General features: G+C 61.8%; 107 protein-coding genes (2 of these 107 cut by a window edge). 61 read left to right on the forward strand and 46 right to left on the reverse strand.

From position 1 onward, the window contains the following. On the reverse strand, positions 1-1,856 hold the 5' portion of the coding sequence (katE, locus tag ACPRTJ_RS09810) for a catalase HPII (protein ID WP_043862290.1). The gene continues 283 nt to the left of window position 1, outside the view; the window shows 1,856 of its 2,139 coding nt (coding positions 1-1,856); the start codon lies at positions 1,854-1,856; the stop codon falls past the left edge of the window. A gap of 235 nt (positions 1,857-2,091) precedes the next feature. Between katE and ACPRTJ_RS09815 the strand changes: the two genes are divergently transcribed. Genes ACPRTJ_RS09815 through ACPRTJ_RS09825 form a run of 3 tightly spaced genes read left to right on the forward strand, consistent with a single transcriptional unit; the run spans position 2,092 to position 4,604 of the window. Next, positions 2,092-3,099 (forward strand): methionine ABC transporter ATP-binding protein, encoded by a 1,008-nt coding sequence (locus tag ACPRTJ_RS09815; RefSeq protein ID WP_054916029.1) that lies wholly within the window; start codon positions 2,092-2,094, stop codon positions 3,097-3,099. Then, positions 3,099-3,770: a methionine ABC transporter permease gene (locus tag ACPRTJ_RS09820; protein ID WP_043862288.1), complete on the forward strand. Its 672-nt coding sequence runs from the start codon at positions 3,099-3,101 to the stop codon at positions 3,768-3,770. Before ACPRTJ_RS09815 ends, ACPRTJ_RS09820 begins: the two co-directional genes overlap by 1 nt. Before the next feature lie 60 nt (positions 3,771-3,830). Then, entirely contained in the window at positions 3,831-4,604 is a 774-nt protein-coding gene (locus tag ACPRTJ_RS09825; RefSeq protein WP_043862287.1) for a MetQ/NlpA family ABC transporter substrate-binding protein, read from the forward strand. A gap of 119 nt (positions 4,605-4,723) precedes the next feature. On the opposite strand, the gene ACPRTJ_RS09830 is transcribed toward ACPRTJ_RS09825, so the two are convergent. Genes ACPRTJ_RS09830 through ACPRTJ_RS09850 form a run of 5 tightly spaced genes read right to left on the reverse strand, consistent with a single transcriptional unit; the run spans position 4,724 to position 8,625 of the window. Further along, positions 4,724-5,356, reverse strand: a complete 633-nt coding sequence (locus tag ACPRTJ_RS09830; protein ID WP_043862286.1) for an SCO family protein — start codon at positions 5,354-5,356, stop codon at positions 4,724-4,726. Next, positions 5,353-6,252, reverse strand: a complete 900-nt coding sequence (cyoE, locus tag ACPRTJ_RS09835) for a heme o synthase (protein WP_043862285.1) — start codon at positions 6,250-6,252, stop codon at positions 5,353-5,355. The genes ACPRTJ_RS09830 and cyoE overlap by 4 nt, the downstream gene beginning before the upstream one ends. After that, a complete protein-coding gene (locus ACPRTJ_RS09840) occupies positions 6,237-7,319 on the reverse strand; it encodes a COX15/CtaA family protein (RefSeq protein ID WP_426428727.1) in 1,083 nt (360 codons plus the stop codon). Before ACPRTJ_RS09840 ends, cyoE begins: the two co-directional genes overlap by 16 nt. A 12-nt stretch (positions 7,320-7,331) precedes the next feature. Further along, a complete protein-coding gene (locus ACPRTJ_RS09845; protein WP_313717824.1) occupies positions 7,332-7,919 on the reverse strand; it encodes a hypothetical protein in 588 nt (195 codons plus the stop codon). Next, positions 7,885-8,625, reverse strand: coding sequence for an SURF1 family protein (locus tag ACPRTJ_RS09850; protein ID WP_100634937.1), 741 nt, complete (start codon positions 8,623-8,625; stop codon positions 7,885-7,887). Before ACPRTJ_RS09850 ends, ACPRTJ_RS09845 begins: the two co-directional genes overlap by 35 nt. 62 nt (positions 8,626-8,687) lie before the next feature. Here ACPRTJ_RS09850 and ACPRTJ_RS09855 point away from each other — a divergent pair, with 62 nt between their 5' ends. After that, a complete protein-coding gene (locus tag ACPRTJ_RS09855; protein WP_043862281.1) occupies positions 8,688-8,891 on the forward strand; it encodes a twin transmembrane helix small protein in 204 nt (67 codons plus the stop codon). Positions 8,892-8,897: 6 nt separating this feature from the next. Here ACPRTJ_RS09855 and ACPRTJ_RS09860 read toward each other — a convergent pair whose 3' ends face one another. From ACPRTJ_RS09860 to coxB, 4 genes are read right to left on the reverse strand one after another with little or no spacing between them, the layout of a single operon-like run. Beyond that, entirely contained in the window at positions 8,898-9,785 is an 888-nt protein-coding gene (locus ACPRTJ_RS09860) for a cytochrome c oxidase subunit 3 (protein ID WP_043862280.1), read from the reverse strand. Between the two features lie 12 nt (positions 9,786-9,797). Next, a complete protein-coding gene (locus ACPRTJ_RS09865; protein ID WP_043862279.1) occupies positions 9,798-10,367 on the reverse strand; it encodes a cytochrome c oxidase assembly protein in 570 nt (189 codons plus the stop codon). Positions 10,368-10,377: 10 nt separating this feature from the next. Next, complete coding sequence (ctaD, locus tag ACPRTJ_RS09870; protein ID WP_054916033.1) at positions 10,378-11,970, reverse strand: cytochrome c oxidase subunit I; 1,593 nt, start codon at positions 11,968-11,970, stop codon at positions 10,378-10,380. Between the two features lie 16 nt (positions 11,971-11,986). Continuing rightward, positions 11,987-13,114: a cytochrome c oxidase subunit II gene (gene coxB / locus ACPRTJ_RS09875; RefSeq protein WP_043862277.1), complete on the reverse strand. Its 1,128-nt coding sequence runs from the start codon at positions 13,112-13,114 to the stop codon at positions 11,987-11,989. Between the two features lie 311 nt (positions 13,115-13,425). Between coxB and ACPRTJ_RS09880 the strand changes: the two genes are divergently transcribed. Next, complete coding sequence (locus tag ACPRTJ_RS09880) at positions 13,426-14,073, forward strand: hypothetical protein (protein WP_426428732.1); 648 nt, start codon at positions 13,426-13,428, stop codon at positions 14,071-14,073. 86 nt (positions 14,074-14,159) lie between these two features. Here ACPRTJ_RS09880 and ACPRTJ_RS09885 read toward each other — a convergent pair whose 3' ends face one another. The 6 genes from ACPRTJ_RS09885 to prlC all read right to left on the reverse strand — a co-directional run bounded on the left by ACPRTJ_RS09885 (position 14,160) and on the right by prlC (position 22,413). Continuing rightward, entirely contained in the window at positions 14,160-15,686 is a 1,527-nt protein-coding gene (locus ACPRTJ_RS09885; protein WP_426428734.1) for a SulP family inorganic anion transporter, read from the reverse strand. Between the two features lie 194 nt (positions 15,687-15,880). Further along, positions 15,881-16,600, reverse strand: coding sequence for a carbonic anhydrase (locus tag ACPRTJ_RS09890; RefSeq protein WP_043862274.1), 720 nt, complete (start codon positions 16,598-16,600; stop codon positions 15,881-15,883). Positions 16,601-16,843: 243 nt separating this feature from the next. Further along, positions 16,844-17,902: a PA0069 family radical SAM protein gene (locus ACPRTJ_RS09895; RefSeq protein WP_426428736.1), complete on the reverse strand. Its 1,059-nt coding sequence runs from the start codon at positions 17,900-17,902 to the stop codon at positions 16,844-16,846. Between the two features lie 78 nt (positions 17,903-17,980). Further along, positions 17,981-20,005, reverse strand: coding sequence for a M3 family metallopeptidase (locus ACPRTJ_RS09900; protein WP_282361782.1), 2,025 nt, complete (start codon positions 20,003-20,005; stop codon positions 17,981-17,983). A 99-nt stretch (positions 20,006-20,104) separates the two neighbouring features. Next, positions 20,105-20,365, reverse strand: a complete 261-nt coding sequence (locus ACPRTJ_RS09905) for a YheV family putative zinc ribbon protein (RefSeq protein ID WP_043862271.1) — start codon at positions 20,363-20,365, stop codon at positions 20,105-20,107. Next, positions 20,362-22,413: an oligopeptidase A gene (gene prlC, locus ACPRTJ_RS09910; RefSeq protein WP_426428739.1), complete on the reverse strand. Its 2,052-nt coding sequence runs from the start codon at positions 22,411-22,413 to the stop codon at positions 20,362-20,364. The genes ACPRTJ_RS09905 and prlC overlap by 4 nt, the downstream gene beginning before the upstream one ends. Positions 22,414-22,503: 90 nt before the next feature. Here prlC and ACPRTJ_RS09915 point away from each other — a divergent pair, with 90 nt between their 5' ends. Further along, a complete protein-coding gene (locus ACPRTJ_RS09915; protein ID WP_043862269.1) occupies positions 22,504-23,052 on the forward strand; it encodes a gamma carbonic anhydrase family protein in 549 nt (182 codons plus the stop codon). A gap of 32 nt (positions 23,053-23,084) precedes the next feature. Beyond that, a complete protein-coding gene (locus ACPRTJ_RS09920; RefSeq protein WP_054916038.1) occupies positions 23,085-23,735 on the forward strand; it encodes an HAD family hydrolase in 651 nt (216 codons plus the stop codon). Between the two features lie 27 nt (positions 23,736-23,762). On the opposite strand, the gene ACPRTJ_RS09925 is transcribed toward ACPRTJ_RS09920, so the two are convergent. After that, on the reverse strand, positions 23,763-24,869 hold the full coding sequence (locus ACPRTJ_RS09925; protein WP_426429099.1) for an aminopeptidase: 1,107 nt from the start codon (positions 24,867-24,869) through the stop codon (positions 23,763-23,765). 65 nt (positions 24,870-24,934) lie between these two features. Here ACPRTJ_RS09925 and ACPRTJ_RS09930 point away from each other — a divergent pair, with 65 nt between their 5' ends. Then, the gene (locus tag ACPRTJ_RS09930; protein WP_426428741.1) at positions 24,935-25,348 is read left to right on the forward strand and encodes a hypothetical protein; all 414 of its coding nucleotides are present in this window, start codon (positions 24,935-24,937) and stop codon (positions 25,346-25,348) included. Between the two features lie 52 nt (positions 25,349-25,400). After that, the gene (locus ACPRTJ_RS09935; protein WP_043862265.1) at positions 25,401-25,814 is read left to right on the forward strand and encodes a hypothetical protein; all 414 of its coding nucleotides are present in this window, start codon (positions 25,401-25,403) and stop codon (positions 25,812-25,814) included. Positions 25,815-25,817: 3 nt separating this feature from the next. On the opposite strand, the gene ACPRTJ_RS09940 is transcribed toward ACPRTJ_RS09935, so the two are convergent. Continuing rightward, a complete protein-coding gene (locus ACPRTJ_RS09940) occupies positions 25,818-26,051 on the reverse strand; it encodes a DUF1161 domain-containing protein (RefSeq protein WP_043862264.1) in 234 nt (77 codons plus the stop codon). 85 nt (positions 26,052-26,136) lie between these two features. Next, positions 26,137-26,571, reverse strand: a complete 435-nt coding sequence (locus tag ACPRTJ_RS09945; protein ID WP_088514205.1) for an OsmC family protein — start codon at positions 26,569-26,571, stop codon at positions 26,137-26,139. 181 nt (positions 26,572-26,752) lie between these two features. Here ACPRTJ_RS09945 and ACPRTJ_RS09950 point away from each other — a divergent pair, with 181 nt between their 5' ends. Then, positions 26,753-27,757, forward strand: coding sequence for an LLM class flavin-dependent oxidoreductase (locus ACPRTJ_RS09950; protein ID WP_210014018.1), 1,005 nt, complete (start codon positions 26,753-26,755; stop codon positions 27,755-27,757). 66 nt (positions 27,758-27,823) lie between these two features. Here ACPRTJ_RS09950 and ACPRTJ_RS09955 read toward each other — a convergent pair whose 3' ends face one another. Beyond that, positions 27,824-28,048, reverse strand: coding sequence for a DUF1161 domain-containing protein (locus ACPRTJ_RS09955; RefSeq protein WP_043862262.1), 225 nt, complete (start codon positions 28,046-28,048; stop codon positions 27,824-27,826). A 52-nt stretch (positions 28,049-28,100) separates the two neighbouring features. Continuing rightward, positions 28,101-28,316: a dodecin gene (locus ACPRTJ_RS09960; RefSeq protein WP_043862261.1), complete on the reverse strand. Its 216-nt coding sequence runs from the start codon at positions 28,314-28,316 to the stop codon at positions 28,101-28,103. A gap of 157 nt (positions 28,317-28,473) precedes the next feature. On the opposite strand from ACPRTJ_RS09960, the gene ACPRTJ_RS09965 reads away from it, so the two are divergent. After that, positions 28,474-28,800 carry a DUF883 family protein gene (locus tag ACPRTJ_RS09965; RefSeq protein WP_043862260.1) on the forward strand — a complete coding sequence of 109 codons (327 nt, stop codon included), beginning with the start codon at positions 28,474-28,476 and terminating at the stop codon, positions 28,798-28,800. Here the strand turns inward: ACPRTJ_RS09965 and ACPRTJ_RS09970 are convergent. Continuing rightward, complete coding sequence (locus tag ACPRTJ_RS09970) at positions 28,797-29,693, reverse strand: LysR family transcriptional regulator (RefSeq protein ID WP_043862259.1); 897 nt, start codon at positions 29,691-29,693, stop codon at positions 28,797-28,799. The genes ACPRTJ_RS09965 and ACPRTJ_RS09970 overlap by 4 nt on opposite strands. Before the next feature lie 111 nt (positions 29,694-29,804). On the opposite strand from ACPRTJ_RS09970, the gene trpB reads away from it, so the two are divergent. After that, positions 29,805-31,022 carry a tryptophan synthase subunit beta gene (trpB, locus tag ACPRTJ_RS09975; RefSeq protein ID WP_043862258.1) on the forward strand — a complete coding sequence of 406 codons (1,218 nt, stop codon included), beginning with the start codon at positions 29,805-29,807 and terminating at the stop codon, positions 31,020-31,022. Continuing rightward, positions 31,019-31,831: a tryptophan synthase subunit alpha gene (gene trpA, locus ACPRTJ_RS09980; protein WP_426428745.1), complete on the forward strand. Its 813-nt coding sequence runs from the start codon at positions 31,019-31,021 to the stop codon at positions 31,829-31,831. Before trpB ends, trpA begins: the two co-directional genes overlap by 4 nt. 93 nt (positions 31,832-31,924) lie before the next feature. Here the strand turns inward: trpA and ACPRTJ_RS09985 are convergent, their stop codons facing one another. Next, positions 31,925-32,260 (reverse strand): DOPA 4,5-dioxygenase family protein, encoded by a 336-nt coding sequence (locus ACPRTJ_RS09985; protein ID WP_043862256.1) that lies wholly within the window; start codon positions 32,258-32,260, stop codon positions 31,925-31,927. 78 nt (positions 32,261-32,338) lie between these two features. Between ACPRTJ_RS09985 and ACPRTJ_RS09990 the strand changes: the two genes are divergently transcribed. After that, positions 32,339-32,860, forward strand: coding sequence for an NAD(P)H-binding protein (locus ACPRTJ_RS09990; RefSeq protein WP_058541986.1), 522 nt, complete (start codon positions 32,339-32,341; stop codon positions 32,858-32,860). A 60-nt stretch (positions 32,861-32,920) separates the two neighbouring features. Continuing rightward, entirely contained in the window at positions 32,921-34,492 is a 1,572-nt protein-coding gene (locus tag ACPRTJ_RS09995) for a SulP family inorganic anion transporter (protein ID WP_426428747.1), read from the forward strand. A gap of 69 nt (positions 34,493-34,561) precedes the next feature. Here the strand turns inward: ACPRTJ_RS09995 and aroE are convergent, their stop codons facing one another. Then, positions 34,562-35,389 (reverse strand): shikimate dehydrogenase, encoded by an 828-nt coding sequence (gene aroE, locus ACPRTJ_RS10000; protein WP_043862253.1) that lies wholly within the window; start codon positions 35,387-35,389, stop codon positions 34,562-34,564. A gap of 52 nt (positions 35,390-35,441) precedes the next feature. Then, positions 35,442-36,368 (reverse strand): oxygen-dependent coproporphyrinogen oxidase, encoded by a 927-nt coding sequence (gene hemF / locus ACPRTJ_RS10005; protein ID WP_426428749.1) that lies wholly within the window; start codon positions 36,366-36,368, stop codon positions 35,442-35,444. A 155-nt stretch (positions 36,369-36,523) separates the two neighbouring features. Here hemF and ACPRTJ_RS10010 point away from each other — a divergent pair, with 155 nt between their 5' ends. After that, the gene (locus ACPRTJ_RS10010) at positions 36,524-37,501 is read left to right on the forward strand and encodes an NADPH:quinone reductase (protein WP_054916045.1); all 978 of its coding nucleotides are present in this window, start codon (positions 36,524-36,526) and stop codon (positions 37,499-37,501) included. Positions 37,502-37,600: 99 nt separating this feature from the next. On the opposite strand, the gene ACPRTJ_RS10015 is transcribed toward ACPRTJ_RS10010, so the two are convergent. Beyond that, positions 37,601-38,158, reverse strand: coding sequence for an L-threonylcarbamoyladenylate synthase (locus tag ACPRTJ_RS10015; RefSeq protein WP_043862251.1), 558 nt, complete (start codon positions 38,156-38,158; stop codon positions 37,601-37,603). A gap of 39 nt (positions 38,159-38,197) precedes the next feature. After that, on the reverse strand, positions 38,198-39,295 hold the full coding sequence (gene dprA, locus ACPRTJ_RS10020; RefSeq protein ID WP_104571748.1) for a DNA-processing protein DprA: 1,098 nt from the start codon (positions 39,293-39,295) through the stop codon (positions 38,198-38,200). 209 nt (positions 39,296-39,504) lie between these two features. Here dprA and def point away from each other — a divergent pair, with 209 nt between their 5' ends. Genes def through ACPRTJ_RS10045 form a run of 5 tightly spaced genes read left to right on the forward strand, consistent with a single transcriptional unit; the run spans position 39,505 to position 44,028 of the window. Continuing rightward, positions 39,505-40,011, forward strand: coding sequence for a peptide deformylase (gene def, locus ACPRTJ_RS10025; protein WP_043862249.1), 507 nt, complete (start codon positions 39,505-39,507; stop codon positions 40,009-40,011). A gap of 57 nt (positions 40,012-40,068) precedes the next feature. Continuing rightward, the gene (gene fmt / locus ACPRTJ_RS10030; RefSeq protein ID WP_426428751.1) at positions 40,069-41,001 is read left to right on the forward strand and encodes a methionyl-tRNA formyltransferase; all 933 of its coding nucleotides are present in this window, start codon (positions 40,069-40,071) and stop codon (positions 40,999-41,001) included. Beyond that, on the forward strand, positions 40,998-42,311 hold the full coding sequence (gene rsmB / locus ACPRTJ_RS10035; protein WP_054916048.1) for a 16S rRNA (cytosine(967)-C(5))-methyltransferase RsmB: 1,314 nt from the start codon (positions 40,998-41,000) through the stop codon (positions 42,309-42,311). Before fmt ends, rsmB begins: the two co-directional genes overlap by 4 nt. Positions 42,312-42,330: 19 nt before the next feature. Further along, positions 42,331-43,704 carry a Trk system potassium transporter TrkA gene (gene trkA / locus ACPRTJ_RS10040; protein WP_043862246.1) on the forward strand — a complete coding sequence of 458 codons (1,374 nt, stop codon included), beginning with the start codon at positions 42,331-42,333 and terminating at the stop codon, positions 43,702-43,704. A gap of 12 nt (positions 43,705-43,716) precedes the next feature. Further along, positions 43,717-44,028: a tetratricopeptide repeat protein gene (locus ACPRTJ_RS10045; protein ID WP_043862245.1), complete on the forward strand. Its 312-nt coding sequence runs from the start codon at positions 43,717-43,719 to the stop codon at positions 44,026-44,028. A gap of 107 nt (positions 44,029-44,135) precedes the next feature. Here ACPRTJ_RS10045 and ACPRTJ_RS10050 read toward each other — a convergent pair whose 3' ends face one another. Then, a complete protein-coding gene (locus ACPRTJ_RS10050; RefSeq protein WP_054916050.1) occupies positions 44,136-45,023 on the reverse strand; it encodes a lysophospholipid acyltransferase in 888 nt (295 codons plus the stop codon). Positions 45,024-45,062: 39 nt separating this feature from the next. Beyond that, entirely contained in the window at positions 45,063-45,614 is a 552-nt protein-coding gene (locus ACPRTJ_RS10055; protein ID WP_043862243.1) for a DNA-3-methyladenine glycosylase I, read from the reverse strand. 81 nt (positions 45,615-45,695) lie between these two features. Here ACPRTJ_RS10055 and glyQ point away from each other — a divergent pair, with 81 nt between their 5' ends. The 4 genes from glyQ to ACPRTJ_RS10075 are packed head-to-tail and all read left to right on the forward strand — an operon-like array spanning position 45,696 to position 50,038. Continuing rightward, positions 45,696-46,649 (forward strand): glycine--tRNA ligase subunit alpha, encoded by a 954-nt coding sequence (glyQ, locus tag ACPRTJ_RS10060; RefSeq protein WP_043862242.1) that lies wholly within the window; start codon positions 45,696-45,698, stop codon positions 46,647-46,649. Continuing rightward, the gene (gene glyS, locus ACPRTJ_RS10065; RefSeq protein WP_043862241.1) at positions 46,646-48,700 is read left to right on the forward strand and encodes a glycine--tRNA ligase subunit beta; all 2,055 of its coding nucleotides are present in this window, start codon (positions 46,646-46,648) and stop codon (positions 48,698-48,700) included. Before glyQ ends, glyS begins: the two co-directional genes overlap by 4 nt. Positions 48,701-48,703: 3 nt before the next feature. Continuing rightward, positions 48,704-49,246 carry a D-glycero-beta-D-manno-heptose 1,7-bisphosphate 7-phosphatase gene (gene gmhB, locus ACPRTJ_RS10070; RefSeq protein WP_054916051.1) on the forward strand — a complete coding sequence of 181 codons (543 nt, stop codon included), beginning with the start codon at positions 48,704-48,706 and terminating at the stop codon, positions 49,244-49,246. 21 nt (positions 49,247-49,267) lie between these two features. Beyond that, a complete protein-coding gene (locus ACPRTJ_RS10075; RefSeq protein ID WP_043862239.1) occupies positions 49,268-50,038 on the forward strand; it encodes a lysophospholipid acyltransferase family protein in 771 nt (256 codons plus the stop codon). 179 nt (positions 50,039-50,217) lie between these two features. On the opposite strand, the gene ACPRTJ_RS10080 is transcribed toward ACPRTJ_RS10075, so the two are convergent. Together ACPRTJ_RS10080 and ACPRTJ_RS10085 are read right to left on the reverse strand one after the other, a co-directional pair. Beyond that, entirely contained in the window at positions 50,218-51,840 is a 1,623-nt protein-coding gene (locus ACPRTJ_RS10080) for an MFS transporter (protein ID WP_043862238.1), read from the reverse strand. 94 nt (positions 51,841-51,934) lie between these two features. Continuing rightward, on the reverse strand, positions 51,935-53,584 hold the full coding sequence (locus ACPRTJ_RS10085; protein WP_054916052.1) for a GMC family oxidoreductase: 1,650 nt from the start codon (positions 53,582-53,584) through the stop codon (positions 51,935-51,937). 136 nt (positions 53,585-53,720) lie between these two features. Between ACPRTJ_RS10085 and ACPRTJ_RS10090 the strand changes: the two genes are divergently transcribed. Beyond that, a complete protein-coding gene (locus ACPRTJ_RS10090; protein WP_054916053.1) occupies positions 53,721-54,608 on the forward strand; it encodes a LysR family transcriptional regulator in 888 nt (295 codons plus the stop codon). Positions 54,609-54,615: 7 nt separating this feature from the next. Here ACPRTJ_RS10090 and ACPRTJ_RS10095 read toward each other — a convergent pair whose 3' ends face one another. From ACPRTJ_RS10095 to ACPRTJ_RS10105, 3 genes are read right to left on the reverse strand one after another with little or no spacing between them, the layout of a single operon-like run. Beyond that, positions 54,616-55,434 carry a sulfite exporter TauE/SafE family protein gene (locus ACPRTJ_RS10095; RefSeq protein ID WP_426428755.1) on the reverse strand — a complete coding sequence of 273 codons (819 nt, stop codon included), beginning with the start codon at positions 55,432-55,434 and terminating at the stop codon, positions 54,616-54,618. Further along, a complete protein-coding gene (locus ACPRTJ_RS10100; RefSeq protein ID WP_054916055.1) occupies positions 55,431-56,708 on the reverse strand; it encodes an NAD(P)/FAD-dependent oxidoreductase in 1,278 nt (425 codons plus the stop codon). The genes ACPRTJ_RS10095 and ACPRTJ_RS10100 overlap by 4 nt, the downstream gene beginning before the upstream one ends. A gap of 39 nt (positions 56,709-56,747) precedes the next feature. After that, positions 56,748-57,632, reverse strand: coding sequence for an MBL fold metallo-hydrolase (locus tag ACPRTJ_RS10105; RefSeq protein WP_043862233.1), 885 nt, complete (start codon positions 57,630-57,632; stop codon positions 56,748-56,750). A 252-nt stretch (positions 57,633-57,884) separates the two neighbouring features. On the opposite strand from ACPRTJ_RS10105, the gene ACPRTJ_RS10110 reads away from it, so the two are divergent. Further along, positions 57,885-59,195: a sigma-54 interaction domain-containing protein gene (locus ACPRTJ_RS10110; RefSeq protein ID WP_054916056.1), complete on the forward strand. Its 1,311-nt coding sequence runs from the start codon at positions 57,885-57,887 to the stop codon at positions 59,193-59,195. A gap of 125 nt (positions 59,196-59,320) precedes the next feature. Here the strand turns inward: ACPRTJ_RS10110 and gyrB are convergent, their stop codons facing one another. Genes gyrB through dnaA form a run of 4 tightly spaced genes read right to left on the reverse strand, consistent with a single transcriptional unit; the run spans position 59,321 to position 65,529 of the window. Further along, positions 59,321-61,738 carry a DNA topoisomerase (ATP-hydrolyzing) subunit B gene (gene gyrB, locus ACPRTJ_RS10115; protein ID WP_210014027.1) on the reverse strand — a complete coding sequence of 806 codons (2,418 nt, stop codon included), beginning with the start codon at positions 61,736-61,738 and terminating at the stop codon, positions 59,321-59,323. Between the two features lie 4 nt (positions 61,739-61,742). Then, positions 61,743-62,846 (reverse strand): DNA replication/repair protein RecF, encoded by a 1,104-nt coding sequence (recF, locus tag ACPRTJ_RS10120; protein ID WP_043860678.1) that lies wholly within the window; start codon positions 62,844-62,846, stop codon positions 61,743-61,745. Between the two features lie 19 nt (positions 62,847-62,865). Continuing rightward, complete coding sequence (gene dnaN, locus ACPRTJ_RS10125) at positions 62,866-63,969, reverse strand: DNA polymerase III subunit beta (RefSeq protein ID WP_043860677.1); 1,104 nt, start codon at positions 63,967-63,969, stop codon at positions 62,866-62,868. A gap of 42 nt (positions 63,970-64,011) precedes the next feature. Beyond that, positions 64,012-65,529, reverse strand: a complete 1,518-nt coding sequence (gene dnaA / locus ACPRTJ_RS10130; protein ID WP_123753552.1) for a chromosomal replication initiator protein DnaA — start codon at positions 65,527-65,529, stop codon at positions 64,012-64,014. Between the two features lie 603 nt (positions 65,530-66,132). On the opposite strand from dnaA, the gene rpmH reads away from it, so the two are divergent. From rpmH to ACPRTJ_RS10240, 22 genes are all read left to right on the forward strand, one after another. After that, on the forward strand, positions 66,133-66,267 hold the full coding sequence (rpmH, locus tag ACPRTJ_RS10135; protein WP_002551315.1) for a 50S ribosomal protein L34: 135 nt from the start codon (positions 66,133-66,135) through the stop codon (positions 66,265-66,267). Positions 66,268-66,280: 13 nt separating this feature from the next. Further along, positions 66,281-66,685, forward strand: coding sequence for a ribonuclease P protein component (gene rnpA, locus ACPRTJ_RS10140; RefSeq protein WP_196933215.1), 405 nt, complete (start codon positions 66,281-66,283; stop codon positions 66,683-66,685). Beyond that, positions 66,678-66,926 carry a membrane protein insertion efficiency factor YidD gene (gene yidD, locus ACPRTJ_RS10145; protein ID WP_078481305.1) on the forward strand — a complete coding sequence of 83 codons (249 nt, stop codon included), beginning with the start codon at positions 66,678-66,680 and terminating at the stop codon, positions 66,924-66,926. The genes rnpA and yidD overlap by 8 nt, the downstream gene beginning before the upstream one ends. Before the next feature lie 2 nt (positions 66,927-66,928). Next, positions 66,929-68,611, forward strand: coding sequence for a membrane protein insertase YidC (yidC, locus tag ACPRTJ_RS10150; protein ID WP_426428757.1), 1,683 nt, complete (start codon positions 66,929-66,931; stop codon positions 68,609-68,611). 83 nt (positions 68,612-68,694) lie between these two features. Beyond that, positions 68,695-70,065: a tRNA uridine-5-carboxymethylaminomethyl(34) synthesis GTPase MnmE gene (mnmE, locus tag ACPRTJ_RS10155; protein ID WP_327781548.1), complete on the forward strand. Its 1,371-nt coding sequence runs from the start codon at positions 68,695-68,697 to the stop codon at positions 70,063-70,065. A 513-nt stretch (positions 70,066-70,578) separates the two neighbouring features. Continuing rightward, positions 70,579-72,471 (forward strand): tRNA uridine-5-carboxymethylaminomethyl(34) synthesis enzyme MnmG, encoded by a 1,893-nt coding sequence (gene mnmG, locus ACPRTJ_RS10160; RefSeq protein WP_054916064.1) that lies wholly within the window; start codon positions 70,579-70,581, stop codon positions 72,469-72,471. Continuing rightward, entirely contained in the window at positions 72,468-73,118 is a 651-nt protein-coding gene (rsmG, locus tag ACPRTJ_RS10165; RefSeq protein WP_058541972.1) for a 16S rRNA (guanine(527)-N(7))-methyltransferase RsmG, read from the forward strand. Before mnmG ends, rsmG begins: the two co-directional genes overlap by 4 nt. 18 nt (positions 73,119-73,136) lie before the next feature. Further along, complete coding sequence (locus ACPRTJ_RS10170; protein WP_043860671.1) at positions 73,137-73,931, forward strand: ParA family protein; 795 nt, start codon at positions 73,137-73,139, stop codon at positions 73,929-73,931. A 9-nt stretch (positions 73,932-73,940) separates the two neighbouring features. Continuing rightward, positions 73,941-74,813 (forward strand): ParB/RepB/Spo0J family partition protein, encoded by an 873-nt coding sequence (locus ACPRTJ_RS10175; protein WP_043860670.1) that lies wholly within the window; start codon positions 73,941-73,943, stop codon positions 74,811-74,813. A gap of 149 nt (positions 74,814-74,962) precedes the next feature. Next, positions 74,963-75,370, forward strand: coding sequence for a F0F1 ATP synthase subunit I (locus ACPRTJ_RS10180; protein ID WP_043860669.1), 408 nt, complete (start codon positions 74,963-74,965; stop codon positions 75,368-75,370). Positions 75,371-75,386: 16 nt separating this feature from the next. After that, positions 75,387-76,256, forward strand: coding sequence for a F0F1 ATP synthase subunit A (atpB, locus tag ACPRTJ_RS10185; protein ID WP_043860668.1), 870 nt, complete (start codon positions 75,387-75,389; stop codon positions 76,254-76,256). 142 nt (positions 76,257-76,398) lie between these two features. Next, entirely contained in the window at positions 76,399-76,656 is a 258-nt protein-coding gene (gene atpE, locus ACPRTJ_RS10190; protein WP_003097235.1) for a F0F1 ATP synthase subunit C, read from the forward strand. 57 nt (positions 76,657-76,713) lie between these two features. Beyond that, complete coding sequence (locus ACPRTJ_RS10195) at positions 76,714-77,184, forward strand: F0F1 ATP synthase subunit B (RefSeq protein ID WP_043860667.1); 471 nt, start codon at positions 76,714-76,716, stop codon at positions 77,182-77,184. Positions 77,185-77,196: 12 nt separating this feature from the next. After that, complete coding sequence (locus ACPRTJ_RS10200; RefSeq protein ID WP_043860666.1) at positions 77,197-77,733, forward strand: F0F1 ATP synthase subunit delta; 537 nt, start codon at positions 77,197-77,199, stop codon at positions 77,731-77,733. Positions 77,734-77,754: 21 nt separating this feature from the next. Further along, on the forward strand, positions 77,755-79,299 hold the full coding sequence (atpA, locus tag ACPRTJ_RS10205) for a F0F1 ATP synthase subunit alpha (RefSeq protein ID WP_426428763.1): 1,545 nt from the start codon (positions 77,755-77,757) through the stop codon (positions 79,297-79,299). A 50-nt stretch (positions 79,300-79,349) separates the two neighbouring features. Next, positions 79,350-80,210: a F0F1 ATP synthase subunit gamma gene (atpG, locus tag ACPRTJ_RS10210; protein ID WP_054916061.1), complete on the forward strand. Its 861-nt coding sequence runs from the start codon at positions 79,350-79,352 to the stop codon at positions 80,208-80,210. Positions 80,211-80,237: 27 nt separating this feature from the next. Next, entirely contained in the window at positions 80,238-81,614 is a 1,377-nt protein-coding gene (gene atpD, locus ACPRTJ_RS10215; protein WP_043860663.1) for a F0F1 ATP synthase subunit beta, read from the forward strand. A gap of 44 nt (positions 81,615-81,658) precedes the next feature. Continuing rightward, a complete protein-coding gene (locus ACPRTJ_RS10220) occupies positions 81,659-82,078 on the forward strand; it encodes a F0F1 ATP synthase subunit epsilon (protein WP_043860662.1) in 420 nt (139 codons plus the stop codon). A gap of 127 nt (positions 82,079-82,205) precedes the next feature. Beyond that, entirely contained in the window at positions 82,206-83,573 is a 1,368-nt protein-coding gene (glmU, locus tag ACPRTJ_RS10225) for a bifunctional UDP-N-acetylglucosamine diphosphorylase/glucosamine-1-phosphate N-acetyltransferase GlmU (RefSeq protein WP_426428766.1), read from the forward strand. Between the two features lie 192 nt (positions 83,574-83,765). Further along, on the forward strand, positions 83,766-84,533 hold the full coding sequence (locus tag ACPRTJ_RS10230; protein ID WP_213606640.1) for a DeoR/GlpR family DNA-binding transcription regulator: 768 nt from the start codon (positions 83,766-83,768) through the stop codon (positions 84,531-84,533). Between the two features lie 11 nt (positions 84,534-84,544). After that, complete coding sequence (glmS, locus tag ACPRTJ_RS10235) at positions 84,545-86,380, forward strand: glutamine--fructose-6-phosphate transaminase (isomerizing) (protein ID WP_043860659.1); 1,836 nt, start codon at positions 84,545-84,547, stop codon at positions 86,378-86,380. 479 nt (positions 86,381-86,859) lie between these two features. Then, positions 86,860-87,774 (forward strand): TniQ family protein, encoded by a 915-nt coding sequence (locus ACPRTJ_RS10240; protein WP_110765414.1) that lies wholly within the window; start codon positions 86,860-86,862, stop codon positions 87,772-87,774. 27 nt (positions 87,775-87,801) lie between these two features. On the opposite strand, the gene ACPRTJ_RS10245 is transcribed toward ACPRTJ_RS10240, so the two are convergent. Beyond that, complete coding sequence (locus tag ACPRTJ_RS10245) at positions 87,802-89,436, reverse strand: TnsD family Tn7-like transposition protein (protein WP_082422064.1); 1,635 nt, start codon at positions 89,434-89,436, stop codon at positions 87,802-87,804. A 629-nt stretch (positions 89,437-90,065) separates the two neighbouring features. Here ACPRTJ_RS10245 and ACPRTJ_RS10250 point away from each other — a divergent pair. From ACPRTJ_RS10250 to ACPRTJ_RS10270, 5 genes are all read left to right on the forward strand, one after another. Continuing rightward, positions 90,066-91,028 (forward strand): hypothetical protein, encoded by a 963-nt coding sequence (locus tag ACPRTJ_RS10250; protein ID WP_426428768.1) that lies wholly within the window; start codon positions 90,066-90,068, stop codon positions 91,026-91,028. Next, on the forward strand, positions 91,025-93,034 hold the full coding sequence (locus tag ACPRTJ_RS10255) for a transposase (RefSeq protein ID WP_165961575.1): 2,010 nt from the start codon (positions 91,025-91,027) through the stop codon (positions 93,032-93,034). The genes ACPRTJ_RS10250 and ACPRTJ_RS10255 overlap by 4 nt, the downstream gene beginning before the upstream one ends. Beyond that, positions 93,031-94,362 carry a hypothetical protein gene (locus tag ACPRTJ_RS10260; protein WP_060519786.1) on the forward strand — a complete coding sequence of 444 codons (1,332 nt, stop codon included), beginning with the start codon at positions 93,031-93,033 and terminating at the stop codon, positions 94,360-94,362. Before ACPRTJ_RS10255 ends, ACPRTJ_RS10260 begins: the two co-directional genes overlap by 4 nt. A gap of 264 nt (positions 94,363-94,626) precedes the next feature. Continuing rightward, positions 94,627-95,925 carry a HEPN/Toprim-associated domain-containing protein gene (locus ACPRTJ_RS10265; RefSeq protein WP_060519785.1) on the forward strand — a complete coding sequence of 433 codons (1,299 nt, stop codon included), beginning with the start codon at positions 94,627-94,629 and terminating at the stop codon, positions 95,923-95,925. Between the two features lie 193 nt (positions 95,926-96,118). After that, positions 96,119-96,595, forward strand: coding sequence for a DUF488 family protein (locus ACPRTJ_RS10270; protein ID WP_060519784.1), 477 nt, complete (start codon positions 96,119-96,121; stop codon positions 96,593-96,595). Here the strand turns inward: ACPRTJ_RS10270 and ACPRTJ_RS10275 are convergent. After that, positions 96,552-97,292 carry a hypothetical protein gene (locus ACPRTJ_RS10275; protein WP_197864294.1) on the reverse strand — a complete coding sequence of 247 codons (741 nt, stop codon included), beginning with the start codon at positions 97,290-97,292 and terminating at the stop codon, positions 96,552-96,554. The two genes, ACPRTJ_RS10270 and ACPRTJ_RS10275, sit on opposite strands and share 44 nt — an antisense overlap. 503 nt (positions 97,293-97,795) lie before the next feature. On the opposite strand from ACPRTJ_RS10275, the gene ACPRTJ_RS10280 reads away from it, so the two are divergent. Then, positions 97,796-97,984: an AbrB/MazE/SpoVT family DNA-binding domain-containing protein gene (locus ACPRTJ_RS10280; RefSeq protein WP_060519780.1), complete on the forward strand. Its 189-nt coding sequence runs from the start codon at positions 97,796-97,798 to the stop codon at positions 97,982-97,984. Between the two features lie 105 nt (positions 97,985-98,089). On the opposite strand, the gene ACPRTJ_RS10285 is transcribed toward ACPRTJ_RS10280, so the two are convergent. The 6 genes from ACPRTJ_RS10285 to ACPRTJ_RS10310 all read right to left on the reverse strand — a co-directional run bounded on the left by ACPRTJ_RS10285 (position 98,090) and on the right by ACPRTJ_RS10310 (position 103,072). Then, positions 98,090-98,545, reverse strand: a complete 456-nt coding sequence (locus ACPRTJ_RS10285) for a DUF411 domain-containing protein (RefSeq protein WP_060519778.1) — start codon at positions 98,543-98,545, stop codon at positions 98,090-98,092. Then, a complete protein-coding gene (locus ACPRTJ_RS10290; RefSeq protein ID WP_060519775.1) occupies positions 98,535-99,317 on the reverse strand; it encodes a c-type cytochrome in 783 nt (260 codons plus the stop codon). Before ACPRTJ_RS10290 ends, ACPRTJ_RS10285 begins: the two co-directional genes overlap by 11 nt. A gap of 10 nt (positions 99,318-99,327) precedes the next feature. Then, positions 99,328-100,443, reverse strand: a complete 1,116-nt coding sequence (locus ACPRTJ_RS10295) for a copper resistance protein B (protein WP_060519774.1) — start codon at positions 100,441-100,443, stop codon at positions 99,328-99,330. After that, entirely contained in the window at positions 100,433-100,756 is a 324-nt protein-coding gene (locus tag ACPRTJ_RS10300; RefSeq protein WP_019470286.1) for a hypothetical protein, read from the reverse strand. Before ACPRTJ_RS10300 ends, ACPRTJ_RS10295 begins: the two co-directional genes overlap by 11 nt. Before the next feature lie 14 nt (positions 100,757-100,770). Beyond that, positions 100,771-102,684, reverse strand: coding sequence for a copper resistance system multicopper oxidase (locus tag ACPRTJ_RS10305; RefSeq protein ID WP_060519772.1), 1,914 nt, complete (start codon positions 102,682-102,684; stop codon positions 100,771-100,773). Positions 102,685-102,865: 181 nt separating this feature from the next. Continuing rightward, entirely contained in the window at positions 102,866-103,072 is a 207-nt protein-coding gene (locus ACPRTJ_RS10310) for a co-regulatory protein PtrA N-terminal domain-containing protein (RefSeq protein ID WP_060519770.1), read from the reverse strand. 165 nt (positions 103,073-103,237) lie between these two features. Between ACPRTJ_RS10310 and ACPRTJ_RS10315 the strand changes: the two genes are divergently transcribed. The 6 genes from ACPRTJ_RS10315 to ACPRTJ_RS10340 form a co-directional block, all read left to right on the forward strand. After that, entirely contained in the window at positions 103,238-103,915 is a 678-nt protein-coding gene (locus tag ACPRTJ_RS10315; RefSeq protein WP_426428774.1) for a heavy metal response regulator transcription factor, read from the forward strand. Next, positions 103,915-105,321: a heavy metal sensor histidine kinase gene (locus ACPRTJ_RS10320; protein WP_060519764.1), complete on the forward strand. Its 1,407-nt coding sequence runs from the start codon at positions 103,915-103,917 to the stop codon at positions 105,319-105,321. The genes ACPRTJ_RS10315 and ACPRTJ_RS10320 overlap by 1 nt, the downstream gene beginning before the upstream one ends. Positions 105,322-105,791: 470 nt before the next feature. Then, positions 105,792-107,042, forward strand: coding sequence for a TolC family protein (locus ACPRTJ_RS10325; RefSeq protein WP_060519761.1), 1,251 nt, complete (start codon positions 105,792-105,794; stop codon positions 107,040-107,042). Beyond that, positions 107,039-108,502 (forward strand): efflux RND transporter periplasmic adaptor subunit, encoded by a 1,464-nt coding sequence (locus ACPRTJ_RS10330; protein WP_101195989.1) that lies wholly within the window; start codon positions 107,039-107,041, stop codon positions 108,500-108,502. Before ACPRTJ_RS10325 ends, ACPRTJ_RS10330 begins: the two co-directional genes overlap by 4 nt. Then, on the forward strand, positions 108,499-111,657 hold the full coding sequence (locus ACPRTJ_RS10335) for an efflux RND transporter permease subunit (protein WP_426428777.1): 3,159 nt from the start codon (positions 108,499-108,501) through the stop codon (positions 111,655-111,657). Before ACPRTJ_RS10330 ends, ACPRTJ_RS10335 begins: the two co-directional genes overlap by 4 nt. Then, positions 111,654-111,679, forward strand: partial view of a copper-binding protein gene (locus tag ACPRTJ_RS10340; protein ID WP_060519755.1) — the start only. Its footprint extends 328 nt past the window's final position; 26 of the gene's 354 nt are visible here — the first part of the coding sequence; it begins with the start codon at positions 111,654-111,656; its stop codon lies off the right edge, out of view. Before ACPRTJ_RS10335 ends, ACPRTJ_RS10340 begins: the two co-directional genes overlap by 4 nt.

A 111,679-nucleotide genomic window follows, 5' to 3' on the forward strand; every position in this document is an offset into this window, starting at 1 on the left:
GGCATGCCTTCCATCGAGGCATCTACTGCCAGGGTCTTGCCGGCAGCGGTCTTCACCGGCGCCGAGGTCGGCCCCAGCAGCACGCCCTGGGCGCTCTCGGCCTGCAGCGCCTTCACCAGCGGGTCCACCAGCGTGGCATCCACGCCATCGGCCACCAGAATCGCCACCTTGCGCCCCTTGATGCCTTCGCCCAGCAGGTTCATCTGGCTCAGCGCCGGCGAAGCCTTGAGCGACTGTGGCTTGACGTCCACGGTGCCGGCCTTGGGCGCCGGCAGGCCAAGGTTCTGCGCTACCCGCGCCGCCAGCTTGAGGTCGATGTTGGCGAGAATCTCGTTCACCTCGCGGGCACGGATATGCTCGCGCTCCACCTTGCCCAGCTCGAAGCTGTAGGCACTGATGATGTGCTCCTGCTCGGTCGGGCTCATGCTCTGGAAGAACAGCCGCGCCTGGGAGAAGTGATCGCCGAACGAGGGGCTGCGCTGGCGCACCTTGTGCGCCTCGATGCGCTCGGGGTAGGTCTCGAAGCCGCCATCCTGCGCCGCCGGCGGGGTTTCCTTCGGCCAGCCACCATCGATGGAGTTGGGCTCGTAGGACGCCCGGCCCTTGTGCACGGTGGTACGGTGCTGGGCATCGCGCTGGCCGTTGTGGTTGGGTGCCACGGGCCGGTTGATCGGGATCTCGTGGAAGTTCGGGCCACCCAGGCGGCTGATCTGCGTGTCGGTGTAGGAGAACAGCCGGCCCTGCAGCAGCGGGTCGTTGGAAAAGTCGATGCCCGGCACGATATGACCGGGGCAGAACGCCACCTGCTCGATTTCGGCAAAGAAGTTGTCCGGGTTGCGGTTGAGCACCATCTTGCCAAGCGGCGTCACCGGTACCAGCTCTTCTGGGATGATCTTGGTCGGGTCGAGCAGGTCGAACTCGAACTTATGCTCGTCGGCCTCGGGCACGATCTGCACGCCCAGTTCCCATTCCGGGTAGTTGCCGGTCTCGATCGCTTCCCACAGGTCGCGGCGGTGATAGTCAGTGTCCTTGCCCGCCAGCTTCTGCGCCTCGTCCCACAACAGCGAATGCACACCCTGCTTGGGCTTCCAGTGGAACTTGACGAAACTGGCCACGCCTTCGGCGTTGATCAGGCGGAAGGTGTGCACGCCAAAGCCCTGCATGGTGCGCAGGCTTTTCGGTATCGCGCGGTCGGACATCGCCCAGATCACCATGTGCGCCGACTCGGGCACCAGCGAGACGAAGTCCCAGAAGGTGTCGTGGGCCGAACCGCCGGTGGGGATCTCGTTGTGCGGTTCGGGTTTGACCGCATGCACGAAGTCGGGAAACTTGATCGCGTCCTGAATGAAGAACACCGGCATGTTGTTGCCAACCAGGTCGAAGTTGCCCTCATCGGTAAAGAACTTGACGGCAAAGCCGCGCACGTCGCGCACCGTGTCACCCGAGCCACGCGGCCCCTGCACGGTGGAGAAGCGCACGAACACCGGGGTGATCTTGTCCGGGTCCTGCAAGAAGCCGGCCTTGGTCAGTGCGGCATGCGACTCGTAAGCCTGGAAGTAGCCATGGGCGCCGGTGCCGCGGGCATGCACGATGCGCTCGGGAATGCGCTCATGGTCGAAATGCGTGATCTTCTCGCGCATGATGAAGTCTTCAAGCAGCGAGGGGCCGCGGTCACCGGCCTTGAGGGTGTTCTGGTTGTCGGCAACCTTGACCCCCTGGTTGGTGCGCAGCGCCTGGCCGGTGGCATCGCTGCGAAACGGCTCCAGGCTCTGCAGCTTGGCGTTGGTGTTGGCCTTGTCGGGCGTCTGGGCGCCGGCGAGTTGACTTTCCTGGGGCGCATTCTTCTTGCTGGGCATGGGTCTGCAACTCCTCATCATCGTACGCGGGGCCCCTGGATGGGGCTCTTCAGGTAGTGACTGACAGGAGTGCCGGGCGTTCCTTTCGAATGACCAGCGAGCAACCACTGATCGCGTTATTCCTCAAGCGTTGGTCAAACACGAAATAAATGCTAAGAACCTATATACGAACAGGCTAAAATGCGCCCCCGGCTAACAGCTGACCCTATTTCATGCGCCCCACAAGGTTCGCTACGTGATCGAGTTTCAACAAGTCCATAAAACCTACCGCGTCGCCGGTAGGGACATCCCCGCACTGCATCCGACCAGCCTGCGCGTCGAAGACGGCCAGGTGTTCGGTCTGATCGGCCATTCCGGTGCCGGCAAAAGTACCCTGCTGCGCCTGATCAACCGTCTCGAGGCTCCCAGCGGCGGCAAGATCATCGTCGACGGCGAAGACGTCACGGCGTTCAATGCCAACGACCTGCGCCGCTTCCGCCAGCAGGTCGGGATGATCTTCCAGCACTTCAACCTGCTGGCCTCCAAGACCGTGGCCGACAACGTGGCGCTGCCGCTGACCCTGGCCGGGCGCATGTCACGCGCCGAGATCGACCAGCGCGTCGGCGAGCTGCTGGCCCGGGTAGGGCTGAGCGAGCATGCCAGGAAGTACCCGGCACAGCTGTCCGGCGGCCAGAAGCAGCGCGTCGGCATCGCCCGCGCCCTGGCCACCAAGCCCAAGATCCTGCTGTGCGACGAGGCCACCAGCGCCCTGGACCCGCAAACCACCGCCTCGGTGCTGCAATTGCTGGCCGAGATCAACCGCGAGCTGAAGCTGACCATCGTACTCATCACCCACGAGATGGACGTGATCCGCCGCGTGTGCGACCAGGTGGCAGTGATGGACGCCGGGCAGATCGTCGAGCAGGGCCCGGTGGCGCAGGTGTTCCTGCACCCCAAGCACCCAACCACCAAGCGTTTCGTGCAGGAAGACGAGCAGGTCGACGAAAGCGAACAGCGCGACGATTTTGCCCATGTACCGGGGCGCATCGTGCGCCTGACCTTCCAGGGCGACGCCACCTATGCGCCGCTGCTGGGCACCGTGGCCCGTGAAACCGGGGTGGACTACAGCATCCTCGCCGGACGTATCGACCGCATCAAGGACACCCCCTACGGTCAACTGACCCTGGCCATCACCGGTGGCGACATCGAGGCGGCATTTGCCCGCTTCATTGCGGCAGATGTTCATATGGAGGTACTGCGCTGATGGACGCCCTGAGTTTCTTTGCCAACATCGACTGGGCCGAAATCTGGCTGGCCACGATCGATACCATGATCATGCTGTTCGGCTCGCTGCTGTTCACCGTACTGCTGGGCCTGCCACTGGGCGTGCTGCTGTTTCTGTGCGGCCCGCGCCAGCTGTTCGAAGAAAAGCGCGTGTATGCGCTGCTGTCGCTGGTGGTCAACGTGCTGCGTTCGCTGCCGTTCATCATCCTGCTGATCGTGATGATCCCGTTCACCGTACTCATCACCGGCACCTCGCTGGGCGTGGCCGGGGCCATCCCGCCACTGGTGGTCGGTGCCACGCCGTTCTTCGCGCGACTGGTGGAAACCGCCCTGCGCGAGGTCGACCGCGGCATCATCGAGGCCACCCAGTCGATGGGGGCCACCACGCGCCAGATCATCATGAACGCCCTGCTGCCCGAAGCGCGGCCGGGCATCTTCGCAGCCATCACCGTGACGGCCATCACCCTGGTGTCGTACACCGCGATGGCGGGTGTGGTGGGTGCCGGCGGGCTGGGTGACCTGGCCATCCGCTTCGGCTACCAGCGCTTTCAGACCGACGTGATGGTAGTCACCGTGGTACTGCTGCTGGTGCTGGTTCAAGTTCTGCAGAGTGTCGGCGACAAACTGGTTGTGCATTTTTCCCGTAAGTAACCAAGGGTCGGCCACGCCGACGCGCCGGGGGCCGGAACGGCCCTCACAAGGAGCGATTAGATGAAAAGACTGCTTGCTGCTGTTGCCGCCGTCGCGGCCTTCTCTGCCCACGCGGCCGAGACCCTGACTGTTGCCGCCACCCCGGTACCGCACGCCGAGATCCTCGAGTTCGTCAAACCGGCGCTGGCCAAGGAAGGCGTGGACCTGAAGGTGAAGGTGTTCACCGACTACGTCCAGCCCAACGTGCAGGTGGCCGAGAAGCGCCTGGATGCCAACTTCTTCCAGCACCAGCCGTACCTGGACGAGTTCAACAAGGCCAAGGGCACTCACCTGGTCAGCGTTGCCGGCGTGCACCTGGAGCCGCTGGGCGCCTATTCGAACAAGCTCAAGAAGCTCGACGAACTGCCATCGGGCGCCACCGTGGTCATCCCCAACGACGCCACCAACGGCGGCCGTGCCTTGCTGCTGCTGGACAAGGCTGGCGTGATCAAGCTCAAGGACAACACCAACATCCTGTCGACCGTGAAGGACATCACCGGTAACGACAAGGGCCTGAAATTCCGTGAGCTGGAAGCTGCCACCATTCCGCGCGTGCTGACCCAGGTCGACCTGGCGCTGATCAACACCAACTATGCGCTGGAAGCCAAGCTCAACCCTGAAAAGGACGCCCTGGTCATCGAAGGCAGCGATTCGCCTTATGTGAACATCCTGGTGACCCGCGAGGACAACAAGGATTCGGATGCGGTGAAGAAGCTGGTAGCAGCACTGCACACGCCTGAAGTGAAGAAGTTCATCGAAGAGAAGTACAAGGGCGCGGTCAAGCCAGCGTTCTGATTCAGAAATGCCAAGGGCTGCTACGCAGCCCATCGCGGGTCAAGCCCGCTCCCACAAGTTCTCCACCGCCCTTGAAACCAGGGTTGTACCTGTGGGAGCGGGCTTGACCCGCGAAGCTTTCAGTCGCGCTTGACCAGCCCCGGCAACTGCGCCACCAGCTTCTGGTTGTTGAACGGCGCCCGAATGAACCCGCGCTGGGTACCATCCGGCCCGAGCAGCGCCAGGTTGCCACTGTGATCGACCGTGTAGTTCGGCTTGCTGGTATCGGCCGGAATGAACGGGATGCTCACCGCATTGGCCAGCTTCTGCGTATCCTCCAGCGACCCCGTCACCCCGCGAAAATCCTTGTCGAAGTAGCCCAGGTACGTCTTCAACTGCGCCGGTGTATCCCGGTTCGGGTCGACGCTCACCAGCACCACCTGCAAACGGTCCACCGCCTCCTTGGGCAGCTCGCTCTTGACCTGCCGCAGTTGCGCCAGCGTGGTCGGGCAGATGTCCGGGCAGAAGGTGTAGCCGAAGAACAACAGCGACCACTTGCCCTTGAGCTGGTCCAGCACCACCGGCTGGCCGTTCTCGTCGGTCATCTGCAGCGCCGGCACCTGGCGGCTCTGCGGCAGCAGGATGATCCCGGCATCGATCAGCGCCGTGGGGTCGCCCTGGCTGCGATTGCTCAGCACCTTGTTGATGGTAAGCCCGAGAATCAGTGCGACCAGGGCAACGAGGATGAAAACGGTTTTCTGGGTTCGAGTCATAGGTTCAACAGTAGGTAATGGTCAACAAGCAGCGCGATGAACAGCAGGAACAGGTACGCGATAGAGTACTTGAAGGTCCTGATCGCCGCGTGCGGCCGACTGCCACGGTACAACACCCAGGCCCAGTGCAGGAAGCGCCCGCCCAGCACCACGGCGCACGCCAGGTACAGCGGCCCGCTCATGTGGATCACGTAAGGCAACAGGCTCACCGCCAGCAGGGCGGCGGTGTACAGCAGAATGTGCAGCTTGGTGTAGTGCTCGCCGTGGGTCACCGGCAGCATCGGGATATCGGCCTTGGCGTACTCCTCCTTGCGATGGATGGCCAGGGCCCAGAAGTGCGGCGGAGTCCAGGCGAAGATGATCAGCACCAGCAACAGGGGCTCGGCGCCCACATGCCCGGTCACCGCCACCCAGCCCAGCAGCGGCGGCGCCGCCCCGGCCAGCCCGCCGATCACGATGTTCTGCGGCGTGGCCCGCTTGAGAAAGCCGGTGTAGAGCACCGCATAGCCCAGCAGCGAGGCCAGGGTCAGCCAGGCGGTCAGTGCGTTGGTGAAGCTCAGCAGCAGCACCATGCCCAGCACCGCCAGCAGCAAGGCGAACGCCAGCGCCGCCAGCGGTGCGACGCGCCCCTCGGCCAGCGGCCGCTTGTGGGTGCGCGCCATCAGTGCGTCGATGCGCCGGTCCACCACATGGTTGACCGCCGCCGCTGCGCCCGCACACAGGCCGATGCCCAGGTTGCCGAACACCAGCACCGTCCACGGCACGCCCGCGCGGGTGGCCAGGAACATCCCCACCAGCGAGGTGATGAGCATCAGCACCACCACCTTGGGCTTGGTCAGCTCCAGGTAGTCGCGCCACAGCGCCTGCTGGCGCGCGGGGTTCAGAAGCGTTGCCATGGGTTCTCTCCCAGATAATGCACCACGCCCACCGGGCGCAGCGGCGTCAGGCGCCAGCCCTGGCTGACCCTGCGCGCCTTGGGCTGTATGGCCAGGCGCGTGCGGTAGTTGACCAGCACCAGCGTCAGCAGCAGCGCCGCGCCACCGGCGTTGTGCGCCACCGCCACCGCCAGCGGCAGCCCGAACGCCACATTGCTGATGCCCAGCCCCACCTGCACCGCCAGCGCCAGCAGCACCAGCCTGGCCAGGCGCCGCAGGCCGATAGCGTGCAGCTGCCAGGCCAGGGTCAGCAACACCAGCGTGACCAGCAGCGCCCCCAGGCGGTGGGTAATATGGATGGCGGTACGCGCCTCGCTGTCGAGCTGTCCGCCCAGGTAGTTGGGGCCGATGTGCTGGGTGAGGTGAAAGCCGTTGGCAAAATCCGCCTCGGGCCACCACTGGCCGTGACAGGTCGGCAGGTCGACGCAGGCCACCGCGGCATAGTTGGCGCTCACCCAGCCGCCCAGGGCGACTTGCCCGATCACCAGCAGCAACGCCAGTGCGGCCAGGCGCCTTAGCCGCAGCGGCAGGCCGGGCAGGGGCATGAACGCGCGCGACAGGCGCAGGCTCAGCAGAAACAGCAGGCTCAGGGTGGCAAAGCCGCCCAGCAGGTGCGCCGTGACCACCTGCGGCCACAGCTTGAGGGTGACCGTCCACATGCCGAACGCGGCCTGGAAGAACACCACCGCCAACAGCAGCAGCGGCAGGCGGTACGGCTGGCCGTTGTGCCCATGCCGACGCAGCGCCTGCACCGCCAGCATGGCGATCACCAGCGCCAGGGTGCCGGCAAAATAACGGTGCACCATCTCGTTGCGGCCCTTGTGGGCCTCGACCGGCGTGTCCGGGTAGTGGCGTTCGGCATGTGCCAGTTGCGCCTCGGTCTTGGGCACGCTGATGAAGCCGTAGCAGCCCGGCCAGTCGGGGCAGCCCAGGCCGGCGTGGGTCAGGCGGGTATAGGCCCCCAGCAGCACCACCACCAGCGCGAGGAAGGTGGCGAACACGGCGAGACGGTATCCGGGTCTGGCCATGGTGCGTGCCTCCTAGCCGATGTTGGACAGCTTGAGCAGATGGCGCAGGTCGTTGAGCAGGTCCTTGCCCTTGACCCGTGCGTCGTAGCGCAACACCAGGTTGCCGTGGGGGTCGACGATCCACAGCTGCGCGCCCTTCAGGCTCCCGGCGGTCCTGCTGTACTGCGCCAGCTCCAGCGCATAGCGCTGCAGTTGCGGGTACTCGCGCGCAAGCCTGGCCTGATACGCCTCGCTCAACGGTTGCCCGGCGGCCAGCGCGTGGCTGGCACGGGCGGCGTCGCGGCCAAGGCCGATCTGTACCTGGCGCGCCAGGTACACCAGTTGCTGGCAGTCTGCGTCACAGTCACCAGGGGTGCTGACCAGCAGTTGCCAACGCGCCTCGTCGGTCGAGACCCCCAGCTCGGCGCGGCCCTGGCCGTTGCCGATCAGTTCGCCGTGGTAGCTGCGGCTTTCCGGCACCCAGAACTGCAGCTTGTACATGCCGGTGGCGAGCATCATCGGCCCCACCACCACCAGCAGGATCAGAATCAGCTGCAACCGCCCGCGCCAACGACGGCGCGGCACTTCAGACGTGCCGGATGGATGCATGACGGCGCCCATGGTGGTTCTCCTTGTCGTTGTGCCAGCCGAAATAGAGGTACAGCGCAACCAGCGCCGCGGCCAGGGCAAACCATTGCACGGCGTAGCCCAGGTGTTTCTCCGGGCCCATCGCCACCACTGGCCAGTCCAGCCGGTAGCTGGCCGGGCCCGGTTCCAGGCGCAGTTCATGGGCAAAGCCCTCGCGGCCCAGCTGCGGCCACAGCTGCGCGGCATCCACCGCCGTGAGCAGGTGCGGCCAGCGGCCCCCTTGCGGGTCGGCGTGCAACTGGAAGGTGCTGCCCGGCGCCACATATACCCAGGCCTGCAGGGCAAGCGGTGTCTCGGGGGTGCTGAACTGCACCGCCACACGCCGGTCGGGCCAGGGCAGCCAGCCGCGATTGACCAGCAGCCACAGGCCGCTGGCCTGGTCGTGAAAGGGTTGCAGCAGCTCGACCCCGGCCTGGCCGTCGCGCAGGCGGTTGTCGAGCAGCACACTGTGGGTGCGGTCGAAACGGCCATACAGGTGCACCCGGCGATAGGCCGGGTCGCTCGCCTGCGCCAACTGCTCGCTGGCCAGGGGCGCTGCCACCCGGCGCTCTGCATAGGTGGTCAGCAACTCGCGCTTTTCGGCGGCGCGCCCCAACTGCCAGCAGCCCAGCGCAATCAGCCCCGGCAGCAGCAACATCACCACCAGGGTCGGCACCCGGCCGGGGCGGAACGGCCTCATCGGGGCCCCGCAACGGCTGTCGCTATACTTGTTGTAGTCATCGCATCCCCCGGAGTACCGCCATGCTCAAAGCCGCGATTGTCCTGATGCTGCTGGCGACCGTGATCAGCCTGTTCAGCGGCCTGTTCTTTCTGGTCAAGGACGATGACAACTCGACCCGCCTGCTCACCGCCCTGAAAATCCGTGTCAGCCTGGCCGCCATCACCCTGGCGCTGGTCGCCTGGGGTTTCTACAGCGGCCAACTGGTGTCCCACGCGCCGTTCTAGGCGCGGCTACAGCACATACACGAAGATGAACAACCCCACCCACACCACATCCACGAAGTGCCAGTACCAGCTGGCCGCCTCGAAGCCGAAGTGCTTGTCGGCGCTGAAATGCCCGCGCAGGATGCGCATCAGCATCACGAACAGGATGATCGTGCCCATGGTCACGTGGGCCCCGTGGAACCCGGTGAGCATGAAGAAGGTGGCGCCGTAGATCCCCGAATGCAGGGTCAGGCCCAGTTCGGTGTAGGCCTCGTGATACTCGTAGGCCTGCAGGATGAGAAACGCCACGCCCAGCACGATGGTCAGCGCCAGCCAGAATTTCAGCGCACCGCGGTGATCCTTGCGCAGGGCATGGTGGGCGATGGTGATGGTCACGCTGGAGCTGACCAGCAGAATGGTGTTGATCAGCGGCAGGTGCCACGGGTCGATCACATCGCTGGGCGGCGGGAACAGCTTGGGGTCGGGGGTATGCAGCAGCGGCCAGGCGAACTGGAAGTTCGGCCACAGCATGTGCGCCACGCCCTTGGCACCTTCCCCACCCAGCGCCGGGCCGGCCAGGTGGCGCACGTAGAACAGCGCACCGAAGAAGGCCACGAAGAACATCACCTCCGAAAAGATGAACCACGACATGCCCCAGCGGAACGAGCGGTCCAGCTGCGGGCTGTAGAGCCCGGCGCGGCTTTCCTTGATCACCGCGCCGAACCAGCCGAACAGCATGTAGGCCAGGCACAGTGCGCCGACGAAGAAGATCAGCGGGCCATGGGAGTCCTCGTGGCCGGCCTTCATGTCGTTGAACCAGGTGCCCAGGCCGAACACCGTGATCAGCATGCCGAGGGTGGCGATGATCGGCCACTTGCTCTGCGCCGGTACGTAGTAGTGCTGATGAGCAGCCATGGATCGTTCTCCTTATCGGGCGCTCTGTACGGTCTGGGTGGCCACGTGGGCCACCGGCGGCTGGCGAGCGGTGATATCGAACAGCGTGTAGGCAAGCGTCAGGTGTTTCACATCCTTGGGCAGGTCGCGGTCGACTATGAAGCGCACCGGCATCTCGATGCGCTCACCCGGCTGCAGCACCTGCTGGCTGAAGCAGAAGCATTCGGTCTTGTGAAAGTATGCGGCTGCCTCCGCCGGGCTGATGCTGGGGATGGCCTGGGCGGTCATCGGCTTGTCGGTGGGGTTGCGCGCCACGAAGATCATCTGGTTCACCGCGCCCGGGTTGACGTCGATCTGGTCGGCGGTGGAGTAGAAGTCCCAGACCATGTCGCTGGCATTGGTCGACAGGAACTGCACCTTCACCGAGCGCGTGGGGTCGCTGACCTGGCTGCCTGCGTACTGCCCGCCGGTCTTGCCGTTGATGCCGAAGGCCTTGCACATCACGTCGTAGATCGGCACCAGGGCAAAGCCGAAGGCGAACATCACCACGGTCAGCAGCATCAGCCGCGTCACCAGTCGCCGCAGCGACGTGCGCTCGTTCATGGCAGCACCCTCATTTCACTTCCGGCGGGGTCTGGAAGGTGTGGTAGGGCGCGGGCGAGGGCACCGACCATTCCAGCCCTTCGGCGCCATCCCATGGCTTGGCCGGGGCCGGCTTGCCGCCACGGATGCACTTGATCACGATGAACAGGAAGAAGATCTGCGTGACGCCGAAGGTGAACGCGCCGATCGACGACACCATATTGAAGTCGGCGAACTGCAGGTTGTAGTCCGGCACCCGGCGCGGCATGCCCGCCAGGCCAACGAAGTGCATCGGGAAGAACGCCATGTTCATGCCGATGAACGACAGCCAGAAGTGCAGCTTGCCGAGAGTTTCGTCGTACATGTGCCCGGTCCACTTGGGCAGCCAGTAGTAGGCGGAGGCGAAGATGCCGAAGATCGCCCCCGGCACCAGCACGTAGTGGAAGTGCGCCACCACGAAGTAGGTGTCGTGGTATTGGAAGTCGGCCGGGGCGATGGCCAGCATCAACCCCGAAAAACCGCCGATGGTGAACAGGATGACGAAGGCGATGGCGAACAGCATCGGCGTCTCGAAGGTCAGCGAACCTTCCCACATGGTGCTCACCCAGTTGAACACCTTCACCCCGGTGGGCACCGCGATGAGCATGGTGGCGTACATGAAGAACAGCTCGCCCACCACCGGGATGCCGACCACGAACATGTGGTGCGCCCACACGATGAACGACAGGAAGGCGATGGCCCCGGTGGCGTAGACCATCGAGGTGTAGCCGAACAGCGGCTTGCGCGAGAACGCCGGGATGATCGAGCTGACCGCGCCGAACGCCGGCAGGATCATGATGTACACCTCGGGGTGACCGAAGAACCAGAACACGTGCTGGAACAGTACCGGGTCGCCACCACCGGCGGCGCTGAAGAAGCTGGTGCCGAAATGGATGTCCATCAGCATCATGGTTACCACACCGGCCAGCACCGGCATCACCGCGATCAGCAGGAACGCGGTGATCAGCCAGGTCCAGACGAACAGCGGCATCTTCATCAGGGTCATGCCGGGTGCGCGCAGGTTGAGGATGGTGGCGATCACGTTGATCGCGCCCATGATCGAGCTGATGCCCATCAGGTGGATGGCGAAGATGAAGAAGGTCACGCTGGCCGGTGCGTAGGTGGTCGACAGCGGGGCATAGAAGGTCCAGCCGAAATTCGGCCCGCCACCGGGGCTGAACAGGGTCGATACCAGCAGCAGGAACGCTGCCGGCAGCAGCCAGAAGCTGAAGTTGTTCATGCGCGGCAGGGCCATGTCCGGCGCGCCGATCATCAGCGGGATCATCCAGTTGGCCAGGCCGACGAAGGCCGGCATCACCGCACCGAACACCATGATCAGGCCGTGCATGGTGGTCATCTGGTTGAAGAATGCCGGCTCCACGATCTGCAGGCCGGGCTGGAACAGCTCGGCGCGGATCACCATGGCGAACGAGCCGCCGAGCAGGAACATGGCGAAGGCGAACCACAGGTACATCGTGCCGATGTCCTTGTGGTTGGTGGTCAGCACCCAGCGCATCAGGCCCTTGGCCGGGCCGTGGGCGTGGTCATGGGCGGCATGACCGTGGTCGTCGATGACTGTACTCATGTCCTGTCTCCCCGGTTCATTGGCTGTCGGCCTGCTTGAGCGCCAGCACATCCTTCGGCGTGACCATGTCGCCCTTGTTGTTGCCCCAGGCGTTGCGCTCGTAGGTGATCACGGCGGCGATATCCACTTCCGAGAGCTGCTTGCCGAACGCCGCCATGGCCGTGCCGGCCTTGCCGTGGAAGACGATGTTCAGGTGATCCTTGATCGGGCCGGTGGCGATCTTCGAACCCTTGAGCGCCGGGAACATCGGCGGCAGGCCCTGGCCTTCGGCCTGGTGACAGGCCACGCAGGTGGTGTGGTAGACCTTGTCGCCGCGCTCGCTGAGCTCCTGCAGGGTCCACTCCTTGCTGGTCAGCTCCTTGAGCTTGGCCGACTCGGCCTTGCGTTCGGCCAGCCAGGTGTCGTAGTCGGCCCTGGACTTGACCTCCACCACCACCGGCATGAAGCCGTGGTCCTTGCCGCACAGTTCGGTGCACTGGCCGCGGTAGATGCCCGGCTTCTCGACACGTGTCCAGGCCTCGTTGACGAAACCGGGGATGGCATCGCGCTTGACCGCGAACGCCGGCACCCACCAGGAATGGATGACGTCGGCGGCAGTCACCAGAAAGCGCACCTTGGCACCCACCGGGATCACCAGCGGCTGATCGACCTCCAGCAGGTAGTGCTCGTCCTTGGGTGCCTTGTTGTGGATCTGATCGGCGGGGGTGGCCAGGTTGCTGAAGAACTCCACGTCCTGGCCCAGGTACTTGTAGTGCCACTTCCACTGGTAGCCGGTGACCTGGATATCCACGTCCGACTCGCTGGCATCGTAGATGTCCACCAGGGTCTTGGTGGCGGGGATGGCCATGGCCACCAGGATCAGGAACGGCACCACCGTCCACATGATCTCGACCCAGGTGTGCTCATGAAAATGCGCCGGCTGCTGGCCGGTGGAGCGACGGTGCACCATCATCGACCAGAACATCGCGCCGAACACCACGATGCCGATCACCACGCAGATCCAGAAGATGGTCATGTGCAGGTCGAACACGGCGTTGCTGACTTCAGTCGCCCCCGGCGCCATATTCACGGTCCAGGCGGCGTGTGCCGGCGTGAACAGTGACCACAACAGCAGGCCCATCCAGGCATGTGGATGTCGCATCATTGCGGGTTCCCCTTATGATTCTTGTTATCCCGGAGGCAGGGCCTACGGCTAAGGGTACGGCGTCAAGACGGCGAACTTCGACGGCGAGCCCCTGCTGGACAGCAGGCGGGCCTCATCAACCAATCACTTTCAAAGCGGAGTATAGACAGCCGCCCAAACCGCGCAAAAAATCGCCGAGAGGGGGTTGATGGCCATTTGATATGCCTTACAGCGACATAAACGCACATCGTTTATGACAAATCCGTCTTAACTCTTTTTCGAACCGAGCTACCTTATGTCATCCGTGTGTTTCCCTTGTCCCTGGAGTTGTCATGAACATCGCCGCTTTGCGCGAGCAGATCACCCGTGCCCGTCAACATGAGGTCCAAACCGGCCAGTTGAAAAAGCAACTTGAAGTGCAACTGCCCCACCTGCATCCCTCGATCAACCTGCCTGAGCAAGACCCGCATGCGGCGCTTGTGGGGTTTGTCGACGCGTACATCGACCAGGTACCCGAATTGGTGGAGGCCGCCAATGCGGTGGCGCGCGAGGCGGGCATCGAGTCGCAGATCAAACCGGTACTGAAAATTGCCGAAGCCTATTTCCTGCAGCCGCCGGCGATCATGCAAGGCCAGGTCGGCCTGGGCTGCCTGCTGGATGAGGCCTACCTGGCGCACCGCCTGGTGGAGGAAGTGAACGACCTGTACATCAAGCATTTCAAGCAGCCACTGATCCCACTGGATACCACCGTGGCCAACCTGATCGCGCATCAGCTGATCGGCGAGGCATTCGCCAACCAGCTGGATGAGGTGGTGCACCACTCGGTGGACGAAATGCTCAACGACGAAAGCTTCGCGCTTGAATCGGTAGAGGCCTACCGCGACAAGCTGAGCAGCCCGGACACCGGCGCGGCGTGGAAGCGCTGGCCTTGCCTGTCGCGCCAGCTGGGCGTGGGGCTGGAGCTGGATCAGTCGGCCTGACCGGCTCGGCGGCGCAGCCTTCGCCAGCAATGCTGGCTCCTACAGGATTACACCCCGTGTAGGAGCCAGCGTTGCTGGCGAATCGTTCAGGCGCCAAGCCCTGCCGCCATGCGCGCCCGCCCCTCGGTGCGCCGCTTCAACCCGCGCGGCTCGATCACCAGCACCGATCCATTGCCCGCATTCGCCCGGCCCCAGTCCTCCAGCAGCTCGAGACACGCGTGGTCGATGTAGCTGAGCTGGGCCAGCGGTACATGCAACGTGGTACATACCGGTACGTTATCAAGCACCCGGGCCAGTGCCGGGACCTTGAGAAACGTCGCCGCACCGCTCAAGCGAAGCTCCAGGTGCCCCGGCGTATCCAGGTGGCTGACGCTGATCTTCAACCGCGCCGCCTTCAGCGCAAGCTTGAGCAAAGTCAGGGCGAAACCCAGCAGTACGCCGGTCAACAGGTCGGTGAAGATGATCGCCAGTGCGGTCGCCGCGTAGGTGAACATCGGCATGCGCCCATAGCGCCCCAACCCGCGGAACGCCTTGAAGTCCACCAGCTTGAAGCCGGTGTACACCAGTACACCTGCCAGGCTCGCCACCGGGATCTGCTGCAGCACACTGCTCAGCACCACCACGAACGCCAGCAGCCATGCCCCATGCAGAATAGCCGACAGCCGCGTCTGCGCACCGGCCTGCACGTTGGCCGAACTGCGTACGATCACCCCGGTCATCGGCAAGGCCCCCAGCACGCCGCAGAGCATGTTGCCCACCCCCTGGGCCGACAGTTCACGGTCGAAGTCCGAACGCTGGCCACTGTGCATGCGGTCCACCGCCGCCGCCGACAGCAGCGTCTCGGCACTGGCGATGAATGCCAGGGCGAGCGCCGCCACCAGCAGGTGCGGGTTGGCCAGTTGCAGCAGGTCGGCGGGGCGCAGCCAGTCGATGGCCTCGGCCAGGTTGGCGGGCACCACCACGCGGTTCACCGGCAACGCCAGCCACAGGCTCAGCAGGGTCATCAGCGCCACCCCGAGCAAGGCCCCCGGCACGAAGCGCAAACGCTGCGGGCGCAGGCGCTCCCAGCCCCACATGATCGCGATGGTGCCCAGGCCCAGCGCACCCGCCTGCCAGGCACTGCCGGGGCCTTCCTGGGTCAGCGCCTGCAGTACGGTCTGCGGGAACGCCGTCAGGTTGGCCAGCCCGGAAGGCTGCGGGCTGGCGTCGAACATCACATGCGCCTGCGACAGTACGATCAGCACGCCGATACCGGCGAGCATGCCGTACACCACCGCCGGCGCCGTGACCCGGAACCAGCAGCCCAGGCGCAGACGCCCGGCCAGCAGTTGCAGCAGGCCCGCCAGCAGCAGGATCGGCCCGAGCATGGCCATGCCATGCTGGCGTACCAGCTCGAACACCAGCACCGCCAGGCCCGCCGCCGGGCCGCTGACCTGCAATGGCGAGCCGGCGATGAACCCCACCACCAGGCCACCGACGATGCCGGTGATCAGACCCTTGGCCGGGGGCATGCCGGAAGCGATGGCGATGCCCATGCACAGCGGCAGCGCCACCAGAAACACCACCACCGAAGCCAGCAGTTCACGCGGCAGGGCCGCTTTCAATTGCGTCATGTTCACCTTGATTCTCCCTCTATCGATCACGCCGGGCCATTCCGCTGGCCCGCACGCCGCAGTAACGCCGCCACGCGGGCAGCCGCAAGCCGCCGGCAGGCCGGCAAGGCATTCATGGAAATTCAAGGCAGCCGACTACCTGGGCTGCACGCGAACGTGCAGCCTTCAGTCACCCTGTTGCGAATGAGGTGTGGCTAGTAGCGCCCGCGCGGGGTGGCGCAGGGAATCGGCTGGCCGCTCTGCAGGGGCAGGAAGCGGTCGCTTACCGCGTCATAGGCGGTGATTTCGCTGGTTTCGATGTCGTAGATCCAGCCGTGGATATACAACTGGCCGGCCGCCAGGCGCGAGGCGACCGAAGGGTGGGTACGCAGGTGCTGCAACTGCGCGATGACGTTTTCCTTGGTCAGCACCTGCATGCTTTCGTGTTCGTTGTGGCAATGGCAATTGTCTTCGACCACCGTGCGCGCCACCTCGGCATGCCGCAACCAGGCCTTGACCGTGGGCATCTTCTCCAGGCTCTGCGGGTTGAGCACGGCACGCATGGCCCCGCAATCGGAATGCCCGCACACGATGATGTGCTGCACACCCAGGGCCATCACCGCGTATTCGATGGCCGTGGATACACCACCGTTCATCTGCCCGTAGGGCGGCACCACGTTACCCACATTGCGGGTCACGAACAGGTCGCCAGGGGAGCTGTGGGTAATCAGTTCGGGCACGATGCGCGAGTCGGCGCAGGTAATGAACATCGCCCGCGGCTTCTGCGCAGTGGCGAGTTTCTTGAAGAGCTCTTCCTGTTGCGGGAAGACTTCATGATGAAAATGCAAAAAGCCGTCGACGATATGCTTCAGTGCGGCATCGGCGCTTTCGGCTTGATCAGCCGGGCCGTTTTGAGAGGGGTCCTGGTCTTTCATTGTTGATCCTCTTTGACGGTTTGAAGGTAAGTCCATTTTACCGGTTCAAGATTCAGACAACGCAATGAAGCTTGGATGTCGCTCACGCTCAATAAAGCACAGTGCGGCTGCCTGGCTTTTCACGCTACGCGGAAAAACTTAACTCAAACTGAATTTGGAGGCTCTAGAACGGGCGTTCCAGAACAAAAGGGCGGGCCTCGAATACTAGCAAAAAAGCATTAATGGCAACTACCCATTAATGCATTACAGCAGCGACAACTGCCCACCGGGCGGGCAGAACGCGCTGCAATCGAGTGCATGGCCTTCACGCCGGTTCAGTCCCAGGCGGCGCATGGCCTTGTCGAAACGCTGCGCCAGCAAGTCGGCAAACACGCCTTCGCCCCGCATGCGTGCGCCAAAACGGCTGTCGTACAGCTCGCCGCCACGGCTCTGACGGATCAGGCTCAGCACATGGGTCGCACGTTGCGGGTAATGATCCTGCAGCCATTGCTCGAACAGCGGCGCCACCTCCAGCGGCAGGCGCAGCAGCATGTAGGCCGCGTGCAGCGCGCCGGCCTGCTTGGCCGCCTCCAGCAGGTGCTCCAGTTCGCTGTCGTTGATCATCGGGATCATCGGCGAACACAGCACACCTACCGGTACACCCGCCTCGCGCATCACCCGAATCGCCCGCAACCGCGCCTTGGGCGCGGCGGCACGCGGTTCCAGGGTGCGCTTGAGCTCGTCGTCGAGGGTGGTCAGGCTGATCATCACCGACACCAGGCGCTGCTGTGCCAGTTCGGCCAGCAGGTCGAGGTCGCGCAGGATCAGCGAGCCCTTGGTCACGATGGTGACCGGGTGACGGTAGCGCAGCAGCACTTCGAGCAGGCGCCGGGTCAGCTGCTGTTCGCGCTCGATGGGCTGGTACGGGTCGGTGTTGGACCCCAGGTTGATCGGGGCGCACACGTAGCCTTTCTTCGACAGCTGTTGTTCCAGCATCGCCGCCGCGTTGGTCTTGGCGATCAGCTTGGTCTCGAAATCGAGCCCCGGCGACAGGTCCCAGTAGGCGTGGCTGGGGCGGGCATAGCAATAGATGCAACCATGCTCGCAACCTCGGTAGGGGTTGATCGAGCGGTCGAAGGGCAGGTCGGGCGAGGTGTTACGGGTGATGATGGTTTTGGCCGTCTCGATGCGGACTTCGGTACCCTGGGTCAGCGGCACCTCCTGGTACCAGCCATCATCCTCGGCCACAGAGCGGGCAGGGGCGAAGCGGTTGTGCGGGTTGTGCGCGGTACCGCGACCACGCACAGGCGCTGGAGTGAACATGGCGAGCCCCTGTACTGTTTTTATATACAGTACTTCATCGCCACCAGGACCTCCAGCACCGCTCGGCGCCCGACGTGGCTACGGGTTAAGGCCATGCCACTGCAGAAACGGCAGGGGGCTCACCTCACGCCCGCGAAACACCTTGAACCCTGCCGTGATCGAGCGCCCGGCCCCCGGGGCAACAATGGCCTCGAGCAGGGCACGCCCGGTGGCCGGGTTGAGCACGCCTTCGGCTTCGAACCGGGCGAAGGCATCGATCGCGTAGACCCGTGACCACAGGTAGCTGTAATAGCCCGCCTCGTAGCCGCTGGCCAGGTGATCGAAGGCCTGGGCCGGGCGCTCGAAATCGCCCAGCGGCCAGGGCAGCACTGCGTCGAACTGTTCCACCACCTGCTGCTGCAGGCTTTGCGCAGCAGCCGGGTAGGTCTCGCCATGCAGGTGCAGGTCCAGGCGCGCCATTGCCAGGTCTCGGGCAAACGTGAGCCCTTGCTGCTGTTTCTGCTGGTCGAGAAACGCCTGCACCGTGGACTGCGGCAGTGCCTTGCCTGTCTGGTAGTGATGGGAGATACCGGCCAGGTACTCGGCCGACCAGCACCAGCGCTCCAGCAGCTCACTGAAGAACTCGATCCCGTCCGGCCCCAGGCTGTCGATATCGGACAGGCGGTAATCGGTGGTGGCCACCAGCAGCTGGTGCAGGCAGTGACCGAACTCGTGGTACAGCTTGCGCAGGTCCAGGTGGGTCAGCAACGGTGGGGCAACCCCGTCGCCACGCTCGACTGCGCAGAACAGCGCCGCCGCGCCCTTGTGAAACCGACCCTCGGCATCCACGTGGCGGTTCCATACTCGCAGGCTCCAGGCGTAGTCCTCCTTGCCCGGGCGGGTGATCGCATCCATGTACAGGTACCCCACCAACGCATGGCCCTGGGTTACCTCGAAGCACCGCACATCCGCATGCCAGGCCTGCAACGTGCTGGACGGTGTGATCTGCACGCCGAACAGGGTATCGGCCAGTTGCGTCATGGCCAGCACCACCTGCTCCAGCGGGAAGTAGCCACGCATTTCCTCGCCAGACAGCGCCAGCGGGTGCCGATGCGCACGCTGCGCGTAAAAGGCGATGTCCCAGGGTTGCAGGCCACCCAGGCGCGCCTGCTGGTCGAAGGCCCGCAACCGCGCGGTTTCGGCGCTACGCCAGGCGGCGCTGTGGGTGCTCAGGTCCTGCAGAAACCGCGTGACCTGTTGCGTCGATTCTGCCGTCTTGGTCTGCAGGCTGAGTTCGGCAAAGCTGGCAAACCCCAGCAGTTGCGCCTGCTCATGGCGCAGTCGTCGCAACTCCAGCAGCACCGGGCCGTTGTCGGGGCCTGCGTCCAGCTCCGACGCGCGGCCATGGTAGGCCCGATACACGGTTTCACGCAGGCTGCGGTCTGTGGCCTGCTGCAGGATGGCCAGGCACGGGGCCTCTTCCAAGGTCACCAGCCAGCCCTCGAGGCCCTTGGCCTGGGCCTTGCGCGCCATGGCGGCGGTCTCCAGCGCGTCGACCCCCTGCAGGCGCCGGGCATCGGTGATCAGCAGGGTCCAGGCGCCGGTGGCGTGTGCCAGGTTGTCGAGGAACAGGTTGCGCTGGGCACTGATGCTGGTTTGCAGGGCCATCAGGCGGGCACGCTCGGTTTCACCGAGCTCGGCGCCGCTCAGGCGAAAGGCCTTGATCGACTGCTGCAGCGACATCCTGCGTTCGTGGCTGAACAGCGCACCGTGGGCGCTGTCGGCCAGACGCTGATAGAGCGCCAGCAACGTGGCGTTCTGCAGCTTTGCCTGATGATAGGCCTGGGTCTTGAGCCAGCACTCGTCCACGGCGGCCTTCCAGGCCTCGCCGCGGGTGTACAGGGGCACGATCAGGCGAACGGCGTTGTTGAGGCGTGCATCCAGTGCATCGATGGCCATCACCAGGTCGTCCCAGGTAGGCAGGCCACGCTGGGCCAGGATGATGCGGGCCAGAGCGTTGTGGTTGTCGAGGATGATCTGGTCGATGCCCGCCGTCAGGTGTTCCAGGCGGATGTCGGCGTAGGCTGGCGGATCGAGGGGGGCGAGCAGGGGATTGCTGGTCATGGGCAGCTCCTTGAGTGACGGGAAGGTCCCGTCACTTTCAAGGGTTGCCGGTGCGGCAGGGGCTAACTATGTATGCCCCTGCACCAGCCACACGGCCCGCTAGGGCTTCTTCAGCTTCGGATTGGGGAAGAACTGCACCGTCTGCACCGCAGGCTGGGGCGCCTTGGCCTCGGCCTGGTTGACGCGGGTGCCCAGTTCCTTGGGCACCGACAGGCCCTGTTCGTTGAGCGTGTCGGAGAACCCGCAGGCCACGCACTCGCGGTGTGGCACGCCGTCTTCGCTCCACATCATCAGCTTGTCCGGCTCGCTGCACGCCGGGCATACGGCCCCGGCAATGAAGCGTTTCTTGGTCTTGCTCATGCCGCCAGGTCCTCGCTCAGGCCACTGTGGCGCAACAGCGCATCGATCGACGGCTCACGGCCACGGAAGTCGACGAACAGGCGCATCGGCGCCTGCGAGCCGCCACGGGCCAGAATCGCCTCGCGGAAGGCGCGACCGGTTTCGGCGTTGAGCACACCCTCTTCCTCGAAGCGCGAGAAGGCATCGGCCGACAACACTTCAGCCCACTTGTAGCTGTAGTAACCGGCCGCGTAGCCGCCGGCGAAGATGTGCGCAAAGCTGTTGGGGAAGCGGTTGTACGCCGGCGGGCGCATCACCGAAACCTCGTCGCGCACCCCTTCGAGCACCTCCAGCACGCTGCGGCCATCGCCGTGGCTGGCGTGCAGTTCGAAGTCGAACAGCGAGAACTCCAGCTGGCGCACCATCATCAGGCCCGAATGGAAGTTCTTCGCCGCCAGCATCTTCTCCAGCAGGTCCTGCGGCAGGGCAGCGCCACTTTCGTAATGACCGGAGATCAACGCCAGGCCTTCGGGCTCCCAGCACCAGTTCTCCATGAACTGGCTCGGCAGCTCGACCGCGTCCCAGGCCACGCCATTGATGCCGGATACGCCGGCATGCTCGATGCGGGTCAGCAGGTGATGCAGGCCGTGGCCAAACTCGTGGAACAGGGTGGTGACTTCATCGTGGGTCAGCAGCGCCGGCTTGCCCGGGGCGGCCGGGGTGAAGTTGCACACCAGGTTGGCCACCGGGCTCTGCAGGCTGCCATCGGCCGTGCGGCGACGGTCGCGGGCGCCGTCCATCCAGGCACCGCCGCGCTTGTTGGCGCGGGCGTACAGGTCGAAGAAGAAGCGCCCCACGTGCTGGCCGTTTTCCTTGATCTCGAACAGGCGCACGTCCGGGTGCCAGGTATCGAAGCCTTTCACCTCGGCGATCTCGATGCCGTACAGGCGCTGCACGATGGTGAACAGGCCCGACAGCACCTTGTCGATCGGGAAGTAGGCACGCAGGGCTTCCTGCGACACGCTGTAACGCTGTTCGCGCAGCTTCTCGCCATAGAAACCGCTGTCCCAGCTCTGCAGGTCCGGGCAGCCCTGCTCGGCGGCGTAGGCCTTGAGCTGGGCCAGGTCCTGGGCGGCGAAGGGTTTGCTGCGCTTGGCCAGGTCACGCAGGAAGCTCAGCACCTGGTCGCTGGACTCGGCCATCTTGGTGGCCAGGCTCAGCTCGGCGAAGTTGGCATAACCCAGCAGCTCGGCCAGCTCCTGACGCAGGTCGAGGATCTCGCGCATCACCGGGCCGTTGTCGAACTGGCCGGCGTTGGGGCCCTGGTCCGAGGCGCGGGTGCAGTAGGCCGCGTACAGTTCTTCGCGCAGGGCACGGTCGTGGGCGTAGGTCATCACGGCGTAGTAGCTGGGGAATTCCAGGCTGATCAGCCAGCCATCCAGGCCCTTGGCCTGCGCGGCGGCCGCCATCTGCGCCTTGGCCGATTCGGTCAGGCCGGCCAGTGCGGCCTCGTCGGTGACGTGCTTGGTCCAGGCCTGGGTGGCGTCGAGCAGCTGGTTGGAGAAACGGCTGCCCAGTTCCGAAAGCTTGCTCTGCACCTCGGCATATCGCTTCTGCTGGTCGGCCGGCAGGTCGATACCCGACAGGCGGAAGTCACGCAGGGCATGTTCGAGGATGGTTTTCTGCGCCACATCGAAGCCGGCGGCTTCGGGGCTGGCGATCAACGCTTCATAGGCCTGGAACAGCTCGCGGTTCTGGCCCATTTCGGTGGCGTAGGCGCTCAGGGCCGGCAGGCAGGCCTCGTAGGCCTCGCGCAGCTCGGCGCTGTTGCACACCGCGTTGAGGTGGCTGACCGGGCTCCAGGCGGCGCCCAGTCGGTCGTTGAGTTCGTCCATGGCCAGCACCAGGCCGGCCCAGGTGGGGTTCTGGCCCTGGGTTTTCAGGATCGAGGCGATGGCGCTGCGGTTGTCGGCCAGGATCTGTTCGATCGCCGGCAGCACATGCTCGGCACGGATCGCCGAGAAGGGCGGCAGGTCATAAGACTGCAGAAGCGGGTTGTTCGCACTCACGGTTAAACACCTTGGCAGAAGAAACACCGCTCCATCTTAATTACAATCGACGCTGACCGCAGCTATCAGCCTTACAGAGAGACACTATTCATGGCCATCCGCAGCTTCCAGCAACACATTCCGCGTCTCGGCGCCCGCGCCTTCGTCGACCGCAGCGCAGTGGTGCTGGGTGATGTCGAGATCGGCGAGGACAGCTCGGTATGGCCCCTGACGGTGATCCGCGGCGACATGCACCGCATCCGCATCGGCGCGCGCACCAGCGTGCAGGACGCCAGCGTGCTGCACATCACCCATGCCGGGCCGTTCAATCCCGACGGCTACCCGCTGCTGATCGGCGATGACGTGACCATTGGTCACAAGGTCATGCTGCATGGCTGCACCCTGGGCAACCGCATTCTGGTCGGCATGGGCAGCACCATCATGGACGGCGCGGTGGTCGAGGACGAGGTGATCATCGGTGCCGGCAGCCTGGTACCGCCGGGCAAGACGCTGGAGAGCGGTTTCCTGTACGTGGGCAGCCCGGTGAAGCAGGCACGGGCGCTGACCGACAAGGAACGCGCGTTCTTCCCCTACAGCGCCGCCAACTACGTGAAGCTCAAGGACCTGCACCTGGCCGAAGGCTTCGACCAGCCTGAGTGAGTTATCCACAGCCCCCTTTTTTCGAGACTGTCATGCACCAGCAAACCATTCTGTTCGACCTCGACGGTACACTCACCGACCCCCGTGAAGGCATCACGCGTTCCATCCAGTACGCCCTGGCCAAGCTGGACATCGACGAGCCGGACCTGGCCCGCCTGGAACACTTCATCGGCCCGCCCTTGCTGCAGGCGTTCATGCAGTTCTACGGCTTCGACGAGGCCAAGGCATGGCAGGCGGTGAACTTCTACCGTGAGCGCTTCAAGGTCACCGGGTTGTACGAGAACCGCGTGTTCGAAGGCGTGAGCGAGCTGCTCGAAGGGCTGCAGGCGCAGGGGCGCACGCTGTACATCGCCACCTCCAAGCCCTGGGAGTTCGCCCGCGAGATTGCCCGGCACTTCGATTTTGCCCGGCATTTCAAGGTCATCTACGGCAGCGAGCTGGACGGTACGCGCACCAACAAGGTGGAGCTGATTGCGCACCTGCTGGCCGAAGAAAACCTGGACCCGGCGCAGACGCTGATGATCGGCGACCGCAAGCACGACCTGATCGGCGCGCGCAGCAACGGGCTGGAAGCAGTGGCGGTGGGCTACGGGTTTGGCAGCCGCGAGGAATTGACCGCAGAGCAGCCGGCTTATCATTTCGACACGCTGGGCGAGCTGCATCGGGCCTTCATGCGGTCCTGAGGGCCTTTTCGCCGGCAATGCCGGCTCCTACAGGGGATGCGACCCGGCCTTCCCGGCGGAGCTTTCCAGGGCCTGCTGGCGCTGCTCGAACGGCAACCGCCCCCAGGCCTCGACCCGCTGGTAGAACACCGCCCAATCTCCGCCAACCTCCCGGAACAACGCTGCAAACGCAGGCACCCACTGGTCATACAGCCCGAACGGCAGCAGCTTGGCGTTGTTCATCGGCGCGTTGATCCACGCGTCATAGCGCTTGTCGCCCTGCCACCTTGTATCGCGCAGCACCCGGTACTCGCTGCGCAGGCGCTCGAACTCGGCCTGCTTGCCCGCGCGCATCGCTGCCTCGTCCAGCGGCTGTGCATACAACGTCTTGAGCCGCTCGCGGCTGGCCAGCACCAGCCCCACGAACTCGTCACGCTGGCGCGCTCCACCCTGCGGCAAGGGCGCCAGCCCGCGGGCCGCGCGCCACTGGCGCGAACCTTCCTGCTCCACAAAGGTGGCAAACGACTCGTTGAACGCCGTGTCGTCCTTCACGTACACGCGCTGGTGCGCCAGTTCGTGGAAGATCACCGTGGCCAGGCGCTCGTCGCCCCAGCCCAGCATCGAATTGAGAATCGGGTCGTCGAACCAGCCCAGGGTCGAATAGGCCTCCACCCCGCCCACATACACATCCTGCCCCTGCGCCTTCTGCAACGCCGCCGCCCCGCGCGCCGCACCCTGGCTGTAGTAGCCGCGATAGGCCACGCAACCGGCGATGGGGAAGCAGTAGGTATGCGGTTCCAGCGAAAACTCCGGGGTGGCGAACACGTTCCACACCACGAACGGGCGCCCGATATCGGCGTACACCCGGTAGCTGCGGTTGTCCGGCAGCTTAAGGTGGCTGCTGGCAAAAGCGCGTGCCTGCTGCGCTTTCGCCAGGTGCTGGCGCAGGGCAGGGGGGGTGGCCGGGTCGGCCACCAGCACCGCCACCGGCTCGCGCGCGCGCAGCAGCTTCCATTGCCCGCTGGCCAGCTGGCTGTAGTAGCCGAGGCTGGTGCAACCGTTGAGCAGCCCGATCAGCAGCACGGGAACCAACCCGCGGAAAACGCGGTCGAGTGCCCCGGGGCTTGAGCGCAACCAGAAAAAAATTCGAACCATGTGCAGGGATGTCTCGCTCAAGTGCTCATCGGCCCAAGACTATCCTGCCTGCCCGGAGTTTTGCCATGCGTACGATGCTTGCCGCCAGCGCTGTGCTGGCCCTGACCGGCTGCGCCGGCCTGCCCGCCGCCGACCCGAACCAGGCCTGGGTCGACCTCCAGCCCGCTGCCGACGACACCCTGCACGCGCTGGAGGTGGACGAGCACAGCTGGGCCGACACCCGCTACTTCGAAGTCACGCCGGGCAGTCACGAGCTGACGGTGCGCTATCAGTTCGCGGTAGCGCCCGGCAATATCGGGCCGGTGGACGAACCACTGTGGCGCGATTGCCAGCTGAACGTGAAATTCAAGGATTTCAATGCCGGCCAGCGCTATCAGTTGCAGGCCGGCAGCATCGGCTTCAGGCCCTGGGCCAAGCTCTACGACGAGCAGCGCAAACTGGTCGGCACCGGTTTGCCTGCCGGATGCCAGCGTACCTGAACAGACTAATGGCGCTATGCTTGTAGCTTGTAGCCCGCCAGCGGAGATTGCCATGCGCCAGCCCATGATGCTGCTTGCCATCAGTACCTTGGGGGCCTGTGCCAGTCCCCTGCCACCGGTCGACAGCAAGCAGGCCTGGATCGACCTGTATACCGTCACGCCGGGCAAGGTGCTCATGGCCGACCGCCTGGATGGTCAGCGCCTGAACGACGGCCGTTTCTTCCAGGTCACGCCGGGCAAACACGAACTGGTGGTGCGCTTTGATTTCGAGGTGTATTCAGGCGGTTTCAGCACCGACCCCACCGAACGCACCTGCTACCTGAAGATTCGCTACGACGACTTCCAGGCCGGCCAGCGCTACCGCATCGAAGCCCGCGCCCCGGCCATGCAGCCCAGTGCCTATCTGTACGACGCGCAGCGCAAGCTGGTCGCCGAAGAACAGAACGACATCTTCTGCATCCCGTGACGGCTAGCGATCGTTTTTCTGGTAGATGATTTTCTTGGTGCCGTTCTCACAGCTGCCCACCACCATGTTCTGGTCATGGACTTCATCGTTGGTCACGATTTCCAGGGTGTAGGAAGAGACATTGTTGGCCTGGATCTTGGCTTCGATCTCGGCCTTGAGCTCGGCGCAGTCCTTGGGCGCGGCCAGCGCACTGGTGGCCAGCAACGAGGTCAGCACAGCGAATGCAATACGAGTCATCAGAACAGCTCCTTGTGGCGGCAGACCATCTGCCGACAGCCATTTGACCACAAGAAGCCGTGCGTCGTTCTGATCTGCGCCGGCGTCAGTCCACCAGGGTCGCGTCCAGGCTGATCTGGGCCTTGAGCACCTTGGATACCGGACATCCTGCCTTGGCCTTGTTGGCCAGCTCCTCGAATTTCGCCTTGTCGGCACCGGGCACCTTGGCCTTGAGGATCAGGTGCACGGCGGTGATGGCAAAACCATCGGGCTGCTTGTCCAGGGTCACTTCGGCGATGGTGTCGATACGCTCGGCGGTCAGGCCGGCTTCGCCGAGGATCATCGAAAAGGCCATGGAGAAGCAGCCTGCATGGGCAGCGCCGATCAGTTCTTCAGGGTTGGTACCAGGCTGGCCTTCGAACCGGGTGTTGAAGCCATAGGGGTTGGCCTTCAAGGCGCCACTCTCGGTGGAGAGCTGGCCCTTGCCGGTCTTCAGGTCGCCTTGCCAGATTGCCGATGCTGTCTTTTTTATCGAACTCATAAAGCCTCCTGAGTGCCTGAGAGCGCGGGGGATCGCGCCTGGCGTTCAATTCAGAGGGCGTCACCACGGGCAAGTTCAGCCCGATTGCAGGGGCAGGCATTGAATACCTGTGATCTGCCCATACAGAGTCAGAAAGGTCGCGGCATGCTGTCGGCCTAACCATTCAGGAGGCGTACACGCCATGACGCGACTCGCGGACATCAAATACTCCACCCTCGACCTGGTACCGGTACGCCAGGACAGCGGCCCGGCCCAGTCGCTGCGCAACTCACTGGACCTGGCGCAACACGTGGAGAAATTCGGCTACAACCGCTTCTGGGTGGCCGAGCACCACAACATGGACGGCATTGCCAGCTCCGCCACCTCGGTGCTGCTGGGGTACCTGGCCGGTGGTACCTCGACGATCCGCGTGGGTGCAGGCGGGGTGATGCTGCCCAACCACGCGCCGCTGGTGATTGCCGAGCAGTTCGGCACCCTGGCCAGCCTGTACCCGGGCCGTATCGACCTGGGCCTGGGGCGTGCGCCGGGCTCCGACCAGATGACCGCCCGCGCCCTGCGCCGCGAGCGCTCGGGCAGCGCCGACGACTTCCCGGACGATGTAGAGGAACTGGTGCGCTACCTGGGCCCGCGCACGCCCGACCAGAAAGTGATTGCCGTGCCGGGGTATGGCACCGAGGTGCCGATCTGGCTGCTGGGCTCGAGCCTGTTCAGTGCACAGCTGGCGGGGATGCGCGGCTTGCCGTATGCGTTTGCCTCGCACTTTGCGCCGCGCATGATGCATGAAGCGATCCGCGTGTACCGCAACCACTTCAAGCCCTCGACGGTGCTCGACAAGCCCTACGTGATGTTGGGTGTACCGCTGGTGGCGGCCGATACCGACGAGCAGGCCGAGTACCTGGCCACCTCGGTGTATCAGCGAATTCTGGCGTTGATGCGTGGGCAGAGCCTGGTGCAGCGCCCGCCCGTCGACAGCATGGACGGCCTGTGGCAGCCCCATGAGCGGGAGGCAGTGGGAAGTTTCCTGGGCCTGGCGATGGTGGGCGGGCCAGAGAAGATCCGCGCCAAACTGGACGTGCTGCTGGAGCAGACCGGTGCTGATGAGCTGATCTTTACCTGCGACCTGTACGAGCATGCGGACCGGATCCGGTCCTACGAGATTCTGTCGCAGATCATCAAGGGCAACTGAGGGCCCTTTCGCCAGCAAGGCTGGCTCCTACGTAGGAGCCAGCCTTGCTGGCGAAAGACTCACCGATCAGCCGCGCTTGTACACGATGTCCTTGGTACCGCCTTCACACGAGCCCACCACTTTGCCATCGGTCGCAGCGCCCTTGTCGACGATTTCCAGCGAATAGTGCGGTACGCCATTGGCGTCGATCTTCGCGGCAATCTCGCTCTTCAATTCTTCACACGGCTTGCCCGCCGCCAGCGCAGTCCCGGCCAGGGTCATCAAGCCAAACGCCAATACCAGCTTCTTCATCGATCGCATTCCTTGTTCAGATCAAAAAGGGTTCAGGGCCAGCCGGCCGCCATCAGCTGTTGGCGATACGGAAGCCCACCTTGATGGTTACCTGAAAATGCGCCGCCTTGCCATCCTTGATATGGCCCCGGGTCTCGGTCACTTCGAACCACTCCAGGTGCTTGATGCTCTTGGCCGCTTCGGCCAGGGCATTGTTGATCGCGTCCTCGATGCTGCTGGGCGAGGAGCCGACCAGTTCGACCTTCTTGTACGTGTGGTGATCAGACATGACTACTCTCCATCAATGGTGTGCATTGAGCCTAGCAGCGCCAGGCAGGTTTACCTGTGTGGGTAAAAACCTGGCAAAAGTTCGATTGCTCTGCACTTTCGCGGCACTGCGCAGTCCCATTCTTCACATGCCACTCAAACCCTGAAGGAGAGCCACCATGGCCAATAGCTCGCTACGTAAAGCCTCGTTGCAAAGCATGGAAGCGGAAATCGAAAGTCTCCTCAAATCCCTGGAAAACCTCAAAGACGATGCTTCGGACGAGTCGCGCAAGACCCTGAAGAGCCTCAAGGGCAATGCCGAGAATGCCCTGCGTCACTCGCGCAGCCTGCTCACCGATGCCTATGAAGAGGTCAAGACCAAGACCCGCGAAACCGGCATCGCCACCCGTGACTATGCCCAGCAACACCCCTGGACCACCGCCGGCGTGGCCGTGGGCGCACTGGGCCTGCTGGCCGCCTACCTGCTGTGCAAGCGCGGCGACTAAAGCGCCTGCCGCCCCAGTTCGGCGCGCAACCAGTGCGCCAGCTGCTCGGCGCGCCCGTCCGCGGCGCGCCGGGGCACCCACAGGGCCAATGACGCCCGCGTAGGACCAAAGCCCCACGGTGCCGCCAGCCTGCCGGCACGCAGGTCATCGGCCACCAGCGGCTGCGGGGCGATCGCCACCCCCAGGCCGGCCACAGCTGCCTCCAGCAAGTAATACAGATGCTCGAACCCTTGCCCGTAGCGCATTGCCTGCGGGTCGATGTGCTGTTGGCGGGCCCAGTCGGGCCAGGCCTGGGGCCGCGAGGTGGTGTGTAGCAGGGTTTCCCCCAGCAAGGCGCTGGCTGGCGCCTGACGCAGGCGGTCGAACCCTGGAAAGTGCGGGCTGAGCACCGGCCCGATGCATTCCTGTGCCAGCACGTGCACCTGCATGTCGGCCGGCCACGGCGGCTCGGCGAATACCAGCAGCGCATCCAGCCCCGGCCGGCGCGGGTCCAGGTCGCCTTCGCCCGCCGACAGGTGCAGACGCAGTTCCGGCAGGTCGGCCTGCAGGCGCCCAAGGCGCGGAATGAACCAGCGCGCCAGCAGGCTGCCTGAACAACCCAGCACGAACGGTGCGTCGGCGCGGTCCTGGCCCAGCTCGGCGCACACGCTGCGCAGGCGCTCGAAGGCGTCGCTGCTGGCGTCGCGCAGGCGCACACCGGCATCTGTGAGTTTAATGCCGCGCCCTTCCTTGACGAACAGGCTCACGCCCAGGTGCTCTTCAAGCACCTTCAACTGCCGGCTCACCGCACCGTGGGTCACGTGCAGTTGCTCGGCAGCCTGGCTGACGCTGTTGAGCCGGGCGGTGGCTTCAAAGGCCCGAAGGGCATTGAGCGGGGGCAGTTCTCTGGCCATTGACGTGTGAGTTTTCCTGACAGGTTGTGGCGATCTTATCGGTTTTCAGCGGCGCGTGTCGTGGGTAGAGTAGGCCCATTGCGACCTCATACCCACGCCCTGGAGCGACCCATGACCCAGACCAACTTCCGCAGCGGCCCCGATGCCAACGGCCTGTTTGGCGCATTCGGTGGCCGCTACGTGGCCGAAACCCTGATGCCGCTGGTGCTCGACCTGGCCCGCGAATACGAAGCGGCCAAGGCCGACCCCGAGTTCAACGAGCAACTGGCGTACTTCCAGCGCGACTACATCGGCCGTCCTAACCCGCTGTACTTCGCCGAGCGCCTCACCGAACACTGCGGCGGGGCGAAGATCTTCTTCAAGCGCGAAGAGCTCAACCACACCGGCGCGCACAAGGTGAACAACTGCATCGGCCAGGTGCTGCTGGCCAAGCGCATGGGCAAGAAGCGCCTGATCGCCGAAACCGGCGCCGGCATGCACGGTGTGGCCACCGCCACCGTGGCCGCACGTTTCGGCCTGCCCTGCGTGATCTACATGGGCGCCACCGACATCGAGCGCCAGCAGGCCAACGTGTTCCGCATGAAGCTGCTGGGCGCCGAGATCGTGCCGGTCACCGCCGGCACCGGCACCCTCAAGGACGCCATGAACGAAGCGCTGCGCGACTGGGTGACCAACGTCGACGACACCTTCTACCTGATCGGCACCGTGGCCGGCCCGCACCCGTACCCGGCGATGGTGCGCGACTTCCAGTCGATCATCGGCAAGGAAACCCGCGAGCAGCTGCAGGCCAAGGAAGGGCGCCTGCCCGACAGCCTGATCGCCTGTGTGGGTGGTGGCTCCAACGCCATGGGCCTGTTCCATGACTTCCTCGATGACGCCAGTGTGCAGATCATCGGCGTCGAGGCCGGCGGCCACGGGGTCGACACCGACAAGCACGCAGCGAGCCTCAACGGCGGCGTGCCCGGCGTGCTGCACGGCAACCGCACCTACCTGCTGCAGGACGCCGATGGCCAGATCACCGACGCCCACTCGATTTCCGCCGGCCTGGACTACCCCGGCATCGGCCCGGAGCACGCCTACCTGCACGAAGTGAAGCGCGTCGAGTACGTGAGCATCACCGACGACGAGGCGCTGGATGCGTTCCACGCCACCTGCCGCCTGGAAGGCATCATCCCGGCGCTGGAAACCTCCCACGCGCTGGCCGAAGCCATCAAGCGTGCGCCCACCCTGCCCAGGGACCACCTGATGGTGGTGTGCCTTTCGGGGCGTGGCGACAAGGACATGCAAACCGTAATGAGCCATATGGCCGCGCAGGAGAAGCAGGCATGAGCCGTCTTGAACAACGTTTTGCCGACCTCAAGCGCGAGGGCCGCGCTGCCCTGGTGACCTTCGTGACCGCCGGTGACCCGGGCTACGACGCTTCGCTGGCGATCCTCAAGGGCCTGCCGGCTGCGGGTGCCGACGTGATCGAGCTGGGCATGCCGTTCACCGACCCGATGGCCGACGGCGTGGCCATCCAGCTGGCCACCCTGCGTGCGCTGGAGGCCGGGCAGAGCCTGGCCAAAACCCTGCAGATGGTGCGCGAGTTCCGCACCGGCAATGCCACCACGCCGATCGTGCTGATGGGCTACTACAACCCGATCCACCGCTTCGGCGTGGAGAAGTTCGTGGCCGAGGCCAGGGATGCGGGCGTGGACGGCCTGATCATCGTCGACCTGCCGCCGGAGCACGACGCCGAGCTGGCCACCCCGGCCCAGGCCGCGGGCATCGACTTCATCCGCCTGACCACCCCGACCACCGATGACGCGCGCCTGCCACGCGTGCTGGAGCGCAGTTCGGGCTTTGTGTACTACGTGTCGGTAGCCGGCGTGACCGGCGCAGGCTCGGCGACCAGCGATCAGGTAAGCGGCGCCATCGAGCGCCTGCGCCGCCACACCGACCTGCCGATCAGCGTAGGCTTCGGCATTCGCACGCCTGAACAGGCGGCAGCCATTGCGCGGCTGGCCGATGGTGTGGTCGTGGGTTCGGCGCTGGTGGACAAGGTGGCCAACGCCAGCACGGGCGAGCAGGCGGTAAGCGATGTGCTGGCGCTGTGTTCGGCGCTGGCCGAAGGTGTGCGCGGCGCGCGCAAAGGCTGATACCGCGTCGCCTCATTCGCCGGCAAGGCCGGTTCCTACAGACACCGCAGTCCTGTAGGAGCCGGCCTTGCCGGCGAAAGCCTCACCGCCGCTTCAAGCCCCTTCGAACATCGAAAGATCCAGCGGCCGCACGGCCCCCATCCAGATCGCATGGTCCCGATGATCGGCCAACTCATCGCCGGTCAGCGGATGCAGAAACACCACCAGCCCCTTGCGGTACAACGCCAGCCACGGCAGCACCACGCCCACCATCTCCGGCCCGAATGCCAGCTGGCAGCTCCAGTCCGGGTGCGGCCCCACCGGTTTCTGATGCATGCGCCCCATGCTCACGCCAAACAGCGTGGCGGCTTCCTCGCACAGCGCCCGCGCCTGCTCCATCGTACCGGCGTCGTAATACACATGGGCGTGATACCCCTTTATCCGTTGCACGCTGCCTCCTGAATTCGACCGAACCCCCAGGTGCTCCCGCAGGTCCAAAGGCCATCAGGATACCCCCGGAGCGCTATCGTGAAAAACGCCGAAACACCTGTCTTCAAACTGATCCTGCTCGGCGGCCAGTGCACCCTGGGTGATGCGCTGGTAAGCGAACTGCTGCAGCGCCAGCACGAGGTGACCCTGATCCTCGACGACCTCAACCAGCCCCAGGCGCGCCCCGGCCTGCACGTCAAGAACGGCGGCCTGGCCAGCGCAGACCAGGCCGAACAGAGCATCGCCGGCGGCTCGGCCGTGGTGTGCCTGCTCGACGGCCTGGCGCCCGGCGACTTCTCGCGCCAGGGGCTGATGACCCAGGCCCTGCTCGCGGGCATGGCCCGCACGCCCCTGCGTCGCATCGTGCTGGTGGGCCAGTTTGGCGGCGGCGCGGCACCGCTGGCGGAGTTGTTGCAGGCCGGTGGCCTGCGCTGGACGTTGGTCAACACGCCACTGAGCGAGCACCCGGACAGCCTGGCAGGCATCGCTGCGGGCATTGCCGACCTGCTGGACCTGAACCTGCATGTTGGCGAACAGGTGAATTTCATCGAGGCCCCCTGACTTGCACCGGGCCGCCATAGCCTGCACCCTGAGCCTTCACCGCACTGCATAGAGAGCTTCATGGCCTGGCTAGAGCGCCACCGTCTGTTTCCCTTTCTCGCCTGGTTGCCTCGGCAAACCCGTGCCAGCGTGCGGCGCGACCTGCTGGTGGGGCTCAGCGGGGCGATCCTGGCCCTGCCGCAGTCGATCGCCTATGCGCTGATCGCCGGCCTGCCCGCCGAGTACGGGCTGTACGCGGCCATCGTGCCGGTGCTGATTGCGTGCCTGTGGGGCTCGTCGTGGCACCTGATCTGCGGGCCCACCGCTGCCATCTCCATCGTGCTATACGCCAGCATCAGCCCCGTGGCGGTGCCCGGCAGCGACGACTACATCCGCCTGATCCTGCTGCTGACCTTCCTGGCCGGGGTGTTCCAGTGGCTGCTGGGCATGCTGCGCTTCGGCGCGCTGGTGAATTTCGTCTCGCACTCGGTGGTGCTCGGCTTCACCCTCGGCGCTGCAGTGGTGATCGCCCTGGGCCAGGTGCCGAACCTGCTGGGGCTCGACCTCGCCAGCCAGGCCACCGCCCTCAGAACCCTGCAAGGCCTGCTGCAGCATGCCGGCGACATCGACTGGCCATCGCTGCTGCTGGGGCTAGGCACCTTGCTGCTGGGGCTGTCGATCAAGCTCGCACGGCCGCGCTGGCCGGCGCTGTTGATCAGCCTTGCCGGCGCCAGTCTGCTGGTGTGGCTGTGGCCGGCACTGTTCGGCCATGTGGCGCTGGTGCCGGCGTTCTTTGGCCGGCTGCCACCGCTGAGCCCGCTGCCGCTGCTGGACCTGGAGCTGATCCTGCGCCTGCTGCCCAGTGCCGTGGCGGTGGGCATGCTGGGGCTGGTCACCAGCCTGTCGATTGCGCGCTCGCTGTCGATCCGCTCCGAACAGCTGATCGACGCCAACCAGGAGATCCGCGCCCAGGGCCTGTCCAGCCTGGGCGGTGCGTGGTTCTCCGGCTACCTGTCGTCGGGCTCGTTCACCCGTTCCGGGCTCAGCTATGAGGCCGGGGCGCAGTCACCGCTGGCGGGGGTGTTCTCGGCCCTGTGGGTGGCGCTGTTCGCCGTGGCGGGCGCCAGCCTGATCGCGCACATCCCGATCCCGGCGATGGCCGGCAGCATCCTGCTGATCTGCTGGGGGCTGGTGGATTACCGTGCGATTCGGGCGCTGTACCGGGTCAGCCGGCCGGAGTTTCTGGTGATGCTGCTGACCTGCGTCGCCACCTTGCTGCTGGAACTGCAGACGGCGATTTATGCCGGGGTGCTGGCGTCGCTGTTCTTCTACCTCAAGCGCACTTCGCAGCCACGGGTACAGCAGTCGCGCGAAGGCGAGGCGGATGTGCTGCGGGTGTTCGGCTCGATCTTCTTCGGCGCCAGCCATTATCTGCAGGTGCGCCTGCAGCGGTGCCAGGCACCGGTGGTGGTGATCGATGCGCGGCAGATCAACTTCATCGATTACTCGGGGGTGGAGATGCTGCACCAGGAGGCGCGGCGGCTGCGCCGGCAGGGGCGTCAGCTGGTGCTGCGGCGGGCGAGGGGGCAGGTGGTGGAGGAGTTGCAGAAGCTGGAAGGGGCGGCTGATTGCCCGGTCCAGTTCGAGGATTGAGTTGCGCCCTTCGCCGGCAAGGCCGGCGCCTACAGGGGCCGGCCTTGCCGGCGAAGGCAGCGCCGCGTTCTAGCCCCGCGCCAGCTGCCGGCGCAGCTCATCGAGCACCGGCCCGGTGTCCGGGCGCACCCCGCGCCAGATGAAGAACGCCTCCGCCGCCTGCTCAGCCAGCATTCCCAGCCCGTCCAGCACCTTGGCCGCACCGTGCTCGGTGGCCCAGCGACAGAACGGCGTGGGCTCCTTGGCATACATCATGTCGTAGCACACGGTCACGCCCGGTTCGATCAGGCTCGCGGCAATCGGCGGCATCTCGCCGGCCAGGCTCGCCGAGGTGGCATTGATGATCAGGTCCACCGGCTCTTCCAGCCAGCTGAAGCCGCTGGCGGCCACCGGCCCCAGGTCGTCGAACTCGCGGGCCAGCTGCTCGGCCTTTTCTACCGTACGGTTGGCAATCACCAGCGACGCAGGCTCATGCGCCAGCAACGGCTCGAGCACCCCGCGCACCGCGCCACCGGCCCCCAGCAGCAGGATGCGCTTGCCCTTGAGCTCGACCCCGGCATTCACCGTGAGGTCGCGCACCAGGCCGGCACCGTCGGTGTTGTCGCCCTGCAGGCTGCCGTCGGGCAGCCGGGTCAGCGTGTTCACCGCCCCGGCTCGCCAGGCGCGTGCGGTCAGGCCGTCACCCACCAGGCGGTAGGCTTCCTCCTTGAAGGGCACGGTGACGTTGGCGCCGCTGCCCTGCTTGAAGAAGCCCAGCGCGCACATGCTGAAGTCGTCCAGCGGCGCCAGCAGGGTGTTGTACTCCAGCTGCTGGCCGGTCTGGTCGGCGAACAGCCGGTGAATCAGCGGCGACTTGCTGTGGCCGATCGGGTTGCCGAATACAACGTACTGGTCCATGACGCGTTTCCTGAGTCCGCCCGGCGAATCGGGCACGTTATCCACAATGGGTTCAGTGACCGGCCTTGTCCAGACCCAGCCAGTCGCGGTCCTGCAGGAAGTACTCGGTCAGGCGTGCTTCTTCGCTGCCCGGCGCAGCCTTCCAGTCATAGCCCCAGCGCACCTGCGGCGGCAGCGACATCAGGATCGACTCGGTACGGCCGCCCGATTGCAGGCCGAACAGGGTGCCACGGTCGTACACCAGGTTGAATTCCACGTAGCGCCCGCGGCGGAACTCCTGGAATTCACGCTGCTGGGCGGTGTACGGCTGCGCCTTGCGCCGTTGCACGATGGGCAGGTAGGCCTCGACGTAGGCATCGCCGATGGCGCGGATGAAGGCGAAGCAGGTGTCGAAGTCCCACTCGTTCAGGTCGTCGAAGAACAAGCCGCCGATGCCCCGCGGCTCGCCCCGGTGCTTGAGGTGGAAGTAGCGGTCGCACCAGGCCTTGTAGCGCGGGTACACATCGGCGCCGAACGGTGCGCAGGCCTGCTCGGCCACGCGGTGCCAGTGGATGCAGTCTTCTTCGTGGGCGTAGTAAGGCGTGAGGTCGAAGCCGCCGCCGAACCACCATACCGCCGCTTCACCTTCCTTCTCGGCAATGAAGAAGCGCACGTTGGCGTGGGAGGTCGGTACATGGGGGTTGTGCGGATGGATCACCAGCGACACCCCCAGCGCCTCGAAACCACGGCCAGCAAGTTCGGGGCGGTGCGCGCTGGCAGACGGCGGCAGGCCGCTGCCGAACACGTGCGAGAAGTTGACCCCGCCTTTTTCGATGACATTGCCTTCGCCGATCACCCGCGTGCGCCCACCGCCACCGGCTTCGCGTACCCAGGCGTCCTCGACGAAGCGGGCGCCGCCGTCTTCGCTTTCCAGGGCGGCGCAAATCCGGTCTTGCAGGTCGAGCAGGTAGGCCTTCACGGCCTCGGTGCGGGTAGTCATCAGGTCACCTTGGAAACGGGCTAGGGCCGGGCCAGGCGGGGGCCGGCGCTGAATTCGGCGCGTAGCATACCACCGGCGGCAGGCCACCCGCAGTTGACGGCGATCAAGCAAAGGCGTCCGATAGGGGTTTTCCCGGATCCAGCAGGAGAGTGCAGATGGCCAAGCGTATCCAGTTCAGCCAGCATGGCGGCCCCGAGGTATTGACCCTGGTCGACTTCGAACCCGCCGCGCCCGGCCCGCAACAGGTCCGCGTGCGCAACCACGCCATTGGTCTGAACTTCATCGACACCTATTTCCGCAGCGGGCTGTACGCGCCGCCGGCACTGCCCTCGGGCCTGGGCACCGAAGCTGCCGGCGTGGTCGAGGCGGTGGGCGAGGGCGTGACGCGGATCAAGGTGGGCGATCGGGTGGCCTACGCTGGCGGTCCGCTGGGTGCCTACAGCGAGGTGCACACGCTGCCTGAAGCCAACCTGGTGAAGCTGCCCGAGAGCATCAGCTTCGAGCAGGCCGCCGCGGTGATGCTCAAGGGCCTGACCGTGCAGTACCTGCTGCGCCAGACCTACGCGCTGCAGGCCGGCCAGACGGTGCTGTTCCATGCCGCCGCCGGTGGGGTGGGTTCGCTGGCCTGCCAGTGGGCCAAGGCCCTGGGCGTGAAGCTGATCGGTACCGTGAGCTCGCCGGAGAAGGCGGCGCGGGCCAAGGCCCTGGGTGCATGGGAAACCATCGACTACAGCCGTGAAGACGTGGCGCAGCGCGTGCTGGAGCTGACCGGCGGCAAGAAGTGCCCGGTGGTGTACGACGGCGTGGGCCAGGACACCTGGCTGACCTCGCTGGACTGCCTGGCGCCGCGCGGGCTGATGGTGAGCTTCGGCAATGCGTCGGGCGCGGTGAGCGGAGTCAATCTGGGGATCCTGGCGCAGAAGGGCTCGCTGTATGTGACCCGGCCGACGCTGGCCAGCTATGCCAACAATGCCGAGAACACCCAGGCGATGGCCGACGAGCTGTTCGAAATGATCGCCAGCGGCAAGCTGGCTGTGGATATCCAGCAGCGCTATCCGCTGGCCGAGGCGGCCAAGGCTCAGGCAGAGCTGTCGGCGCGGCGGACGGTGGGGTCTACGGTGTTGTTGCCTTGATTCAGCAGTGACGCCATCGCGGGTCAAGCCCGCTCCCACAAGGTTATCCACAACGCCTGTGGGAGCGGGCTTGACCCGCGAAAAAGGCCCGAAGGGCCTTCAACCCGCTCTGACGACCTGCCCCGTGGCCAGGTCGCGAATCACGCTCGGGTTGCGCCGCCCGCCCAGGCTGCCGCCCAGGATCACATCCAGCTGCCCGTGGAAGTACTGTTCCACGCGCAGGCGCGAGCGCGCTGCCGGCCGGCCCTGCGGGTTGGCCGAGGTCGACACCAGCGGGCCCACCAGCGAACACAGGTCGCGCACCACCGGGTGGTCGCTGACCCGCAGCGCCACGGTGTCATGCACGCCGGTGATCCATTCCGGCAACATGCCCTGGTGCGGCACCAGCCAGGTATTGGGCCCCGGCCAGGTGCTGGCCATGCGGTCCAGCCACAGCTCGGGGAAGTCCTCGAACAAGAAGTCGAACTGGCGGATGTTGTCCGCAATCAGGATCAGCCCCTTGTTCACCGAGCGGGACTTGAGCGCCAGCAGGCGGTCCACCGCCTCCTCGTTCCACGGGTCACAGCCCAGGCCCCAGACCGCCTCGGTCGGATAGGCCAGTACCGCACCCGCCCGAATTTCCCGCGCGGCTTGTTGCACACGCCAACTGTTCACCATCGTTGTCACTCCGCGTTCAAAGGCTGGTACGCAGTGTACTTAGCCCGGCCGGGCAAACCAACGCCCCGCGTCACTGCACACACGCCCGTCCAGCTCCAGTTCGGTGAGCGTGGCCAGCACCTGGGGCAGGGCCTGACCGCTGGCCAGCGCCAACGCCTCGGTGGTGTGCGGCGCCGCCAGCAGCAATCCCAGCAGCGGGTGCACCACCGGCTCGGGGGCGGCCGACGGAAGGTTCTGCCAGCCACGCAAACTTTCCAGAATCTGCTCTATGCTCTCCACCAGCATCGCGCCATCACGTATCAATTGATGGCAACCCCTGGCCCCCGGATGGTAGATGGAGCCAGGAATCGCGTACACCTCGCGCCCCTGTTCGGCCGCCAGGCGCGCGGTGATCAGCGAACCGCTGGCCAGGCTGGCCTCCACCACCAGCACGCCGAGCGACAGCCCGCTGATGATGCGATTGCGCCGCGGGAAGTTGGCCGCCACCGGTCCGGCATCCAGCGGGAACTCCGAGACCACTGCGCTACCGCGCTCGGCCATGGCCTGCGCGAGGGCATGATGTCGCTGTGGATAAAGTTTTTGCAGGCCGGTGCCGAGCACGCCGATAGTGCGTCCGCCAGCATCCATTGCAGCCTGGTGAGCGGCACCGTCGACCCCCAGCGCCAGGCCGCTGGTAATCACGAAACCGGCCTGGGCCAGTTGCCTGGAAAACGCGGCCGCGGTGTCCAGGGCCGGGCGTGAAGCGCGCCGGCTGCCGACGATGGCCAGCTGCGGCTGCTCCAGAATCATCGGGTCGCCGGCAATGAACAGAAGGGGCGGGGCATCGCAAAGCTCGGCCAGCAAGCCAGGGTAGGTGGGGGCGTCCCACATCAGCAAATGCTGCCCGGGCCGCTCTAGCCAGGCCATTGCAGCCGCTGCGCCGGCGTAAGCCTCGGCACTGTGGCGGGCCGTTATGCTGGCCGGGCTGCGGCCCAGCGCCCGCCATTGTGTGGCGGGCGCATCAAGCGCGGCGGCCGCGCTGCCAAAGGCTTCCAGCAGCAAGCCAAAGCCCTTTGGCCCGATATCGGGAAGGCGGTGCAGGCGCAGACGTGCCTCGAGTTCAACCGGCGAGCACGCCGCAACAGGCGGGAGGGGCATCGGATCATCCTTGATCGAAGGCGGGTCAGCCACGCGTGAAAACCTGTGGATAACTCTGTTGATAATAGTTTGACAACTCGCCGCCCGGTGCGGGCCGCCAGTCGCCTTCAAAACCCTAGCCGACCTTGAGAAGGGTGCCGAACGCGCCGAATACCTTTATTATGTGCATTCATGTTTGCAACCCATCGCACAGTGCAGCTCATACGCTTATGGCCATCTTGAACATCCTCGAATTCCCGGACCCGCGCCTGCGCACCATCGCCAAACCGGTGACGGAAGTGGACGACAGCATCCGTCAGTTGATCGATGACATGTTTGAAACCATGTACGAAGCCCCTGGCATCGGCCTGGCCGCCACCCAGATCAACGTGCACAAGCGCGTGGTGGTCATGGACCTGAGCGAAGACCGCAGCGAACCGCGGGTCTTCATCAACCCCGAGCTGGAAATGCTCACCGACGACATGGACCAGTATCAGGAAGGCTGCCTGTCGGTACCCGGCTTCTACGAGAACGTCGACCGCCCGGTGAAGGTCAGGGTCAAGGCCCTGGATCGCGACGGCAAGCCCTTCGAACTGATCGCCGAAGGCCTGCTGGCCGTGTGCATCCAGCACGAATGCGACCACCTCAACGGCAAGCTGTTCGTCGACTACCTGTCGAACCTCAAGCGCGACCGCATCAAGAAGAAACTGGAAAAGCAGCACCGCCAGAACGCTTGATCCCTCATTCCAGAAGGCTTGCTCCGGCAAGCCTTTTTCTTTTTAAGCGAGAACTGCATGCGCATCGTCTTCGCGGGCACCCCCGAGTTTGCCGCCGAACACCTCAAGGCCCTGCTGGCCAGCCCCCATGAAATCGTCGCGGTCTACACCCAGCCAGACCGCCCGGCCGGCCGTGGCCAGAAGCTGATGCCCAGCCCGGTCAAGCAGCTGGCTGTGGATAACGCCATCCCGGTGCTGCAACCGCCGACGCTGCGCAGCCCCGAGGCGCAGGCCGAGCTGGCCGCACTCAAGCCCGACCTGATGGTGGTGGTGGCCTACGGCCTGATCCTGCCCCAGGCGGTGCTGGATATTCCGCGCCTGGGCTGCATCAACAGCCACGCCTCGTTGCTGCCACGCTGGCGCGGCGCCGCGCCGATCCAGCGCGCGGTGCAGGCCGGCGACGCCGAAAGCGGCGTGACGGTCATGCGCATGGAGGCCGGCCTGGACACCGGGCCGATGCTGCTCAAGGTCAGCACCCCGATCAGCGCCAGCGACACCGGCGGCAGCCTGCACGATCGCCTGGCCGAACTGGGCCCGCCCGCGGTGCTGCAGGCCATCGACGGCCTGGGCGCGGGCACCCTGCACGGCGAAGTGCAGGACGACGCGCTGGCCACGTATGCCCACAAGCTGAACAAGGACGAGGCGCGTCTGGACTGGTCGCGCCCCGCCGAGGAACTGGAGCGCCTGATCCGCGCCTTCAACCCGTGGCCGATCTGCCACAGCACCCTGGGCGGCGAAGCCCTCAAGGTGCTCGGTGCGCGCCTGGCCGATGGCAAGGGCACGCCGGGCGAGATCCTGTCTGCCAGCAAGGACGGCCTGATCGTGGCCTGCGGCGAGCAGGCGCTGTGCCTGACCCGCCTGCAACTGCCCGGCGGCAAGGCGCTGAACTTCAGCGACCTGTACAACAGCCGCCGCGAAAAATTCGCCAGCGGCACGGTGCTGGGCCAATGAACCCGCGTCTGGCCGCCGCCCGCGCCCTGGCCGCCGTGCTCAGCGGCAAGGCCTCGCTCAACAGTTCGCTGCCCGCCCAGCTGGACAAGGTCGAGGCCCGCGATCGCGGCCTCACCCAGGACCTGGCCTTCGGTACCGCACGCTGGCAGCCACGCCTGTCGGCACTGGCCGAGCGCCTGCTGCAAAAGCCGTTCAAGGCCGCCGACAAGGATGTCGAGGCGTTGCTGCTGGTGGGCCTCTACCAGCTGCTGTACACCCGCGTGCCGGCCCACGCCGCCATCGGCGAAACGGTCGGGTGCGCCGACAAGCTGAAAAAGCCCTGGGCCAAGGCCCTGCTCAATGCCGTGCTGCGCCGCGCCCAGCGCGAGAGCAGCGAGATGCTTGCCGAACTCGAACGCGACCCGGTGGTGCGCACCGCGCACCCGCGCTGGCTGCAGAAGTCGCTCAAGGCGTTCTGGCCCGAGCAGTGGGAAGCCATCTGCGCCGCCAACAATGCCCACCCGCCGATGATCCTGCGGGTCAACCGCCGCCACCACAGCCGCGATGCCTACCTGGGCCTGCTGCGCGAAGCCGGCATCGATGCCGCGCCGTGCACGTACAGCCGTGACGGTATTCTGCTCGCCGAGGCCTGCGACGTGCGCGGTTTGCCGGGCTTCGAACAGGGCTGGATCAGCGTGCAGGACGAAGCCGCGCAGCTGGCCGCCGACCTGCTCGACCTGGCGCCCGGCCAGCGCGTGCTCGACGCCTGCTGCGCCCCCGGCGGCAAGACCTGCCACCTGCTCGAGGCGCATGCCGGGCTGGAGGCGGTGGTGGCCATCGACCTGGAAGCCAAGCGCCTGACCCGCGTGCGTGAAAACCTCGACCGCCTGGGCCTGGATGCCCAGTTGATCGCCTGCGATGCCCGCGACACCGCCAGCTGGTGGGACGGCAAGACCTTCCAGCGCATCCTGCTGGACGCTCCCTGCTCGGCCACCGGTGTGATCCGTCGCCACCCGGACATCAAGCTGACCCGCCAGGCCGATGACATCGCTGCCCTGGCCAGCCTGCAGGGCGAGCTGCTCGACGCGCTGTGGCCAACCCTCGAAGTGGGCGGCATCCTGCTCTACGCCACCTGCTCGACCCTGCCGACCGAGAACACCGAAGTGATCGAGGCGTTCCTGGCCCGCACGCCGGGCGCGCGCGAGCTGGACCTGGCCACCGAGGCCGGCATCCGCCAGCCCCATGGCCGGCAGTTGCTCGCGCAGGAAGGCGGCCACGATGGCTTCTACTATGCCAAGCTGATCAAGATCGCCGCCGTTCGCGGACACTAACCAGCACAAGGGAGAGCGGATGAAGATCATCATCCTGGGCGCGGGGCAGGTCGGCGGCACGCTGGCCGAGCACCTGGCCAGCGAAGCCAACGACATCACCGTGGTCGACACCGATGGCGACCGCCTGCGCGATCTGGGCGATCGCCTCGACATCCGCACCGTGCAGGGCCGCGCCTCGCTGCCGACGGTGCTGCGCCAGGCCGGTGCGGATGATGCCGACATGCTGGTGGCGGTGACCAACAGCGACGAGACCAACATGGTCGCCTGCCAGGTGGCCTACACCCTGTTCCACACCCCGACCAAGATTGCCCGGGTTCGCGAGTCGGCCTACCTGACCCGCAGCGGCCTGTTCAACAACGAGGCGATCCCGGTCGACGTGCTGATCAGCCCCGAACAGGTGGTCACCCACTACATCAAGCGCCTGATCGAGCACCCCGGCGCCCTGCAGGTGATCGACTTCGCCGAGGGCAAGGTCCAGTTGGTGGCGGTCAAGGCCTACTACGGCGGCCCGCTGGTGGGCCAGCAGCTGCGCCAGATCCGCGAGCACATGCCCAATGTGGACACCCGCGTGGCGGCGATCTTCCGTCGCGACCGGCCGATCAAGCCACAGGGCGACACGGTGATCGAGGCCGACGACGAGGTGTTCTTCATCGCCGCCAAGAACCACATCCGCGCAGTGATGGGCGAGCTGCGCCGCATCGACGAAACCAACAAGCGCGTGGTGATCGCCGGCGGCGGGCAGATCGGCGAACGCCTGGCCGAGGCCATCGAGAGCCGCTACCAGGTCAAGATCATCGAGATGAACGCGGCGCGTTGCCGTTACCTGTCCGACACCCTCGACAGCACGGTGGTGCTGCAGGGCAGCGCCTCGGACCGCGACCTGATGCTGGAAGAGAACATCGCCGACGCCGACATCTTCCTGGCCCTGACCAACGATGACGAAGCCAACATCATGTCCTCGCTGCTGGCCAAGCGCCTGGGCGCGAAGAAGGTGATGACCATCATCAACAACCCGGCCTATGTCGACCTGGTGCAGGGCGGCGAGATCGACATCGCCATCAGCCCGCAGCAGGCCACCATCGGCACCTTGCTGGCCCACGTGCGCCGCGGCGACATCGTCAGCGTGCACTCGCTGCGCCGTGGCGCGGCCGAAGCCATCGAGGCCATTGCCCACGGCGATTCGAAGTCGAGCAAGGTGATCGGCAAGGCCATCGAGGACATCGCGCTGCCGCCGGGCACCACCATCGGTGCGATCATCCGCGACGAGCAGGTGCTGATCGCCCACGACGACACGGTGATCGAGTCCGGCGACCACGTGATCCTGTTCGTTGTGGATAAAAAGTACATCCGCGACGTGGAGAAGCTGTTCCACGTGGGCCTGAGCTTCTTCTAGGGAGAAACCGGAATGCGCGAATCACTGGAAAAGATGCTGGCCAAGGGTGTGGATAACTCGCTGCTGCGCTTCGGCCTGGGCAAGGCCTGGCTGGATGAGGGCAACGGCGCAGAGGCCGCGCTGCACCTGCGCCGCTGCGTGGAGTTCGACCCCAAGTACTCGGCGGCGTGGAAGCTGCTGGGCAAGGCGTATCAGGTGCAGGGCGACGTGGCCGGCGCGCGCCAGGCCTGGACCGAAGGGCTGGCTGCAGCGCAGGCGCATGGGGACAAGCAGGCGGAGAAGGAGATGACGGTGTTTCTCAGGAAGCTCGACAAGGCTGTTTAGGGCTGCTGTGCAGCCCATCGCGGGTCAAGCCCGCTCCCACAGGTACAGAGCAGATCCTGAGATCACTGATATCCCTGTGGGAGCGGGCTTGACCCGCGAAGGGGCGCTCAGTACCAGCGCGTCTCGCCCGGCGGGCGCTTCTTGAAGCGCTTCATGCTCCACATGTACTGGCTTGGATACGCGCGCACATAACGCTCCACCACCTTGCTCATGGCCGCCGCCGAGGTCTCCACGTCGGTGCTGTACATCGCATCCGGCGCCGCTTCCAGGATCACCTTGAAGCCCGAACCGTCCGGCAGGCGCAACGCATGCAGGAACACCCCCACCGCCTTGCCACCGGCCAGCATGTTCGGCACGAACTTGCTGGTCAGTGCCTTGGTGGCAAAGAACGGCACGAACACCCCCGCCGATTCCGCCGGCTCCGGGTCGGCCGGAATGCCCACCTGGCCGCCCTTGCGCACTTCCTTGATGATGCTGAGGATGCCTTCCTTGGTCGACGCCGCCACGCGGTTGCCCAGTTGCACGCGCTGTTCGCGCAGCAGGTCATCCACCGCCTTGAGCTTGGGCGGGCGGTAGAAGATGATCGGCTTGCACTGGCTGCAATAGAAGTGGTTGAGCACTTCCCAGTTGCCCAGGTGGCTGGTGATGCCCACCACGCCCTTGCCCGACGCCAGTGCCTCGTGCAGCACCTCCAGGCCCTCGACCTCGCGCACCAGGTCGATGGAGCGCTGCGCCGGCCAGATCCACGCACAGGCGCTTTCGGTGAACGACTTGCCGATGTCCATCAGCGTGCGGCCCACAAGGCGCTCGCGTTCGGCCGGGTCCATCTCGGGGAAACACTTGGCCAGGTTGATGCGCACCACGTTGCGCGAGCTGTTGGGCACCTTCCACATGATCCAGCCGATGGCCGCGCCAACCCGCTGCACCGCGCCCCAGGGCAACTTGGCAAACAATCGCAACGCCCCGACCATCAAGGCGCCCTTGAACTTATCCACAGGCAGGTTCCTCCTTCTGCAAGCCGCGCATTGTAACCGTCAGCGGCGCAGGGCGGCGTAACGATCGCAATCGGTGGTGTGATCCATGACCATGCCAGTGGCCTGCATGAAGGCATAGCAGATGGTCGGCCCGACAAAGGTGAAGCCGGCTTTCTTCAGGGCCTTGCTCATGGCCGTGGCCTCGTCGGTCACGGCCGGCACCTCGTTGCGCTGGCTGAAATGATTGATTTTCGGCACCCCGCCGACGAACGACCAGAGCCACTGCGCCGGCTCGTCCAGCGCCAGCCAGGCCCTGGCGTTGCGCCGCGCGGCGTTGAGCTTGAGGCGGTTGCGGATGATGCCGGGGTCGAGCATGCGCTCCTCGATCTCGGCATCGGTCATCTGCGCCAGGCGCTGCGGGTCGAAGCCGAACAGCACCTCACGGTAGCGCTCGCGCTTCTTCAGCACCGTGATCCACGACAACCCGGCCTGAAAGCCTTCGAGCAGCAGCATTTCGAACAGCGCGCCAGGCTCGCGCTGGGGCGTGCCCCACTCGCTGTCGTGGTACGCCTGGTACAACGGATCATCGGTACACCAAAAGCAGCGTGGCATAAGGCTCCAAGGGTAGAGGCGGGGGCGAATCGGGTTATACTCCCGCTCTTTATATTCGCAGCCCTGGAAAAGGTGAATTTCGTGAGCCAGCCTACGCCAGCCGTGCGTACCTTCCAAGACCTGATCCTCGCCCTGCAGCAGTACTGGGCCGAGCAAGGTTGTGTGGTACTTCAGCCCTACGATATGGAAGTAGGCGCCGGCACTTTTCATACCGCCACCTTCCTGCGCGCCATCGGCCCGGAAACCTGGAACGCCGCTTATGTGCAGCCCAGTCGTCGCCCGACTGACGGCCGCTACGGCGAAAACCCCAACCGCCTGCAGCACTACTATCAGTTCCAGGTGGTCCTGAAGCCGAACCCGGACAACTTCCAGGAACTGTACCTGGGCTCGCTCAAGCACGTGGGCCTGGACCCGCTGGTGCACGACATCCGCTTCGTCGAAGACAACTGGGAGTCGCCGACCCTGGGCGCCTGGGGCCTGGGCTGGGAAGTCTGGCTCAACGGTATGGAAGTGACCCAGTTCACCTACTTCCAGCAGGCCGGCGGCATCGAGTGCTACCCGGTCACCGGCGAGATCACCTACGGTCTGGAGCGCCTGGCCATGTACCTGCAGGGCGTGGACTCGGTCTACGACCTGGTATGGGCCGACGGCCCGTTCGGCAAGGTGACCTACGGCGACGTGTTCCACCAGAACGAGGTGGAGCAGTCCACCTACAACTTCGAGCACGCCAACGTCGACAAGCTGTTCGAACTGTTCGACTTCTACGAGAGCGAAGCCAAGCGCCTGATCGAACTGGACCAGCCGCTGCCGCTGCCAAGCTATGAAATGGTGCTCAAGGCCTCGCACACCTTCAACCTGCTGGATGCACGCCGCGCCATCTCGGTGACCGCGCGTCAGCAGTACATCCTGCGCGTGCGCACCCTGGCGCGTGCCGTGGCCCAGGCCTACCTGCTGGCCCGTGCCAAGCTGGGCTTCCCGATGGCGACCCCGGACCTGCGTGACGAAGTATTGGCCAAGCTGGAGGCTGCACAATGAGTGCTCAAGATTTCCTGGTAGAACTGGGCACCGAAGAGCTGCCACCCAAGGCCCTGAACACCCTGGCCGAAGCCTTCCTGGCCGGCATCGACAAGGGCCTGCAAGCGGCCGGCCTGAGCTTCGAGAGCAAGACCGTGTACGCCGCGCCACGTCGCCTGGCGGTGCTGATCACCGCCCTGGCCACCCAGCAGCCGGACCGCAGCGTCAACCTCGACGGCCCGCCACGCCAGGCCGCGTTCGACGCCGACGGCAACCCGACCCAGGCCGCCCTGGGTTTTGCCAAGAAGTGCGGCGTGGACCTCAGTGAAATCGACCAGAGCGGGCCGAAACTGCGCTACAGCCAGAACATCGTCGGCAAGCCGACCGCCAGCCTGCTGCCGACCATCGTCGAAGACTCGCTCAACGACCTGCCGATTCCCAAGCGCATGCGCTGGGGTGCACGCAAGGAAGAATTCGTGCGTCCGACCCAGTGGCTGGTGATGCTGCTCGGTGACCAGGTCATCGATTGCACCATCCTCGCCCAGAAGGCCGGCCGCGACTCGCGTGGCCACCGCTTCCACCACCCTGAAGCCGTGCGCATCACCTCGCCTGCCAACTACCTGGCCGACCTGCGCGCCGCCTATGTGCTGGCCGACGCCAACGAGCGCCGCGAGCTGATCAGCAAACGCACCGCCGAACTGGCCACCCTGCAGGAAGGCACCGCGATCGTGCCGCCGGCCCTGCTCGACGAAGTGACCGCGCTGGTCGAATGGCCGGTGCCGCTGGTGTGCTCGTTCGAGGAGCGTTTCCTCGAGGTGCCGCAGGAAGCCCTGATCACCACCATGCAGGACAACCAGAAGTACTTCTGCCTGCTGGACGTGGACGGCAAGCTGCTGCCGCGCTTCATCACCGTGGCCAACATCGAGAGCCGCGATCCGAAGCAGATCATCGAAGGCAACGAGAAGGTCGTGCGCCCGCGCCTGACCGACGCCGAGTTCTTCTTCAAGCAGGACAAGAAACAGAAGCTCGAAAGCTTCAACGAGCGCCTGCAGAACGTGGTGTTCCAGGCACAGCTGGGCAGCGTGTTCGACAAGGCCGAGCGCGTGGCCAAGCTGGCTGCGTTCATTGCCCAGCGCATCGGCGGCGACGCCCAGCGCGCGGCGCGTGCCGGCCTGCTGTCCAAGTGCGACCTGGCCACCGAGATGGTTGGCGAGTTCCCTGAAATGCAGGGCGTTGCCGGCTACTACTACGCCCTCAACGACGGCGAGCCCGAAGACGTCGCCCTGGCCCTGAACGAGCAGTACATGCCGCGCGGTGCCGGTGCCGAACTGCCCTCGACCCTGACCGGTGCGGCCGTGGCCATCGCCGACAAGCTCGACACCCTGGTCGGCATCTTCGGCATCGGCATGCTGCCAACCGGCAGCAAGGACCCCTATGCCCTGCGCCGCGCCGCCCTGGGCGTGCTGCGTATCCTGATCGAGAAGCAGCTGGACCTGGACCTGAACGAGGCGGTGAACGTCGCAGTCGCCCAGTTCGGTGCCAAGGTCAAGGCTGCCGGCCTGAGCGAGCAGGTGCTGGAATTCGTCTTCGACCGCCTGCGTGCGCGTTACGAAGATGAAGGCATCGACGTGGCCACCTATCTCTCGGTACGTGCGCTCAAGCCAGGCTCGGCACTGGACTTCGACCAGCGCGTGCAAGCCGTGCAGGCGTTCCGCAAGCTGCCGGAAGCCGCAGCCCTGGCTGCGGTGAACAAGCGTGTGTCCAACCTGCTGAGCAAGGCCGAAGGTTCGGTGGCGACCTCGGTAGAGCCCAAGTACTTCGACAACGCCAACGAGTTCTCGCTGTACTCGGCCATTCAACAGGCCGATCAGGCGGTACAACCGATGGCCGCTGCGCGTCAGTACAGCGAGTCGCTGGCGCGCCTGGCCGCGCTGCGCGAGCCGGTGGATGCGTTCTTCGAGGCGGTGATGGTCAACGCCGACGACGCCAACGTGCGAGCCAACCGTTATGCCCTGCTCAGCCGCCTGCGCGGCCTGTTCCTGGGCGTGGCCGACATCTCGCTGCTGGGGTAGGACGTGAAGCTGCTGATTCTCGATCGGGACGGGGTGATCAACCAGGACTCCGACGCCTACATCAAGTCGCTGGACGAGTGGATTCCCATCCCGGGTTCGATCGAGGCCATTGCGCAGCTGAGCAAGGCCGGCTGGACGGTGGCGGTGGCCACCAACCAGTCGGGCATCGCCCGTGGCTATTACAGCCTGGCCACCCTCGACGCCATGCACGCGCGCCTGCGCGAGCTGGTGGTGGCGCAGGGCGGCGAGGTGGGCCTGATCGTCTATTGCCCGCATGGCCCGGACGACGGCTGCGATTGCCGCAAGCCCAGGCCGGGCATGCTGCGCACCATTGCCAACCATTACGCGGTCGACCTGGCCGGAGTGTGGTTCGTGGGTGACAGCAAGGGTGACCTGGAAGCCGCGCGCGCCGTCGATGCACAACCGGTTCTGGTAAGGACCGGCAAAGGCGAGCAGACCCTGAGCAAGGGCGTGCCCGAGGCAACGCTGATTTTCGATGACCTGGCGTCGATCGCCAGTGCACTTATCCACACACAGGCGGGTTAGCCCGCAACGGTACATTCCGCTATGTCGATCCTGCAGGCGATCAGAATTTTTCTTTTTTACCTGCTGCTGGGTACCAGCTCGTTGCTGTGGTGCACCCTGAGCTTCTTTATCGCGCCGTTCCTTTCGTTCCGCGCCCGTTACCGCTTCATCAATGTGTACTGGTGCCGTTTTGCGCTGGTGCTGGTGCGTGTTTTCCTGAACATTCGGGTGAACGTCACCGGGGCCGAGAACATTCCGGCGCAACCCTGCGTGATCCTCTCCAATCACCAGAGCACCTGGGAGACGTTTTTCCTCTCCGCCTATTTCCAGCCCTTGAGCCAGGTGCTCAAGCGCGAACTGCTGTACGTGCCGTTCTTCGGCTGGGCCATGGCCATGCTGCGGCCCATCGCCATCGACCGCGACAACCCCAAGGCTGCGCTCAAGCAGGTGGCCACCGAAGGCGACAAGCTGCTCAAGGACGGTGTGTGGGTGCTGATCTTCCCGGAGGGTACCCGCGTGCCGTTCGGCAAGATCGGCAAGTTCTCCCGTGGCGGTACCGCGCTGGCGGTTAATGCCAACCTGCCGGTGCTGCCGATCGCGCACAACGCCGGCAAGTACTGGCCCAAGGAAGGCTGGGGCAAGCGCGCCGGCACCATCGAGGTGGTGATCGGCGAGCCTATGTATGCCGAAGGCACCGGGCCACGCGCCATCGCAGCGCTCAACGACCGTGCGGCGGCATGGAACGAGCAGACCCAGCGCGACCTCGGTTCGCTGCCGGCGCACGCCCCCGACGACGCCCAGCCGGTGACCTGACCGTTCTGTGGATAACGTGTGTACAGTATTTGGATTTCTTTCAGAAAAATTCGCTAACCTTATGATTTAACTGCTTATTTCTCTGTATGACTGTTTTGCGAAAATCGTGCATAAGTTTTTTCGCGCGATAAAAAAACCGGCTTTTAGGCCGGTTTTTTTGTGGATTACTTAAGGCCCTTTCACACCTTGTCCAGGTCCACCTTGTTGGTCTCCTTCAGGCAGAAGATCCCCACCACCAGGCTCACCCCGGTAATCAGCACCGGGTACCACAGCCCGTAGAAGATATCCCCGGTATACACCACCAGCGCGAACGATACCGTCGGCAGGAAGCCGCCGAACCAGCCATTGCCGATGTGATACGGCAGCGACATCGAGGTGTAGCGGATGCGCGTGGGGAACAGCTCCACCATCACCGCCGCCAGCGGACCATAGGTCATGGTCGCGATCAGGATCATCACCACGATCAGCAGCACCACCATCGGCTGGTTCACGTTGGCCGGGTCTGCCTTGGCCGGGTAGCCAGCCTTTTCGATGGCCGCACGCATGGCCGCTTCGTCGAAGCCGTCGATACGCTGCTCGCCGATGGTCACCACCACCTCGGTACCGGCAGGCACCGATTGCGAGCTGTACGGCAGGCCCTGCTTGACCAGGAAGGTCTTGACCTTGTCGCAGGTGCTGTCGAAACGTGCCTTGCCCACCGGGTCGAACTGGAAGGTGCAGCCCTGCGGATCGGCCATCACCACGATCGGCGCCTGGCGGCTGGCCGCGTCGATCTGCGGGTTGGCGTAGTGGCTCAGGCCCTTGAACAGCGGGAAGTACAGCACGGTGGCCAGGAGCAGGCCGAGCATCAGGATCGGCTTGCGCCCGATCCGGTCCGACAGCCAGCCGAAGAACACGAAGAACGGCGCGCCGATAACCACGCTGATGATCAGCAGGGTATTGGCCTGGGCCGGGTCCATCTTGAGCATCTGGGTCATGAAGAACAGCACGTAGAACTGCGCGGTGTAGAAGGTCACCGCCTGGCCGGCGTTGATGCTGAACAGTGCGGTGAGCACGATCTTGAGGTTGGCCCACGAGCCGAACGACTCACGAATCGGCGACTTGCTGGTCTTGCCCTGGGCTTTCATTTTCACGAAGGCCGGCGACTCGTGCATGCTCATGCGGATCCAGGTGGAAATACCCAGCAGCACGATCGACAGCAAAAACGGCAGGCGCCAGCCCCATACCTCGAACTGGTCGCCCGTGAGGTAACGGCTGCCCAGCACCACCAGCAGCGAAAGCAGCAGGCCGAGGGTAGCGGTGGACTGGATGAACCCGGTGTGAAAGCCGCGCTTGCCGGGCGGCGCGTGCTCGGCCACATAGGTGGCCGCGCCGCCGTACTCGCCACCCAGGGCCAGGCCCTGGAGCATGCGCAGCACCACCAGGATGATCGGCGCGGCAATGCCGATGCTGGCGTAGTTGGGCAGCAGGCCCACCGCAAAGGTCGACAGGCCCATCAGCACGATGGTGACCAGGAAGGTGTATTTGCGCCCGATCATGTCGCCCAGGCGCCCGAACACCAGAGCGCCGAAGGGCCGTACCAGGAACCCGGCGGAGAACGCCATCAGCGCGAAGATGAACGCCGTGGTGTCGTTGACCCCGGCGAAGAACTGCTTGCTGATGACGACCGCCAGCGCCCCATAGAGAAAAAAGTCATACCACTCGAAAACCGTCCCGAGGGATGACGCGAAAATGATCTTGCGTTCTTCGCGGCGGCTGTTGCCCGCGGCTGCAGCGCCCTGCTGTTGAAGAGTGTCCGACATCGTGCTGTCCTCGGCCCTTGCGGGCACAGTGATTCTTGTTGTTGTTCCACTGTCGTCGCCGGCCGACTGCTGCCGACGTCACTGCACGCCGCCCTCAGGGCGTCGCTAACGCGGTCTTGCCACTGCTGTTGCTGGCTGCGGGTGCGGCCTTAAGAATCAGTTGCGCGGCCTTTTCGCCGATCATCAGGGTGGGTGAACAGGTATTGCCAGAGGTGATCTGCGGCATGATCGAGGCATCGGCGATGCGCAACCCCGCCACGCCATGCACGCGCAACTGTGCGTCCACCACATCCAGCGGGCCGTTGCCCATGCGGCAGGTACCTACCGGGTGGAAAATGGTGGTGCCGATCTGCCCGGCAGCCTGCTGCAACTGCTCCTCGGTATCGAGTGCTGCGCCTGGCAGGTATTCGACCGGTGCAAAAGCGGCGAGGGCAGGGGCCTGCACGATCTGTCGGGTAAGGCGGATGGCCTGGGCGGCGACGCGCAGGTCTTCAGGCTCGCTGAGGTAGTTGGGGTCGATGACCGGTGCATCGCCCGGGTTGGCCGAGCGGATATCCACACGCCCGCGGCTGAGCGGGCGCAGGTTGCACACCGAGGCGGTAAATGCGGCAAAGCGATGCAGCGGCTCGCCGAAGCGGTCCAGCGACAGGGGCTGCACGTGGTACTGCAGGTTGGGCGTGGGCTGCTCGGGGTGCGAGCGCACGAACGCCCCCAGCTGGCTCGGCGCCATGGCCAACGGGCCGCTGCGGTCATACAGATAGCGCAGGCCCATGCCCAGCTTGCCCCAGTGGGTGTTGGCCACCTGGTTGAGGGTGCGCACGTTGCTGACCTTGTAGATCAGGCGCAGTTGCAGGTGATCCTGCAGGTTGCCGCCCACGCCGGGCAATTCGTGCAGTACCGGGATGCCTAGGCGTTCCAGCAATGGCCGCGGGCCGATGCCGGAGCGTTGAAGAATGCCCGGCGAACCCACCGCCCCGGCACACAGGATGATTTCGCGGCGGGCCTGGTAACGCTGTTCGCTGCCCTGCCAGCGCGCCTGAACGGCCGAAGCGCGACCATTGTCGAGCAGCACCTTGTCCACCTCGACGCCGGTCAGCACCGTCAGGTTGGGGCGGTGGCGCACGGGGCGCAGGAATGCCTTGGCCGCATTCCAGCGCACGCCGCTGCGCTGGTTGACCTGAAAGTATCCACAGCCCTGGTTATTCCCACCGTTGAAGTCGTCGATGCTGGCGATGCCGCTCTGGGCTGCCGCCTCGCGAAACGCATCGAGGATCGCCCACGAATAGCGCTGGCGTTCGACCCGCCATTCGCCAGCGTTGCCATGCAGCTCGCTGGCGCCGCCAAAATGGTTTTCGCTGGCCCTGAACAGTGGCAGCACGTCATCCCAGGCCCACCCGGGATTGCCCTGTTCGGCCCAGTGATCGTAGTCGCGGGCCTGACCGCGCATGTAGATCATGCCGTTGATCGAGGAACACCCGCCCAGCACCTTGCCCCGTGGGTAGCCCAGGCTGCGCCCGTCGAGCCCCGGTTGCGCTTCGGTCTTGAAGCACCAGTCGGTACGCGGGTTGCCAATGCAATAGAGGTAGCCCACCGGAATGTGGATCCAGGGGTAGTTGTCGCGACCGCCGGCTTCGAGCAGCAGCACGCGGCAGCCAGGGTCGGCAGACAGCCGATTGGCCAGTAGACAGCCGGCAGGGCCGGCACCGACTACCACGTAGTCGTAAGAATGATCGGCTGGTGCCATGAAGACCTCGCGCCTGATTTTTATTCTTGTCCAGGCCAGTGTTATTGATTATTTTCGAGTTGAACACGTTAGATTTCACGCAACGGCTGTGCGTTTTAGAACAACGCAAGTGAACCTCTGATTCACAAGGAAAAGCATGTTCGACTGGAATGACCTGCGGTTTTTTCTCGAGTTGCAGCGTAGCGGCCGCCTGCTGACCGCCGCCAAGCGCCTCAACACCACCCATAGCACCGTGGCCCGGCATATCGAGAGCATCGAGAGCAGCCTGGGCACGGCTCTGTTCGTGCAGCACGCCCAGGGCTATGAACTGACCCCGGCCGGGCAGGCCCTGCTCAAGCACGCCGAAGCCATGGAGAACGTCGCCTTGCTGGCGCAGGAGGAGATCACCCAGGCCATCACGCCGCTGGGCAAGATTCGCCTGGGGGTGACCGAGGGCATCGGCATCATGTTCTTCACCCCGCGCATGGGCAGCCTGTTCGAACGCTACCCCGGGCTGGAGGTGGAGCTGGTTGCAGTGCCGCGCTTTGTCAGCATCATCAACCGCGAGGCAGAGATCAGCATTCACCTGGAACGCCCGCATGCCGACCTGTTGATCACGCGAAAACTCACCGATTACCGCCTGGCGCTGTATGCCAGCCCCGAGTACCTGGCCAGGGCTGCGCCGCTCAACAGCCGCGAAGACCTGGCCCGGCACAGCTGGATCGGCTACGTGGACGACCTGCTGTTCAGCCAGCAGTTGCTGTTTCTCAACAGCTTCTGCCGCGCACCGAACGTGGTGTTTCGCAGCACCAGCGTGATCGCCCAGCAGCATGCGGCGCGTGCCGGGCTGGGCATCGCGGTACTGCCCAACTACATGGCCCGCCACGACCCGCACCTGGTGCGCGTGCTGCCCAGCGAAACCATCCAGCGCAGCTACTGGATCAGCACCCGGCGCGAACTGCACAAGTCGGTGCGCCTGCGGGTAGTGTGGGACTACCTGCTGGCGCTGTGCGCCGACGAGCAGGGCGAACTGCTCGCCGAGTGAGCGGCGTTCAGCTCGCCAGGGTGTTGACCGCCAGCAACAGGGCAGCCGCTATCCCCACCAGCGCAAAGCCCTGTTGCAGACGCGGCCCGGCCAGGCGGTGGGCGAACTGGCGCGCAACCACCAGGCCCGCCACCGCACCGCCGGCAAACGGCACGCCGACACCCCAGTGCATCACCCCGCTGAGGCTGGCGCTCAACACGCTGCCCAGCGACACCAGGGCGATCACCGCCAGCGACGTGGCGACGATGCTTTTCATCTCAAGGTTGGTGTAGCGCCCCAGGGCAGGCACGATCACAAACCCGCCACCGACCCCGAGCAGGCCGGACAGCAGGCCGCTGAGCAAGCCGGTGAAGGCCAACGCGCGGGCGCAGGGCAGGGTCCAGCGCAAGCGCCCCTGCAACGGGTTGAGCACACAGGGCTGCAGGGCACGATCCGCACAGGGCGGCTCGCCCCGCAGCTCGCGCCGGGCCTTGCGCAGCATGCGTGCGCAGGCATACACCAGCACCAGGCTGAACCCCAGCGCCAGCGGTGCATTGGGCAGGCGATGCGCCAGCAGCAGGCCGAAGGGGGTGGCACACATGCCGATCAGCGCGACGAACAGCGCGGCCCGGTAGCGCACCAGCCCCTGACGCAGCCCCAGCACCGCACCCACACCTGCCGCCAGGCCCACCGCCAGCAGGCCGACCGGGGCCGCCTCGACCATGCTCAGGCCCAGGCCGAACACCAGCAGCGGCACCGCAAGAATGCCGCCACCGGCGCCCGTCAGGGCCAGGATGATGCCAATGAGGGCGCCCAGACCGGCGCCGACCAGTTCATGCTCTGTCACTGGCGCGCCTCACGCAGTCGCGCAACCGGCTTGGCCAGCCATTCGCGCCCCTTGAGCATGCAGCGCCAGTACAGCGGCGGCAGTATCCGCGCCTTGAGCAGCCAGGCCAGGCGCGTGGGCCTGCGCCCGTCGAGCAACCAGCGCGGAAAGCTTGGTGCCAGCTTGCCGCCGTAGGTGAACTCGGCCAGCACGATCCTGCCGCGTTCCACCGTCAGCGGACACGACCCGTAGCCGTCGTATTCGGCCAGACGCGACAGGCGCCCCAGTGCCACCAGCACGTTGTTGGCCACCACCGGCGCCTGCTTGCGGGCAGCGGCGGCCGTCTTGGCATTGCTGGTGTTGATCACATCGCCCAGGCCATGGATGTTGCCGTAGCGCGCATGGCGCAGGGTGGCCGGGTCGACCTCGAGCCAACCGGCCGCATCAGCCAGCGGGCTGTTGCGGATGAAGTCCGGCGAAACCTGCGGCGGTACCACATGCAGCATGTCGAATGCCTGCACCACGGTTTCGCTGCTGCCGTCGGGCAGGGTGCGCAGAAAGGTCGCGCGCTTGCCCGGCCCGTCCACCGCCACCAGCCGGTGTGAATAGTTGAGGTCCACGCCGTAACGGTCGATGTATTCCATCAGCGCCGGCACATAGTCGGCGACACCGAACAGCACGTTGCCGGCGTTGAAGAACTGCGCCTGGATCGCCCCCAGGCGCCCGCTGCGCAGCCAGTGGTCGCACGACAGGTACAGGGCTTTTTGTGGGGCACCGGCGCACTTGATCGGCATCGGTGGCTGGGTGAACACGGCGCGGCCTTCCTTCAGGCCCTGCACCAGCTGCCAGGTGTAGGGTGCCAGGTCGTAGCGGTAATTGGAGGTCACGCCGTTCTGGCCGAGGGTCTCGACCAGACCGTCGATGGCGTCCCAGGCCAACCGCAGCCCGGGGCATACCACCAGCTGTTCGTAACTCACCAGGCGCCCGTCATCCAGGCTGACGGTCTGCGCCTGCGGGTCGAACTGTTGCACGGCGGCCTTGATCCACCTGACCGCCGCCGGCACGGTCGAGGCCAGGGTGCGGGCGGTGGACGCTGCACGGAACACGCCCGCGCCGACCATGGTCCAGCCAGGTTGATAGTAGTGAACGTCGGCGGGGTCGATGATCGCGATATCCAGCGAGGCATCACGCGCCAGCAGGCTGGAGGCGGTGGCGATTCCGGCGGCACCGGCGCCGACGATCAGCACCTTGTGGTGGCTGACCTCGCGGGCAGCGGCAGAGGAGGGGGCAGGCATGGCAGTACGTCCTTTAATAATAATTCTGGTGCAGCAGGTTCAGAGCTTGTTGAGCGGGATCTTCAGGTAGCGCACACCGTTGTCTTCCGGCTCGGGCAACTGGCCGCTGCGCATGTTCACCTGCACCGAGGGCAGGATCAGTTGCGGCATGTCGAGGGTGGCATCACGGGCTTCGCGCATGGCCACGAAGCAGTCCTCGCTGATGCCGTCGCGAATGTGAATGTTGCTGGCGCGCTGTTCGCCCACCGTGGTCATGTAGCGCAACGCACGGCCTCCGGGCAGGTAGTCGTGGCACATGAACAGGCGGGTGGCATCCGGCAGGGCCAGGATGCGCTGGATCGAGCGGTACAGGGTGCGCGCATCGGCCCCGGGGAAGTCGCAGCGGGCCGTGCCGTAATCCGGCATGAACAAGGTGTCGCCGACGAACGCGACGCACTCGTCACCGGCCTGTACCAGGTAGGTCATGCAGGCCGGGGTATGCCCCGGGGTGTGCAAGGCGCGCAGCTTGAGCGTGCCAAGGGCGAGCTCGCCGTTGTCGTCCAGCAGCACATCGAACTGGCTGCCATCACGGGCAAAGCCGGGTTCGGCATTGAACAGCGTGCCGAACACCTTCTGCACCTGGGTGATGCGGCTGCCGATGGCCACCTGGCCTCCCAGCGCCTGCTTGAGATAGGCGGCAGCAGAGAGGTGGTCGGCGTGCACATGGGTCTCGAGTATCCACTGCACCTGACCACCCAGCTCGCGTACCCGTGCGATCAGCTTGTCGGCCGAGGCGGTATCGGTACGCCCGGCCTTCGGGTCATAGTCCAGCACGCTGTCGATCAGGGCGCAGTGCGCGCTGGCCTGGTCCATGACCAGGTAGCTGATGGTCGAGGTCGCGCTGTCGAACAGCGCTTCTACATACAGGTTACCGCCGATGATCATTACCGCTCTCCAGAGAAATCCGCTGATGCCTGCCGGCCAGCCGTGCAGGCATTCGACCAACAGTCATCAAGATATGTGCCAGCGCAGATTCACGCCTGCCCCCGGCCAGCACGCCCGGTTTACCTGAGTCTGGACCCTCTGGCCGAAACTGCCTGCCACGGTTCTGTCAGCTGGTTGGCAGAGGCTGGCAGTTTTTGGCAGTGGGCGTGGCGTTCGGTTAAGCTGCGGGCCTGCCTTGCCCCTGGTGCCGTCATGCCCATGAACCCCGACACACCCGCCAGCCCCGCCCTGCAGGCGCTGGTGTCCTACCTCGAACACGAACCTCAGCCGAGCATCGTGCTCGACCTGCAGTACAACATTCTTGCCGCCAACACCGCGTACCTGCATCAATTCGGGGTGGTGGGCGCCGCGCCGATCGGCCAGAAGTGCCACCACGTCTCGCACCACTACGCGGTGCCGTGCGACCAGGCGGGCGAGCACTGCCCGATGCGCAAGGCCAGGCACAGCCGCACCCCCGAGCGGGTGCTGCATGTGCATCACACCCCGCGCGGGCCGGAGCATGTGGACGTGGAGTTGCGCCCGATCCTGGACGAGCAGGGTGAAGTGATCGCCTTTGTCGAACGCCTGACCAGCATCGCCGTGGCGTCGGCACAGCCGCAGCAGTTCGGTCTGGTAGGGCGTTCGGCGGCCTTCCAGGAGGCCCTTGCCGGTGTCCAGCGGGCCGCGCCGGCGCAGATACCGGTGCTGCTGCAAGGGGAGTCCGGTACCGGCAAGGAGCTGTTCGCCCGCGCCCTGCATGCCAGCAGCCCGCGTGCCAGCGGTCCGTTGGTGGTGGTGGACTGCACGGGGCTGACCGAGACGTTGCTGGAGAGCGAGCTGTTCGGCTACGAGAAGGGCGCATTCACCGGTGCCAACCAGCGCAAGATCGGCCTGGCCGAAGCTGCCCATGGCGGTACCCTGTTTCTCGACGAGATCGGTGAGGTGCCGCTGGCGATGCAGGTCAAGCTGCTGCGTCTGATCGAGTCGGGCAGCTTTCGCCCGGTGGGCAGCCTGCGCACGGTGCATTCGGATTTCCGCCTGATCTCGGCCACCCACAAGCCACTCAAGGAAATGGCCACCGCCGGCAGCTTTCGCGAAGACCTCTACTACCGTATCAGCGGCTTCCCGATCCGCCTGCCCTCACTGCGCGAGCGCTTCGAAGACCTGCCCCTGCTGATCGAGACCCTGCTGCAGCGCCTGGCCGGGTCCGCTGCGCCGCGGGTCGACGAGGAGGCCATGACCTTGCTGGGGCTGTACCGCTACCCCGGCAACATCCGCGAGCTGCGCAACATTCTGGAGCGGGCGAGGTTGTTCAGCGACGACGGCATCATCCGCGCCGAGCACCTGCCCACGGAGCTGAGAGCCGACTCGCCCGCCAGTGCCCCACGCCGCTCGAATACCCGATTGCGCGACATCGCCCAGGCGCTGGACAGCTTCGAAGGATCGCGCAGCGAGCTTGCCCGCCACCTGGGGCTGAGCGAGCGCACCCTGTATCGGCGCCTGCGCGAGCTGGGTGTTTCTTGAGTGCTCACGCCTAGGGCGCAGCAGCACCTAGGCAGGAAAACAAAAAAGGCCAACCCCTGAGGGTTGGCCTTTCGAGGGCGTTGTCACTGTGGATAACCGCCCGCTTTCAGAGGTACTGAAACCGGTCAGAAGTCCAGGTTGGATACCGCCAGGGCGTTGCTTTCGATGAACTCGCGGCGCGGTTCCACGGCGTCGCCCATCAGGGTGTTGAAGATCTGATCGGCAGCGATCGCGTCTTCGATGGTCACCTTGAGCATGCGGCGAACAGTCGGGTCCATGGTGGTTTCCCACAGCTGGTCCGGGTTCATCTCGCCCAGCCCTTTGTAGCGCTGGATAGTGTGACGCTTGGTGCTTTCGGCCATCAGCCAGTCCAGGGCTTCCTTGAACTCGGTGATGGCTTTCTTGCGTTCGCCACGCTGCACGTAGGCACCTTCACCCAGCAGGGTGGCAAGCTGGGCGCCCAGCGCGGTCACGGTGCGGTAGTCGTTGCTGCCGAAGAAGTCGCGGTTGAAGGTCACGTAGCTGGCAAGGCCGTGGGAAGTGATTTCCACTTCTGGCAGCCACACGTTGCGCTCGCGGTCTTCACGCAGGCTGGCCTTGTACAGCAAGCCCGACTTCTCGGTATTGCGCAGGCGCTCATCGAACCTGGCGAGCCAGTTCTGCATGTGCGCGTGGTCGGACAGCTGCTCCACCGAGATGGCCGGCAGGTACACGAAGTGCTCGGTGAGCTCTTGCGGGTACAGGCGCGACAGGCGCTTGAGGGTCTTCATCACGGTACGGAATTCGTTGACCAGACGCTCCAGCTCGACACCGGAAACCGGTGGCGCGGACTCGTCCAGGTGCAGGCTGGCATCTTCGAGAGCCGACTGGGTCATGTACTCTTCCATGGCCTCGTCGTCCTTGATGTACTGCTCCTGCTTGCCCTTCTTGACCTTGTACAGCGGCGGCTGCGCGATGTAGATGTAGCCGCGCTCGACCAGCTCCGGCAACTGACGGAAGAAGAAGGTCAGCAGCAGGGTACGGATGTGCGAACCGTCGACGTCAGCATCGGTCATGATGATGATGTTGTGATAGCGCAGCTTCTCGATGTTGTACTCTTCGCGGCCGATGCCACAGCCCAGTGCGGTGATCAGCGTGCCCACTTCCTGGGACGAGATCATCTTGTCGAAACGTGCTTTCTCGACGTTGAGGATCTTGCCCTTGAGCGGCAGGATAGCCTGGGTCTTGCGGTTGCGGCCTTGCTTGGCCGAGCCGCCTGCGGAGTCACCCTCCACCAGGTACAGTTCGGAGAGGGCAGGGTCTTTCTCCTGGCAGTCGGCAAGCTTGCCCGGCAGCCCGGCAATGTCCAGCGCGCCCTTGCGACGGGTCATTTCACGCGCTTTACGGGCCGCTTCACGGGCGCGCGCAGCGTCGATCATCTTGCCGACCACAGCCTTGGCTTCGTTCGGGTTTTCCAGCAGGAAGTCGGAGAAGTACTTGCCCATCTCCTGTTCCACCGCAGTTTTGACTTCGGACGAAACCAGCTTGTCCTTGGTCTGCGAGCTGAACTTGGGATCAGGCACCTTCACCGAGATGATTGCGGTCAGGCCTTCACGGGCATCATCACCGGTGGTCGCGACCTTGTTCTTCTTGGCCAGACCTTCCTGCTCGATGTAGTTGTTCAGGTTACGCGTCAGCGCCGAACGGAAACCCACCAGGTGAGTACCACCGTCGCGCTGCGGAATGTTGTTGGTGAAGCACAACAGGTTCTCGTTGAAGCTGTCGTTCCACTGCAGGGCGATTTCCACACCCACACCATCCTCGCGCTGAACGCTGAAGTGGAACACTTCGTTCACCGGAGTCTTGTTGGTGTTCAGGTATTCGACGAATGCGCGCAGGCCACCTTCGTACTTGAATTCCTCTTCCTTACCCGAGCGTTCGTCCTTCAACAGGATGCCTACGCCAGAGTTGAGGAACGACAGTTCACGAATCCGCTTGGCCAGGATGTCCCAGCTGAAGTGGATGTTCTTGAAGGTTTCGGACGATGGCTTGAAGTGGATCTGGGTGCCGGTGGTTTCGCTGTCGCCGACAACCTTCATCGGAGCCTGCGGTACACCGTGAACGTAGGTCTGCTCCCAGATCTTGCCGCTGCGGCGAACGGTGAGGATCAACTCTTCGGAAAGCGCGTTCACCACCGAGACGCCCACACCGTGCAGGCCGCCGGATACCTTGTAGGAGTTGTCGTCGAACTTACCGCCGGCGTGCAGTACGGTCATGATGACCTCTGCGGCGGAAACCCCTTCTTCCTTGTGTACATCGACTGGGATGCCGCGGCCGTTGTCGCGAACGGTGATGGACTCATCCGGGTGGATGATTACGGTAATGTCGTCACAGTGGCCAGCGAGGGCTTCGTCGATCGAGTTATCGACCACCTCGAACACCATGTGGTGCAGGCCGCTACCATCATCGGTGTCGCCAATGTACATACCGGGACGCTTGCGTACGGCATCCAACCCTTTGAGCACTTTAATGCTGGAGGAGTCGTACGTTTGATTTTCGCTCATGCCTTCACTCCCGATGGTCGTGGGTCTGGGTGATACGGCCTTGTTCCACGTGGAACAAGGCAACTGGCGTATCCGTCTGCCAGCCTTCCCTCAATAATTCGTGGTCTACACAGGTGATAAACACCTGGCAGCGTAAGTCTTCCAGCAAGCGGCAAAGTGCACGACGGTGCTGCTCGTCCAATTCGGACGGCAGGTCATCCACCAGATAAATACATTGGCCGCGGCGTGCCTGGCTGACCAGATGCCCCTGGGCGATACGCAGTGCGCACACCACCAGTTTCTGCTGGCCGCGAGACAGGATATCGGCAGCGTTGTTGGCGCCTAACCTGAGCCGCAGATCCGCACGTTGCGGACCTGCCTGTGTGTGGCCCATCTGCTGATCCCGATGGAGCGAGCCAGCCAGGACCTCACTGAGGTCTCTGTCCTTGTCCCACCCTCGGTAGTAACTCAGGGTCAGCCCCTCGAGCTCCAGCAATTCGCTCAAGGTTTGTTCGAAGACGGGTTTCAGCGCTTTGATGTAATTACGGCGGTACTCGTCGATTTCCGCACTGGCCAGGCATAACTCCCGGTCCCAGGCTGCTTGCGAAACAGCGTCAAGTGTACCATGCCGCAACCATGAGTTCCGCTGCCGCAGGGCCTTCTGCAGGCGCTGCCAGGTGGACATGAAGCGAGGTTCCACGTGGAACACACCCCAATCCAGGAATTGCCGGCGAATCTTGGGCGCACCTTCGAGCAGGCGAAAACTGTCCGGGTTGATCAGTTGCAGCGGCAGTATCTCTGCCAGTTGGGCGGCACTGCGGGCGTTCTGCCCGTCGATGCGAATGGTGAAATCCCCTTGCCGTTCCCGCGATATGCCCAGGTTGCTGGAACCACCTTCATTCAGTTCGACCTGGCCGAATACCGTACACGCCAGTTCTTCATACTGGATGACCGGTGTAAGGCGAGTGCTGCGAAATGAACGGGCCAGGCCGAGCAAATGGATGGCTTCCAGCACGCTGGTTTTGCCGCTGCCGTTGGCGCCATACAGGATGTTGATGCGGGGGGAGGGGGAGAAGGTCACCGGGTGCAGGTTGCGCACCGCGGTGACTGAAACGCGACTGAGGGACATCTAGCGAGTGCTGGACAAATTACAGGCGCATCGGCATGACGACGTATGCAGAATCGTCATTGTCCGCCTCTTGCAGCAGGGCGCTGCTGTTGGAATCGGACAGGATCAGACGAACCTGTTCGGTGGTCATCACGCCCAGCACGTCGAGCAGGTAGCTCACGTTGAAACCGATTTCCAGCGAACCGCCGTTGTAGTCAACGCCGATCTCTTCTTCCGCTTCTTCCTGCTCAGGGTTGTTGGCCTGAATCTTCAGTTGGCCAGCCGCCAGTTGCAGACGAATGCCGCGGTACTTTTCGTTGGACAGAATCGCGGTACGGCTGAACGCTTCGCGAAGTGCCTGGCGATCACCCAGTACCAGTTTGTCGCCGCCCTTTGGCAATACGCGCTCGTAGTCCGGGAACTTGCCATCCACCAGCTTGGAGGTGAAGGTGAATTCGCCAGTAGTGGCGCGAATGTGTTGCTGACCCAGCACGATGGCAACGGTGCCTTCTGGATCAGTGAGCAGGCGCGCCAGCTCAAGGATACCCTTGCGAGGCACGATCACCTGGTGGCGATCAGCCTGACCGATATCGGCCTGCATCGAGCACATGGCCAGACGGTGACCATCGGTGGCGACCGCGCGCAGAGTGCCGGTGGAAACTTCCAGCAGCATGCCGTTCAGGTAGTAGCGCACGTCCTGCACGGCCATTGCGAAGCTGGTGCGCTCGATCAGGCGGCGCAGGCGGCTCTGCTCCAGGGTGCAGGTCAGCGAACCCGGGCCTTCCTCGACGGTGGGGAAATCGTTGGCTGGCAGGGTCGACAAGGTGAAACGGCTGCGGCCGGCCTTGATGATGACCTTCTGCTCGTCGACCTTGATGCTGATCTCCGCTTCGCTCGGCAGGCTCTTGCAGATATCCATCAGCTTGCGTGCAGGTACGGTGATCTCGCCAGGCTCGGCAGGGTGTTCCAGTTGCACACGGCCAACCAGTTCCACTTCCAGGTCAGTACCTGTAAGCGACAGTTGCTGGCCCTGGACCACCAGCAGCACGTTGGACAATACCGGCAAGGTCTGGCGGCGCTCGACGACGCCTGCGACCAGTTGCAGGGGTTTCAACAGGGCTTCGCGTTGAATGGTGAAATGCATGGTCTAGTCCCTTGCCTTAAAAAAAAGCCGCGCTGACGTTCATCACGTCGTCAGGGTCCGCAGCAGGTTCTTGTAGTCCTCGCGGATATCCGCGTCGGATTCCTTGAGTTCGTTGATCTTGCGGCACGCGTGCAACACCGTGGTGTGATCGCGGCCGCCGAAGACGTCGCCGATTTCCGGCAGGCTGTGGTTGGTCAGTTCCTTGGACAGGGCCATGGCCACCTGACGCGGCCTGGCCACCGAACGCGAACGCCGCTTGGACAGCAGATCGGAAATCTTGATCTTGTAGTACTCGGCCACTGTGCGCTGAATGTTATCCACACTCACCAGCTTGTCCTGCAGTGCCAGCAGATCCTTGAGCGACTCGCGAATCAACTCGATGGTGATATCGCGGCCCATGAAGTGCGAGTGGGCAATGACCCGCTTCAGCGCGCCTTCCAGTTCCCGCACGTTGGAGCGGATGCGCTGGGCAATGAAGAACGCAGCGTCATGTGGCAGGTCGACCTTGGCCTGGTCGGCCTTCTTCATCAGAATCGCAACGCGGGTCTCGAGCTCCGGCGGCTCTACGGCAACGGTCAGGCCCCAGCCAAAGCGGGACTTGAGGCGCTCCTCGAGGCCTTCGATTTCCTTGGGGTAGCGGTCGCTGGTGAGAATCACCTGCTGGCCACCTTCGAGCAGGGCGTTGAAGGTGTGGAAAAACTCCTCCTGCGAACGCTCCTTGCGTGCAAAGAATTGAATGTCGTCGATCAGAAGCGCATCGACCGAGCGGTAGAAGCGCTTGAACTCGTTGATGGCATTGAGCTGCAACGCCTTGACCATGTCGGCGACGAAGCGCTCCGAGTGCAGGTACACCACCTTGGCATTCGGATTCTTCTTGAGCAGGTGGTTACCCACAGCGTGCATCAAGTGCGTCTTACCCAGGCCCACCCCGCCATAGAGGAACAACGGGTTGTAGCCATGCTTGGGGTTGTCGGCGACCTGCCAGGCTGCCGCGCGGGCCAGCTGGTTGGACTTGCCCTCGACGAAATTCTCGAAGGTGAAGGTGCGGTTCAGGTAGCTGGTGTGTTTGAGCGCACCCTCTACCTGCACAGTACGTTGTTCGGTACGGCTGCTGGGTGGAGCCACCACGGCAGTGTTCTCGCCCATCGAGTCGAAGCTGTCGCGCGAAGGTGCATCTTCGACCTGTGGCGCTGCCGGCGCAGGTGCTGGCGCTGCCGGGGCTGCCACGGCAGCGACCTGGGCAGCCTGCTGGGCCTGGGAAGCGGCGACCGAGGCGGCGAGCGGTGCGTTGGGCGCAGCACGGGGTGCCGAACTGCGTCGGCTGCCTATTAATAAGGAAAGCGCAGGGGCGATGCCGTTGCCGTGTTCGCCCAGCAGTTCGAGCAAGCGACCCAGGTACTTTTCATTGACCCAATCGAGTACGAACCGGTTAGGCGCATAGACGCGCAACTCGTCGCCTTCGGCTTCGACCTGTAGCGGACGGATCCAGGTGTTGAATTGCTGGGCAGGCAGTTCGTCGCGCAGAAGGTCCACGCACTGCTGCCAAAGTTCCACTGACACGGATATCCCCTGAGTTGAACGCCGGTGAGGCAAAAACAAGCGGCCATTGTACCGACCACCAGCGCAGTTATCCACATGCAGGTGTGTCGAGGGTGGCGATAAATCAGCAGGTTAGTGGCAAAAACGTCACTTTACCGCTGTGAATAAGCCCTGTGGATAACCATGCCTGAGCACTTTGCACAAGTGGGGGTCGAAATCGGTGGATAACTGCGCTGTGGATAACAGACCTTTTAATCCACAGCTTTTGCGCCTGCACAGCACAGCCAGAGCACCGCTTCCCGACAGGGTTTCTTTTCTCTGTACAGTACGTAGAACAAGGCCTGTAGCGTTCTATCCACAGAAAACAGCTGCCTAAGTTCTATAAGATTTACAAAAAAGCTTTAAATACCTTCTCTTCTTTTTTCTATGTTTAAGCATCCGGCAAGGCTGTGTCCCTGTCATCCGAGGCACAGGCCTGTGGACGAGCATGCGAAGGCGCCCGGTTTTTTATCCATAAGGAAAAGCTGGTTGGAAATTGACCTATGGCGCTGCTTTCTCTAGAATCGCCGGTCTCTTAAAACGGGGGCCATTCCGGCCCGTTGTCGACGAACCAGGTAACACGCCATGAAACGTACTTTCCAACCAAGCACCATCAAGCGCGCCCGCACTCACGGTTTCCGTGCCCGTATGGCTACCAAGAACGGCCGTGCCGTACTGTCCCGCCGTCGTGCCAAAGGCCGTAAGCGTCTGGCAGTTTGATTTTTCGGCACAGGTGGTGAGTCAGGACTTCAGTCGGGAAAAGCGTCTTCTGACACCCCGACACTTCAAAGCGGTCTTTGACTCTCCATCCGGCAAGGTGCCAGGCAAGAGTCTCTTGCTCCTTGCCCGCGAGAACGGCCTGGATCATCCCCGCCTGGGGCTCGTGATCGGGAAAAAGAGCGTCAAGCTCTCCGTTCAACGCAACCGCTTGAAGCGTTTGATGCGCGATTCGTTTCGTCTCCACCAGCATTTGCTGGCCGGTTGGGACATCGTGATCGTCGCGCGCAAAGGCCTGGGCGACGTAGAAAACCCAGAATTGCACCAACATTTTGGCAAGCTCTGGAAGCGCCTTGCACGCAGTCGGCCCGCTCCAGTGGTTAACAGCGAATCTGCAGGGGTAGACCGTCCAGATGCGTAAACTGGTACTCGTTCCGATCCAGTTTTACCGTTACGCCATTAGCCCTCTGATGGCCAGCCACTGTCGTTTCTATCCGACCTGTTCCACCTATGCGATTGAAGCCATCGAAACACATGGCGCATTGCGCGGTGGATGGTTGACCGCTCGTCGTCTCGGGCGTTGTCATCCGTGGAATGCCGGCGGTTATGACCCGGTTCCGCCTGCTCCCACTTCCCGTACTTCTTCTTCGATAGCCGAGTAATCATGGATATTAAACGCACGATCCTGATCGCCGCCCTGGCAATCGTGTCCTATGTCATGGTCCTCAAGTGGAACCAGGACTACGGCCAGGCTGCCCTGCCGACTCAGAATACTGCTGCCAGCACCGTCGCGCCGGGCTTGCCCGATACCCCGACCGTTGGCACATCCGGCGCCAGCGCCGATGTTCCGAGCGCCACTGCTGAAACCACCCCTGCAGAAATTGCACCGGTTGCCGTCAGCACAGACCTGATTAGGGTCAAGACCGATGTCCTCGACCTGGCTATCAACCCCAACGGCGGTGATATCGCGCAGCTGACCCTGCCGAAATATCCACGTCGCCAGGACCATCCGGAAATTCCGTTCCAGCTGTTCGATAACGGCGGCGAGCGCGTTTACCTGGCTCAGAGCGGCCTGACCGGTGCCAACGGCCCCGATGCACGTGCCGCTGGTCGCCCGCTGTATTCCGCCGAGCAGAAAAGTTATCAACTGGCCGATGGCCAGAACCAACTGGTCGTCGACCTCAAGTTCAGCGACGCGGGTGTGAACTACATCAAGCGTTTCACCCTGAACCGTGGTGAATATGACCTGAAAGTCACTCACCTGATCGACAACCAGAGCGGCAAGCCGTGGACAGGCAACCTGTTTGCACAGCTCAAGCGCGATGCCAGCTCCGATCCGTCGTCGAGCACCGCCACCGGTACCGCCACCTATCTGGGCGCCGCCCTGTGGACAAGTGCCGAGCCGTACAAGAAAGTGTCGATGAAGGACATCGACAAAGGTAGTTTGAAAGAAAATGTTACCGGCGGCTGGGTTGCCTGGTTGCAGCACTACTTCGTGACCGCCTGGATTCCCAACAAGTCGGACAACAACGTTGTTCAGACACGCAAGGACAGCCAGGGCAACTACATCATCGGGTTCACCGGTCCGGAGCTGAACGTGGCTGCCGGCGCCCAGGGCGAAACCAGCACGCTGCTGTACGCCGGTCCCAAGAGCCAGGAAAAACTCAAGGCGCTGTCCCCGGGCCTGGAGCTGACCGTCGACTACGGCATCCTGTGGTTCATTGCCCAGCCGATCTTCTGGCTGCTGCAACATATCCATGAGCTGCTCGGCAACTGGGGCTGGTCGATCATCGTCCTGACCATGCTGATCAAGCTGCTGTTCTTCCCGCTGTCCGCTGCCAGCTACAAGTCGATGGCGCGCATGCGTGCCGTGGCACCTAAACTGGCCGCGCTGAAAGAGCAACATGGCGATGACCGGCAGAAGATGTCGCAGGCCATGATGGAGCTGTACAAGAAAGAGAAGATCAACCCGCTGGGCGGCTGCCTGCCGATCCTGGTGCAGATGCCAGTCTTCCTTTCGCTCTACTGGGTATTGCTGGAAAGCGTTGAAATGCGCCAGGCCCCGTGGATGTTCTGGATTACCGACCTGTCGATCAAGGATCCGTTCTTCATCCTGCCGATCATCATGGGCGCGACCATGTTCATCCAGCAGCGCCTGAACCCGACGCCGCCGGATCCGATGCAGGCCAGGGTTATGAAGCTGATGCCGATGATCTTCACCTTCTTCTTCCTGTGGTTCCCGGCAGGTCTGGTGCTGTACTGGGTTGTGAACAACTGCCTGTCGATCGCACAGCAGTGGTACATCACCCGCAAGATCGAAGCGGCGAGCAACAAAGCCACCGCTTGACGGGTTAGCCAGCTAACCTGTGGATAAAACGCCCCCTCGTGGGGCGTTTTGCTATCTGTCGTTTTTGTCTGAGGCCTTCGCTGATGAATGCTCGTCGTGAAACCATCACTGCAATTGCCACTGCCCAGGGTCGTGGCGGTGTAGGAATCGTGCGTATTTCCGGACCGCTGGCCAGCAAGGCCGGGTTGGCCATCACCGGCCGTGAGCTCACCCCGCGGTATGCCCATTACGGTCCGTTCAAGGGCGACGATGGCCTGGTGCTGGATGAAGGCATTGCCCTGTATTTTCCCGGGCCCAACTCCTTTACCGGTGAAGATGTGCTGGAACTGCAGGGCCACGGCGGCCCGGTTGTGCTCGACATGCTGCTGCAGCGCTGCGTGGAACTGGGTTGCCGCCTGGCGCGTCCGGGCGAATTCAGCGAGCGCGCCTTTCTCAACGACAAGCTCGACCTGGCCCAGGCCGAAGCCATCGCCGACCTGATCGAGGCCAGTTCTGCACAGGCGGCGCGTAATGCGCTGCGCTCGTTGCAGGGCGAATTCTCCCGCCGTGTGGATAACCTCACCGAAAAACTGATCAGCCTGCGTATCTACGTCGAGGCGGCAATCGACTTTCCCGAAGAGGAAATCGATTTTCTTGCCGATGGCCACGTCCTGCGCATGCTCGAGGAGGTGCGCGAAAGTTTATCCACAGTGCAGCGCGAGGCGGGGCAGGGTGCGCTGTTGCGCGATGGCATGACGGTGGTGATCGCCGGGCGGCCGAATGCCGGCAAGTCCAGCCTGCTCAACGCACTGGCCGGGCGCGAGGCGGCCATCGTGACGGACATCGCCGGTACTACCCGGGATGTGCTGCGCGAACATATCCACATCGACGGCATGCCGTTGCACGTGGTGGACACCGCCGGCCTGCGCGATACCGAAGACCATGTGGAAAAGATTGGGGTGGAACGTGCCCTCAAGGCCATTGGCGAGGCCGATCGGGTACTATTGGTGGTGGATGCCACGGCACCTGAAGCCGATGATCCGTTCGCATTGTGGCCTGAATTCCTTGAACAGCGCCCCGACCCGGCCAAGGTCACGCTGATTCGCAACAAGGCCGACCTCAGTGGCGACCCCGTGGGCCTGCAGTTGTCCGAGGATGGCCACGTCACCATCACCCTCAGTGCCAAGGGCGCCGACCAGGGCCTGGAACTGCTGCGCGATCACCTCAAGGCCTGCATGGGCTACGAACAGACCGCCGAAAGCGGCTTCAGTGCCCGCCGTCGCCACCTGGACGCCTTGCGCCAGGCCAGTTCGCACCTGGACCACGGTCATGCGCAATTGACCCTGGCGGGCGCTGGAGAGCTGCTGGCCGAAGACCTGCGCCAGGCCCAGCAGTCCCTGGGCGAAATTACCGGCGCCTTCAGCTCCGATGACCTGCTGGGGCGCATCTTCTCCAGCTTCTGCATCGGCAAGTAGTCCGTTTATCCACAACGGGGCCGATCCAGGGCCTCGTTGTCGGCTGTCATCTCCTCGGTTTTTTATCCCCTGTCGAGAATTCCGGAACGCTCCGGGGCTTTCGCGTGCCTGTCTTACTCACAAACCGCAGAATAAGCCCTGTGGAAAACCCCGCCTCAGCTCAGTTGATAACCCGGCCTCAAGGCTGGAGATAACTCCCCCTGTTGATAAGTGGGTGTTTCATCCACAGGCTTAAGGCGCTTATCCAGACCCCTCATGGCCACTAGACCACAGCCTTTTGAACCTCTGTACATAAGGTGGAATAAGGGCTGTAGAGGTTTATCCACAGAAAGGTGCCTCACTAAGAATAAACATAAAAACAAAGCTTTAATAAATTTCTCTCTCTTTATTTCTATTGTCAGCCACTCATCCACAGGCTGGTTAAATTTTGTTCAAGCGGTTCCTAGAAGGGGGGTAAGTCCCTATACTTGTGCGTTATTCCTATCTATTCCCGAAACAGGCACGAGGTGCGTGGTGGATTTCCCTTCCCGTTTTGAAGTGATCGTCATCGGCGGCGGCCATGCCGGAACCGAGGCTGCGCTTGCGTCTGCACGCATGGGTGTGAAAACCCTGCTGCTGACCCACAACGTGGAAACCCTCGGGCACATGAGCTGCAACCCGGCCATTGGCGGTATTGGCAAGAGCCATCTGGTCAAGGAGATCGATGCGCTGGGCGGTGTCATGGCCCTGGCTACCGACAAGAGCGGTATCCAATTCCGCGTTTTGAACAACCGCAAAGGCCCGGCGGTGCGTGCAACCCGCGCCCAGGCCGACCGCGCCATCTACAAGGCCGTGGTACGCGAGATTCTCGAAAACCAGCCCAACCTGTGGATATTCCAGCAGGCCTGTGACGACCTGATCGTCGAGCAGGACCAGGTACGCGGCGTCGTCACGCAGATGGGTCTGCGTTTCCATGCCGATTCTGTGGTGCTGACCACGGGTACCTTCCTCAGCGGACTTATCCACATAGGTCTGCAGAATTATTCCGGTGGGCGTGCCGGCGATCCGCCGGCCATCGCTCTGGCGCACCGCATGCGTGAGCTGTCGCTGCGCATGGGTCGCCTGAAAACCGGCACGCCGCCGCGTATCGACGGGCGTTCGGTGGATTTCTCGGTGATGACCGAACAGGCCGGTGACACCCCGATACCGGTGATGTCGTTCATGGGCGACAAGGCCATGCACCCGCGTCAGGTCAGTTGCTGGATTACCCACACCAACGAACGCACTCACGAGATCATTGCTTCCAACCTCGATCGTTCGCCGATGTACTCCGGCGTGATCGAGGGCATCGGCCCGCGTTACTGCCCGTCGATCGAAGACAAGATCCACCGGTTTGCCGACAAGCAGAGCCACCAGGTATTCATCGAGCCAGAAGGGCTCAATACCCACGAGCTTTACCCGAACGGGATATCCACATCCCTGCCGTTCGACGTGCAGCTGCAGTTGGTGCGTTCGATCCGCGGCATGGAAAACGCGCACATCGTGCGCCCGGGCTATGCCATCGAATACGACTACTTCGACCCGCGTGATCTGAAGTACAGCCTGGAAACCAAGGCCATCGGCGGGTTGTTCTTTGCCGGCCAGATCAACGGCACCACCGGTTACGAAGAGGCCGGCGCGCAGGGGCTGCTGGCTGGTGCCAACGCCGCGCTGCGTGCACAGGGCCGCGAAAGCTGGTGCCCGCGCCGCGACGAGGCGTACATCGGGGTGCTGGTCGACGACCTGATCACCCTGGGTACCCAGGAGCCGTACCGCATGTTCACCTCGCGGGCCGAGTACCGCCTGATTCTGCGTGAAGACAACGCCGACCTGCGTCTGACCGAAAAAGGCCGTGAACTGGGCCTGGTCGACGATGCACGCTGGGCCGCGTTCAGCGCCAAGCGCGAAAGCATCGAGCGCGAGGAGCAACGCCTGAAGTCCACCTGGGTTCAGCCCAATACCGCGATGGGCCAGGCGATTGTGGATAAGTTCGGCACGCCGCTCAGCCATGAATACAACCTGCTCAACCTGCTGACCCGCCCGGAAATCGACTATGCCGGGTTGGTGGAAGTGACCGGCGGTGGAGAAATCGATCCTCAGGTGGCCGAGCAGGTCGAGATCAAGACCAAATACGCTGGTTACATCGACCGGCAACAGGAAGAAATCGCTCGCCTGCGGGCAAGCGAAGACACCCGCCTGCCCGAGGATATCGACTACGCTGGTATTTCCGGGTTGTCCAAGGAGATTCAGGGTAAGCTCAGCCAGGCCCGCCCAGAGACACTCGGCCAGGCCTCGCGCGTTCCCGGCGTGACCCCGGCGGCTATTTCCCTGTTGCTGATTCACCTGAAAAAACGCGGCGCAGGCCGCGAGTTGGAGCAAAGCGCTTGAGTTCTATGGTCACCCCTCAACACGCCCAGGAGTTGTCCACAGGTGCCCGCCAGCTTGGTGTCGAGCTGAGCGAGGCCCAGCACGCGCAACTGCTGGCTTATCTGGCGCTGCTGATCAAGTGGAACAAGGCTTACAACCTGACTGCAGTGCGCAATCCCGACGAAATGGTGTCCCGCCACCTGCTGGACAGCCTGAGCGTCATGCCGTTTATCCACAGCGACACCGAGCGCTGGCTCGACGTCGGTAGCGGCGGCGGCATGCCGGGCATTCCCCTGGCTATCCTGCATCCGCACAAGCAGGTCACGGTGCTGGACAGCAACGGCAAGAAAACCCGCTTCCTCACCCAGGTGAAACTGGAGCTGAAGCTGGATAACCTGCAAGTTATCCACAGCCGGGTCGAGGCGTTCCAGCCGGAACAGCCTTTCTCCGGAATTGTTTCTCGTGCTTTCAGCAGCATGGAGAACTTCACCAATTGGACGCGCCACCTTGGCGACGCCCAGACGCAGTGGCTGGCAATGAAAGGGCTGCATCCGGCTGATGAGCTGGTAGCATTGCCGGCAGATTTCAAAGTGGATAGCGAGCAGGCCTTGACCGTTCCGGGTTGCCAAGGCCAGCGCCATCTGCTGATACTGCGCCGCACGGCATGACTGGGAACACAAGCAAGAATGGCTAAGGTATTCGCGATCGCGAACCAGAAAGGTGGTGTGGGCAAGACCACCACCTGCATCAATCTCGCTGCATCGCTGGTGGCTACCAAGCGCCGCGTGCTGCTGATTGACCTCGATCCACAGGGCAACGCCACCATGGGTAGCGGTGTGGATAAACACGTCCTTGAACATTCGGTCTATGACCTGCTGATCGGCGAGTGCGACCTGGCTCAGGCCATGCACGTGTCGGAACACGGCGGTTATCAACTGCTGCCGGCCAACCGCGACCTCACTGCGGCCGAAGTGGTTCTGCTCGAAATGCAGATGAAGGAGAGCCGGCTGCGCACAGCGCTGGCGCCGATCCGCGAGAGTTACGACTACATCCTGATCGACTGCCCGCCGTCGCTGTCGATGCTGACGCTCAATGCCCTGGTGGCCGCCGATGGCGTGATCATTCCGATGCAATGTGAATACTTTGCCCTGGAAGGCTTGAGCGACCTTGTGGATAACATCAAGCGCATCGCTGCCAAGCTCAATCCGCAGCTCAAGATCGAAGGCCTGTTGCGCACCATGTACGACCCGCGCCTGAGCCTGATCAACGACGTGTCCGCGCAGCTCAAGGAACACTTCGGCGAGCAGCTCTACGATACGGTGATCCCGCGCAACATCCGCCTGGCCGAGGCCCCGAGCTTCGGCATGCCGGCCCTGGCCTACGACAAGCAGTCCCGTGGCGCCCTGGCCTATCTGGCCCTGGCCGGTGAACTGGTACGCCGTCAACGCCGTCAAACCCGCACTGCCGCACAGGCAACTTAAGGAATCCGCATGGCCGTTAAGAAACGAGGTCTCGGACGTGGGTTGGATGCACTGCTCAGTGGTCCTACCGTCAGCGCGCTCGAAGAGCAGGCTGTCAAGGTCGACCAGAAAGAACTGCAACACCTGCCGCTGGACCTGATCCAGCGCGGCAAATACCAGCCCCGTCGGGACATGGACCCGCAGGCCCTTGAAGAACTGGCGCATTCGATCAAGAGCCAGGGCGTGATGCAGCCGATCGTGGTCCGCCCGATCGGTGACGACCGCTTCGAGATCATCGCCGGCGAACGCCGCTGGCGCGCCAGCCAGCAGGCCGGCATGGAGACCATCCCGGCGATGGTGCGCGATGTGCCGGATGAAACCGCCATCGCCATGGCGCTGATCGAGAACATCCAGCGCGAAGACCTCAACCCGGTGGAAGAGGCCATCGCACTGCAGCGCCTGCAGCAGGAATTCCAGCTGACCCAGCAACAGGTCGCGGATGCTGTGGGCAAGTCGCGGGTGACCGTGGCCAACCTGCTGCGCCTGATCTCGCTGCCGGAAGTCATCAAGACCATGCTGTCCCACGGCGACCTGGAGATGGGGCATGCCCGTGCGCTGCTCGGTTTGCCTGAAGAACAGCAGGTCGACGGGGCGCGACACGTTGTCGCACGAGGCCTGACCGTACGCCAGACCGAAGCCCTGGTTCGCCAGTGGCTCAGCGGCAAGCCCGAGCCGGTGGAACCGGCCAAGCCCGATCCGGACATCACCCGCCTTGAACAGCGTCTGGCAGAGCGGCTGGGCTCGGCGGTACAGATCCGTCACGGCAACAAGGGCAAAGGCCAGTTGGTGATCCGTTACAACTCCCTGGACGAGTTGCAGGGCGTGCTTGCTCACATCCGCTGAAACAATTCGCTTTGTAGCGCGCAGTCGGAAATCACTACCCAGCAGTTGAATAGGGGTCCAAGCGCCCCTATACTCTGCGCGCATTTTGTCGGCACAAATTATGCCAAGTCATTACTGACTGGTTGGTCGACTTTCGAGGAGCAGTTGTGATGGAGACCCGCACGCCAAACCGCTTGCCTTTCCATCGCTGGGCGGTTTTTCCGGTACTGTTCGCTCAATTTGTCGTGTTGCTGCTGGCATCGTTGGGGGTGTGGCAGTGGCATGGGGTGGTCAGCGGCTATTCGGCACTCTGCGGAGGACTGATCGCCTGGCTGCCGAATCTGTACTTTGCCTACAAGGCGTTCCGTTACACCGGCGCCAGGGCAGCGCAGGCCATCGTCAAGTCGTTCTACGCTGGCGAGGCAGGCAAATTGATTTTGACGGCAGTGCTGTTCGCATTGACGTTCGCAGGAGTGAAGCCATTGGCGCCATTAGCAGTATTCGGCGTCTTCTTGCTGACCCAGTTGGTCAGCTGGTTCGCGCCCCTGCTGATAAAAACGAGACTTTCGAGACCTTAGGGCGTTTGAGGCAAACATGGCAGCAGAAACCGCTTCGGGCTATATCCAGCACCACTTGCAGAACTTGACCTTCGGGCAATTACCAGACGGCGGTTGGGGCTTTGCCCATTCCGCAGCAGAAGCCAAGGCAATGGGCTTCTGGGCGTTCCACGTGGACACCCTGGGTTGGTCCGTTGCGCTGGGTCTGATCTTCATCCTCCTGTTCCGCATGGCGGCGAAAAAAGCGACTTCCGGTCAACCCGGCGGCCTGCAGAACTTCGTCGAGGTGATGGTCGAATTCGTCAACGGCAGCGTCAAGGACTCGTTCCACGGCCGCAGCCCGGTCATCGCACCGCTGGCCCTGACCATCTTCGTGTGGGTGTTCCTGATGAACGCCGTCGACCTGATCCCGGTCGACTGGATCCCGCAACTGGCGATGCTGATCTCCGGTGATCCGCACATCCCGTTCCGTGCCGTATCCACCACCGACCCGAACGCCACCATCGCGATGGCCTTCTGCGTGTTCGCCCTGATCATCTTCTACAGCATCAAGGTCAAGGGCATCGGCGGCTTCATCGGCGAGCTGACCCTGCACCCGTTCGGCAGCAAGAACATCTTCGTCCAGATCCTGCTGATCCCGGTCAACTTCCTGCTGGAATTCGTGACCCTGATCGCCAAGCCGATCTCGCTGGCCCTGCGTCTGTTCGGCAACATGTATGCCGGCGAGCTGGTGTTCATCCTGATCGCCGTGATGTTCGGTGCCGGTCTGCTGTGGCTGAGCGGCCTGGGCGTGGTGCTGCAATGGGCGTGGGCTGTGTTCCACATTCTGATCATCACCCTGCAAGCGTTCATCTTCATGATGCTTACCATCGTCTACCTGTCGATGGCTCACGAAGATAACCATTAAGACCGCCTGGCGTGTCTGAGGCCTCTCCGCCGGGGTGGGGGGAGGCCGAAAAAGTCCGCAAGGGCAGCTGTACCAAACGATTTTGTTTTACCGCTTCAAACTAAAAAACCTAACCAATACGACGTAAAAGTCGGGAGGAAAGATGGAAACTGTAGTTGGTCTTACCGCTATCGCTGTTGCTCTGCTGATCGGCCTGGGTGCCCTGGGTACCGCCATTGGTTTCGGCCTGCTGGGCGGCAAGTTCCTGGAAGGCGCTGCTCGCCAGCCAGAAATGGTTCCGATGCTGCAAGTCAAAATGTTCATCGTCGCCGGTCTGCTCGACGCCGTGACCATGATCGGTGTTGGTATCGCTCTGTTCTTCACCTTCGCTAATCCCTTCGTTGGTCAAATCGCTGGCTAATCACTCGAATTTTCGAGTGGATTGGTGTGATGGACTTAGAACGAGCGAGGTGTTGGCGTGAACATTAATGCAACCCTGATTGGCCAGTCCGTTGCGTTCTTCATTTTTGTACTGTTTTGCATGAAGTTCGTGTGGCCTCCGGTCATCGCGGCTTTGCAAGAACGTCAGAAGAAGATCGCGGAAGGACTGGACGCTGCCAACCGAGCAGCTCGCGACCTGGAGCTGGCCCAAGATAAAGCGGGTCAGCAACTGCGCGAAGCTAAAGCTCAGGCAGCCGAAATCATTGAGCAAGCCAAGAAACGCGGTAACCAGATCGTCGAGGAAGCCCGTGACCAGGCTCGCGTCGAAGCTGACCGTGTGAAGGCCCAGGCTCAAGCCGAGATCGAACAGGAACTGAACGGTGTCAAAGACGCGCTGCGCGCCCAAGTGGGTAGCCTGGCCGTCAACGGTGCTGAAAAGATCCTTGGCGCCACAATCGATCAAAACGCGCATGCGGAGCTGGTTAATAAACTGGCCGCTGAAATTTAAGCGAGGGCGATCATGGCAGAACTGACCACGTTGGCCCGACCTTACGCTAAGGCGGCCTTTGAGCACGCCCAGGCCCATCAGCAACTGGCCAATTGGTCAGCCATGCTCGGCCTGGCTGCTGCAGTGTCTCAAGACGACACAATGCAGCGCCTGCTCAAGGCCCCGCGACTGACGAGCGCAGAAAAGGCCGCCGCGTTTATTGACGTGTGCGGTGACAAGTTCGATGCACAGGCACAGAATTTCATTCATGTTGCCGCGGAAAACGAACGTCTCCTGCTGTTGCCGGAGATTTCGGCTCTGTTCGATCTGTACAAGGCCGAACAAGAGAAATCCGTGGACGTGGAAGTCACCAGTGCTTTTGCGTTGAACCAAGAACAGCAAGACAAACTCGCCAAGGTTCTCAGTGCACGACTCAGCCGGGAAGTGCGCCTGCACGCGACGGAGGATGCCAGCCTGATCGGTGGTGTCGTAATCCGCGCCGGCGACCTGGTTATCGATGGTTCAGTACGCGGCAAAATCGCGAAACTGGCCGAAGCATTGAAATCTTGAGTTTGAAGGGGCAGCAGAGCAATGCAGCAACTCAATCCTTCCGAAATTAGTGAAATCATCAAGGGCCGCATCGAGAAACTCGATGTAGCCTCCCAAGCCCGCAACGAAGGTACTGTCGTCAGCGTTTCTGACGGTATCGTGCGGATTCACGGTCTGGCCGACGCTATGTACGGCGAAATGATCGAGTTTCCGGGCGGCGTGTTCGGTATGGCCCTCAACCTGGAGCAAGACTCCGTTGGTGCGGTAGTACTGGGCGCGTACGACACCCTCGCTGAAGGCATGAGCGCCAAGTGCACCGGCCGCATCCTCGAAGTTCCGGTTGGTAAGGAACTGCTGGGTCGCGTCGTCGACGCACTGGGTAACCCAATCGATGGCAAAGGTCCGCTGAACAACACCGAGACCGACGCTGTTGAAAAGGTTGCACCGGGCGTTATCTGGCGTAAATCGGTAGACCAGCCTGTACAGACTGGCTACAAATCGGTTGACGCCATGATCCCTGTCGGCCGTGGCCAGCGTGAGCTGATCATCGGTGACCGTCAGATCGGCAAGACCGCCATGGCCATCGACGCCATCATCAACCAGAAAGACTCCGGTATTTTCTGTGTGTATGTTGCTGTCGGCCAGAAGCGTTCGACCGTTGCCAACATCGTTCGCAAGCTGGAAGAAAACGGCGCCCTGGCCAACACCATCGTGGTGGTTGCCAGTGCTTCGGAATCCGCCGCACTGCAATTCCTGGCGCCATACGCCGGTTGCACCATGGGCGAGTTCTTCCGTGACCGCGGCGAAGACGCACTGATCGTCTACGATGACCTGTCCAAGCAGGCTGTTGCCTACCGTCAGATCTCCCTGCTGCTGCGCCGTCCACCAGGACGCGAAGCATACCCAGGTGACGTGTTCTATCTCCACTCCCGCCTCCTGGAGCGTGCATCGCGCGTTTCCGAAGAGTACGTAGAGAAGTTCACCAACGGTGCCGTAACTGGCAAGACCGGCTCGCTGACCGCACTGCCGATCATCGAAACCCAGGCTGGCGACGTTTCCGCGTTCGTTCCGACCAACGTGATCTCGATCACCGACGGTCAGATCTTCCTGGAATCGGCCATGTTCAACTCGGGCATCCGCCCTGCAGTGAACGCCGGTGTTTCGGTATCCCGTGTAGGTGGTGCCGCTCAGACCAAGATCATCAAGAAGCTCTCCGGTGGTATCCGTACCGCTCTGGCTCAGTACCGTGAACTGGCGGCATTCGCCCAGTTCGCTTCTGACCTGGACGAAGCCACCCGCAAGCAACTCGAGCACGGTCAACGTGTTACCGAGCTGATGAAGCAGAAGCAATACGCTCCAATGTCCATCGCGGACATGGCGCTGTCGCTGTATGCCGCTGAGCGTGGGTTCCTGACCGACGTCGAAATCACCAAGATCGGCAGCTTCGAACAAGCGCTGATCGCTTTCTTCAACCGTGATCACGTCGAACTGATGGCGAAGATCAACGTGAAGGGTGACTTCAACGACGAAATCGACGCTGGCATCAAAGCCGGTATCGAGAAGTTCAAGGCCACCCAAACCTGGTAAGCCGCAGCGGGGGCTTTGCAGCCCCCGCTTGCTAACCTGATAGGTGTTACATGGCAGGCGCAAAAGAGATTCGCAGTAAGATTGCGAGCATCAAAAGCACGCAAAAAATTACCAGCGCCATGGAAAAAGTGGCGGTCAGCAAGATGCGCAAGGCTCAAATGCGCATGGCTGCTAGCCGTCCCTATGCGGAGCGTATCCGCCAGGTGATTGGTCATCTGGCCAACGCCAACCCGGAATACCGCCACCCCTTCATGATCGAACGCCCTGTCAAGCGCGCCGGTTATGTGGTTGTGAGCAGTGACCGTGGTCTGTGCGGTGGCTTGAACACCAACCTGTTCAAGGCCCTGGTCAAGGACATGGCAGCCAACCGCGAGCAAGGGGTCGAAATCGACCTGTGCGTGGTGGGCAGCAAAGGTGCGGCGTTTTTCCGCAGCTACGGCGGTAACGTCGTTGCAGCGATCAGCCACCTGGGCGAAGAGCCGTCGATCAATGATCTGATCGGCAGCGTCAAGGTCATGCTGGACGCTTACCTGGATGGTCGTATCGATCGTCTGTCCGTGGTATCGAACAAGTTCATCAATACCATGACGCAAGCCCCAACGGTCGAGCAGTTGATTCCGTTGGTTGCAACCCCGGATCAAGAACTCAAGCACCACTGGGACTACCTCTACGAACCTGACGCCAAGGAGCTGCTGGACGGCCTGATGGTGCGTTACGTGGAGTCGCAGGTCTACCAGGCGGTGGTCGAGAACAACGCGGCCGAACAAGCTGCGCGGATGATCGCAATGAAGAACGCCACCGACAACGCCGGCGACCTGATCAGCGAATTGCAGCTGATCTACAACAAGGCGCGTCAGGCTGCGATCACCCAAGAGATCTCGGAAATCGTCGGCGGCGCTGCCGCGGTTTAACGGTTCAAATATTCAGAGGATCCAGCTATGAGTAGCGGACGTATCGTTCAAATCATCGGCGCCGTCATCGACGTGGAATTCCCACGTGACAGCGTGCCGAGCGTGTACAACGCACTGAAAGTACAAGGCGCGGAAACCACCCTGGAAGTTCAGCAGCAGCTGGGCGACGGCGTGGTCCGTACCATTGCGATGGGCTCGACCGAAGGCTTGAAGCGCGGTCTGGACGTCGTCGACAGCGGCGCAGCCATCTCCGTACCGGTCGGTAAAGCGACCCTGGGCCGGATCATGGACGTGCTGGGCAACCCGATCGACGAAGCTGGTCCGATCGGTGAAGAAGAGCGCTGGGGCATTCACCGCGAAGCGCCTTCGTTCGCTGACCAGGCAGGCGGCAACGACCTGCTGGAAACCGGCATCAAGGTTATCGACCTGGTCTGCCCGTTTGCCAAAGGCGGTAAAGTTGGTCTGTTCGGTGGTGCCGGTGTAGGCAAGACCGTAAACATGATGGAACTGATCCGTAACATCGCCATCGAGCACAGCGGTTATTCCGTGTTCGCCGGTGTGGGTGAGCGTACTCGTGAGGGTAACGACTTCTACCACGAGATGAAGGACTCCAACGTTCTCGACAAGGTAGCGCTGGTCTACGGTCAGATGAACGAGCCACCAGGAAACCGTCTGCGCGTAGCGCTGACCGGCCTGACCATGGCCGAGAAGTTCCGTGACGAAGGTAACGACGTTCTGCTGTTCGTCGACAACATCTATCGTTACACCCTGGCCGGTACCGAAGTATCCGCACTGCTGGGCCGTATGCCTTCGGCGGTAGGTTACCAGCCGACCCTGGCTGAAGAGATGGGCGTTCTGCAAGAACGTATCACTTCGACCAAGGAAGGTTCGATCACCTCGATCCAGGCCGTATACGTACCTGCGGACGACCTGACCGACCCGTCGCCAGCCACCACCTTCGCCCACTTGGACGCCACCGTCGTACTGTCCCGTGACATCGCCTCCCTGGGTATCTACCCAGCGGTCGATCCACTGGACTCGACTTCGCGCCAGCTGGACCCGAACGTGATCGGCAACGAGCACTACGAAACCGCTCGCGGCGTTCAGTACGTGCTGCAGCGCTACAAAGAGCTGAAGGACATCATTGCGATCCTGGGCATGGACGAACTGTCCGAGACCGACAAGCAACTGGTTTCCCGTGCTCGTAAGATCCAGCGCTTCCTGTCCCAGCCGTTCTTCGTGGCTGAAGTCTTCACCGGTTCTCCAGGCAAATACGTTTCCCTGAAAGACACCATTGCTGGCTTCAAAGGCATCCTCAACGGTGACTACGACCACCTGCCAGAACAAGCGTTCTACATGGTCGGCGGCATCGAAGAAGCAGTCGAGAAAGCCAAGAAACTGTAATCCCGGCGCCCCGCGAGGGGCGCTAATCAGGTTGAGGCAAGCAGATGGCTATGACAGTCCATTGCGATATCGTCAGCGCGGAAGGAGAGATCTTCTCCGGCCTGGTCGAGATGGTGATTGCGCACGGCAACCTGGGTGATCTTGGTATCGCTCCAGGCCACGCCCCGCTGATCACTAATCTGAAGCCTGGTCCGATCACGCTGACCAAGCAGGGTGGCGCCCAAGAGGTGTTCTACATCTCTGGTGGTTTCCTCGAGGTCCAGCCGAACATGGTCAAGGTGCTTGCCGATACCGTGCAACGTGCTGCCGACCTGGACGAAGCTCAGGCCCAGGAAGCCCTCAAGGCTGCCGAGAACGCCCTGAACGCCAAAGGCGCGGAGTTCGACTACGGCGCCGCTGCCGCACGTCTGGCCGAAGCCGCAGCTCAGCTGCGCACCGTCCAGCAGTTGCGCAAGGGAAGGTAATTCGGCCTACAGGCTGATTGCTTTCGCCGCGATTGAGTTAAAGGGTAGCCTCGGCTACCCTTTTTCTTTTTCTGCATATCTCATTTCGGTCATTCATCGACCTCTCCCCGGATTTGGTAGCCAGTCAATGTCTCTCGATATCGTTATTCTCGCGGCAGGCCAGGGCACACGCATGCGCTCGGCCGTGCCCAAGGTACTGCACCCGGTCGCCGGCAACTCGATGCTTGGCCGTGTTATCCACAGCGCCCGCCAGCTCGAGCCCCAGGGTATTCACGTGGTGATCGGACATGGTGCCGAGCTGGTTCGCGAGCGACTGGCTGCCGATGACCTGAATTTCGTGTTGCAGGACAAACAGCTGGGCACAGGCCACGCCGTGGCCCAGGCCTTGCCGGCGCTCAGTGCCGACACCGTGCTGATCCTCTACGGCGATGTACCGCTGATCGAGGTGGACACCCTGCAGCGTTTGCTGGCCAGGGTAAACCCGCAGCAACTGGGCCTGCTCACTGTGACCCTGGCCGACACGACCGGCTACGGCCGTATCGTGCGCGACGACCAGGGCCAGGTGGCTGCCATTGTCGAGCACAAGGATGCCAGCGACGCACAGAAGGCGATCAATGAAGGCAACACCGGCATCCTTGCCGTACCGGGGGCTCGGTTGGCCGAGTGGCTTGGCCGCCTGTCGAACCACAACGCACAGGGTGAGTACTACCTGACCGACGTGATCGCCATGGCAGTGGCCGACGGCCTGGTGGTGGCCACCGAGCAGCCGCTGGACCCGATGGAAGTGCAGGGCGCCAACGACCGTCGTCAGTTGGCCGAACTGGAGCGTCATTATCAATTGCGCGAAGGTCGTCGCCTGATGGCCCAGGGCGTGACCCTGCGTGACCCGGCGCGTTTCGACGTACGCGGCGAAGTCATCGTGGGGCGTGACGTGCTCATCGACGTCAACGTTATCCTCGAAGGCCGCGTGGTGATCGAGGATGACGTGGTCATCGGCCCGAACTGCGTGATCAAGAACAGCACCCTGCGCAAGGGTGCGGTGGTCAAGGCCAACAGCCACCTCGAAGGTGCCGTGCTGGGCGAGGGCAGCGATGCCGGTCCGTTCGCGCGGCTGCGCCCGGGCAGCGTGCTGGATGCCCGAGCGCATGTGGGTAACTTTGTCGAACTGAAGAATGCCCACCTGGGTGAAGGTGCCAAAGCAGGCCACCTGACCTACCTGGGTGATGCCGAGGTGGGGGCGCGCACCAATATCGGCGCCGGCACCATCACCTGCAACTACGACGGGGCCAACAAATTCCGTACCGTACTGGGCGATGATGTCTTTATCGGTTCCAACAACTCGCTGGTGGCGCCTGTGGATATCCTCGATGGGGCCACCACCGCTGCGGGGTCCACCATCACCCAGACGGTCGAGGCTGGCCAGTTGGGCGTGGCCCGCGGTCGTCAGCGCAACATCGATGGCTGGAAACGGCCAGAGAAGATCGAGAAGAGCTGAGTTGTCCACAGCTCTGAAAAAGCCGACCGCATTGTGCATAAGTCGGCTTTTTTTTTGCCTGGCGCTCAGGTGTGGATAACCTGACCCCAGCAACGCCTTATCCACAGAAAAAATTTCATTGCCTGCTTGACCAAATGAAAGCTTTAGGTTTTGATTGGCGTCATTATCTTTCGAATCGAAACTTAACTTCCCATGTCGAAACGAAACACACCTCAACGCCGCCACAACATCCTGGCCTTGCTGCATGAGCAGGGCGAGGTGAGTGTGGATGCACTGGCCAAGCGTTTCGAAACCTCCGAAGTCACCATTCGCAAGGACCTCGCCGCGTTGGAGGCCAACGGCTTGCTGCTGCGCCGCTACGGTGGCGCGGTGACCCTGCCTCAGGAACTGTTCGCCGACCAGGGCCAGCCCGTCTCTCTCTACAAACAGGCCATCGCTCGTGCCGCCGTGGCGCGGATTCGCGAGCATGCGCGCATCATCATCGACAGCGGCAGCACCACGGCTTCGATGATCCCCGAACTGGGTCAGCAACCGGGGCTGGTGGTGATGACCAACTCGCTGAACGTGGCCCGTGCCTTGAGCGAACTGGAACACGAACCGGTACTGCTGATGACCGGCGGCACCTGGGACCCGCATTCCGAATCGTTCCAGGGCCAGGTTGCCGAGCAGGTACTACGCTCCTACGATTTCGACCAGCTGTTCATTGGTGCCGATGGCATCGACCTGGTGCGCGGCACCACCACCTTCAACGAATTGCTGGGCTTGAGCCGGGTGATGGCCGAGGTGGCCCGCGAAGTGATCGTGATGGTCGAGTCGGACAAGGTCGGGCGCAAGATTCCCAACCTGGAGCTGCCCTGGGCCAGCGTGAATACCCTGATTACCGACGAACGCCTGCCCCAGGAGGCACGCGATCAAATTCAAGCCCGCGGCATCAACCTCATCTGTGCCGCTATCAGCTAGGAGCAACATCTATGTGTGGAATCGTGGGCGCCGTCGCCGAACGCAACATCACCACCATCCTGATCGAAGGCCTCAAGCGCCTGGAATACCGCGGTTATGACAGTGCTGGCCTGGCTGTCTTCACCCAGCAGGGCCACCTTGAACGCCGTCGTCGCATCGGCAAGGTCAGCGAGCTGGAAGCGGCCGTTGCCGCCGAGCCGCTGGTCGGCAACCTGGGTATCGCCCACACCCGCTGGGCGACCCATGGCGCGCCAACCGAAGGCAATGCACACCCGCATTTCTCCGGCCACGACCTGGCGGTGGTGCACAACGGCATCATCGAGAACCACGATGTGCTGCGTGAACAGCTCAAGGGCCTGGGCTACGTATTCACCTCGCAGACCGACACCGAAGTGATCGTGCACCTGCTGCACCACACCCTCAAAAGCCTGCCGGACCTGGCCGACGCCCTCAAGGCGACCGTCAAGCAACTGCATGGCGCGTATGGCCTGGCGGTTATCAGCGCCAGCCAGCCAGACCGCCTGCTGGCCGCCCGCAGCGGCAGCCCGCTGGTGATCGGCTTGGGCCACGGCGAGAACTTCCTTGCCTCCGACCAGTTGGCCCTGCGCCAGGTCACCGACCGCTTCATGTACCTGGAGGAGGGCGATATCGCCGAGATTCGCCGCGACCAGATCACCATCTGGGCCGTCGATGGCCAGCCGGTGCAACGCGAGGCCGTGCAGTATCACGAAGGCGCGGAAGCGGCCGACAAGGGCCATTACCGCCACTTCATGCTCAAGGAAATCCACGAGCAGCCCACCGTGGTGCAGCGCACCCTGGAAGACCGCCTGGGTTCGGATCACGTGTTGGTGCAGGCTTTCGGCCCCAAGGCGGCCGAGCTGTTCCCCAAGGTGCGCAATGTACAGATCGTGGCCTGTGGCACCAGCTACCACGCGGGCATGGTTGCGCGTTACTGGCTCGAAGAGCTGGCCGGCATTCCGTGCCAGGTCGAAGTGGCCAGTGAATTCCGCTACCGCAAGGTGGTGGTGCAGCCCGACACCCTGTTCGTGTCGATTTCCCAGTCGGGCGAAACTGCCGACACCCTGGCGGCGCTGCGCAATGCCAAGGAGCTGGGATTCCTTGCCAGCCTGGCCATCTGCAACGTCGGCATCAGCTCGCTGGTGCGTGAATCGGACCTGACCCTGCTGACCCGTGCCGGCCCGGAAATCGGCGTGGCCTCGACCAAGGCGTTCACCACCCAGCTGGTGTCGCTGATGTTGCTGACCCTGTCGCTGGGACGCGTGCGTGGCACCTTGCCGGCTGGCGTCGAAGCCGAACTGGTCGAGCAACTGCGTCGTCTGCCGGTACGCCTGGGCGAAGCGCTGGCGATGGACGCCACCATCGAGAAGACGTCCGAGCTGTTCGCCGACAAGCATCACACCCTGTTCCTGGGCCGTGGCGCGCAGTTCCCGGTGGCGATGGAAGGGGCGCTCAAGCTCAAGGAAATCTCCTACATCCACGCTGAAGCCTACCCGGCTGGCGAGCTCAAGCACGGCCCGCTGGCGCTGGTGGATGCCGACATGCCGGTCGTTACCGTGGCACCGAACAACGAGCTGCTGGAGAAGCTCAAGTCCAACCTGCAGGAAGTGCGCGCCCGTGGCGGCGAGCTGATCGTGTTCGCCGACGAGAAGGCAGGCATGAGCAATGGCGAGGGCACCCATGTGATTGCCATGCCGCACATCATCGATGCGCTGGCACCGATCCTGTACACCATCCCGCTGCAATTGCTGTCGTACTACGTGGCCGTGCTCAAGGGCACCGACGTCGACCAGCCCCGCAACCTGGCCAAGTCGGTGACGGTGGAGTAAGGGGCCGGTCAGCCCCAGGCACTAGATTTAGGGAATTAAACCTGTCGCAAGGGAAATAAAGCTGTCGCGGGTAACCCTGTTCGTGACCAATCCGGGTTGGCGGGGTGCAGTGATGCACGCCGTTGTCCCGACTTGGAATTACGCCTCAGAATCTAATTGACAGGTGTGTCACGCTGTATAGGCTTGTAGTCGAGGACTGCAACTGCGCATCCGTTGGGACTGGGTACCAGCAAGGCCCCCCCGCAATTTCGGCAGCAGAGAATGCTGGTTTCTCTGAAGTAGTGACGACGGGCATAGCCGGTCGGATTCTGAACCCAAGGTCGCAAGGCTGGGAGTTAAAGGATCGCTGCGACTACTCCTCGAACCTTCCGAAAAGGCACCTTTGGGTGCCTTTTTTACACCTTATTTCTGGCAATGTTTGCTCAACCGCAACCTTTGAACGATGACGCGGGATCAGTCGCTGAGGGGCCAACCCATCCATGCTGTTGCGTATCCAACCTGATGAATCTTTGCGCTCATATGTTGACCGCAATTTGCTCGTGAATTTTATGGACTGGAGGGTAGACAGGTTACGATGGCTTTCTGAAGGGGAGATTACTCACCAAGCAGTTAAGGTGATCGCCTCAACGATGGGTTGGCAAGGATGCTATGGCTTCAACCGCTTGCTGCACGAACACACTCAATTGCCCCTGCAGTTTGTTATCAGGGATACCCGAGATGCCAGTTATTCTCGAACGGCGTATCTCAAACCCCGAATGGCGATTACTAATTCCGACTTGCACGCCTACTGCCCGGAATGCGTCAGGCAGGACGTGCAGGATTTGGGCTTTTCCTACTGGCGACGAAATTTCCCTGATCATGTGAGCGTGTGTGCCACACACAATGTGGTGCTGCTGTCCACTTGCCCATATTGCGATCAACCTTTCTCATCAAAAGGCCACAATCTCGATGTGATGTGGAGAAAGTGTTCTGGGCGACACCTCGGTAACGCAGAGAGCGTAATGAACTTGGATGAAGATGCTCTCAAACATGCTCGCTTCGTAGAAGCGCTATGCGCTTATGAATTCTCCATTTCAATCCATTCTGCAGTGGCCATTCTCTCCGATAAGTTGCGCAGCCTCAAGAAACTGACGAAGCGGATGAAATCTGAGCGGACAGCCATGATTGAGTATCTCGATCGGATTTCAAATAATTTGGAAGAAAAAAGATTTGAGAGTCCTGTTGTAAAGACGGAATTTTTCCCCGAAGAAATTTTGAAAATCGTGGTTTATGCCTATGAGACTTTCGATGAATTTGTTGTTGATTTGTACGAGTATGATAAAGATTTGATTCCTATTGAGTCTCTATGGCGAAATTATGGTAATGGTAGGTATGCGACCACTTGTCGGGAATAGCTGACTGAGCGTTGCTGCACTTGCATGTTAAGTCTTGGTCGATTGGGTAACAATTTCTAGTAGGTTTCGTGCTTCTGGGTAGCGATTCCTTTTTTCTAGGCACCGATGCAGTGTGGGCACCAACGCGAAAATATGACTAGCTCGAACAGGGAAATTCGTGGCCGAGTATTTCAGTCTTTGAATGCTCAATTCAATTGATTCGCATAGTTGCCTGTCGCGAGCACTCCAATCGATTTTTTGATTGTTGCCTACGCGACCACTTGGCATCCGCTTAGTTTGAGCCATCAACCAGTCATTATCGTTCCGGTATAGCCATTGATAGACCTTGGGGAGCATTGATCTCAGGCTTTTCGGACTGGCGTCTGGATTCATGCCGATGGCGCTAACCCACTCCGCACGGTGATTGTGTAGCAGTAGCTCCCTGCGCTGAGTTGTCCAAGCAGCCATCAGTAGAGGATCAGCACTTAGGATCCTGTTTATTGTAGAAACCGAAACGTCATATCGTTCCGCTATGGAATGTTTCTCCACTCCTTTGCCCAAGCAACCCAAGATTTGTTCCCGAAGCTCGGGTTTCAGCTTTTTAGGCTTCAGTTTTTTGAAGACTCTATCCCTGATTTCCTGACCTTTAAATCGGTGTGCTGCTTTATCGCCTACTGCTCGTCTTCCGTGGTCTGGAGACTGTACTGGGGTTTCCTGATCCCCTGGAGACTGAAATCTTTTTAACGCACATAAAAACGGCGCAAACTCGCCGAATATACAGGTGATCAAAATCAGATGTTTGAGCGGATGGGAGTAAACGCGCGGTGTACGGGTCAGACTCTGTATAAAAGTTTCAGCTCTCTTTGGAGTGGTCGGAAGCGAGGCCAGTGGAAGATACGGTTGCAGTTGTGAAGCGAACGAAGCTAGGTCTGCTTGGGCATCAAAGCATGCTTCTGTATTGACTGAGAGGCGACGAATAGCTTCGTTATAAGCAGCCGTGACATTTTCTGGACGAAATTGCTCAGAAATGCCTAGCTTGGCTAACTCAATCACTGAGTGTCCTAAACGCTTGAGGGTTTGTACCACTGTCGGGCATACGGGCTGCTCTGCAACGCTCGCTATTAGGTGCTCGGCAGGTAATACCCAGTGCGCAGAGTCCGACCACTGCCGGTTGGCCGAGCAAATCCTGATGAGAGTTCCGTGCTTAGGGCATAACGTGACGCCTGGATACTGATGGGACAGGTGCCAGTAGGCGACCCCATGATTGATACGGTCTTCCCTTAAACATTCGAGGCATGCTTTCAATGGGTGCTCTGCGCCAAAGCGACCGGTCACCAGACCCAGGCGATATTTTAAGGTGCCCAAAGAATTGTTTGAAACTGTATGAAAGACGTCGTCAATTCTTTCCTTGGATTGAAAAGGAAAAAACAACGGCAATATCGTATGTTCTGTAATGATGTTGAATGGGCTTCCCCATACTTCTTTGGCTTTTTGGGGCAAAGAGTTTAGTCTGCTAGGAAAGTCATGCTGCACACTACTTGATCCCTCACCAAATAGCCATGCAGTGGTGCTAGCCTTAGTAACGTGGCACATAAAACGATGCTGACGACAACAAATACTGAAAAAGGTCTCATCCGGTAGCCATCGAACGACAGGGACAGATGCATTTGCAGAATCAGCCATTTCCCTCACCAAACGCTTGTCGTTTTCAACATTTTATTTGATTGGGGCTAAACCCTTAAATTATCAGTTGAGATAAGGGGGTGAAGATATATATCCGATGGGTGTGAGGCGCACGGTTGATCTAGATAATGACCCAAGCTGGACAATTTTGAATCCAGTCGCGACCCAGAGAGGGATGACTTTTCAGTTGTCACCCTGTTAACCACGGCGGTAACATACCCTGCTAAGCGAAGCGCTTTAAAATGTGCACACAGATACGTGTACACCCAGCGAATCCATTGCAGATAGCTGCTAACTATGTCCTAGATTCTTAACACGTATGAATAATAAGGAAGTATTGAATGAAATCTGACTAGTTAATTAGCGCTAGAATTCAGATAGACAAAGGCCCAAGTGCGACCTTGGGCCTCTGTGGATAAGTCAGAATTTAGCGACCTGACCTTTCCATTGTCTATTCCGAACATGCGGGACGTCAAGTCCTGCAGGGCTTCGTTCATCCACAAGAAGGTGAGCGTTATCCACAACCCGCACTCTTGGGTACGCCCGGGAGGCAAGGGCTATAGGGGCATCCAGCAAATTATCCCCAGGCTGGATGACGATCCTAGGTCCGTAGACATTGGACTGTATTGATGACTTTGCAGGAGAGATTTGCCCTCATCAGGAGCCGACAAGCTCACTTCGCGTGGGGCGATATCTACACGCCTTCGATTTTAGCGGTTCCACGAGAAGCCCCTAAGGGCTCTCGTATCAGCAGAATGAATAGCCGGAAGCTCGGCCGTGCGATTCACTCGCTGTCCACCCCAGAAGCGGTGTTCGCACAGCTCGCGCTCTTCCATCCTCAGCTGCTCGATATTCACGAGCAGAAGATGCTGTGGCCATATCACGCCCCGCATCCATTGCACGGGCATCCACTCACCAAAGGACATTTTTCTCATCCTGTCACTGGGACGATGGAAATTGCCAAGCAAATTGGCTTCAAGCATCACCAGGTGGTGATTACCACTAAAGCTGGTAGCCGACAGAGAATGCCCTTTCCCTATCAGGGGGACCTTTTACTGTATTTGATGGGTTCAGATGGGAAACCCTACGCGGTCAATTGGACGGTGAAGGATCAAGCTCATGCCTTCAGCGAGAGGCGCTACTCAGCAGCCAAGACCCCTAATCAGCAAAAAAAGGACCGTGATCATGCTGAGCTACGCACAGCCCTAGAGCAACTGCATTACGCAAGCGGCGGTATCAGGACCGTGCAAATGTCTTTGGATCGTCTGGACCCGATCGTCATGGGCAATCTCGATCTGCTATTTCCGATGCATGGCTTGCCGCTGACCCACGACCCCGAGCTGCTCAGGGAGTTTAGCGCTGAGATTGAGGGCGCTGTGCATGCTGGGGCCTTGATCCACCCCATCATTTACCGGTATGCAGCCCGATGGGGTAAGCGTGACCAGTTTATTGCGAAGGTCTACCAAGACATCTGGGACCGAAAGCTGCCAGTAAATTTCTTCAAGCCGATTCTGATCGACCATCCTCTCGATACCGACGGTGGTAATCTGCTGGCAGCCTACGGCAAATTTTTCTTGGAGATTGAGCCGTGATCACGGGCGCTAGGTTATTTGCGCCTGAAGGTTATCGGAGCCTTGTCAAAGGCCACTATTACCATTTCCTGAACAGTGATGCGGTCCACAACCGGGTGCGCTTGGTGGAGTTCAGTGATCTAGCGAAAGACGTGCGCACCACCTTGATCACCCTCACAAGGTTCGAGTTCGAAGAAGCGCTCGAAGCGGGTGCGCTGCTGGCGTCAGGGGAGACGGACAAATTTCCGCCATGGCTGGAACCGATTAAGGGGATCGCAATTTCAGATCGTGAAACGAAGCGGGTTTCTGCTAAGGAAACCTACGACCAAAAGGTCAACCGCCGTTTTCTGGCTATCTCAGGCCTGATGGTTCGTCTCCAGGAGGTTCTAGCCAGTGACGATCCGGACGCTGTAATTAACGCTCATGCCAAAAGCCAGTCGCCTCAGCAAAATGCAGCTCGCTTGAGGTTGTGGTTCTACACTTACATTACTTTTGGACAAAACAAGTGGGCTCTCATGCCTCCCCTGCACCGCATCGGGAGGTGGGACAGGGAGGGGCCGGGGAAATTACGCAGGCTGGGCCGGCCATCACCCAATGGCAAAGAGTGGGGTTACCGGGCCGATAGCGCCATGAGGGAAAGAATCCTTTCTGCGTATCTTAGGTTCCGTTCCGCTGACAAAACATATAGTCAAGTTTACCGAAAAATCCTTACAGAGGAATTTGGTTGCGTTTCCGTTGAACGAAATGGAGTAGCATTTTTCATCAATCGTAAAGGGCACCCATTTCCAACTATTGACCAAGTGCGTTACTGCATCGAACAACAAGTTAGCGCTAAAGAGAAATCTATTGGCGTAAGAGGTAAACAAAAGACCCGCGACCAGAGCGGCAGTTTGGGCAGTTTCTCAGAACGCTTGACGAATCTAAATCAGCAGGTCGAGTTTGATGGTTACTACATAGTTGAAAAACTTTCGGGCCTGACAGAGGGTAGCCCCGTTGACGGATTTTGCGTCGTTCGTGCCGTGTGTGGATTGTCCGGAATGGTGGTTGGCATTGGATTTGCCGAAGGTAAAGAAACCAAAGAAGCTTATCGGATGTGTCTGTTTTCCATGGCTGTCGACAAAGTATGGTTTTGTGGGCTTTTCGGAGTAACCATCAAACCGGACTGGTGGCCCTGCGAAGGCTTGGCAGGTGGGCTGGTGTTTGATCGAGGTCCTGCAGCAGCCCTGGACACGGAGCCTGAGATCCACTGGCTAGGCACACTTGAAAATACGCCAGTTTTTTCTGGCCAGTCTAAAGCTACGGTTGAGTCATCGCACCCGCGAGCAAAATCCGACCTCGATCAACCCACCTATGTTCATAGCACACTGAATTTTGTCCAAATGGCCCGCAGGGAGATTCACCAAGTCCTGAAAGACAACCGGTCGTCTGACGCAAGTGGCCGCATGGAAACCGAAATGTATTGGTGCGGAATAAAGCCCACCCCGCTGGGTATCTGGAATTACTGGGACAGCCGCTTCCGTAATTCTGCAATCGGGATGCAGCAAGAGGTTGCCATAAAGAGCTTCCTGTCTGTGCACCCGGCCGTTGTACGTCAAGACGCAGTCTATCTGTACGGGCGCAAGTATAGGTCTGTTGATTTGATCAATACCGGGATATTTGATCGAGTTGCTAGGAGCAGCGTTATTGAAGTTGATGTATATGTACTGACTATGTGCGTTCGGCATATATGGATTGAGGTAGGAGGCACACTGTTCGAACTGGACTTTGTAACGACGCAAAGGACCGTTGACGGTGATCGGGACATATCATTACGTGATCTTCAGTCACTAGATGCCTTAAGGCGAAAATCTCAAACTTTGCTTCGTAATGAGATGCCGGCAATTCATCAATTTCACGATGATAGATTCAAAGAAGATACCGGTGAAGAGTGTAAAGGTGGCGTGAGAAGAATTGGTCGACCACCTAAATCGGCATCTGCGCAGCGAGATACAGATGACTATGATCGATTCCGAGGTAAAGCCAAATGAATGAGGCCATTGCGAGTTGGTTCGACGGCTGCCAAACGGCTGATCAGGTCCGCCAGATCATCACGCGTCGACCTGAGCCATTGGAAAGTCTGTACGAAATTGAACCTCGGTTGGCGGCAGAGGTGCTGTCTCAAGCATTGCGTGAATCGTTCATTCCCAACGCATTTACGATTGAGTTCATCCAGGAGATGGTGGGGCGCGCAGCGCTGCATGCGCGAGCATTGTTCTCTTCTGAGCGCGAGTACGCCCGAGGGCTCTATGAAGCACCTGCAGTCGATGCTGTGCCGGTGTGTTTTACAGGGCTTGCAGGGGTTGGGAAGAGCCAGACCATTGCTGCGCTGCGCAAGGTTCTGCCTGGCCCCGTTGATCTGTCCTGCGATCACTTCCAGGGTGAGCTACCGTTGCGGTCGCATTGGTATGCAAGCGCCCGAGGTACCACCAATGCTAAGGCCCTTCTTCGAGAGTTCGTTGAGTTGCCTCTGTCGCGACTGACCGTTGCTGAGCTGCTGAGTGAATGCCGGCGTAGGGCGAATCGTGATGGGGTATCGTTAGTCATCCTGGATGAAATGCAGTACATCCAAAAGGGGCTTGGTGCAGCGAAGGTTACCGATATCCTCTTGAACATGGCTGGTATCGGTCCGCCAATGGTCTACGTGTGCAATTACAGCTTGGGTCACAAGTTGTTTGAGAGAAACAATGAGGATCAGCAGCGCTTGCTGACGGACCCAAGAATCATGCTTCCCGATGAGCCTGGCAGTTCCGACTGGAAAGCTTTCATTGATGAATGTGTTCGCGTGGGCAATGGCGCGATTCGCGGTAATCAGGGTGAATTGGCAAGGGAAATTTACCGTTGCACCTTCGGTATCAAGCGCCTGGCGGTGGAGTTGTTGAAGCAGGCGTACATTGAGTGCCGCAGTGCAGGCCGTCATGCGGCCTCCCTTCAAGACATCGGCCATGCTTACCGCTCAGCGGCTTACACGTCCAGTGCCAAACAGGTCGAACACCTTCAAAAATTGGCTCTGGGTGGTCGGGTGTCCAAACAGCATCCAGACCTGCGGTGTCCGTTTGACCTGCCAGCCGCGTTCACGTCCAACGTAGTGAAATTTGCGCGAGCTGAACGGCAGGACCGAGTCACCCAGAAGGTTTTCGACTCATCGCTCACTGCGTCGGAACGATCTGTAAAAAAGCAACTTGATGCCTCAGCGAATGCTCTGCAGAAGCCGACTGCGCGCCCGCGGCGGACTCCGGTTGAGGAGCTCTCCGAGGAAGAGCAGGCCAAAGCTTTCTTTGCCTTGATGGAGGACGACAAGGACCCCAAACCCAAGTGATGGTGTGGCGAAGAATTCCGTTCGCGGGCCCTATGATTGCTGGCGTGTAAACCTATTTTTTTCACTGTTAACCAGAGTGGTTTACAGTGAAAAAAACAGGTTTACACGCCTGAGTTAGCGAGGGGCAGGTACACCAGGATAGAGCACCTGAGCTCGGATGCATCTCCGACGCCGCTGAAATGTGCTATCACGTGCCAGTACAAGCATGTCCAGATTCGCGTCATGCATTGGCGTTAGACAGTTAACTCCAGGTACAAAGATCTTATGAGCACACCAATTACGCTGTCTGTGGGTAGCCTCGATCTCACATACAACACTGGCTATATGGGCATGGATCACGGGATGCTCTATCAAGAGTCCGACCGCCAGTACCGTCGGCACGAGGGCATCGACTACGACTACGCTCATAGCCCTGAAAGTCTGGAGCAAATGGAGCTGTGTTTTTGCCGGACACTTGGTTCGATGGTGTCACGGTTGGAGCTGCTCGGATACACATTGGCGGCGGTGAGGTCGGAATACGAAAATCAGGTCGTGCTCGACAGAGACCAGTTCGAGGAATACCTGCCAGGTGAGCGTCGATCCGACCGTTTGACTTTCGATCAATTTATCGACTTCATCAAAGCGTACGCATTGCGAGACCTAAAAAGCGACTATGTCGCCAGCTACGATTCCGATCATGCACAGGGCCGGGGCCGCTTTGCGGCTGATCCAGCGGCATCTCTACTCCCGACGGGAGTGTTTGATCGAGACATCGGAGGCTACTCCGAGCGCAGCCATTTCGGCTCAATGTTAGGATTTCTGAGCCCATATGCAACTCTGCGAATCCTTGCCGAAAACCCCGCTAATCTAGGTGAAGATGTCGTCTGGGATTACGGCAATTTTGTGGATGCAGGATGGGCTAAAAATGAGGATTTCATTGGGAACGCACGTCGGACCCAGACCTATTTGATAGCGACTGAAGGCACTTCTGATACCCACATTCTGAAGCGGGGTCTGGCGCTGCTCCGCCCGGACATCGAGGATTTTTTTCGATTCATTGACATCGAGGAGCGTCACCCATTTTCCGGTACAGGTAATCTGTCCAAGTTCGCCGAGGGACTGGTCAAAATTGATGTTCACAATCGCGTGGTCTTCCTGTTCGATAACGACGCCGAAGGAGTGGATACCTATAAAAATCTACTCAAACGCTTTCAATTCCCAGTGAACATGAAAGCTATGGTTCTTCCTGACTTGGACGAGCTGCGCGAGTTTCCGGCGAAAGGCCCGTGTGGTGTTGCCAACGCTGACATCAACGGCTGCGCGGCCGCTATCGAGTGCTATCTCGATCTCAATCTTAAGGGGCGACCCCCAGCGCAGGTGACCTGGACGAATTACAAGGAGTCGTTAGGTATTTATCAGGGCGCCCTCGATTTCAAAGATAGCTACGCAAAGGCGTTTTATGAAACCACTCAGGAGGATGTTGAATCAGGTGTGTATGACGCGAGTAAGCTCCGATCCGTGATAGCGGCGCTTCTTGAGGAATGCACTGGTTTGGCTGCTGCGATGCTCTATTCGAAGTCCTAAACCTCAATAGCCTCTCGGCGAAGGCGCTTCCACCTAACGCGGACCGAGATGATTTCTGGCCCCTACCATCCGCTCGTCGCTACCTCTTGGAGATGGCCATCCATCCAATGCCCATGGGGTACAGCATGGCTAGAATGGTATAGTCTCTCATTTATTTGCAGAACAGCCGCAGGAAGCCGCTGGGAGATTTCACATGGCGATCTACACCGCAGGCTATGAAGGGTTGTCTATCGACGCCTTCATCGCTCGTCTTAAGCAAGCTCAGATCGACAAGGTTCTGGACGTTCGCGAGTACCCTCTGTCCAGAAAGCCTGGTTTCTCCAAGAAGGCTTTCGCCCAGTGCTTGGCGGATGCAGGAATTGCCTACGAGCATTCCCCTCCCTTGGGTTGCCCAAAACCGATTCGAAACCGCTATAAGGTCGATGGCGATTGGGGGGTCTATGCGCGCGACTTCAGGGCTTACATCCGTACCCGGATGGACCTTCTGGAGAACCTGACAGCTGATGCCTCAAGCCAGCGCATTTGTATGGTTTGCTACGAAGCTGACGCGAATTTTTGTCACCGCAGCCTTATCGCCGAGGCTGCGAGTGAATTGGATTCATCCCTGGATACGCGGCATCTGCCTCTCAAAATAGAGAAATTTGCTGATTTGCTTCGGGCGGTTGCTTAGGTGGATAGATGAGACTGATGATAAGCCACTGTTGCGGAAATCGATGAATCGTTCCCATTAGAAGCATAAGATCTTTTCCTGGTAACTCGACCTCCAGCTTCTGTCGAAACGGCGCTTCCCAGCCGTTAGGCCCATGAGCTCGGCGCATGTTTCTGTACAGCTGGCTTGCCTCCCAGTCTACGATCTTGTGCTTATAAATCTTTACCTCACCATCAAGTACTGACTCATAGCTGTAGTAGAAATCGAAGGGCACCTTCTCTAGGCGCTTGATGCTGGCTTTGACATCGTCCTGATCGAATAAACCGGGCTGGCGCTGCAGTCTCTCCAGTTTTTCAAGCTCCTCATCAGTCCAGCTTTCTGACGCGGCTTTACGGATCTCTAATCCAATAATTCGCTCAGGCTTGATCAAGCCGAGCGTGACATTGGAATTCTGTCGAGCCTGCTCCAGAGCCTCAAAACTGTCGTAGATGGGCAGCTTGCTAAGCATTTCCCTCCTTCGAATCCACGCTTTCGAGGTTGGAATAATGTCTTGGGGCTGAATCGTATCCACGCCAATCTTATGGCTTTCAGGTCGGTGATCGTTGGAGCTTTTTTCGATGGAGGCTTCGATCCACTGCCACTTTGAAAATCGTTGATCATCAGTGACCAGGCGGAACGGTACAGGGTAAAGACGGATCAGATTGCCTGCCTCGTCCATCCCCGCAACGCACGAAGTCTCTGTATAGGCAGCGCTGGGTGACGGGTATGTTTTGCATAGGATTAGTATGCGAGCTTTCCTTCTCATACAGGCACGTCCTTATTGTACTGCTGATACTGTAGCGACCAGAGCGTAAACTGGCCATATGATATCGCCCTGTCCCGACAAACCTCATCCATGTGCGGCTGCCACTGAGCGTCATCACCAAGAGCGAGCAATTCAGGCATAGCTGCTGCTAGGGATTGCCTAACCGGGCTGCACCGCAGAAAGATTGAACGCAGCTTCGGCACGAACTTGCCGTCCGATTGAAGCGGACGAGCTACGCACCGTTTGGGGTTGCGGCCCCTTTCGATGTTCGTCGATGGGATCTAGCTCAGTCGCAAGGGGCTTCCGGCGTACTGAACACTCCAACAAAATGGCATTTGCAAAGCTGCTTGAGCAAATCACCGCTTGCATGGCTGCTGGAGTATGATGGGGACTGGTAGCTCTGGCAGGAGAGCCCAATGACTGAATCAGCGCGCACCACGGTAAAGTGCCTGGATCCCGGCGACGGCTCCGGCGATGTGATTGTGGAATTACCTGACGACATTCTGCGCGAGCTCGGGGTCACGACGGGCGACAGACTCTCCATAGAGCTCATCAACGGCGATATCGTACTCAAGCCAGTCCGCGAGCGCCGCGAATCTGATTAGCTACGCGTTGCAGGCCCTCTGTGTCGTCGTGTTGAGCTGATGAAGCTTTCTAGCGGGGATACATGGGACGGCAGTCAGCCTACTGCCGTCCTTCTGGTCGGTGCGTTATTTGGCTGGATAGTTGGCGACTACTAGGTCCGCGCCGCTTTTGGTTAACCCAATGACTTGGTAGGCATGGCTTACGCCATCAACCTCCATGCCTGGGGATCCAGCTGGCATTCCTGGCACGGCGATCCCGACCAGATCGTTCCGCTCCTTGAGTTCTCGAATCTGCTCAGCTGGCACGTGACCTTCAACAAACTTTCCATCAATCACGGCTGTGTGGCAGGACGCTAACCGTGGCGCTACGCCCAGCTTCTGTTTCACTGCGCTCATGTCCGTCTCAATATGGTCGGTCACTTTGAAACTATTGGCTTCCAAGTGCGCGATCCATTTCTTGCAGCAACCGCAGTTCGCGTCTCGGTGAACGTCGATGGACAAAGGCTCGGCAGCGTAGGCCGCTGAGGTCACCAGCAGCCCAGCGATAGCGGCTAGACGAACGAGTATCCGGTTAGTTGGCATGAGTGTGCTCCTTACCGTCTTTGTGAACATGCGTCTTTGTCGACGATTTCGGGTGGGCGTCCGAATGGGCTTCGGCCGCATTGTGGTCACCGTGATGATCTGCCGCTTGGGTGGCGCCTGCGGGTGGAGCTCCATGGTCGTGAGCTGCCTGGGCATGATCGTTGTCTGCCGCTTCGTCGTGATCGCCATGCTCGGCATGCCCGCTCCCGCCGTGCTGGCCCTCATGGTTATGCATATCGCTTTCGCCGCCGCCGTGCTGATGGCCACCGCTCGTGGCCACCAAAGCCTTGTACTGCTCGGGATTCATTTCGGGAAGTTGATCCAGGAACGCGACTATTCCCCAGATGTACTCATCACCCATGCTCTTGCCCCAAGCGGGCATGCCGGTGGCTTTGATGCCGTGCTTGATCGTCCAGAATGCGGCAGCCGGTTCGCCTCCGACACCCACCTTGGTGAGGTCAGGTGGCGACGGGTATAGCGCTTGGCTAAGTTCTGTCTTTCCAACGCCAGGGGCGAGGTGGCACCCAATGCACATGGCGTTGTAGTTGCCTGCGCCTGCCTTGATCAACGCAGCGTTCTTCAGGTCAGGCACTTCAATGTCTCGCGCTCGAACCTCAATCGACCGGTCGCGAGCCATGGCGAGAAACGAATGGACAGCCGGGAAGTGAGGATCATCGGCGCCGACATTCACCAAGCCGAAATACGCGGTGCCCAATACCGCAGCACTTCCGACAGCACCGGCCACAAGCAGCGTTGTAATTGTTCTTTTCATGTTGGAATTCTCAGAACCACATCCTGATACCGGCAACGAAGCGTGCCTCATCAACATCTCCACCCTCGTCTCGGATGAAGTCAGCGGTGTTGCCGTAGGAGCGGCTCCAGGTAACGCCTATGTACGGGGCAAACTGGCGGACGATTTCATACCGTAGACGCAGCCCGACTTCGGTATTGGCCAGACCCGATCCAACACCGCGCTCAGGATCGTTCTTGCCATAGAAGTTCGCCTCGGCCGTGGGCTGCAAAATCAAGCGATTGGTCAGCAGGATGTCGTATTCGCCTTCAAGACGCGCAGCAGTCTGGCCGTTCTCGCCGATGAACGCCGTAGCTTCGGCCTCGAAGTCATACAAGGCCATGCCCTGAATACCAAAGGCTGCCCAGGTCTGCGGTGATTCCGGTTTGAAATCCTGACGGACTCCGGCGACCACGTCCCACCAAGGACTGACCGAGCGCCCGTATAGCAGTTGCAGCTCAGCGTCTTCGGTTACCCCATTGGTGCGCTCGCCTTCCGAGCGAACCCAGAGTCGATTGATGTCGCCGCCTACCCAGCCTGATGCGTCCCAGGCCAGGGTGCTGCCCTCATCGGCGTCTTGGTATTCGAGCTGGTCCAACAGGAAGAAGCTGTTGATTCCGCTGTCGTGCACCTGGTGGCCACCCAAAGGCGGAAAGGCTGCCTCGCGGTCGGCATCAGTGAGCACTGGAATCGGCGTGCGACTCGTTGTGGTCGGAGAAATCGCTGAACCATGATTCATCTGGGAATGGTCCATGCCCTTCATCGAACCGTGATCCATGCCCTTCATGTTTCCATGGCCCATTTTGCTGTGGTCCATCTTGCTATGGTCCACCGGGCTGGATTTGCTCTGGCTTTGAGCATGCTCCATCTGGCTGTGATCAACAGGGGCAGGCTGTTTCTGCTGTTTGCTCACCCCCATCTTGCTGTGATCCATCGCCGGCATCGATTCGGACGGAACAGCATCCATTTGCATGGAACCGTGCCCCATTTTCGAATGATCCATGCCCGAGTGATCCATTTCTTCAGCGGCGAAGCTGGGCGTTACGCCCAGCATGCCGATTGAAACAGTCAGGGCCAGCAGCGAAGGCCGCCCAAGGCTATTGACCATCTTTCCCTGCCTTAGCTTTGTCGCTGCCATGCGATTCCATCATTTTGTCGTGGTCCATGCCTTCCATCGAGCCATGGTCCATCCCCTTCATCGAGCCGTGGTCCATACTTTCCATGGACCCATGGTCCATGCCTTCATGGTTCATCCCCTGACCCTGCTTGTCCTGCGAACCTTTGGCTTTACCGGCCTCGGTAGATTTCTGGGAATGCTGATCATGGTTGTCGCTGGACCACGACGACGGGGCATAAACAGCCAACATGCCGACCATCGCAGCAGAGAGGAAAAAGGCGCTTCGTTTCATTGGTTTGCTCATCTCAAATCTCCAGCTCATTCGTCCACACGGACTTCTCGGAACATGCCCATTTCCATGTGGAACAGTAGGTGACAGTGATAGGCCCAACGTCCCAAGGCATCTGCGGTGACGCGATAGCTTCGTTTTGAGCCAGGTGGCATGTCGATGGTGTGCTTGCGAACCATGAAGTTGCCGTTCTCGTCCTCCAGATCACTCCACATACCGTGGAGATGGATGGGGTGAGTCATCATGGTGTCGTTGACCAAGGTGATGCGAAGACGCTCGCCATATTTCAACCGCAGCGGTTCAGCATCAGAGAATTTGATACCGTCGAACGACCACGCGAACTTCTCCATGTGGCCGGTAAGGTGCAGTTCGATTGTGCGTCCAGGCTCTCGACCATCGGGATCGATGAAGGTGCTCCGCAAATCGGCGTAGGTCAGCACTCGGCGCCCGTTGTTGCGCAGGCCAATTCCCGGATCGTTCAGCTTCGGGGTCGGCGACATGGTCTGCATATCGACCAACGGGTTGTTTGTCTCGGAAGCCGGATGGCTCTGCATTGCACCGCTCATGCCGGCCATGCCCTCATGACTCATCCCAGCCATCGTGCTGTGATCCATGCCGGCCATGTTGCTATGGTCCATTCCAGCCATCTTGCTGTGGTCCATGCCGGCCATGCTGCTATGGTCCATTCCAGCCATCTTGCTGTGGTCCATGCCGGCCATGCTGCCATGGTCCATCCCAGCCATCTTGCTGTGATCCATCCCGGCCATGTTCCCCTGGTCCATGCCAGCCATGCCGCCGTGATCCATTCCGCCCATGCTGCCGTGGTCCATGCCCATATCGCTCATGGCGATGATCGGGCGTGGATCTACCTCCGGCACGGGCGCTTGCAAGCCTTCACGAACTGCCAGGGTGCCTCGGGAGTACCCGGTACGGTCCATGGATTGCGCGAAGATTGTATAGGCCTGCTCGTTTTCAGGTTCGACGATGACATCGTAGGTTTCGGCAACGGCGATCCGGAACTCATCGACCGATACGGGTTTGACGTACTGGCCGTCGGCAGCCACAACCGTCATCTTGAGCCCAGGAATCCGGACATCGAAATAGGTCATGGCCGAGCCGTTGATAAAGCGCAGGCGGATCTTCTCGCCGGGCTTGAAGATACCCGTCCAGTTGCCGTTCGGAGCCTGGCCGTTCATGAGGTAGGTGTAGGTATACCCGCTCACGTCAGCGAGGTCGGTGGGGCTCATCTTCATTTCAGCCCACATCTTCCGATCCGCTACAGCGGCCGACCAGCCTTTCTCGCTCACATCGTCAACGAAGTCGCTAACAGTGCGCTTGTGGAAGTTGTAGTAGTCAGATTGCTTCTTGAGTTTGGAGAGCACCCGCGCCGGGTCTTCATCCGTCCAATCGCTGAGCATGACGACGTAATCACGGTCGTACACAAACGGCTCCGGATCCTTGGCATCGATCACCAACGCCCCATAGACCCCGGACTGTTCCTGGAAGCCTGAGTGGCTGTGATACCAGTAGGTGCCGTTCTGGTGGACCTTGAACTTGTATTCGTACATGCCATCGGGAGCGATGCCGTGGAAGCTCAAGCCCGGCACACCGTCCATGTTGGCGGGCAGGATGATGCCGTGCCAGTGAATGGAGGTGTCTTGTTTCAGCCGGTTGCGTACGCGCAGTGTCACGGTGTCGCCTTCGCGCCATCGCAGGATCGGCCCTGGCACCGAACCGTTGATGGCCATGGCCGTGCGAGCTGCACCCGTGATATTGACGGGGAGTTCGCCGATATACAGATCGAAGTCCGTGCCGCTCAGCACGTTCGGTTGGCCAGGGCTGGTCACGGCCCAGACCGGCGCGCGCCACATGCCGAGCCCACCCAGAAGTCCGGTAGCGGCCAGGCCTTTGACGAAAGATCGTCTCGTGGTTTTGCTTTGCATGCCGTTGCGTCCAGTCAGGTAGATCGCTGATATCCAGGCTGCTCGATGGGGCAGCCCTTGGGTTCATTGGAGCTCTCACCAGTCTCGTAGACTTTCGTCACTGCGCGAGGCTGATGAGAGGCCGTAGTCTGAAACTGCCATAGTTCAGATTCCGGGGTGATTACATTTCTGTAAGCTGGGATCAGCAGCTTTCGTGGCCGGCATGCTTGCTGGACTGGGCGGCAACTGGCGCCTGCTCTTTCTTCTCCTGCGCAACTTGGAATGCCTGCATGGAGCTTTGGCGAGCCGCTTCCATCCGCGCAAAGGTCCGGTCCGCGCCGCCCTCTGCCAGGGCGATGCCTGCCATGCCGAAGGTAACGACCATCACAATTGCTTTGACCATGTTCATCTGGAGATCCTCAGTGGGTTCTGCGCCTCATGGCGTCAGGTACAGGGTCAAGTTAGCTTCGCGGTGCTGTCAGAAAACTGATCTCGACATTACTTTTCCGTCAGCTTCTGGTTGGGCGTCTTTTTTCCTGCAAACTGGAGATGCACCCCGCGTGGATGAGAGCAGATGAAATTACTCGTAGCCGAAGATGAGCCAAAAACCGGTGTCTACCTCCAGCAAGGTCTGACAGAAGCTGGCTTCACCGTTGACCGGGTGATGACAGGCACTGACGCCCTGCAACAGGCACAGAGCGAAGCGTATGACTTGCTGATACTCGACGTGATGATGCCGGGGCTCGATGGCTGGGATGTCCTGCGCAAGATCCGTGCGGCGGGTCAGGATGTGCCGGTTCTTTTCTTGACGGCCCGAGACTGCGTAGACGACCGCGTGAAAGGTTTGGAACTGGGCGCTGATGACTACCTGGTGAAGCCCTTTGCGTTCTCGGAGCTGCTGGCTCGGGTTCGCACGTTGTTGCGCAGAGGCAACGGTGGTGCTGCTCAAACCACCATGAAGATGGCAGACCTTGAGGTAGACCTGCTCAAGCGTCGAGCTACGCGAAACGGCAAGCGGATCGACCTTACCGCAAAGGAGTTTTCCCTGCTGGAGCTGCTCATGCGCCGACGCGGCGAGGTGCTCCCCAAGTCGCTGATCGCTTCTCAGGTCTGGGACATGAACTTCGACAGTGACACCAACGTGATTGAGGTAGCGATTCGCCGACTGCGGGCCAAAATAGATGACGACTTCGCGCCAAAGCTCATCCATACCGCCCGAGGCATGGGCTACATGATGGATGTGCCCGAGTGATGCGCCCGCAATCATCGCTCGTCAAGCGACTGACCCTGATGTTCATGTTCGCAGTGACTGCTGTCCTGGTGGTTGCCGGGGTGGCTTTCTACGGGCTCAGCCAGCACCATTTCCGGATGCTGGATGAGCAGGCGCTTTCCGAAAAGCTGGAGTCAACGCGTCATATCCTGTCCATCTCAGCAGCGCGAGGCGGGCTCCACGATCAGGAGCAGCAGCTGCGGGCATTGCTCGGCGCACATCAGGATTTGTCGGCGAAAATCACCAAGGCTGACGGTACGGTCCTGTTTTCAGACCCCAAAGCCTCCCAAATTCCCCAGCGGTTCGAGCAGGCGCACCGGGGTGCGGTCTGGGAATGGCAGGATGAATCGCAGAACTTTCGCGGCATTACCGCCCAGCTGACCATTGCAGGCGAGCCGGAACCGGTGACGGCCGTGCTGATGCTCGATGTCACCACTCACGCCCATTTCTTTGTCACCCTGCAATGGTGGTTCGGAATTGGCCTGGTGATCAGCGCGATTGTAAGCGCAGGCTTGGGTTGGGTCGTGGCCAAGAGTGGGCTTCGGCCTGTTGGGCAAATCACCAAAGTGGCCACCGGGATGTCGGCAAGATCGCTCCGCGAGCGCATTCCCCTGGAGCCCGTGCCGCTAGAGCTTCAGGAGCTCATCCTGTCTTTCAACGGGATGCTGGGACGGTTGGAGGATGCATTCGTTCGGTTGTCCAACTTCTCTGCCGATATCGCTCACGAGTTGAGAACGCCAGTCAGCAACCTTCTGACCCATACTGAAGTGGTGCTCACCAAGAAGCGTGACCTGGATGCCTATGAGGAGAACCTCTATTCGAACCTGGAAGACCTCAAGCGTATGTCGCGCATGATCGACGACATGCTGTTCCTCGCCAAGGCGGATAACGGTCTGATCGTCCCTGAGCAGATTGATGTGGAGCTCTCCGACCTCGTTTCCAAGCTGTTCGAGTACTACCAGTTCCTGGCTGAGGATCAAGGCATCCAGCTGACCCTACACGGGCAGGGTAAGGTTCGTGGCGATCGCCTGATGATTGACCGAGCGCTTTCCAACCTTCTATCCAACGCGTTGCGCTACACCCCGGAAGGTAACGAGATATCAGTGCGAATCGAGCAGACGCCTGAAAGCGTGACGCTTTCCGTGCGTAACAGCGGGGTAATCATCGATTCCCAGCACATTGGCAAGATCTTCGACCGATTCTATCGAGCCGATCCAGCCAGGCGCGAAGGCGGCCCAAGCAATGCAGGCCTGGGTCTGTCGATAACCCGCTCTATCATCGAGGCTCATAGCGGACGAATCTGGTGTACTTCAGCGGAGGGTGTCACAACCTTCTTCATCAGTCTCCCAGCCTCTAAGCGGTGGGTTAGTGCAGCCCCAACCCCTTAATGCTGAACTCATCCCGGTAATCTATACTCGCCCATCATGAATCGGTTCATTCGACTGCTCACCATCCTGATGCTTATCGTGGCGCTTCCGCTTAACGGGATGGCGGGCATCGATTCGGCGACTGAACCTTGCCCAATGCAGACCATGGGCATGGAAATGATGGCGGGTATGGATCATGACTGCTGCCAGGACCAAGACCTGGGCAAGGCCGGCGATCACGCCAAATCCTGCAAGGTCGGCCAGGAGTGCAGGACTGCTAGCACAGTGCAGCTCAGCTTCCTGACGCCTGGGCTGACCTTTGCCAAGCCACGACCTGCCGATACCTACGCGGTAGGCATAGCGACAGGCTCTCCCCCCGATCCATGGCGGCCTCCCCGCGTCTGATTCCCTCTTAATTTCACACCGTCGTTCCGCCTAGCAGCGGGGCGATGGCACGCGCCTGGGCGCTGATCTTTCGAGGAATCATTTTCATGACTCCCCAACGTTTTCAGGGACGGATAACCACGGCCGTCCTGTTCATACTGCTGCCGGCTGTCTCGGCACAGGCTGCAACGCTGTCGCTGGATGAGGCGCTGCAACTGGCTGAACGCAACGCTCCCTCTCTACAGGCCCGCCAGGAGCAGGCATCAGCTGCGCGCAGCGCAGTCATTCCAGCGGGCGAACTACCCGATCCGCGCCTGAATCTCGGGGTACAGAACCTGCCGATTGAAGGCACCGACCGCTGGAGCATGAACAGAGACTTCATGACCATGCAGGTGGTTGGCCTGTCCCAAGAAGTACCGAACCGGGACAAACGCAAAGCTCGCATAGAGACAGCGCAGGCCACGGTCGAGCGAGCCGATGCCGAGGCGCTGTTCGAACGGCTGAAAGTTCGGGCGGCAACCGCACAGGCTTGGGTGGCTGCATACACCGTGCAGCGAAAGCTTGAACAGTTCGACGCCTTCTACAAAGAAAACCAGCTGCTGGCTTCCACGGTGCGGGCCAGCCTGGCCGGAGGCGCAGGCTCAACGGCCGATACGTTGGCTCCCAAACAGGAATTGGCACAGTTGGACGAGCAGAAAGACGTTCTGTTGAGTCAGTCAGCTCAGGCGCGAGCCGCGCTGAAGCGCTGGATTGGGCAGGACGCCGAAGTGGGCGCGCCGACGTTCCCTGTCTGGCCTGTAGATGCAGCTGAATACTTGCACTCCGTCCATGCCCATCCGGAGCTCAATACCTACAACGCCATGACACGCGAGGCTCAAGCCCAGGTACACCAGGCTCAGGCGGAAAAGAAATCGGATTGGTCCTGGGGGGTGGATTATCAGCGCCGTGGTCCGGACTTCAGCAACATGGTCAGCCTGCAAGTCAGCTTCCAGTTGCCGTTGTTCACCAGCTCCCGGCAAGACCCAATGATTGCGGCACGACGCGCACAAGTTCGCCAATTGGAAAATGAGCAGGACGCTGCCCTGCGCGAGCATCAAGCTCAGCTTGAAACAGACCTTGCCGAGTACCAACGCTTGCAACGGGCTGTACGGCGCAGTCGCGAAACACTTTTGCCCCTGGCCGAGGACCGGGTACGCCTCGCTCTGGCGGACTACCGCGCCGGTAATTCGCCGTTGAGTGAAGTGCTGTCGGCACGCCGGCAGCGTGTGGAAGCGCTGCTACAGGATGTGGACCTGCAAGGACAGTTGGCGGCAACAGCAGCGCGTCTGCATTTCGTTTATGGAGAGGTGCGGGCATGAGGAATAGGTCGATTGGTTTGCTCGTGGCTGCTGCCCTTGCTATTGGGATAGGCGCGGGCTTCTGGCTAGGTGGAAGAGGTGCGTATTCCTCATCCCAGCCAGTAGGTGAGGAAAAAAAAGCGCTGTACTGGTATGACCCGATGTATCCCCAGCAGCACTTCCCGGCGCCCGGAAAATCGCCGTTCATGGACATGCCGCTCGTGCCCAAGTATTCGGATGACACGGCTGGCGAGGAGCAGCCTGCGGTTCAGGTCTCGGCTGGGCTCCAGCAAAACCTTGGGATTCGATTGGCGACGGTGACGGCTGGCCGGCTAGAACGGACCCTGAGTGTGAGCGGCGTTCTAACGTTCGACGAACGCGACTTCAGCGTATTGCAGGCCCGGACTGGCGGCTACGTCGAGCGCGTCTATGGTCGAGCGACGGGCGACATCGTTGCCAAAGGGGCTCCTCTAGCCGATGTGCTAACCCCGGAGTGGGCTGGTTTGCAGGAGGAATACCTGGCGCTGCGGCATTCCGGCGACACGCAGCTGACGGCGGCGGCACGACAGCGGCTTGTGCTCGCCGGCATGCCGGCCGACCTGATCAACCGGGTCGCGAGCACTGGGAAGGTGCAGCTCTCGGTCACACTCTCCGCACCCACGGCCGGAGTCATCCAGGTTCTCGATTTGCGACCCGGAATGACGTTGACGCCGGGGGCTACCTTGGCGAGGATCAATGGAGTGGCCAACGTCTGGCTGGAAGCGGCTGTGCCGGAAGCCCAGGCTCAAGGTCTTCGCGAAGGCCAGCCTGTGCGGGCGCAATTGCCAGCGTTCCCAGGCGATCCCATACCGGGCAAGTTGACCGCGTTGCTCGCCGATGCCGATTTGCAGAGCCGCACGTTGCGCCTGCGTATCGAGTTGCCCAACCCGGATGGACGGCTTCGTCCTGGGATGACCGCTCAAGTGGCTCTCCATCCCGGCGAGTCTTCCGAGCAAAGCCTCTTGGTGCCTGCCGAGGCGGTCATCCGCACCGGCAAGCGAGACCTGTTGATGCTGGCTGAAGACGGTGGTCGCTTCCGGCCGGTGGAAGTCGTGTTGGGCCAGGAGAGCAGAGGGAAAGTTGCGGTGTTGCAGGGCCTTCAGCCAGGACAGCGCATCGTCGCGTCCGGGCAATTCCTGTTGGACTCCGACGCTAATTTGAAAGGCATCGAGGCGGCGACGGCGCAGGATAGTCAGCCTAATGCGGGGCCAGCCCTGCATGAAGCGGATGGCCGTGTCGTGCAGATAGACGGCACCCAGCTCACCGTTGCCCACGGTCCTTTCATCACCCTGGGCATGCCAGGGATGACCATGACCTTTCCTGTGGTTGATCAGTCTCTCCTTGATGGCCTCAAGGTCGGTGCGCAGATTCGCTTTGGCATACGCGAACGCGACGAGGGCATGGTAGTTGAGCAGATCAACGTGGTGGAGGGCCAACCATGATTGCCAAACTGATCCGCTGGTCGGTAGGCAACCGTGTGCTGGTGCTCCTCGCCACGCTGTTTCTGGTGGCATGGGGCTTCGTCTCGGTGCGTAGCCTGCCAATCGACGCCTTGCCCGACCTGTCGGACGTGCAGGTGATCATCCGCACGTCCTACCCAGGCCAGGCTCCCCAAATCGTTGAGAATCAGGTGACCTATCCGCTGACCACAACCATGCTCTCGGTTCCGGGGGCCAAAACGGTACGCGGTTTCTCCGCCTTCGGTGACAGCTTCGTCTACGTGCTGTTCGAGGACGGCACCGATCTGTATTGGGCGCGCTCACGGGTGCTTGAGTACCTGAGCCAGGCGCAATCGCGATTACCTGAGGCAGCCAAGCCGGTACTGGGCCCGGATGCCACCGGAGTGGGCTGGATTTATCAGTATGCGTTGGTCGATCGCAACGGCGGCCATGACCTGTCGCAACTGCGCAGCCTGCAGGACTGGTTCCTGCGCTATGAGCTCAAGACCCTGCCGGATGTCGCTGAGGTAGCCACCATCGGCGGTATGGTCAAGCAGTACCAAGTCGTCCTCGATCCGCTGCGCATGGCCAGCCTCGGTATCACCCAGGCTGAGGTGGTTGAGGCTATAGGCAAGGCCAACCAGGAGACCGGTGGCGGTGTACTGGAGCAGGGCGAAGCGGAGTTCATGGTACGTGCGGCCGGCTACCTGCGATCGCTGGATGATTTCAGAGCGATACCGCTGCGACTGGCTACCAAGGGCGTGCCGGTGACATTAGGCGACGTCGCTACGGTGCAGATAGGTCCGGAAGCCCGCAGAGGCATAGGCGAACTGGACGGCCTCGGCGAAGCCGTAGGAGGGGTGGTGATCCTGCGCAGCGGGAAGAATGCTCGTGAGGCCATCGGGCACGTCAAGGCCAAGCTAGAAACCCTGAAGAAAGGCCTGCCAGCCGGGGTGGAGCTTGTCACCGTCTACGACCGCAGCCAGTTGATCGACCGTGCCGTGGAGAACCTCAGTCACAAGCTGATCGAGGAATTCGTAGTAGTGGCGTTGGTATGCGCAGCGTTTCTCTGGCACCTGCGCTCGTCGTTGGTGGCTATCGTGTCGCTTCCCGTGGGAATCTTGATTGCGCTGATTGTCATGCGTCATCAGGGTATCAATGCCAACATCATGTCCCTTGGCGGAATCGCTATTGCCATCGGTGCAATGGTGGACGCTGCCGTGGTCATGATCGAGAACGCCCACAAACGTGTTGAGGCTTGGCATGCCCGGCATCCTGGTCAACCCTTGCGAGGCGAAGCGCATTGGAGGGTAATGACAGAGGCGGCCGTCGAGGTAGGACCGGCACTATTCTTCAGCCTGATGATCATCACGCTATCGTTCATCCCGGTGTTCACGCTGCAAGCCCAGGAAGGGCGTCTCTTCGCACCCCTGGCCTTTACCAAGACCTACGCAATGGCAGCGGCGGCTGCGCTATCGGTGACCCTGATTCCGGTGCTGATGGGGTACTGGATCAGAGGGCCACTGCCTGCGGAACAGCGCAACCCGCTCAACCGGGGCCTCATCCGGCTGTACCGTCCGGCATTAGAGGTCGTCCTGCGCCGGCCTCTGGTTACCCTCGCTGGAGCATTGCTCATCCTGCTCAGCAGTCTGTGGCCCTTGAATCATCTTGGGGGCGAGTTCCTTCCTCCGCTCGATGAAGGTGATCTGCTTTACATGCCTTCAGCCTTGCCTGGACTCTCGGCGCAGAAAGCTTCAGAGCTGTTGCAGCGAACGGATCGTCTGATTCGAACTGTTCCCGAGGTGGCCAGTGTCTTTGGTAAAGCCGGCCGCGCCGAGTCCGCTACCGACCCGGCACCGCTGGAGATGTTCGAGACCATCGTTCGGCTCAAGCCCAAGAGTGAGTGGCGTCCAGGAATGACCACGGAGAAGCTCATCGAGGAGCTTGATCGCACTGTGCGTGTGCCTGGGCTGACCAACATCTGGATCCCGCCCATCCGCAACCGCATCGATATGCTGGCCACCGGTATCAAGAGCCCAATAGGCGTCAAGGTGGCCGGCAGCGACCTAGACCAGATAGACCGGGCTACCCTCGCTGTGGAGCGGGCAGCGAAAAAGGTTCCTGGAGTGACTTCGGCGCTGGCGGAGCGTTTGACTGGTGGCCGCTACATTGATCTGGATATCGATCGCCATGCCGCTGCCCGTTACGGTCTGAACATCACCGACGTACAGGCCCTCGTGGCTGGCGCCATTGGTGGCGAAACCATTGGAGAAACGGTTGAAGGCTTGGCCCGCTATCCCATCAGCGTGCGCTATCCACGCGAATGGCGTGATTCCGTGGAGGCGTTGCGTCAGCTGCCGATCTACACCTCGCAGGGCGGTCAGCTGACGCTCGGCAGCGTGGCCCGCATACGTATCGCTGATGGCCCGCCCATGCTTAAGAGCGAGAATGCTCGCCCCTCGGGTTGGGTGTACATCGATGTGCGCGGCCGGGATCTATCGTCTGTTGTGGCAGACCTTCGTCAGGCGATCATCAGCGAGGTGAAGCTCGATCCAGGCATGAGCTTGAGCTACTCCGGCCAGTTCGAATACCTGGAGCGGGCGAATGCCCGTCTGGCCTGGGTGGTGCCGGCGACGCTGGCCATCATCTTCGTGCTGCTCTACCTGACCTTTGGGCGCCTCGGTGAGGCGTTGCTCATCATGGGCACACTACCGTTCGCGCTGACCGGAGGCGTTTGGCTGCTGTACCTGCTGGGCTACAACCTGTCGGTGGCCACAGGCGTTGGTTTCATTGCCCTGGCCGGCGTAGCGGCGGAGTTCGGAGTGATCATGCTCATCTACCTGAATAACGCTTGGGCTGAGCGTCAAGCCAAAGGCGAAACCACACGAACAGCGCTGCTCGACGCGATCCGTGAGGGCGCGGTGCAACGCATCAGGCCCAAGGCAATGACTGTGGCGGTCATCGTTGCAGGCTTGCTGCCCATCCTCTGGAGCAGCGGTACCGGCAGCGAGGTCATGAGCCGCATCGCGGTTCCCATGGTGGGCGGCATGCTCACCGCCCCCTTGCTTTCCCTTTTTGTAATCCCTGCGGCGTACTGGCTGATCCGTCGCCGCGAACTTGCTGTAACTACCCCCAACCTCTCAGGAGAAATCCAATGAAAAAGCTAATTGTCATCGCAGG

Origin of the sequence: Pseudomonas palmensis (genome assembly GCF_049942755.1) — a bacterium.
Lineage (GTDB): Bacteria > Pseudomonadota > Gammaproteobacteria > Pseudomonadales > Pseudomonadaceae > Aquipseudomonas > Aquipseudomonas palmensis.

Bases quoted from the DNA above. Each gene is read 5' to 3' on its own strand.
- ACPRTJ_RS10320 (WP_060519764.1), top strand. From the start codon at position 103,915: ATGCGCCCGCAATCATCGCTCGTCAAGCGACTGACCCTGATGTTCATG.
- ACPRTJ_RS10055 (WP_043862243.1), bottom strand. From the start codon at position 45,614: ATGCCACGCTGCTTTTGGTGTACCGATGATCCGTTGTACCAGGCGTAC.
- cyoE (WP_043862285.1), bottom strand. From the start codon at position 6,252: ATGGCAACGCTTCTGAACCCCGCGCGCCAGCAGGCGCTGTGGCGCGAC.
- ACPRTJ_RS09900 (WP_282361782.1), bottom strand. From the start codon at position 20,005: ATGACCAGCAATCCCCTGCTCGCCCCCCTCGATCCGCCAGCCTACGCC.
- ACPRTJ_RS10200 (WP_043860666.1), top strand. From the start codon at position 77,197: ATGGCAGAACTGACCACGTTGGCCCGACCTTACGCTAAGGCGGCCTTT.
- ctaD (WP_054916033.1), bottom strand. From the start codon at position 11,970: ATGAGTACAGTCATCGACGACCACGGTCATGCCGCCCATGACCACGCC.
- ACPRTJ_RS09865 (WP_043862279.1), bottom strand. From the start codon at position 10,367: ATGAACGAGCGCACGTCGCTGCGGCGACTGGTGACGCGGCTGATGCTG.
- ACPRTJ_RS10240 (WP_110765414.1), top strand. From the start codon at position 86,860: ATGCTGTTGCGTATCCAACCTGATGAATCTTTGCGCTCATATGTTGAC.
- ACPRTJ_RS10285 (WP_060519778.1), bottom strand. From the start codon at position 98,545: ATGCCAACTAACCGGATACTCGTTCGTCTAGCCGCTATCGCTGGGCTG.
- ACPRTJ_RS10180 (WP_043860669.1), top strand. From the start codon at position 74,963: ATGGAGACCCGCACGCCAAACCGCTTGCCTTTCCATCGCTGGGCGGTT.
- ACPRTJ_RS10075 (WP_043862239.1), top strand. From the start codon at position 49,268: ATGTCGATCCTGCAGGCGATCAGAATTTTTCTTTTTTACCTGCTGCTG.
- atpG (WP_054916061.1), top strand. From the start codon at position 79,350: ATGGCAGGCGCAAAAGAGATTCGCAGTAAGATTGCGAGCATCAAAAGC.
- ACPRTJ_RS10105 (WP_043862233.1), bottom strand. From the start codon at position 57,632: ATGATCATCGGCGGTAACCTGTATGTAGAAGCGCTGTTCGACAGCGCG.
- ACPRTJ_RS09965 (WP_043862260.1), top strand. From the start codon at position 28,474: ATGGCCAATAGCTCGCTACGTAAAGCCTCGTTGCAAAGCATGGAAGCG.
- ACPRTJ_RS10280 (WP_060519780.1), top strand. From the start codon at position 97,796: ATGACTGAATCAGCGCGCACCACGGTAAAGTGCCTGGATCCCGGCGAC.
- mnmE (WP_327781548.1), top strand. From the start codon at position 68,695: ATGAATGCTCGTCGTGAAACCATCACTGCAATTGCCACTGCCCAGGGT.
- ACPRTJ_RS10330 (WP_101195989.1), top strand. From the start codon at position 107,039: ATGAGGAATAGGTCGATTGGTTTGCTCGTGGCTGCTGCCCTTGCTATT.
- atpA (WP_426428763.1), top strand. From the start codon at position 77,755: ATGCAGCAACTCAATCCTTCCGAAATTAGTGAAATCATCAAGGGCCGC.
- glmS (WP_043860659.1), top strand. From the start codon at position 84,545: ATGTGTGGAATCGTGGGCGCCGTCGCCGAACGCAACATCACCACCATC.
- ACPRTJ_RS10010 (WP_054916045.1), top strand. From the start codon at position 36,524: ATGGCCAAGCGTATCCAGTTCAGCCAGCATGGCGGCCCCGAGGTATTG.
- ACPRTJ_RS10315 (WP_426428774.1), top strand. From the start codon at position 103,238: ATGAAATTACTCGTAGCCGAAGATGAGCCAAAAACCGGTGTCTACCTC.
- ACPRTJ_RS10100 (WP_054916055.1), bottom strand. From the start codon at position 56,708: ATGCCTGCCCCCTCCTCTGCCGCTGCCCGCGAGGTCAGCCACCACAAG.
- rpmH (WP_002551315.1), top strand. From the start codon at position 66,133: ATGAAACGTACTTTCCAACCAAGCACCATCAAGCGCGCCCGCACTCAC.
- ACPRTJ_RS09925 (WP_426429099.1), bottom strand. From the start codon at position 24,869: ATGGTTCGAATTTTTTTCTGGTTGCGCTCAAGCCCCGGGGCACTCGAC.
- yidC (WP_426428757.1), top strand. From the start codon at position 66,929: ATGGATATTAAACGCACGATCCTGATCGCCGCCCTGGCAATCGTGTCC.
- trkA (WP_043862246.1), top strand. From the start codon at position 42,331: ATGAAGATCATCATCCTGGGCGCGGGGCAGGTCGGCGGCACGCTGGCC.
- fmt (WP_426428751.1), top strand. From the start codon at position 40,069: ATGCGCATCGTCTTCGCGGGCACCCCCGAGTTTGCCGCCGAACACCTC.
- dnaN (WP_043860677.1), bottom strand. From the start codon at position 63,969: ATGCATTTCACCATTCAACGCGAAGCCCTGTTGAAACCCCTGCAACTG.
- atpB (WP_043860668.1), top strand. From the start codon at position 75,387: ATGGCAGCAGAAACCGCTTCGGGCTATATCCAGCACCACTTGCAGAAC.
- gyrB (WP_210014027.1), bottom strand. From the start codon at position 61,738: ATGAGCGAAAATCAAACGTACGACTCCTCCAGCATTAAAGTGCTCAAA.
- ACPRTJ_RS09915 (WP_043862269.1), top strand. From the start codon at position 22,504: ATGGCCATCCGCAGCTTCCAGCAACACATTCCGCGTCTCGGCGCCCGC.
- ACPRTJ_RS10305 (WP_060519772.1), bottom strand. From the start codon at position 102,684: ATGCAAAGCAAAACCACGAGACGATCTTTCGTCAAAGGCCTGGCCGCT.
- ACPRTJ_RS09905 (WP_043862271.1), bottom strand. From the start codon at position 20,365: ATGAGCAAGACCAAGAAACGCTTCATTGCCGGGGCCGTATGCCCGGCG.
- ACPRTJ_RS09940 (WP_043862264.1), bottom strand. From the start codon at position 26,051: ATGACTCGTATTGCATTCGCTGTGCTGACCTCGTTGCTGGCCACCAGT.
- ACPRTJ_RS10090 (WP_054916053.1), top strand. From the start codon at position 53,721: ATGTTCGACTGGAATGACCTGCGGTTTTTTCTCGAGTTGCAGCGTAGC.
- trpA (WP_426428745.1), top strand. From the start codon at position 31,019: ATGAGCCGTCTTGAACAACGTTTTGCCGACCTCAAGCGCGAGGGCCGC.
- ACPRTJ_RS10265 (WP_060519785.1), top strand. From the start codon at position 94,627: ATGAGCACACCAATTACGCTGTCTGTGGGTAGCCTCGATCTCACATAC.
- ACPRTJ_RS09960 (WP_043862261.1), bottom strand. From the start codon at position 28,316: ATGTCTGATCACCACACGTACAAGAAGGTCGAACTGGTCGGCTCCTCG.
- ACPRTJ_RS10270 (WP_060519784.1), top strand. From the start codon at position 96,119: ATGGCGATCTACACCGCAGGCTATGAAGGGTTGTCTATCGACGCCTTC.
- ACPRTJ_RS09970 (WP_043862259.1), bottom strand. From the start codon at position 29,693: ATGGCCAGAGAACTGCCCCCGCTCAATGCCCTTCGGGCCTTTGAAGCC.
- ACPRTJ_RS09855 (WP_043862281.1), top strand. From the start codon at position 8,688: ATGCTCAAAGCCGCGATTGTCCTGATGCTGCTGGCGACCGTGATCAGC.
- ACPRTJ_RS09950 (WP_210014018.1), top strand. From the start codon at position 26,753: ATGACGCGACTCGCGGACATCAAATACTCCACCCTCGACCTGGTACCG.
- ACPRTJ_RS09920 (WP_054916038.1), top strand. From the start codon at position 23,085: ATGCACCAGCAAACCATTCTGTTCGACCTCGACGGTACACTCACCGAC.
- ACPRTJ_RS09845 (WP_313717824.1), bottom strand. From the start codon at position 7,919: ATGGGCGCCGTCATGCATCCATCCGGCACGTCTGAAGTGCCGCGCCGT.
- ACPRTJ_RS10230 (WP_213606640.1), top strand. From the start codon at position 83,766: ATGTCGAAACGAAACACACCTCAACGCCGCCACAACATCCTGGCCTTG.
- ACPRTJ_RS10045 (WP_043862245.1), top strand. From the start codon at position 43,717: ATGCGCGAATCACTGGAAAAGATGCTGGCCAAGGGTGTGGATAACTCG.
- ACPRTJ_RS10260 (WP_060519786.1), top strand. From the start codon at position 93,031: ATGAATGAGGCCATTGCGAGTTGGTTCGACGGCTGCCAAACGGCTGAT.
- atpE (WP_003097235.1), top strand. From the start codon at position 76,399: ATGGAAACTGTAGTTGGTCTTACCGCTATCGCTGTTGCTCTGCTGATC.
- ACPRTJ_RS09955 (WP_043862262.1), bottom strand. From the start codon at position 28,048: ATGAAGAAGCTGGTATTGGCGTTTGGCTTGATGACCCTGGCCGGGACT.
- hemF (WP_426428749.1), bottom strand. From the start codon at position 36,368: ATGACTACCCGCACCGAGGCCGTGAAGGCCTACCTGCTCGACCTGCAA.
- ACPRTJ_RS10080 (WP_043862238.1), bottom strand. From the start codon at position 51,840: ATGTCGGACACTCTTCAACAGCAGGGCGCTGCAGCCGCGGGCAACAGC.
- ACPRTJ_RS10085 (WP_054916052.1), bottom strand. From the start codon at position 53,584: ATGGCACCAGCCGATCATTCTTACGACTACGTGGTAGTCGGTGCCGGC.
- atpD (WP_043860663.1), top strand. From the start codon at position 80,238: ATGAGTAGCGGACGTATCGTTCAAATCATCGGCGCCGTCATCGACGTG.
- aroE (WP_043862253.1), bottom strand. From the start codon at position 35,389: ATGGACCAGTACGTTGTATTCGGCAACCCGATCGGCCACAGCAAGTCG.
- ACPRTJ_RS10300 (WP_019470286.1), bottom strand. From the start codon at position 100,756: ATGAGCAAACCAATGAAACGAAGCGCCTTTTTCCTCTCTGCTGCGATG.
- ACPRTJ_RS09945 (WP_088514205.1), bottom strand. From the start codon at position 26,571: ATGAGTTCGATAAAAAAGACAGCATCGGCAATCTGGCAAGGCGACCTG.
- trpB (WP_043862258.1), top strand. From the start codon at position 29,805: ATGACCCAGACCAACTTCCGCAGCGGCCCCGATGCCAACGGCCTGTTT.
- dprA (WP_104571748.1), bottom strand. From the start codon at position 39,295: ATGCCCCTCCCGCCTGTTGCGGCGTGCTCGCCGGTTGAACTCGAGGCA.
- ACPRTJ_RS09890 (WP_043862274.1), bottom strand. From the start codon at position 16,600: ATGAAAGACCAGGACCCCTCTCAAAACGGCCCGGCTGATCAAGCCGAA.
- recF (WP_043860678.1), bottom strand. From the start codon at position 62,846: ATGTCCCTCAGTCGCGTTTCAGTCACCGCGGTGCGCAACCTGCACCCG.
- ACPRTJ_RS10325 (WP_060519761.1), top strand. From the start codon at position 105,792: ATGACTCCCCAACGTTTTCAGGGACGGATAACCACGGCCGTCCTGTTC.
- ACPRTJ_RS09930 (WP_426428741.1), top strand. From the start codon at position 24,935: ATGCGTACGATGCTTGCCGCCAGCGCTGTGCTGGCCCTGACCGGCTGC.
- ACPRTJ_RS09820 (WP_043862288.1), top strand. From the start codon at position 3,099: ATGGACGCCCTGAGTTTCTTTGCCAACATCGACTGGGCCGAAATCTGG.
- ACPRTJ_RS09840 (WP_426428727.1), bottom strand. From the start codon at position 7,319: ATGGCCAGACCCGGATACCGTCTCGCCGTGTTCGCCACCTTCCTCGCG.
- ACPRTJ_RS09830 (WP_043862286.1), bottom strand. From the start codon at position 5,356: ATGACTCGAACCCAGAAAACCGTTTTCATCCTCGTTGCCCTGGTCGCA.
- ACPRTJ_RS10250 (WP_426428768.1), top strand. From the start codon at position 90,066: ATGACTTTGCAGGAGAGATTTGCCCTCATCAGGAGCCGACAAGCTCAC.
- ACPRTJ_RS10290 (WP_060519775.1), bottom strand. From the start codon at position 99,317: ATGAAAAGAACAATTACAACGCTGCTTGTGGCCGGTGCTGTCGGAAGT.
- def (WP_043862249.1), top strand. From the start codon at position 39,505: ATGGCCATCTTGAACATCCTCGAATTCCCGGACCCGCGCCTGCGCACC.
- glmU (WP_426428766.1), top strand. From the start codon at position 82,206: ATGTCTCTCGATATCGTTATTCTCGCGGCAGGCCAGGGCACACGCATG.
- ACPRTJ_RS09995 (WP_426428747.1), top strand. From the start codon at position 32,921: ATGGCCTGGCTAGAGCGCCACCGTCTGTTTCCCTTTCTCGCCTGGTTG.
- ACPRTJ_RS10275 (WP_197864294.1), bottom strand. From the start codon at position 97,292: ATGGACGAGGCAGGCAATCTGATCCGTCTTTACCCTGTACCGTTCCGC.
- ACPRTJ_RS09885 (WP_426428734.1), bottom strand. From the start codon at position 15,686: ATGACGCAATTGAAAGCGGCCCTGCCGCGTGAACTGCTGGCTTCGGTG.
- ACPRTJ_RS10335 (WP_426428777.1), top strand. From the start codon at position 108,499: ATGATTGCCAAACTGATCCGCTGGTCGGTAGGCAACCGTGTGCTGGTG.
- ACPRTJ_RS10310 (WP_060519770.1), bottom strand. From the start codon at position 103,072: ATGAACATGGTCAAAGCAATTGTGATGGTCGTTACCTTCGGCATGGCA.
- ACPRTJ_RS10245 (WP_082422064.1), bottom strand. From the start codon at position 89,436: ATGGCTGATTCTGCAAATGCATCTGTCCCTGTCGTTCGATGGCTACCG.
- ACPRTJ_RS09895 (WP_426428736.1), bottom strand. From the start codon at position 17,902: ATGTTCACTCCAGCGCCTGTGCGTGGTCGCGGTACCGCGCACAACCCG.
- ACPRTJ_RS10220 (WP_043860662.1), top strand. From the start codon at position 81,659: ATGGCTATGACAGTCCATTGCGATATCGTCAGCGCGGAAGGAGAGATC.
- yidD (WP_078481305.1), top strand. From the start codon at position 66,678: ATGCGTAAACTGGTACTCGTTCCGATCCAGTTTTACCGTTACGCCATT.
- ACPRTJ_RS09850 (WP_100634937.1), bottom strand. From the start codon at position 8,625: ATGAGGCCGTTCCGCCCCGGCCGGGTGCCGACCCTGGTGGTGATGTTG.
- ACPRTJ_RS09880 (WP_426428732.1), top strand. From the start codon at position 13,426: ATGAACATCGCCGCTTTGCGCGAGCAGATCACCCGTGCCCGTCAACAT.
- ACPRTJ_RS09935 (WP_043862265.1), top strand. From the start codon at position 25,401: ATGCGCCAGCCCATGATGCTGCTTGCCATCAGTACCTTGGGGGCCTGT.
- ACPRTJ_RS10170 (WP_043860671.1), top strand. From the start codon at position 73,137: ATGGCTAAGGTATTCGCGATCGCGAACCAGAAAGGTGGTGTGGGCAAG.
- ACPRTJ_RS09860 (WP_043862280.1), bottom strand. From the start codon at position 9,785: ATGGCTGCTCATCAGCACTACTACGTACCGGCGCAGAGCAAGTGGCCG.
- ACPRTJ_RS10015 (WP_043862251.1), bottom strand. From the start codon at position 38,158: ATGGTGAACAGTTGGCGTGTGCAACAAGCCGCGCGGGAAATTCGGGCG.
- coxB (WP_043862277.1), bottom strand. From the start codon at position 13,114: ATGATGCGACATCCACATGCCTGGATGGGCCTGCTGTTGTGGTCACTG.
- ACPRTJ_RS09825 (WP_043862287.1), top strand. From the start codon at position 3,831: ATGAAAAGACTGCTTGCTGCTGTTGCCGCCGTCGCGGCCTTCTCTGCC.
- glyS (WP_043862241.1), top strand. From the start codon at position 46,646: ATGAGTGCTCAAGATTTCCTGGTAGAACTGGGCACCGAAGAGCTGCCA.
- ACPRTJ_RS10175 (WP_043860670.1), top strand. From the start codon at position 73,941: ATGGCCGTTAAGAAACGAGGTCTCGGACGTGGGTTGGATGCACTGCTC.
- ACPRTJ_RS10110 (WP_054916056.1), top strand. From the start codon at position 57,885: ATGCCCATGAACCCCGACACACCCGCCAGCCCCGCCCTGCAGGCGCTG.
- rsmB (WP_054916048.1), top strand. From the start codon at position 40,998: ATGAACCCGCGTCTGGCCGCCGCCCGCGCCCTGGCCGCCGTGCTCAGC.
- ACPRTJ_RS10295 (WP_060519774.1), bottom strand. From the start codon at position 100,443: ATGGTCAATAGCCTTGGGCGGCCTTCGCTGCTGGCCCTGACTGTTTCA.